The 99,482-nt window shown below is 47.6% G+C and carries 84 protein-coding genes; 43 read left to right on the plus strand and 41 right to left on the minus strand.

The annotated features are described in order from the left end of the window. The first annotated feature begins 234 nt into the window (after positions 1-234). A complete protein-coding gene (locus EJV45_RS04920) occupies positions 235-1,977 on the plus strand; it encodes a S8 family peptidase (protein ID WP_129714550.1) in 1,743 nt (580 codons plus the stop codon). A gap of 51 nt (positions 1,978-2,028) precedes the next feature. Here EJV45_RS04920 and EJV45_RS04925 read toward each other — a convergent pair whose 3' ends face one another. Genes EJV45_RS04925 through EJV45_RS04940 form a run of 4 tightly spaced genes read right to left on the minus strand, consistent with a single transcriptional unit; the run spans position 2,029 to position 5,675 of the window. After that, positions 2,029-2,805, minus strand: coding sequence for a polysaccharide deacetylase family protein (locus EJV45_RS04925; protein WP_129714551.1), 777 nt, complete (start codon positions 2,803-2,805; stop codon positions 2,029-2,031). Next, the gene (locus tag EJV45_RS04930; RefSeq protein WP_129714552.1) at positions 2,802-3,740 is read right to left on the minus strand and encodes a glycosyltransferase family 2 protein; all 939 of its coding nucleotides are present in this window, start codon (positions 3,738-3,740) and stop codon (positions 2,802-2,804) included. The genes EJV45_RS04925 and EJV45_RS04930 overlap by 4 nt, the downstream gene beginning before the upstream one ends. Then, complete coding sequence (locus EJV45_RS04935; protein ID WP_129714553.1) at positions 3,737-4,474, minus strand: class I SAM-dependent methyltransferase; 738 nt, start codon at positions 4,472-4,474, stop codon at positions 3,737-3,739. Before EJV45_RS04935 ends, EJV45_RS04930 begins: the two co-directional genes overlap by 4 nt. Continuing rightward, positions 4,458-5,675: a glycosyltransferase family 87 protein gene (locus EJV45_RS04940; RefSeq protein ID WP_240755200.1), complete on the minus strand. Its 1,218-nt coding sequence runs from the start codon at positions 5,673-5,675 to the stop codon at positions 4,458-4,460. Before EJV45_RS04940 ends, EJV45_RS04935 begins: the two co-directional genes overlap by 17 nt. Before the next feature lie 186 nt (positions 5,676-5,861). On the opposite strand from EJV45_RS04940, the gene EJV45_RS04945 reads away from it, so the two are divergent. Then, a complete protein-coding gene (locus EJV45_RS04945) occupies positions 5,862-6,926 on the plus strand; it encodes a glycoside hydrolase family 76 protein (protein WP_129714554.1) in 1,065 nt (354 codons plus the stop codon). 40 nt (positions 6,927-6,966) lie between these two features. Here EJV45_RS04945 and EJV45_RS04950 read toward each other — a convergent pair whose 3' ends face one another. The 8 genes from EJV45_RS04950 to EJV45_RS04985 all read right to left on the minus strand — a co-directional run bounded on the left by EJV45_RS04950 (position 6,967) and on the right by EJV45_RS04985 (position 17,320). Then, positions 6,967-8,529, minus strand: a complete 1,563-nt coding sequence (locus EJV45_RS04950; RefSeq protein WP_129714555.1) for a helicase HerA-like domain-containing protein — start codon at positions 8,527-8,529, stop codon at positions 6,967-6,969. A 117-nt stretch (positions 8,530-8,646) separates the two neighbouring features. After that, a complete protein-coding gene (locus tag EJV45_RS04955; protein ID WP_129714556.1) occupies positions 8,647-11,064 on the minus strand; it encodes a S9 family peptidase in 2,418 nt (805 codons plus the stop codon). Between the two features lie 127 nt (positions 11,065-11,191). Beyond that, on the minus strand, positions 11,192-12,304 hold the full coding sequence (locus EJV45_RS04960) for a M42 family metallopeptidase (RefSeq protein ID WP_129714557.1): 1,113 nt from the start codon (positions 12,302-12,304) through the stop codon (positions 11,192-11,194). Between the two features lie 28 nt (positions 12,305-12,332). Next, complete coding sequence (locus tag EJV45_RS04965; RefSeq protein ID WP_240755201.1) at positions 12,333-12,749, minus strand: GNAT family N-acetyltransferase; 417 nt, start codon at positions 12,747-12,749, stop codon at positions 12,333-12,335. Next, on the minus strand, positions 12,749-13,165 hold the full coding sequence (locus EJV45_RS04970) for a hypothetical protein (RefSeq protein ID WP_165304980.1): 417 nt from the start codon (positions 13,163-13,165) through the stop codon (positions 12,749-12,751). The genes EJV45_RS04965 and EJV45_RS04970 overlap by 1 nt, the downstream gene beginning before the upstream one ends. Positions 13,166-13,341: 176 nt before the next feature. Then, entirely contained in the window at positions 13,342-14,526 is a 1,185-nt protein-coding gene (locus EJV45_RS04975) for an MFS transporter (RefSeq protein ID WP_240755202.1), read from the minus strand. 3 nt (positions 14,527-14,529) lie between these two features. Continuing rightward, the gene (locus EJV45_RS04980) at positions 14,530-16,071 is read right to left on the minus strand and encodes an acyl-CoA carboxylase subunit beta (protein WP_129714559.1); all 1,542 of its coding nucleotides are present in this window, start codon (positions 16,069-16,071) and stop codon (positions 14,530-14,532) included. A gap of 13 nt (positions 16,072-16,084) precedes the next feature. Beyond that, positions 16,085-17,320, minus strand: a complete 1,236-nt coding sequence (locus tag EJV45_RS04985; RefSeq protein WP_129714560.1) for a porin — start codon at positions 17,318-17,320, stop codon at positions 16,085-16,087. A 137-nt stretch (positions 17,321-17,457) separates the two neighbouring features. On the opposite strand from EJV45_RS04985, the gene EJV45_RS04990 reads away from it, so the two are divergent. The 3 genes from EJV45_RS04990 to can all read left to right on the plus strand — a co-directional run bounded on the left by EJV45_RS04990 (position 17,458) and on the right by can (position 20,138). Beyond that, positions 17,458-17,799: a hypothetical protein gene (locus EJV45_RS04990; RefSeq protein ID WP_129714561.1), complete on the plus strand. Its 342-nt coding sequence runs from the start codon at positions 17,458-17,460 to the stop codon at positions 17,797-17,799. Between the two features lie 75 nt (positions 17,800-17,874). Further along, a complete protein-coding gene (locus tag EJV45_RS04995) occupies positions 17,875-19,479 on the plus strand; it encodes a SulP family inorganic anion transporter (protein ID WP_129714562.1) in 1,605 nt (534 codons plus the stop codon). A 2-nt stretch (positions 19,480-19,481) separates the two neighbouring features. After that, entirely contained in the window at positions 19,482-20,138 is a 657-nt protein-coding gene (can, locus tag EJV45_RS05000; protein WP_129714563.1) for a carbonate dehydratase, read from the plus strand. Between the two features lie 265 nt (positions 20,139-20,403). On the opposite strand, the gene pruA is transcribed toward can, so the two are convergent. Both pruA and EJV45_RS05010 read right to left on the minus strand, forming a co-directional pair. Further along, positions 20,404-22,038, minus strand: coding sequence for an L-glutamate gamma-semialdehyde dehydrogenase (pruA, locus tag EJV45_RS05005; protein WP_129714564.1), 1,635 nt, complete (start codon positions 22,036-22,038; stop codon positions 20,404-20,406). A 104-nt stretch (positions 22,039-22,142) separates the two neighbouring features. Further along, the gene (locus EJV45_RS05010; protein WP_129714565.1) at positions 22,143-22,439 is read right to left on the minus strand and encodes a Dabb family protein; all 297 of its coding nucleotides are present in this window, start codon (positions 22,437-22,439) and stop codon (positions 22,143-22,145) included. 216 nt (positions 22,440-22,655) lie between these two features. Between EJV45_RS05010 and lpxK the strand changes: the two genes are divergently transcribed. The 4 genes from lpxK to EJV45_RS05030 all read left to right on the plus strand — a co-directional run bounded on the left by lpxK (position 22,656) and on the right by EJV45_RS05030 (position 28,124). Beyond that, positions 22,656-23,720, plus strand: a complete 1,065-nt coding sequence (gene lpxK / locus EJV45_RS05015; RefSeq protein ID WP_129714566.1) for a tetraacyldisaccharide 4'-kinase — start codon at positions 22,656-22,658, stop codon at positions 23,718-23,720. After that, complete coding sequence (locus EJV45_RS05020) at positions 23,692-24,507, plus strand: purine-nucleoside phosphorylase (protein ID WP_129714567.1); 816 nt, start codon at positions 23,692-23,694, stop codon at positions 24,505-24,507. The genes lpxK and EJV45_RS05020 overlap by 29 nt, the downstream gene beginning before the upstream one ends. Further along, a complete protein-coding gene (locus EJV45_RS05025; protein WP_129714568.1) occupies positions 24,507-26,510 on the plus strand; it encodes a putative porin in 2,004 nt (667 codons plus the stop codon). Before EJV45_RS05020 ends, EJV45_RS05025 begins: the two co-directional genes overlap by 1 nt. 78 nt (positions 26,511-26,588) lie before the next feature. Then, complete coding sequence (locus EJV45_RS05030) at positions 26,589-28,124, plus strand: hypothetical protein (protein ID WP_129714569.1); 1,536 nt, start codon at positions 26,589-26,591, stop codon at positions 28,122-28,124. Positions 28,125-28,181: 57 nt separating this feature from the next. On the opposite strand, the gene EJV45_RS05035 is transcribed toward EJV45_RS05030, so the two are convergent. From EJV45_RS05035 to EJV45_RS05045, 3 genes are all read right to left on the minus strand, one after another. After that, a complete protein-coding gene (locus EJV45_RS05035) occupies positions 28,182-29,177 on the minus strand; it encodes a porin family protein (protein WP_129714570.1) in 996 nt (331 codons plus the stop codon). A gap of 177 nt (positions 29,178-29,354) precedes the next feature. Continuing rightward, positions 29,355-30,032 (minus strand): porin family protein, encoded by a 678-nt coding sequence (locus EJV45_RS05040; protein ID WP_129714571.1) that lies wholly within the window; start codon positions 30,030-30,032, stop codon positions 29,355-29,357. A 259-nt stretch (positions 30,033-30,291) separates the two neighbouring features. Continuing rightward, a complete protein-coding gene (locus tag EJV45_RS05045) occupies positions 30,292-31,548 on the minus strand; it encodes an asparagine synthetase B (protein ID WP_240755203.1) in 1,257 nt (418 codons plus the stop codon). 169 nt (positions 31,549-31,717) lie between these two features. Between EJV45_RS05045 and EJV45_RS05050 the strand changes: the two genes are divergently transcribed. Together EJV45_RS05050 and EJV45_RS05055 are read left to right on the plus strand one after the other, a co-directional pair. Beyond that, on the plus strand, positions 31,718-32,179 hold the full coding sequence (locus EJV45_RS05050) for a peptidylprolyl isomerase (RefSeq protein WP_129714572.1): 462 nt from the start codon (positions 31,718-31,720) through the stop codon (positions 32,177-32,179). A gap of 60 nt (positions 32,180-32,239) precedes the next feature. Further along, positions 32,240-32,782, plus strand: a complete 543-nt coding sequence (locus EJV45_RS05055) for a DUF5606 domain-containing protein (protein WP_129714573.1) — start codon at positions 32,240-32,242, stop codon at positions 32,780-32,782. A gap of 56 nt (positions 32,783-32,838) precedes the next feature. On the opposite strand, the gene EJV45_RS19415 is transcribed toward EJV45_RS05055, so the two are convergent. Then, positions 32,839-32,976, minus strand: coding sequence for a hypothetical protein (locus EJV45_RS19415; RefSeq protein ID WP_165304981.1), 138 nt, complete (start codon positions 32,974-32,976; stop codon positions 32,839-32,841). Positions 32,977-33,063: 87 nt separating this feature from the next. Beyond that, the gene (rlmH, locus tag EJV45_RS05060) at positions 33,064-33,537 is read right to left on the minus strand and encodes a 23S rRNA (pseudouridine(1915)-N(3))-methyltransferase RlmH (protein ID WP_129714574.1); all 474 of its coding nucleotides are present in this window, start codon (positions 33,535-33,537) and stop codon (positions 33,064-33,066) included. 46 nt (positions 33,538-33,583) lie between these two features. On the opposite strand from rlmH, the gene EJV45_RS05065 reads away from it, so the two are divergent. Continuing rightward, positions 33,584-35,425, plus strand: coding sequence for a DNA mismatch repair protein MutS (locus EJV45_RS05065; protein ID WP_129714575.1), 1,842 nt, complete (start codon positions 33,584-33,586; stop codon positions 35,423-35,425). A gap of 53 nt (positions 35,426-35,478) precedes the next feature. After that, positions 35,479-36,813: a glycoside hydrolase family 1 protein gene (locus tag EJV45_RS05070; protein WP_240755205.1), complete on the plus strand. Its 1,335-nt coding sequence runs from the start codon at positions 35,479-35,481 to the stop codon at positions 36,811-36,813. A 64-nt stretch (positions 36,814-36,877) separates the two neighbouring features. Here EJV45_RS05070 and EJV45_RS05075 read toward each other — a convergent pair whose 3' ends face one another. Together EJV45_RS05075 and EJV45_RS05080 are read right to left on the minus strand one after the other, a co-directional pair. After that, entirely contained in the window at positions 36,878-39,151 is a 2,274-nt protein-coding gene (locus EJV45_RS05075; RefSeq protein WP_129714577.1) for an aconitate hydratase, read from the minus strand. A 251-nt stretch (positions 39,152-39,402) separates the two neighbouring features. Further along, a complete protein-coding gene (locus tag EJV45_RS05080) occupies positions 39,403-40,020 on the minus strand; it encodes a polysaccharide deacetylase family protein (RefSeq protein ID WP_129714578.1) in 618 nt (205 codons plus the stop codon). An 86-nt stretch (positions 40,021-40,106) separates the two neighbouring features. On the opposite strand from EJV45_RS05080, the gene EJV45_RS05085 reads away from it, so the two are divergent. The 4 genes from EJV45_RS05085 (at position 40,107) to EJV45_RS05100 (ending at position 44,315) form a co-directional block, all read left to right on the plus strand. Then, complete coding sequence (locus tag EJV45_RS05085; protein WP_129714579.1) at positions 40,107-41,474, plus strand: TolC family protein; 1,368 nt, start codon at positions 40,107-40,109, stop codon at positions 41,472-41,474. 27 nt (positions 41,475-41,501) lie between these two features. After that, entirely contained in the window at positions 41,502-42,863 is a 1,362-nt protein-coding gene (locus EJV45_RS05090; protein WP_129714580.1) for an efflux RND transporter periplasmic adaptor subunit, read from the plus strand. Between the two features lie 75 nt (positions 42,864-42,938). Then, entirely contained in the window at positions 42,939-43,937 is a 999-nt protein-coding gene (locus EJV45_RS05095; RefSeq protein WP_165304982.1) for an NAD(P)H-dependent glycerol-3-phosphate dehydrogenase, read from the plus strand. 48 nt (positions 43,938-43,985) lie between these two features. After that, positions 43,986-44,315 (plus strand): hypothetical protein, encoded by a 330-nt coding sequence (locus tag EJV45_RS05100; RefSeq protein ID WP_129714581.1) that lies wholly within the window; start codon positions 43,986-43,988, stop codon positions 44,313-44,315. 46 nt (positions 44,316-44,361) lie between these two features. On the opposite strand, the gene EJV45_RS05105 is transcribed toward EJV45_RS05100, so the two are convergent. Both EJV45_RS05105 and EJV45_RS05110 read right to left on the minus strand, forming a co-directional pair. Next, the gene (locus tag EJV45_RS05105; protein ID WP_240755206.1) at positions 44,362-46,218 is read right to left on the minus strand and encodes a DEAD/DEAH box helicase; all 1,857 of its coding nucleotides are present in this window, start codon (positions 46,216-46,218) and stop codon (positions 44,362-44,364) included. Between the two features lie 258 nt (positions 46,219-46,476). Further along, positions 46,477-46,944 (minus strand): DUF4293 domain-containing protein, encoded by a 468-nt coding sequence (locus tag EJV45_RS05110; protein WP_129714582.1) that lies wholly within the window; start codon positions 46,942-46,944, stop codon positions 46,477-46,479. 78 nt (positions 46,945-47,022) lie between these two features. Here EJV45_RS05110 and truA point away from each other — a divergent pair, with 78 nt between their 5' ends. The 12 genes from truA (at position 47,023) to EJV45_RS05170 (ending at position 62,332) form a co-directional block, all read left to right on the plus strand. Next, positions 47,023-47,793, plus strand: a complete 771-nt coding sequence (gene truA / locus EJV45_RS05115; protein WP_129714583.1) for a tRNA pseudouridine(38-40) synthase TruA — start codon at positions 47,023-47,025, stop codon at positions 47,791-47,793. Next, positions 47,781-49,556, plus strand: a complete 1,776-nt coding sequence (locus tag EJV45_RS05120) for an ABC transporter ATP-binding protein (protein WP_129714584.1) — start codon at positions 47,781-47,783, stop codon at positions 49,554-49,556. Before truA ends, EJV45_RS05120 begins: the two co-directional genes overlap by 13 nt. A 54-nt stretch (positions 49,557-49,610) precedes the next feature. Then, complete coding sequence (locus tag EJV45_RS05125; protein WP_165304983.1) at positions 49,611-50,186, plus strand: sigma-70 family RNA polymerase sigma factor; 576 nt, start codon at positions 49,611-49,613, stop codon at positions 50,184-50,186. A gap of 92 nt (positions 50,187-50,278) precedes the next feature. Further along, the gene (locus EJV45_RS05130; RefSeq protein ID WP_129714586.1) at positions 50,279-51,502 is read left to right on the plus strand and encodes a FecR family protein; all 1,224 of its coding nucleotides are present in this window, start codon (positions 50,279-50,281) and stop codon (positions 51,500-51,502) included. Between the two features lie 10 nt (positions 51,503-51,512). Next, a complete protein-coding gene (locus tag EJV45_RS05135) occupies positions 51,513-54,887 on the plus strand; it encodes a SusC/RagA family TonB-linked outer membrane protein (protein WP_240755207.1) in 3,375 nt (1,124 codons plus the stop codon). Positions 54,888-54,897: 10 nt separating this feature from the next. Continuing rightward, a complete protein-coding gene (locus EJV45_RS05140; RefSeq protein ID WP_129714587.1) occupies positions 54,898-56,289 on the plus strand; it encodes a RagB/SusD family nutrient uptake outer membrane protein in 1,392 nt (463 codons plus the stop codon). A gap of 3 nt (positions 56,290-56,292) precedes the next feature. After that, complete coding sequence (locus EJV45_RS05145) at positions 56,293-57,360, plus strand: cyanophycinase (RefSeq protein ID WP_129714588.1); 1,068 nt, start codon at positions 56,293-56,295, stop codon at positions 57,358-57,360. A gap of 6 nt (positions 57,361-57,366) precedes the next feature. Next, positions 57,367-58,383: an isoaspartyl peptidase/L-asparaginase family protein gene (locus tag EJV45_RS05150; protein ID WP_129714589.1), complete on the plus strand. Its 1,017-nt coding sequence runs from the start codon at positions 57,367-57,369 to the stop codon at positions 58,381-58,383. Further along, positions 58,352-59,239 (plus strand): cyanophycinase, encoded by an 888-nt coding sequence (locus EJV45_RS05155; protein WP_240755208.1) that lies wholly within the window; start codon positions 58,352-58,354, stop codon positions 59,237-59,239. Before EJV45_RS05150 ends, EJV45_RS05155 begins: the two co-directional genes overlap by 32 nt. Before the next feature lie 126 nt (positions 59,240-59,365). Continuing rightward, positions 59,366-60,634 carry a C4-dicarboxylate transporter DctA gene (gene dctA, locus EJV45_RS05160; RefSeq protein WP_129714590.1) on the plus strand — a complete coding sequence of 423 codons (1,269 nt, stop codon included), beginning with the start codon at positions 59,366-59,368 and terminating at the stop codon, positions 60,632-60,634. Between the two features lie 93 nt (positions 60,635-60,727). Further along, the gene (gene sucD, locus EJV45_RS05165) at positions 60,728-61,600 is read left to right on the plus strand and encodes a succinate--CoA ligase subunit alpha (RefSeq protein WP_129714591.1); all 873 of its coding nucleotides are present in this window, start codon (positions 60,728-60,730) and stop codon (positions 61,598-61,600) included. Positions 61,601-61,852: 252 nt separating this feature from the next. Further along, on the plus strand, positions 61,853-62,332 hold the full coding sequence (locus EJV45_RS05170) for a methionine-R-sulfoxide reductase (RefSeq protein ID WP_129714630.1): 480 nt from the start codon (positions 61,853-61,855) through the stop codon (positions 62,330-62,332). Between the two features lie 38 nt (positions 62,333-62,370). Here the strand turns inward: EJV45_RS05170 and EJV45_RS05175 are convergent, their stop codons facing one another. The 7 genes from EJV45_RS05175 to EJV45_RS05205 form a co-directional block, all read right to left on the minus strand. Further along, positions 62,371-64,584 (minus strand): cation:proton antiporter, encoded by a 2,214-nt coding sequence (locus EJV45_RS05175; RefSeq protein WP_129714592.1) that lies wholly within the window; start codon positions 64,582-64,584, stop codon positions 62,371-62,373. A 137-nt stretch (positions 64,585-64,721) separates the two neighbouring features. Next, a complete protein-coding gene (locus EJV45_RS05180) occupies positions 64,722-65,741 on the minus strand; it encodes a bifunctional riboflavin kinase/FAD synthetase (protein WP_129714593.1) in 1,020 nt (339 codons plus the stop codon). A gap of 30 nt (positions 65,742-65,771) precedes the next feature. Next, positions 65,772-66,635, minus strand: coding sequence for a YitT family protein (locus EJV45_RS05185; RefSeq protein WP_129714594.1), 864 nt, complete (start codon positions 66,633-66,635; stop codon positions 65,772-65,774). A gap of 24 nt (positions 66,636-66,659) precedes the next feature. Next, on the minus strand, positions 66,660-67,397 hold the full coding sequence (gene truB / locus EJV45_RS05190) for a tRNA pseudouridine(55) synthase TruB (protein ID WP_129714595.1): 738 nt from the start codon (positions 67,395-67,397) through the stop codon (positions 66,660-66,662). Between the two features lie 28 nt (positions 67,398-67,425). Next, entirely contained in the window at positions 67,426-68,220 is a 795-nt protein-coding gene (locus EJV45_RS05195; protein ID WP_129714596.1) for an undecaprenyl-diphosphate phosphatase, read from the minus strand. A 9-nt stretch (positions 68,221-68,229) separates the two neighbouring features. Then, positions 68,230-68,454, minus strand: coding sequence for a DUF3098 domain-containing protein (locus EJV45_RS05200; RefSeq protein ID WP_129714597.1), 225 nt, complete (start codon positions 68,452-68,454; stop codon positions 68,230-68,232). Continuing rightward, positions 68,454-69,332 carry an ABC transporter permease gene (locus tag EJV45_RS05205; RefSeq protein WP_129714598.1) on the minus strand — a complete coding sequence of 293 codons (879 nt, stop codon included), beginning with the start codon at positions 69,330-69,332 and terminating at the stop codon, positions 68,454-68,456. Before EJV45_RS05205 ends, EJV45_RS05200 begins: the two co-directional genes overlap by 1 nt. A 180-nt stretch (positions 69,333-69,512) precedes the next feature. Here EJV45_RS05205 and EJV45_RS05210 point away from each other — a divergent pair, with 180 nt between their 5' ends. From EJV45_RS05210 to EJV45_RS05220, 3 genes are all read left to right on the plus strand, one after another. Further along, complete coding sequence (locus tag EJV45_RS05210) at positions 69,513-69,932, plus strand: hypothetical protein (RefSeq protein ID WP_129714599.1); 420 nt, start codon at positions 69,513-69,515, stop codon at positions 69,930-69,932. 130 nt (positions 69,933-70,062) lie between these two features. Then, the gene (gene leuS, locus EJV45_RS05215) at positions 70,063-72,858 is read left to right on the plus strand and encodes a leucine--tRNA ligase (protein ID WP_129714600.1); all 2,796 of its coding nucleotides are present in this window, start codon (positions 70,063-70,065) and stop codon (positions 72,856-72,858) included. Positions 72,859-73,045: 187 nt separating this feature from the next. Continuing rightward, on the plus strand, positions 73,046-75,484 hold the full coding sequence (locus tag EJV45_RS05220; RefSeq protein ID WP_129714601.1) for a TonB-dependent receptor domain-containing protein: 2,439 nt from the start codon (positions 73,046-73,048) through the stop codon (positions 75,482-75,484). A 62-nt stretch (positions 75,485-75,546) separates the two neighbouring features. Here the strand turns inward: EJV45_RS05220 and EJV45_RS05225 are convergent, their stop codons facing one another. Further along, a complete protein-coding gene (locus EJV45_RS05225; RefSeq protein WP_129714602.1) occupies positions 75,547-77,181 on the minus strand; it encodes an ABC transporter substrate-binding protein in 1,635 nt (544 codons plus the stop codon). 45 nt (positions 77,182-77,226) lie between these two features. On the opposite strand from EJV45_RS05225, the gene EJV45_RS05230 reads away from it, so the two are divergent. Then, entirely contained in the window at positions 77,227-77,682 is a 456-nt protein-coding gene (locus EJV45_RS05230) for a hypothetical protein (RefSeq protein ID WP_129714603.1), read from the plus strand. After that, positions 77,682-78,779 (plus strand): DUF2891 domain-containing protein, encoded by a 1,098-nt coding sequence (locus tag EJV45_RS05235; RefSeq protein ID WP_129714604.1) that lies wholly within the window; start codon positions 77,682-77,684, stop codon positions 78,777-78,779. The genes EJV45_RS05230 and EJV45_RS05235 overlap by 1 nt, the downstream gene beginning before the upstream one ends. Here the strand turns inward: EJV45_RS05235 and EJV45_RS05240 are convergent. Beyond that, positions 78,776-79,297: an NADPH-dependent FMN reductase gene (locus EJV45_RS05240; protein WP_129714605.1), complete on the minus strand. Its 522-nt coding sequence runs from the start codon at positions 79,295-79,297 to the stop codon at positions 78,776-78,778. The genes EJV45_RS05235 and EJV45_RS05240 overlap by 4 nt on opposite strands. Positions 79,298-79,498: 201 nt before the next feature. On the opposite strand from EJV45_RS05240, the gene EJV45_RS05245 reads away from it, so the two are divergent. Genes EJV45_RS05245 through lepB form a run of 5 tightly spaced genes read left to right on the plus strand, consistent with a single transcriptional unit; the run spans position 79,499 to position 83,853 of the window. After that, the gene (locus EJV45_RS05245) at positions 79,499-80,302 is read left to right on the plus strand and encodes a ParA family protein (RefSeq protein WP_129714606.1); all 804 of its coding nucleotides are present in this window, start codon (positions 79,499-79,501) and stop codon (positions 80,300-80,302) included. Between the two features lies 1 nt (position 80,303). Beyond that, entirely contained in the window at positions 80,304-81,212 is a 909-nt protein-coding gene (locus EJV45_RS05250; protein WP_129714607.1) for a ParB/RepB/Spo0J family partition protein, read from the plus strand. Beyond that, on the plus strand, positions 81,212-81,904 hold the full coding sequence (locus EJV45_RS05255; protein ID WP_129714608.1) for a DUF5683 domain-containing protein: 693 nt from the start codon (positions 81,212-81,214) through the stop codon (positions 81,902-81,904). The genes EJV45_RS05250 and EJV45_RS05255 overlap by 1 nt, the downstream gene beginning before the upstream one ends. Next, the gene (gene dapB / locus EJV45_RS05260) at positions 81,901-82,650 is read left to right on the plus strand and encodes a 4-hydroxy-tetrahydrodipicolinate reductase (RefSeq protein WP_129714609.1); all 750 of its coding nucleotides are present in this window, start codon (positions 81,901-81,903) and stop codon (positions 82,648-82,650) included. The genes EJV45_RS05255 and dapB overlap by 4 nt, the downstream gene beginning before the upstream one ends. A 9-nt stretch (positions 82,651-82,659) precedes the next feature. After that, positions 82,660-83,853 carry a signal peptidase I gene (gene lepB, locus EJV45_RS05265; RefSeq protein WP_129714610.1) on the plus strand — a complete coding sequence of 398 codons (1,194 nt, stop codon included), beginning with the start codon at positions 82,660-82,662 and terminating at the stop codon, positions 83,851-83,853. Positions 83,854-84,033: 180 nt separating this feature from the next. On the opposite strand, the gene EJV45_RS05270 is transcribed toward lepB, so the two are convergent. From EJV45_RS05270 to EJV45_RS05280, 3 genes are all read right to left on the minus strand, one after another. Beyond that, complete coding sequence (locus EJV45_RS05270; RefSeq protein WP_129714611.1) at positions 84,034-85,920, minus strand: RagB/SusD family nutrient uptake outer membrane protein; 1,887 nt, start codon at positions 85,918-85,920, stop codon at positions 84,034-84,036. Between the two features lie 26 nt (positions 85,921-85,946). Continuing rightward, the gene (locus EJV45_RS05275; protein WP_129714612.1) at positions 85,947-89,195 is read right to left on the minus strand and encodes a TonB-dependent receptor; all 3,249 of its coding nucleotides are present in this window, start codon (positions 89,193-89,195) and stop codon (positions 85,947-85,949) included. A gap of 338 nt (positions 89,196-89,533) precedes the next feature. Next, on the minus strand, positions 89,534-91,363 hold the full coding sequence (locus EJV45_RS05280; RefSeq protein ID WP_129714613.1) for a DNA polymerase III subunit gamma/tau: 1,830 nt from the start codon (positions 91,361-91,363) through the stop codon (positions 89,534-89,536). A gap of 83 nt (positions 91,364-91,446) precedes the next feature. Here EJV45_RS05280 and EJV45_RS19420 point away from each other — a divergent pair, with 83 nt between their 5' ends. After that, positions 91,447-91,605: a hypothetical protein gene (locus tag EJV45_RS19420; RefSeq protein ID WP_165304984.1), complete on the plus strand. Its 159-nt coding sequence runs from the start codon at positions 91,447-91,449 to the stop codon at positions 91,603-91,605. A 266-nt stretch (positions 91,606-91,871) separates the two neighbouring features. Next, the gene (locus EJV45_RS05285; RefSeq protein WP_129714614.1) at positions 91,872-92,453 is read left to right on the plus strand and encodes an N-acetyltransferase; all 582 of its coding nucleotides are present in this window, start codon (positions 91,872-91,874) and stop codon (positions 92,451-92,453) included. Between the two features lie 134 nt (positions 92,454-92,587). On the opposite strand, the gene EJV45_RS05290 is transcribed toward EJV45_RS05285, so the two are convergent. Beyond that, positions 92,588-93,067 (minus strand): hypothetical protein, encoded by a 480-nt coding sequence (locus EJV45_RS05290; protein WP_129714615.1) that lies wholly within the window; start codon positions 93,065-93,067, stop codon positions 92,588-92,590. Between the two features lie 50 nt (positions 93,068-93,117). On the opposite strand from EJV45_RS05290, the gene EJV45_RS05295 reads away from it, so the two are divergent. Both EJV45_RS05295 and EJV45_RS05300 read left to right on the plus strand, forming a co-directional pair. Next, positions 93,118-93,594, plus strand: coding sequence for an ABC transporter ATPase (locus tag EJV45_RS05295; protein ID WP_129714616.1), 477 nt, complete (start codon positions 93,118-93,120; stop codon positions 93,592-93,594). A gap of 104 nt (positions 93,595-93,698) precedes the next feature. Further along, on the plus strand, positions 93,699-96,131 hold the full coding sequence (locus tag EJV45_RS05300; RefSeq protein ID WP_129714617.1) for an AsmA-like C-terminal region-containing protein: 2,433 nt from the start codon (positions 93,699-93,701) through the stop codon (positions 96,129-96,131). A 7-nt stretch (positions 96,132-96,138) separates the two neighbouring features. Here EJV45_RS05300 and mtgA read toward each other — a convergent pair whose 3' ends face one another. The 5 genes from mtgA to EJV45_RS05325 form a co-directional block, all read right to left on the minus strand. Further along, on the minus strand, positions 96,139-96,864 hold the full coding sequence (mtgA, locus tag EJV45_RS05305; RefSeq protein WP_129714618.1) for a monofunctional biosynthetic peptidoglycan transglycosylase: 726 nt from the start codon (positions 96,862-96,864) through the stop codon (positions 96,139-96,141). Positions 96,865-97,023: 159 nt separating this feature from the next. Beyond that, positions 97,024-97,467, minus strand: a complete 444-nt coding sequence (gene rplI / locus EJV45_RS05310; RefSeq protein ID WP_129714619.1) for a 50S ribosomal protein L9 — start codon at positions 97,465-97,467, stop codon at positions 97,024-97,026. 11 nt (positions 97,468-97,478) lie between these two features. Beyond that, the gene (rpsR, locus tag EJV45_RS05315; protein WP_107217612.1) at positions 97,479-97,742 is read right to left on the minus strand and encodes a 30S ribosomal protein S18; all 264 of its coding nucleotides are present in this window, start codon (positions 97,740-97,742) and stop codon (positions 97,479-97,481) included. Beyond that, positions 97,742-98,095: a 30S ribosomal protein S6 gene (rpsF, locus tag EJV45_RS05320; protein ID WP_129714620.1), complete on the minus strand. Its 354-nt coding sequence runs from the start codon at positions 98,093-98,095 to the stop codon at positions 97,742-97,744. The genes rpsR and rpsF overlap by 1 nt, the downstream gene beginning before the upstream one ends. 243 nt (positions 98,096-98,338) lie before the next feature. After that, entirely contained in the window at positions 98,339-99,067 is a 729-nt protein-coding gene (locus EJV45_RS05325; RefSeq protein WP_129714621.1) for a cell wall metabolism sensor histidine kinase WalK, read from the minus strand. Between the last annotated feature and the right edge of the window lie 415 nt (positions 99,068-99,482).

Genomic DNA, 99,482 nt, shown 5'->3' on the forward strand with positions numbered 1-99,482 from the left:
AGAGAAGTTAAGCCCGCCAGAGCCGATGGTACTGCGGTAACACGTGGGAGAGTAGGTCGGTGCCAAATCTTATCAATATGGCCTTAGCATTCACTTGCTGAGGCCTTTTTGTTTCTATACAAATCCAAATACTACTGCTTGACCACCGCCGGTGGATGTTAAAAAATGTCAAATCTAAACCTGCGTTCATCCGAAAGCACCTATAATCCGTACTTTTGTGTTTAAACTATACCCATGAAACTGAAAAGATTAATTATAACAGCGTGCTTCGCCTGCTTTGGCTCGCTGACCTTCGCACAGAGCAAAGATGTCAAACTTCCGGCCAACTGGTTCAATCTTGATCTCACCGAAAATGGCTTCTTTGGTATCAGTACTGAAAAAGCATACAGAGAACTTCTTAAAGATAAAAAGCCCAAGGAAAAGATCGTAGTGGCCGTTATAGATGGTGGTACAGACATCGGGCACGAAGACCTTAAGAATGTGTTATGGACCAATAAAAAGGAAATTCCCGGTAACGGCAAAGATGATGATGGCAACGGCTATGTCGACGACATTCATGGCTGGAATTTCATCGGATCAAAGGATGGTAACCTGGCCTATGATAACCTTGAGCTGGTTCGGTTGCTGCGCATCTACGCGCCCAAATATCAAAGTACATTGAACTCAACCCCGCTTGACAGCACGCAGAAAGAAGAGTTCGCGCTGTACAAAAGGATGACTTCAGATTACGGAAAAAAATATCAGGATGCCTATCAGACCTTCAGTGTCATTCAGGCCATCAATAAGGTGATCGACTCTGTGGCGCTCGCGGTTAAAAAGCCGGTGCCGACTATGCAGGATATTGAGAACTTTAAAGCCGGCGATGAGATGGAAGAACAGGTCAAAACGATCATCCGCCGTGGTTCGAAAGAAGATGGCAGCTTTGAAAAGTTCTACAAGAGCATGAAGAAGGCATATAAGGACTATGAAGTTATGCTCAATTATAACCTCAATCCGAAATATGATGAACGCGCTAAGCTTGTCGGCGATGATTATAGCAACGCAAGCGAACGTCATTATGGCAACAATGATGTAAAGGGGCCTAATGCAGATCATGGTTCTCACGTAGCGGGCATCATCGGAGCGGAAAGAAACAACGGCAAAGGAATCAATGGCGTTGCGAATCATGTCAGCATTATGGTTGTACGCGTTGTACCAGAGGGCGATGAGCGCGATAAGGACGTGGCAAACGGTATTCGTTATGCTGTTGACAACGGTGCACGTGTAATCAATATGAGTTTTGGAAAGGCTTACAAATGGAACAAACAGGTTGTAGATTCTGCCGTGAAATACGCCGAGCAAAAAGGCGTGCTTCTTGTTCATGCAGCTGGTAACGAAAATCAGAACAATGACATCGAGTCAAACTTCCCGAATAAGTATTATGAAAGCCCGGAAGCTCTCGCCTACGAGAAGGCGCATAAAAAGACTGTCGCACCCATCCGTCTGCCGGTTGCGCCTTCACCCAACGGCATGCAGCCAAGGCCTAATCCCGCTGCTGCCCTGAAGGTCCAGGTCGACTCTGCAAAGTTCAAACTTCCGTACGCGAGCAACTGGATCGAAGTTGGCGCCAGTGCCTACGCTGACAATGAAGATCTCAAAGCGTCCTTCTCAAATTATGGCAAGTATTCGGTCGATGTATTTGCTCCTGGATTTATGATCAATTCAACTGTGCCAGGTTCTAAATATGAGGAGTTTGATGGAACCAGTATGGCTTCGCCTGTTGTGGCTGGTCTCTCTGCGCTGATTCTTTCTTATTATCCAAAATTAACGCCTGCACAGGTACGGGAGATTTTAATGAAATCAGTTGTCAAAGTCAATCATAAGGTCAAATACAAGAACGAACGCGATGAGACGGTTCGCGTTCCATTTGCTGACATATGTGTGAGCGGTGGTGTAGTTAACGCCTACCAGGCGCTGAAACTTGCTGCTACATATTAACAAACTATAGAAGTTACATCAAGCCTGCGGCCATCGGCCCGCGGGCTTTTTTTATGACAGAGATTTAATGAAGCCGTTGATCGTAGAAAACATGATTTCCCGATCCCGTAGCCAGCCAATCAGGTTATCCATCCGGGCGATCATTAGTTTTCCGGTGTTTCGCCGAACGTAGGCCGGAAAACCGAAACGATGGCGGTCAGTCAGATCAGTAAATTCCCAGGGATGGAAATAGATGTTCAGATAGCCATCTTTTCGCAGTGTGCGCAGCGCCAGTTTCTTATATAGCCAAAGGGGCAGATTATGAAACGACAGCCAGAACAAGGGGAATCGTAAAAGCGGAGTAACCGAGGCAGGAAGCTGTAAAACGCCTTCCTTGAAAAAATGAGTTCTCGATACGCCCAGGTTATTATATCGCCCGGGAAGAAAGGTGGGGTTGATCGAGGAATTGTAGCTGTACCCGGCCTTCGCAATTTCCCGTTCATCAACGGGCATCATACGTGCCATTCTGTAACCGGAAACCGGGTTTCCCGAAAGACGTTCAAGCTCAATCCTGGATTCGAGCAGATGGGCGGTTTTGAAGTCTGAGTGGTAGTAGCCATGTGAAGCAAACTCATGTCCGGAGCTGATAATCCGTTCAATCAGGTCAGGTATCTCCCGTGCAAACACTACTGTGCAGAAAAATGTCGCTTTGATACGGTGTTTTTCCAGCAAATCCAGAATGGCTACAGTTCCTTCACGGGAAATGCTGATCTGATCAGAAAAACTAATTTGTTTGCCGTATTCAAACGGCATGTCAAATTCTTCTATGTCAAAACTCAGCAGTATCATGGCAATGTAAAAGGTAAGGCAGATGAACGGATGATGTAGTTTGGCCTGCTTTTACTTTGCATGAACATCTTACCCACATAAATGCCGATTATACCAAGAATGATCAGCTGCAGACCACCAAAAAACACAATGGTCATAATTACCGATGCCCAGCCAGACACTTCTACCCCGGTGTAAAAGGCATAGATCACATACGGTACATAGAGTACTGAAGCAAGCGAAAAGATGAAACCAAGATACACCGCTGTATACAGGGGTTTAATGCTGAATGACGTAACCCCGTGAAGCGCCAGCCGCATCATTTTTTTTAGTGTGTACTTGCTTTTGCCAGAGAAGCGTTTCGCCGGCGTATAACGAAGCGCGTACTGCTTAAAACCCAGCCATTTTACCAGGCCGCGTAAAAAAGGCTCGCTTTCCTGGAAGTTTCTGAAGACATTCACTACCTTCTTGTCAAGCAGTCTAAAGTCTGCAGCACCGGCCTCCAGCTCAATATCTGACAAGGAGTTGAGCAGTTTGTAAAACATGCTCGATGAGCCGCGTTTGCGTTTAGACAGATCCCGGTCATCTTCACGGACTGTGTATACAACCTCGTAACCCGCTTCCCACTTGCTCAACAGGTCTGGTATCACCTCCGGTGGATGCTGCAGGTCGCAATCCATGCTGATCACACAATCGCCGCCTGCATGATCAAGGCCCGCCTTTACAGCAAGCTGGTGACCAAAGTTTCGGGAAAATTCCAGATAATATACATTTTCGTTCGTTTTACGCAAGGTATTGATCACATCAAGCGAAGCATCTGCACTGCCATCATCTACAAAAAGAAGTTCGTAACGGTAATTGAGGTCACCGAAGACCTCATCTATCCTTGCAGCCAGAACCGGAATGTTGTCTGATTCATTGAATGAAGGAATAACTATGGAAACCAGCTTTTTCACTTCGTAAAATCTAATAAGACATTATACCGTCCTGAATGTATACTCAATCCCTTGACGAATGTCACCTTAACGTTCAGATCTCTTGCTGCCTGTTTGAAAAAATCCGGATCGATCTGCAGCAGGCCCTGTTTTTTTGTTTTACGGTAATCAGAAAACAAAGCATAGGTTATAAAACGGGCAAATTTCAATGCATATCCGTTTTTCAGCGCTTGCAGGACAATACTGCCGATGTCTGAGAACATCGAGTGGCCCGTTGGTATCACATCAGCCAGAAGACATACAAATTTCTGTGTCTCCGATGCTGCTTTGAGCGCTACAAGCAACCCCTTGACTTCTTCTACAGAACGGTAATATTGCAGCACACTCAGCATAACAACTCGTGTAATCTGCTTACGCTCTATAACCTTTATATAGTACTCAAAATCGTATGCCGCACTCAAACTAAACTCAACATTTTGCGCGTCAGAAAAGCGCAGCCTGCAGGCGTCTACGTAAGCAGAAGAAATGTCTGTGCCATGGATATACGCATAATGATCTTTAAGTAAACCTGTGAGGAAACCCGGGCCGCAACCAAGATCAAGCAACCTTTCGGTTTTTTTGCCAGGATATTCAGCTTCAAGTTTGTCTGCAAAATAAGCTGTTGAACGCAGCATGATCTCATCAAAACCAGATGGATTCGTTTTCCAGAAATGTTCCCATTCTGAAGGTGTCTGCTGCTTAATAACGGTGCTCATTGATATTTGGCTGGTTCAGGTAGTCCTGATCACGGGACGAAGTTAAAAAATTGGCAAATAATACCCGGCCCGCAATATCAAACCAAATAAGAATACACGGAAGTGCTTTAAGCGCATAGGGTTTTACATACTCCTCACGAACAAACCTGGGAAAAAGATCAGATGGGGAGAAACTGGTTAAAAGGATAGCAAAAATCAGCAGGCTGATTGTGTATGGGTTCTTGGGCACTAAAGTGAACCAAATGGCAACGCCCACAAATGCGATGATATAAGTCGGAGATTCAACGTTTGTATTAAATAGGACCAGGCAAAGCAAAACATAACAAAGAGTCATGAGCCTGTATTGTAGCGAAATGTGTTGCTTGTACCGCAGCAAGGCAAATCCCAGCAGAATGGCTGCGATAAGGCATCCGTACAGCACATTGACATGCAGCCCCGTGGTTCGTCTCAAAAAGCCAAAAAACGAAATATCGGCCATGTCGCTTCCCTGGTTATACGAATTTTTAAGAACGAGCGACTGATACCAGTCGCGATAGGCATTCCAGACAAAGTCGAGATTTGAAAGGATGGCGGGCAGAACAACGAATGTGATGAAAATGCCCACGAACGTTCCTATAAAACGCCACTTGTGTCTGATAAAGAAAAAGAAGGCAAGTCCGACAATTCCGTACAATTTCGTGAAAAGTCCCAGCATCATTGACACTGTGGCCGGAAACAAGCGTTGACGCTCCAGATAACAGAAACTGAGTACGATAAAACCTGTGATGGCAACATTGAACTGCACAGAAAGCAGCGCCGTAAGCAGCTCATGCGAGCAGATCCAGAGAATAATCTTGCGCTTGTATTCGGAGACAGGCAGTTGCCAGATGGCATAAAAAAGGACGGCCGTATTAAAGATATTCCACAAGATAACCCCGGCCCAATCCGGCAGTAAGGCGAATGGCGCAATAATGACCGCAAAAAATGGCCCGTAATGGTTACTGTCAAGATACTCGGCAGGGTATTCGGGATATAGGGGCTGGAGCCGCAGGCTATGCCAGAATGTGTATTTGAAAATCAGGTAATTGTTGATAGCGTGATTCAGATATTGTTTGAGCGCCGAACCGGCAGCGAGCGTCAGATACACCACCAGAAGTGTCGTCCTGCTCATCAGCAAACCAGATATCTTTCCGCCGAGCGTATTCAGAAAAATTCGAGCCATAAAATTGCAGCAAGATATGTATTTTAATTGTGACAAAAAAAATTGGATTGTCTTTTGGCCGCGTACGGTACAGAGAAAAAACATTTCACGCGCCGCCGTATTGTTAAATTGTTTTAGCAATATATAATTCTTAGTATCTTGGATGCTCCTGACCAAATGTATTTGCTAAAATTTAACCACACACAAATGAAAACCATTAAAATTCTTGCGGTTCTGCTGATTTTGATCGGCCAGACCGGCTTTGCACAAAAAACTGATTATAAGGAACGGATCAACCTGATCAGAAAAAATATTCAAACTGTATTTTATGAACCGGAGTCGGGACTCTACTTCGAAAAAGACCAGGTAAAAGCCCGTGAACGGAAGTATTCGTTTCTTTGGCCGCTTTGCGCGCTGATGGATGGCGCAAACGAGGTCGATGTGCTCAAACTCGGCACGCCTTACCTGCCAGGTGTGATGAAGGCAATAGAACGTTATGATGCCAAAGATGAAGCCATTCCCGGTTACCGCTCTTATCTGGCCGATGCCGGTCGCGACAGCAGGTTTTATGATGACAACCAATGGCTTGGCATTACCGCGGCAGAAAATTATGTGCGCACCAAAGACAAACGCTATCTGGAACTCGCTAAAAAGATCTACCTTTTTATGATGAGCGGTTACGATGAAAAAGCAGGCGGCGGACTGTATTGGCAGGAAGATAAAAAGGATACAAAAAACACCTGCAGTAATGGACCCGGCGTACTTGTGGCTTTAAAATTATACCAGATTACCAAAGAAAAAAAATACCTGGATACCGCTGTGCTGTTGTACAACTGGACAAAGAAAAATCTGCAGGATACCGATGGCTTATATTTTGACAATGTAAGAATTCCATCACTTGAGGTTGACAAGAGGAAATACACCTACAATACCGGTACAATGATTAACTCAGCGGCAATCCTGTACCAACTGACAAAAGACAAAACATACCTGGAAGAAGCAAGACATGTAGCGGCTGCGGGCAAAGCTTTTTTCTATAAGGATGGGAAATTGCCCGGCCATTACTGGTTCAATGTGGTCATGCTGCGTGGCTATCTTGAATTGCATAAAATCGACAAGAACCCTGCTCATCTCGACTTTTTTATAAAAGATGCTGAGCGCGTATGGAATACTGAACGCGACAGCAATGGCCTGATTGGCCGCCAGAAAGTAAAGTCGCTCATAGATCAGGCGGCGATGCTTGAGTTTTACGCGCGACTTGCACAACTATAAACTATCAGGGGTCTCCGGAAAATTTCCGGAGGCCCCGTCTTCAAAAGCCAAAGATACTGCGGCTACGGCTTCTTGTCTTTTTGCCGGTAAGCATACCGAAAATTCCCCGGACAATTTCCTTCCCGATTTGCCTGGTAATCGTGGCACCCATGATTTCTTCGATTAAACTCTTTTCACCCTCTACTGGTCTGACAGGTTGACCTTGTTCCGCCCGTTCCGCTTGGCCGGAAGTTTTTTTGTCTTCAGAAGCGTTCAGGCGCCGGGTTAGAATTTCATAAGCACTTTCAGGATCTACCGGTTCACGGTAACGCGCGCCGATAGTGCTGGTCGCAATGAGCGATTCCGTTTCAGCCCCGGTTAGTGGTCCCATGTTCGCCCGCGGCGGTGCGAGCATGGTTGCCGCAACCTCTGTAGGTATCCCTTTTTCATTTAATACCGTAATCAGCGCCTGACCGGTGCCCAGCCCCGTCAGAAGCTCATCAATCTTATAAAAATCTGACTTCGGGTAAGTCTTTACTGTTTTTGTTAGGGCCTCGGCATCATTCGGTGTAAATGCCCGAAGCGCGTGCTGAATACGGTTACCAAGTTGGGAAAGAACGCTTTGCGGAATATCAGCGGGCGCCTGCGTACAGAAGAAGATACCAACGCCTTTCGAACGGATCAGCCGGATAACGGTTTCAATCTGCTCCATGAAAGCTTCAGAAGCATTTTTAAACAGAAAGTGTGCCTCGTCAAAGAAAAAAACAAGTTTGGGCTTGTCGGGATCGCCTGCTTCAGGAAGGCTATTGTAGATTTCTACCAGCAGGCTTAGCAAAAATGTCGAATAAAGCAGGGGTTGATTTTGAACATCGGCTATATTTAACAGGCTGATCACCCCTTTACCATCCACCCGCTGCAGAAGATCGGTGATGTCAAAGGAGGTTTCTCCGAAAAGGTTACTCAGTCCCTGCTGTTCAATTGCCGCGATCTTACGCAGAATTGTTCCGGCGGTAGCCGTAGAGATGCTGCCATACTCTGCCCGTATCTCTGCCGCTCCGGGACCATCTGACAAATAAGACACAAGTTTTCTCAGGTCTTTAAGGTCAATAACGGGAAGCCGGTTGTCATCAGCATACTTGAAGAGCATAGCAAGCACCCCTGTTTGTGTTTCATTCAGATCAAGGACTTTAGCAAGTAGTACGGGCCCGAATTCGATTGCCGTAGCCCGCATAGGCGCACCGAGCTTTCCGGAAAGAGAATAAATTTCAACCGGGAAACCCACAGGGTTAAATGGTTTGTTCAGCAATGCCGCCCGTTCAGCAATTCTGGGGTTTGAGGCCCCGGCCTTGTTTAGTCCTGACAAGTCACCTTTGACATCGAGCATAAATACCGGTACGCCGGCGTCAGAAAGCTGCTCCGCGAGCAGCTGCAGCGTCCGGGTTTTGCCCGTGCCGGTGGCGCCAGCAACGAGCCCGTGCCTGTTCATCATGCGCAGGGGAATATTTATCTCAGCATCTGCATATACAGTACCCTGCAGAATTCCTGCACCCAGGTACAGAGATGCATCAGCAGAAGGGTATGATGTTTTGATTTTTTCAATAAAAGATGTTGACTCGTTATTCATAGAAAGATGGTTGATGCAGGCAATTTAATAAACTCTGCCCGATTCTGCAGCGCGCCGTTATTTACGCCCTGTATGATATAAAAAAGCCGGAATTGCTCCCGGCTTCTTGTTAAGGTCTTACTTTTTCTTCTTCACATAAGTCTCGAGCCAGGTGTCCTGTTCCCAGAGCGTATGTAAAATATTTTCCTTGCCGCGGTAACCATGCGCTTCATACGGCAGGAATACGAACCGCGTAGTACCGCCGGCACCTTTTATCGCATTGAACAGACGCTCGCTGTTAATAGGGAAAGTACCCGGATTATCATCAGAGTCGCCATGTATCAGCAGGAGTGGTGTCTTGATTTTATCTGCATAACTGAACGGGCTCATTTCATAATATAATTTGGGTGCCTGCCAGTAGGTACGTTCTTCGTTTTGAAAACCGAAGGGGGTCAGCGTTCGGTTGTACGCACCGCTTCTGGCGATGCCTGCAGCAAATAAATTTGTATGCGCAAGGAGGTTTGCCGTCATGAAGGCACCATAGCTATGGCCTCCGACAGCCATCCGTTTCGGATCGCCAACACCCATTTCAGTCAATTTGCCGATGGCTGCTTCTGCGTTTAACTTCAGCTGTTCAACAAAGGTGTCGTTAGGGCGCTTGCCGTCTTTGGCAACAATGGGCATTTCGGCATTATCAAGAACAGCATATCCCCGGGTTACCCAGTAAATCGGGGAGCCCCAGCTGATTGCTGTAAATCTGTGTTGTGAGCCGCGTACCTGTGCCGCATCTGCCGCCGAGTTAAACTCGCGCGGGTAAGCCCAGATCAGGGTAGGTAAGGCACCATCCTTTTCCTTGTCATATCCTTTGGGCAGATAAAGATCGCCCGTCAGGTCTACGCCGTCAGCACGTTTGTAAGCTACCTTTTGGCGGCTTATGCCCTCGAGCGAAGGATATGGATTTTTGAATTCTGTAACAGGCCTGTCTGCAATACGCAGTACCAGGTTCTTCAGAAAATAGTTCGGAACCAGCTGCTGGCTTTCGCGCCGCGTCAGCAGCACCAATTTATCAGGATCAATAACTTCTGCTACATATTCATACGTGCTTTCTGCAGAACGCCAGATGATCTCATTTTTCCGGCTTGCAAGATCAAATTTTGCCAGAAAGGGAAGATCGCCTTTCGAAGAGGAACCTGTCTGGTTATTCATTAACAACTTTGTTCCGTTGTCGGTCGTTTTGATCACTTCCCTGCCAAATTTGTTTTTTGTGGTAACAGGTGTTCCCGGATCATTGTAAGCGTCTGTCTGGTTCCGGCTGTATAAGACCTCCATATTGCCGCTAGCCGGGTCAAAGCGGTTTACGGTGACGGTTTGTTTACTTCTGAGTCCTTCGGTCACAAGCGCGAGGTGTTCATCGCCCCAGGTTACGCTGCGAAAGCGGCTTTTTGTCTTGAACAGCGATTTTGGTTCGCCTGAAAAAGGAGCTGCAAGCGCGAGAACTTCGTCATGGAAATCAACAGCCTTTTTAATCAGGCCACTGTCTAAAGGCTGGGCCCAGGTTATGGTTGCCGGTTCATCGTCGCGCCAGTCAAATGCGCGCGCTACGTTTTGCGTATTGTCGTAACCAGAGGGTGTCCCTTCACTTGACGGAAGAACGGCCAGTTCTTGTACCGGTTTTCCGTTCAAATCGGTGATGCGAACTGTTGAAGGGAATCCGTACGCTGAAACCAGGTAAGAAAAAGGCCTGCGAATGGTTCTGGAAAGCAGGTATTTTTTATCAGGCGACAGGGCAGTGCTCAGGTACATGGCGGGCTGCCCTATTGATTTTTCTGTGGTTCCATCGCCTTTAACCAGCTGTGAGGTAGCAAAAAATGCGAACAGCTGCTCGTCAAATGGAGAACGGATCAGGTCCTGGTAAGTTGCGCTTGGGGCAGCCTTTCCGAGGTTTTGCTGCACGGCTGGTCCGGTGGGCATTAATGGCCGCTTAGGGGCGGCAGTGGCCGGTTGTGTTGCAATACGGTACAACAATTCTTTGTCATTGATCCAGCTAATGCCATTGCCAAGTACAACATTCAGGTATTGTTTATTAATCTTTACTGCCTTTTTCGTGGTTACATCGATCACATAGAGATCGACGCCTTTTTGTGTTGTATTGGTTACGGCGATACGCTTCCCTGAAGGACTCCAGATCGCATTGCCTGCAAACAAGGGTTTCGGCAGGCCCGTCACCGTGAATGTCTGACCGCTCTTCAAATCTTTCAGGCTGAACCCACTAACAAAAACCTGCCTGCTTGGCGAATAGTTAGCCGGGTTTAAACGCATACCGGCAATGCGATACTCCGGTTGTGCGAGTTCTTCTACCGAAGGATAAGAAGTACGCTCGGAAAAGAGAAGCCATTCTCCGTCACTACCCAGACTGACCCCCGGCGTAGGCGCGGCAAGAACAAGGTCGGTGATTTCTTTTGGCGGACGCTGATAGCCCTGGCTTTCCTGTCCGTTAGCCTGTGAGGCAAACAGCAAAGCCGCGATTGCAAAAAGCAACTGTAGTTTTTTATGCATAGCAGATTAGTTTGATCGAATGATAAAGATCAAAAAAATGCCGGCAGATTTTATCATGTAATCTGAACTTTACATCCGCCGGCAGGCGAAAAAAAAAAGCCCCGCAGCTGATCTGCAGGGCTGATGTTTACTTAAACGTACGGAAGTCCTGACCGTCGCTTATATTCAGAAGGCTTTCATAGATCAGCCTGATCACATTATCTACATCTTCTTTATGGATCATTTCGACAGTGGTATGCATATACCGCAAAGGCAACGAAATCAGCGCAGATGGTACGCCGCCGTTTGAATAGGCGAAGGCATCGGTATCTGTACCTGTCGATCTTGAGGAAGCCTGACGCTGAAAGGGAATCTGGTGTTGCTCTGCCGTGCGGATGAGCAGTTTGTTCAGATTCGTTTGAACAGCCGGAGCATAAGAAACAACCGGACCGCGGCCACAGGCCAGATCGCCCTGCGTAACTTTGTTGATCATTGGTGTGCCTGTATCGTGCGTCACGTCTGTAACAATCGCTACATTTGGTTTAATTCGCTGTGCAATCATTTCTGCCCCTCTCAGCCCTATTTCTTCCTGCACGGAATTAACAATGTAAAGGCCAAATGGAAGCTTTTTGCCGTTTTCTTTTAGCAGGCGCGCAACTTCTGCAATCATGAATCCTCCGATACGGTTATCCAGCGCGCGGCCAACGTAATACCGGTTGTTCAGAACCATGAACTCATCTTCATATGTGATTACGCAGCCAACATGAATACCCAGTTTTTCGACTTCCTCTTTAGAGGTACAGCCGCAATCAAGGAAAATATTTTTCAGTTGGGGTCCTTCTTCTTTTTCGCCATGACGCGTATGGATAGCCGGCCAGCCGAATACCGCTTTAACAATGCCCTGATCGGTGTGAATGTTTACCCGTTTTGACGGTGCAATCTGATGGTCGGAGCCTCCATTACGGATTACGTAGATCAATCCCTCGTTGGTGATGTAATTTACAAACCACGAAATTTCATCAGCATGCGCCTCGATTACGACTTTGTATGGTGCATCAGGGTTGATGACGCCCACAGCGGTTCCATAGTTATCTGTGAAATATTCGTCGATGTAGGGTTCCAGGTAATCCAGCCACATGCGCTGGCCTGCCCATTCAAACCCTGTAGGTGATGGGTTATTGATATAACTTTCTAAAAAGTTCAGCGACTTTTCAGTCACTACCGTTTTGTGCGGATTTTTTTCGTCTTTTTTCTTCGCCATAATATTTAAAATACCTCGCCACTGCCTGTTAACTATTAAACAGTTTTTCCATGATTACAAATCTGATACCAGCCGTTTCATAACTTTCGCCCGTAGAACTGAAATCAAAACGTTGATAAAATGGCAGTGCGGTTTCCCGCGCATTGCACCAAAGTCTTTGGGCGCCGTTTTCGCGGCAGTAGCCGATTACGTGGTTTAGCAATTTGCTGCCAAATCCCTTCCCCTGTTCGGCGGTGGCAGTAGCAAACTTACGAAATTGAAAATCATTCAAATGTTGAAAAACCGAAACTACAGATACCAGGCTGCCCTGATCATTAAACAGGCCAAAATGAATGCCTTCTTCGTCGGCCGGCAGCCTGACGTACTCAGGAGGATGGCCGGGGTACATAACCGTATGGCGAAGTGCCCATGTTGCTGATGCTGGTATCGTTTTTATGGTTTCCACTACAAAATAAAACTGGCGCCTATGCGGCCACCAAAATAAAAAGTTGTGTCTTCTCCGTCTGTAGCTATTCCTGGTGCCAGAGAAAGATCGAATGTAAACTTGCGGCCCAATCTTGTCTGGAAACCCCACTGCGGCGCAAGACTTAATTGATAGCCATTTAGAAAGTCCCGCTCGCTGCCTATATAAAGCGTCGCCTCGGCACCAACATACCCGGCTGAGTTATTTATGGTAGCTTTACCTTTTTTTACTCTGCGTTCGAAATTGTAATAATGTCGTAAGCCCGTGTACACCGTCGGAAGAAGTAAAATCCGGCTTTCTTCTACAACCTGGAAGGAGGGAACCATATTTCCGTCGTAAGTTAAAATGCCTGTTTGTTGGAAGGTGTACCCGGTCTCAATTCCGCCTGCAAAATACACAGATGTGATACGGCCGATCTTTTGTTCGCGCTCAAAGCTCAGGCCTAATAGTGTGAGCCTTATTTTATTAAGTGACGAAACTTCGCCTGGCTGTTCAGCTTTTTGCTGCGCGTGAACTAAGCCCGGAAACAGAAGAGAAAAAAAGATTGAGATCGTTCAGAGCGCTTGTTTAGATGTCATGTTGTCTGTTTGTCTTTTGATTTATAAAACTGGTAAATGAGTATGTTTACAACAACGATCGCTGCGCTTCCGAAATTGAACAGCGCCCAGCCACCCTGGTCCCAGAGCCATAAGCCCAATGCCGATCCGATACTGGCGCCGATAAAGCTGACAGACATAAAAATGGTGTTCAGCCGGTTCCGGGCTTCCGGCGCAATGGTATAAATTCTTGTCTGGTTGGTAACATGAATGGCCTGCTGACCGATGTCGATCAGAATTATTCCCAGCACGAAGAGGTAAACGTTAGCGCCGGTAAAATAAAACAGGGCGATACTTACAAGCTGAAGAACAAAGCCGATGAGCAGGTTGCGGCGCGGGTTATTTCCACCGCTTAATTTTCCTACGAGCGGAGCCGCCAGCGCACCGGCTGCACCCGCGATTCCGAACAGTCCTATTTCAAGGGTTTGCAGGCTGTATGGCGGATTTGCCAGGTAGAGCACCATTACTGTCCAGAATGCACTGATGATTGCAAAGGCAAGAAAGTTAATTAAGGATGCTTCCCTTAAAAGAGATTCGGTTTTTATATACCGAAACATTGAAGTCATCAGATTTCCGTATGACCCTCTGAATGCAGGCTGACTTTTTGGGAAACGGGCGGCCATTAACAGGATAAGTAAAACGCATATTCCTGCTGCCAGATAATAGACGGCGCGCCAGCCCATCCAGAAACCGATGCTGCCGCTCACCGCACGGGAAGCAAGGATACCAACAAGTAGTCCGCTCATCACAACCCCTATGTTCTGGCCACGGTTCCGGTCATCACTGAGATTCGCAGCCATGGGCAGGATAAGTTGGGGAACAATTGAGCAGGCACCGATGAGAAAACTTACCACCTGCAGCAGTAGAAAACTTTTTGCAACTGCAGCCAGGATAAGCGCGCCGGCTGCCAGGCCGGTAATAACCAGAATCTGGCGCTTGCGTTCAAACATGTCGCCAAGAGGCACGAGGAGAAATAAGCCAAGGGCATAACCAGCCTGCGTCAGATAGGTAATCTTACCGGCAACATGTTCGGGAATTCCGAAATCATGTGCAATAAGAATAACCAGGGGCTGGCAATAGTAAATGTTTGCAACGATAAGGCCGGTACAAACGGCCATCAGCAGAATGGTGGATCTGGATAAGCTAACTGAAGAAGTGTTCATGCGCTAAAGCGGAATATTACCATGTTTTTTGCGTGGCAGGTTTACCACTTTGTTTTCGAGCATGCTGAAAGCGCGGATTAGTTTAATGCGGGTCTGCGCAGGATCAATTACTTCGTCAATAAACCCGCGTTCGGCCGCCCGGTAAGGATTGGCAAAGGTGTCTGAATATAATTTTTCTTTCTCCGTCCATTTTTCTGCCGGATCTGCAGCGGCGTTTATCTCGCGTTTGAAAATAATTTCCGCTGCTCCTTTTGCGCCCATGACGGCAATTTCTGCGCTTGGCCATGCATAGTTCATGTCTGCGCCAATGTGTTTGGAGTTCATTACATCATAAGCGCCGCCATACGCTTTCCGGGTAATCACGGTGATCCTGGGAACGGTCGCTTCACTGAAAGCATAAAGCAGCTTGGCACCATTGCTGATAATACCGTTCCACTCCTGGTCGGTACCCGGCAAAAATCCCGGAACGTCTTCGAAAACCAGTAAAGGGATATTGAAACAGTCGCAAAAACGGACAAACCGGGCCGCTTTTACAGATGCGTGATTGTCAAGTACACCAGCCAGGTACGCAGGCTGGTTAGCCACCACGCCGATGCTGCGGCCTGCAAGCCTTGCAAAACCTACAACAATGTTCTCAGCATAATCCTTGTGTACTTCGGTGAAGGAGCCGGTGTCAGTTACACCGCTTATCACATCGCGGATATCGTAAGGCTGCGAGGCATTTGCCGGAATCAGGTCATTCAGGGCGGGCCGTAATTCATCTGCCTGTACATACGGAGCAGCTGCAGGCTTTTCCTCACAATTTTGTGGCATGTAAGCAAGCAGGTTTTTTACCTGGTTAATGGCTTCGATCTCATTTGCGCAGGCAAAATGGGTCACACCCGATTTTGTTGCATGCGTTGATGCGCCGCCAAGCTCTTCGGCAGATACCTGCTCATGCGTCACCGTTTTAACAACGTTTGGTCCGGTAACAAACATGTACGAAGTGTTTTCAACCATCAGGATAAAGTCGGTTATGGCTGGTGAATAAACTGCTCCGCCCGCACACGGCCCCATGATAACAGACAATTGGGGTACAACGCCCGATGCCTGGACATTGCGGTAAAAAATATCAGCGTAACCGCCGAGCGATACAACGCCTTCCTGTATCCTTGCCCCGCCGCTGTCGTTCAGACCGATGAGCGGCGCCCCGTTTTTTAATGCGAGATCCATGATCTTGCAGATCTTTTCAGCATGTGTTTCTGAAAGGGAACCGCCGAAAACGGTAAAATCCTGCGAAAAAACGTAAGTAAGGCGCCCGTTTACAGTGCCGTAGCCGGTAACCACACCGTCTCCCGGATATTTCTCATTCTGCATGCCAAAATCCGTGCTCCGGTGTGTTACAAACATGCCGATTTCTTCGAAAGACCCGGCGTCCATCAGAAAATGGATGCGCTCACGGGCCGTAAGTTTGCCTTTTTTGTGCTGAGCTTCAATACGTGCCTCGCCTCCGCCTTTTAGGGCTGCTTCCTGTTTTTCTTTGAGCACCTCGAGTTTTTGCTTCATGTGTTTGTGAGTTTTACCAGCGATATTGCAGCCTGGCTGTAAAGACGTCGTCACGGACGTCTGATGTATAGTTTTCGAGGGCTGTGTTTTCGTTCACCACGTGCTCGTTGTAAAGCGTAAATTTTATGCGTTCACCGATCAGGTAGGTGAGTCCATAGCCCAGTGTGCTGTATTTAATATCTCCGGCCGTAGTAAAATTACCGGTCTGGCCGATTTCCTGGTTAGCGAGGTCTTTGTTCGGGTCATAGACATCGTAAGCCAGTAAGGCCGAAAGTTTTGTATTTACGATCTGATGGCTGAGCCAAAAAAAGTACCCGTCAAATTTACGCAGATACAGGTCTGTCTTTGGCTGTGCCGAGAAACTCTGGCTGGATGCCGGACCGTTTACTTCCTCAGAATTCGCAATTCCGGGTTGGTAACCGGTCACGTATTCCGTCTTAAAAATTGTTTCGCCGATAGGGGAGCGGTAGCTAAGCTGCAGGTCAGCACCTACATAGTCCCGCCGCAGGTACAAACCGTTAAAATCGGCGCTGGTATTGGCAATATAGCCGCCTCCCTGACGTGTGAAATAGGTATTGGTGCCATTGCGAACATATCCTTTATAACCAGACACACCAAAACCCAGGTCCAGTTTTTTTCCCGCAAGGCTATCGAACTTAAAAGCAAGATTACCGATCAGATCTTTTTTGTTGTCGTAATCGCGCGCGGTAAGTCCGCTTCCGTTTACAACACCAAGGTTGGCAGTGAGAAATTTTAGCAGGGTTTGCGGTTTGTAAGTAACCATAGCGCCCAGGTCGCGCTCGCGCGGCATCAGCGTCTGAAATACACGCGCCCGTTCAGGAAAATCGCGGTAGCCGGATGAATAAGCGATGGAATGGCCAAAAGGGCGGTTAAACAAACCTGCGGTCAGCATCCACCGGCGGGTGGCAGGCTCATGGATCTGTATGAAACCATCCATCAGCAGAAAGCCGTTTTGCGTGGCATCGATTTGAAAAACGATACTCGTATATTTATCTGCACGGTCTACCTTAAGGCGACCCCGGCGGATCAGGAAACGATTATCGCTGTTTTTCGAGAAATCGCCGGCCGAGAATGAACTGATGCCTGGTGCCGAAGCCTTTTGAAACTGTGTCTGAAAATAGCCTGAAATATGAATTTCATGCGGATCATAACTGGAGGGCGCATTGTTGTTTTGGGCAAGCGAACAAAGCGGCAGGGCAAGCAAAATTGTGGCAATCAGGTTCTTCATCCGGAATCAATCTTCAAAGCCAGCGAAAATACGATTTTTGTATCTGGACATGGCAAATTACATTTTTATTACAGCAAAAAGGTTGAGAATTTGAATTTCCTCTTAAATTTGTAAACAGCACACCAGAGAATATTGGAATGTTTTTAGGAAAATACAAAGTCGTGATTGCCTGTATTTTCATTTTTGTTTTTCTGGCAAAAATGGGGATTTCGGGTGCGCCTGTATTTTTTAAATGTGCAGATAAGAAGTTGATGAACGCGGTGATTATGCAACTTGAACTGGAGCATGGTAACGAGAAGGATTCATCAAAAGAAGCAGGAAGTTATCCTGACTATAAGCTGATCGACTTCCTGTCGCCCGGCATGCATCATCCGATCCTGACGCATATTCAGCTCAACAACAGTTTTATAGACCACAACCGCCGGTATGTGGATCCATACCACCCGACCGTCCCGACCCCGCCGCCCAACGTTGCTTAAGACAACCGGCGCAAGGCTTACGAGGAGCTTTTGTGCCATGTTATTTGTCTTTTCCCAATTTCAACGTGAATTTTTATGCAAAATGATCATGCAGCCCATTCTGGCTCATCACTAAAAAAATATTTTCTTGCCAAAAACCTGAAGAAGGACATACCTTCCAGTATTGTTGTTTTTCTGGTAGCGCTTCCGCTGTGCCTGGGTATTGCACTGGCGTCGGGAGCACCGCTTTTTGCCGGCCTGCTTGCCGGTATTGTTGGCGGTATTGTAATCGGTTCGGCCAGTGGGTCGCAACTCAGTGTAAGCGGACCCGCGGCGGGGCTTACCGTAATTGTTCTTGGAGCAATTACACAACTTAACAACTATCCGATGTTCATGATGGCGGTCATGCTGGCGGGTGCTTTACAGATCGTTCTCGGCCTGATTAAGGCGGGTACCATCGGTAATTATTTTCCGTCGAGCGTAATCGAAGGAATGCTGGCTGCAATCGGCCTCATCCTTATTCTCAAACAGCTTCCGCATGCGCTGGGTGTTGATTCCGATTTTTTTGGCGATGAGGGCTTTTTTCAACGTGATCACGAAAACACGTTTTCTGCTATTCAAACTGCACTCGGTCACTTCAGCCTGGCTGCAATTGTGATCAGCAGTGTGTCTATTGCTATTCTGCTTTTATGGCCGAAGATCAAGGCCGTGAGTATTGTTCCTGCACCGCTGATCGTTGTGGTAGTGGGCATTGCGCTGAGCCTGGTTTTCAAGGGCTCTGCAAATGCTTTGCGGCCTGAGCAGCTTGTTGCCCTGCCGGTTATAAATGGCTGGGATGAATTTACAGGCCTGTTCCGGATGCCGGACTTTTCCTCCATTACCAATCCGAAGGTTCTGGTCATTGCCGCTACCATTGCAATTGTAGCGAGTCTGGAAAGTCTGCTTAGTCTGGAGGCTATTGATAAGATAGACCCGATCAAACGTGTCTCTCCAACCAACCGTGAACTCGTTGCCCAGGGTTTGGGGAATATGACCAGTGGTTTTCTCGGGGGATTGCCAATTACCTCGGTAATTGTACGCAGTTCGGCCAATACCAATGCCGGCGCGAGAACAAAGCTGTCTGCTATTATGCATGGGTTCCTGCTGCTTTTGTCTTTCCTGTTTATACCAACAATTATCAACATGATTCCGCTGGCCTGTCTTGCGGCGATTCTCCTTGTTACAGGTTACAGGCTGACACGCATTGCCTTGTTTAAACACATGTATCATAAGGGCTGGGACCAGTTTGTTCCGTTTGTGGCTACCGTACTCGCAGTACTTTTTACCGACCTGCTAAAGGGCGTAGGCATAGGTATGGCGGTTTCAATTTTTTACCTCTTGCGGACGAACATGCGCAACCCTTTTTTCTACAAGATCCAGGAAGAAGGCAACAGGAAAAACCTGCGGATCAAACTCGCTGAAGAGGTATCGTTTTTGAATAAAGCCTCCATCCAGGTCATGCTCAATAATATCCCAAAGGAAACGACTGTCACGATCGATGGTACCAATTCCCGTTACATCGATCCGGATGTACTGGAAACCATTTACAATTTCAAACATAATGCCTATACAAAAGGTATTATTGTTGTGCTTGAAAACATCAAAAAACATTACGTCGTCCCGAAAATTAACAGCAACATTAAACAAGAACTAGAAAATTAAATATGTGCGCAAAACACCAAAACTCCGAAGACATCACGTACGAAAGTTTACTGGAAGGTAACAAGGAATGGGTTGCCGAAACATTGAAAGAAGACCCGGCATTTTTTGAAAATCTCTCGAAAGGGCAGAAACCGCCCGTTCTCTGGATAGGATGTTCTGACAGCCGCGTGCCGGCAAATCAGATTACGAACACCCGCCCGGGCGATATATTTGTTCACCGTAACATAGCAAATGTGGTAGTGGGTACCGACCTGAACATGTTAAGCGTACTGGACTATTCTGTAAACGTTTTGAAAGTTCGTCATGTGATTGTATGCGGTCATTACGGATGCGGCGGCGTTAACGCGGCATTAGGAAATGCGCAGGTTGGTATCATCGATAACTGGCTGCGCAATATTAAAGATGTATATCGTCTGCATGAAGATGAACTGAACGAACTCCCTGACAGCCAGGCGCGCTTTGATCGTCTTGTAGAGCTGAATGCGATTGAAGGCGTTTATAACCTGAGTAAAACGAATATTGTTCAGAATGCATGGCGCAATGGCCAGGAGCTTTCTGTGCATGGCTGGGTATACAGCCTGCAAACCGGCCTGATTAAGGATCTGCAGGTAAGCTGTAAAAACAATGATCTCGTTGCTCCGATTTTCCGTTTTGGTTAAGTAACCGGTTAATACGCTAAACCCCGAAGCCAGCGGCTTCGGGGTTTTTTATTTCTATCATGTCTTCCGGCCCGCCGGCAACAGAAGCGGTCCGTAGCAGTTTAGCTAAACAAAAGCAACCAGGTATAAGCCGGATAGATCAAGTGGTCAGCGCTGTTAGCAGGCATCGTTTTCGACAGGGATGTTTCAGTAACATTTGCGCTCAGGCTTGGTCACTCAAAATGCCTGTTAACAAAGAAGGCGCCATTCAGGCGCCTTTGTTTTGTTAATCCTCTGCAAGGAATGGATACCGGTAATCAACCGGTGGCTCAAACGTCTCTTTAATCGTACGCGGTGAAACCCAGCGCAGCAGGTTGATCATCGAACCGGCTTTGTCATTGGTTCCTGAGCCGCGGGCGCCGCCAAAAGGCTGTTGGCCAACAACTGCACCAGTACATTTATCATTGATATAGAAGTTACCTGCGGCGTTTCTGAGCGCGTGGGTAGCCTTATCGATGGCATAGCGGTCCTGAGCAATCACGGCCCCGGTTAATGCATAGATCGATGTCTCATCAATCGTCTTCAATATCGAATCAAATTCGTTATCGGCATAGACATAAACTGTAAGAACCGGACCAAAAAGCTCTTCGCACATGGTCGTGTACTTAGGATCCTGAACAACCAATACAGTTGGCTCTATAAAATAACCTTTAGATTTGTCATAATTGCCGCCGGCAATGATTTCAACAGTCGGGTCATTTTTGGCTGCGTCAATATAGCTGGCCAGTTTATCAAAAGAGCGCTCGTTAATAACGGCATTGATAAAGTTGCTGAAGTCTTCAGTAGGACCCATCTTCATGTCTGCAAGATCTTTCAGCATCAGGTCTTTAATTGCCGGCCACACACTTTCTGCAATATATACCCGCGATGCGGCAGAGCATTTTTGTCCCTGGTATTCAAACGCACCGCGTACTATAGCTGTGCTTGCAGCCGGCACATCTGCCGAATGGTGAACAAGGATAAAGTCTTTACCGCCTGTTTCGCCGACAATGCGTGGATAGGTTTTGTATTTATGAATGTTTGTTCCGATCGTTTTCCAGATGTCCTGGAAAACTGCGGTTGACCCGGTAAAGTGTATACCCGCAAAGTCCGGATGGTTGAAGATCACGCTGCCTGCCTCGGGGCCGTCAACATAGATCAGGTTGATCACGCCATCAGGAACACCTGCTTCTTTGAATATCTCCATCAGCACGTTTGCTGCATAGATCTGGGTGTCGGCAGGTTTCCAGACTACAACATTGCCCATCATGGCGACGCAGCTTGGCAGGTTTCCGGCTATAGCCGTGAAGTTGAAAGGTGTTAAGGCAAATACGAACCCTTCAAGCGGACGTTGTTCCAGCCTGTTCCAGCTTCCGCGGGGCGATACGGGTGGCTGCTGTGCATAGATTTCGCTCATGTAACTTACATTGAAGCGAAGGAAATCGATGATTTCGCAGGCTGAGTCAATCTCGGCCTGATAAGCGTTCTTTGACTGGCCCAACATGGTAGCAGCATTCAGCTTATACCGGTACTTGCCGGCAATAAGGTCTGCTGCTTTCAGAAAAATGGCAGCCCTCTGCTCCCAGGGAAGGTTCTCCCAGTCAGCCTTTGCAGCGAGTGCAGCGTCAATAGCCTGCTCTATATGTTGTTTATTTCCGATACTGAATGTAGCCAGTACATGCCGGTGGTCATGCGGCGGAACAACCGTTCCTTTTTGTTCGGTATGTACTTCCTTACCGCCAATGTACATGGGTATATCGAGTTGTATGGCCCGCGCTTCGGTCAGTGCCGCCTTTAGTAATGCCCGTTCCCTGCTGCCGGGTGCATAACTTAAGATCGGTTCATTCACCGGCTGTGGAACATTAAAAAATCCTTTAGTCATGGTGTCTCAATTTGTGCGCAAAGATACGATTTTTAAATTTTTGTGCGCCCGGCTGCGCGTCTGTCATCAAGATAAATATGCACAGATTGCTTGGTTATGGCAGTCTACTGAGCATCGTAGATCACAACGCGTTCAAAAAACACCCGGAAGTTTTCCAGAAACGTTTTATGTACGGGATGCACCTGATAAATATCGTGCGCAGCAAGGTCGTCAAAGAACAGAATGAGGCTAAATGTGTAGGTTGTGTCTACGACTGCCCGTTCAATAGGTGCAGGGCTGCCGATATGAAACTGACGAACAACTTCAATGTTTTCGAGGGTTTCCAGCCCTCTTTTAAATTCAGCTTTTTCGGCATCGGTGGTTTCCGGTTTCAGCCAGAACAAAACGTGGTGTGCTATCATATGATTTTTGCCATGGTTGGCAAGGTAAAGATACTCTTTAAAAAATTAGGTAAAAAAGGCAACTTTTTTAACTTAAAGTTGGTAACTTTACGAAAGTTACCAACTTTGCAGGACTCGTAGTGTACCTGCACACGTTCAGAGTAGTTAGCAGAAACCTCAACGCGGCGGCTGTTCGATGCCATATAAGTTTCACGCAAATCCGTACTTTTGAGGTCTATGGTCAGTTTAGCCCGGCTTCTGCTTTTACCCTTTGCTATTCTGTATGGATTGATTATCCGGATTCGTCATTTACTGTATGATACCGGCGTATTTAAATCGAAATTATTTGATGTTCCGATCATCTGCGTTGGTAACCTGGCCATGGGAGGTGCCGGAAAAACCCCGCATACAGAATACCTCGTCAAACTTCTCCAGCCACATTTCAGGGTTGCCATTTTAAGCCGAGGGTATGGACGTAAAACAAAAGGTTATATCCGCGCAACAGTGGGAAGCACCGCTCTGACAATAGGCGACGAACCGATGCAGTACCTGCAGAAATTTCCAGGTGTTACAGTGGCCGTAGCTGAGCGGCGCGCAGAAGGTTTACACATGCTTCAACATGATCATGATGTGGTCATCCTTGACGATGCGTATCAGCACCGCGCAGTCCGGCCGGGCATGTCATTGCTGCTGTTCGATCAGGTTACACTCCAAAAAAAACAATATTTGTTTCCCGCCGGCAACCTGCGCGATGTTTTCAGCGCACGTAGACGCGCAGATTTATTTATCGTCACGAAATTGACCGCGCCCCCAGCTGCGTCATTGCAGGAATATTTTACACGCAGGTTGAATCCGGCTAAGCAACAGAAGATTTTTTTCTCCGGAATCAGGTATTCAAAGCCGAAACCCTTATTCGACATCCCTGACGGACACATAGAAGCGGGTATTGCCCCCGGAAATGCCATTTTGTTCACAGGGATCGCCAACCCCAAACCGTTGCAGGACCAGCTTGAAAGCGATGGCTGGATGATCACCCCGATGCGTTACCGGGATCACCATACTTTCAGCCGCGGGGATATTTTTGAACTCACTGCTGCCCTTAAAAGCCTGCCGGCGGATAAAAGAACCGTGCTGACAACAGAAAAGGATGCACAGCGTTTATTAGATGAAAGTTTAAGAGATTTACTCTTAAATTTGCCCGTATATTACATTCCCATAGAAATTGCCTTTTTTGACGAAGACAACCAGGGGTTTGATCAGGAAATTTTAGATTATGTTAAGAGCGCTGCAGGAAACCGTTGACTACATTAAACGGAAGACAGAAAACTTTGAGCCTGAGGCAGGCATTATTTTGGGTACCGGTCTCGGTGGCCTGGTTCAGGAAATCGAGATTTCCCAGCAGTTGCTGTATGCCAATATTCCAAATTTTCCGATTTCTACGCTTGAGTTTCATTCAGGCAAATTGATCTTCGGCATGCTGGAAGGTAAAAAGGTGGTTGCCATGCAGGGACGACTGCATTATTATGAAGGTTATTCCATGCAGCAGATTACTTTCCCCGTACGGGTAATGAAAATGTTGGGAATAACAAACCTGTTTGTTTCCAATGCTGCCGGCTCACTTAACCCATCATTTCGCAAGGGCGATCTGATGATCATTGAAGACCACATTAACCTTCAGCCTGATAATCCGCTGCGCGGGATAAATGACAGTGATCTGGGCCCCCGTTTTCCCGATATGAGCCAACCCTATAACAGGGAGTTGATAGACCGGGCTGTTGAACTGGCTAAGTCTGTTGATATCACCTGCCATAAAGGTGTTTATGTGGCTGTATCCGGACCAAATCTTGAGACCAAAGCCGAATACAAATATCTTCGGATTATCGGAGCTGATGCAGTGGGCATGAGCACTGTGCCGGAGGTCATCGTTGCCAACCATATGGGACTGCCAGTTTTTGCTATTTCTGTGCTTACCGATGAAGGTTTTCCGGAAGATTTACAGCCTTTTACGCTGCAAGAGATCCTGGAAACCGCTGCGCAGGCTGAGCCCAAAATGACCGAAATATTAAAAGGTTTAATTGCTTCCGTGTAATGCCTACTGTCTTCAGACTGCTCCTGGTTCTTGTGTTGTCTCTCTCGTTTGTGCGTCTTCATGCGCAGGACCTGAAAACCAACATCAATAAAAACAAGGAGATGGATTCCCTGCGCAATAAGATAGACGGGGCCCAGGATTCTGTGATTTTCACATCAAAATTTATCCGCTATACCAACCTGAGATTGCTTCGCGACAGTATTCAGACGCTGCCGCTCGATACGACCCTGCGTAATTTTCAGTATTCAAGTGTGCTTATTCAGCCAGAAAGGCCTACAGCTAATCTCGGTAACCTTGGCCTGGCTGCCATACCGCTTTTATTCGAGCACCGTAAAACAATTGGTTTTGATGCCGGATTTCATTCTTTAGACTGGTATAAAGTTGGTCCTGAGGATATTACTTATTATGTTGCCCGCACACCATTTACGCGTTTGTATTATGTCAGTGCCGGTCTTAAAGAGCAGGTTTTTCAGGTTACACACTCGCAGAACGTAACCAAGAACTGGAATGTCGGCGCCACTTACGACCGCATTGGTGCAAATGGATTTTATGCCCAGCAGCGTGGCGATCACCTGAATGCTACCCTTTTCAGCTGGTACAGGTCGCCTAATAAGCGATACAATCTCTGGGTAAATGCGATTTTCAACACGTTGAAGGCTTCTGAAAATGGCTCCACCCGAAATGACTCCATTTTTACCGCGCCGCCAACTGTTTCGCTTACGCGCGAAGCCGAAGAGGTAAGGTTGCGTGCTTCACGCCAAATCTACCGCAACTCCACATTTTTTCTCAGACAGAGTTATTTTGTAGGCCGGATTGATAGCCTTGTGCAGGATTCGGTGCAAAAAATTCTGCCCACTAACAAGTTGACCTATACGCTCTCATATAACCGCAATAGTTACGCTTTTCAAAAAGATGAAGCAGACGATTTTTCGGTTCTCCCTGAAGGCAGTTACGACCGGGTTTTTACCAATGATTCGGTGTCAGTCAAACATCTGCAGAATGAGTTCAACTACGGGTTTTTTCTCCGGGCACGGGGCTCTTCTATTATAAAGAATGAACTTAAACTGAATGCGGGGCTACGGGTTGACTATTATACGTTCACGCAGGGCAGTTATGGGGAAAGCGGGGGGCAGTACAATGGATATGGTACGAACTTCCTGAATTCTACTTTGTTAGGAAACGCCGGTTACCGCTTTAGCAACAGGATTGATCTGAACGTTGATCTTCAGCAGATTTTTCAGGGCCGGAACGCGGGCGATTTTCTGTATGAAGCAAAAAGTAATGTGCTTATTGGCAAATCTGCGGGCCGGATTGTTCTCGGCGCCTATCTGCAAAACAAGTCGCCTGAGGAGGTTTATAACACCTTCCTCGGTAACCACTATAGCTGGCGAAACAATGGCTTCGAGCGGACCAAAATAGCAAATCTGTCTTTCCAATACCTGAATGACAAGTACAATTTCAAGGCTACAGCAGATTATTACCTGATAAGTAACTATCTCTATTTTGAACGTGGTGCATTTGTAAACGGTTTCATCAGTCCGCAGCAGGCAGCACAGGATATCAACCTGCTGAAGATTACCGCCTCCAAGAAGGTTACCTTCGGAAAGTTTAATCTGGATCTTTTTATTGCATATCAGAAGAACAGCAATGAAAATGTCTTACGCACACCCGAATTTTACACGTTTAACAGCTTATATCTGAATCAAACGCTGTTCAAAGTTTTAAAAACAAATCTCGGGTTCGATGTGCGGTACAATACCGCGTACCGGGCATATTCGTATACGCCGGGCATCAGCCAGTTTTATATCGGACCTGATGTGACCTTTAGTACCTATCCAATCGTCGATGTTTTTCTGAAAGCAAATTTGAAACGTGCTAACCTGTTTGTAAAATACGATTATGCCAATCAGAAGTTGTTTACAAATGGCTTCTACACGGTTAACCGCTACCCAATGCAGGATGCGCTGCTGAAGTTCGGGGTTAGCTGGAATTTTTACGATTAATTAAAGGTTAAATAAATTTCTTTTTTATTTGTTTTTGATCAATTAATTGGTTAGTATTGGGGTATTAAACCTATCCCTATGAAAAACCAAGTTATGGCAGCACTCTGCTGCCTTGTTATCTTCGGTCTGTTCGCCTGTAAGAAGCAGCCGCAAATTGATGTGCCCGAAAACGTTCATCCGCAGCAGGAAACAGGGCTTGTTACCTTCGGGCGTATTCTTGCCAGGGCAGTCGCAGAAGACCCGGCTCTGCGAAGTTTCATACGTAGCGAGAGTCTGAAAAAATTTGATCTTGATTTCGATATCCTTTATGCGCGAACAAAAGACCAAAGGCTTCCTGACGGCCGGACACTGCGCGAAACGCTTATACCCTTCGCTAATGGAGCTGATGTTCTTGATAAACTTACTACAAATCATCCCTTGCTCACGATCTATGTGCCGTCGCTACCCGGGTTCGACGCAGTTTCCTGGGATGCGGCGGTCCGGATCCCCAAGGTAGCTATTGATGATCCTCAACATTCGAGCGTTCGCATTACAGACCATACCGGGAAAATTTTTGATATCCCGCCATCTTATTACCCGGCATTTCCGGTTCTTGTTGTGAAAAACAATGAGCGGGTGCGTCTGAAGCGTTCCGGGGGTGCGTCTACGGCGGGGGCAAACGGGCCCGTGCTCAACGATCAGTTCGTGTTTTTAGATGCGGCCTTTGACGGAGTCCATCCCGGCAGCAACAAGACAGCAAACGTTGTCACATATTCTTCCCAACAGACTGATCCGGTCAACATTGAAGCTTTTCATTCAGGAAATGAATGGCAACGCGACTATGTCTATTATGGAATTACGCCCGGACAGCCGACGGGTAAATTCAGGAACCACTTTAGCGAGTTTATAACTTCGTTCAGGTTCCTCAATGGTGGCGACGTAAACAACTATGGCGATCTTGGGCTGATCGCTGATCAAACAGAAGCGTCGGCACCGCACCGCCGTGATCCCCTGCCTCCTGCGGTCCGTAACCGTACACGGCCGGTATGGACCGAAGGAAATTTTGAATTTCGAATCACCATTGTTAATAACTCCAAAAACGGATTGGGCAGTCAGACAACCAAAGTTTTAAGTGTGGCACCGCAACAGCTTTTTGATGTTCGCTATAAAACGCTTATACGCGGAATCAATGAAGAGGAGAACCCGCGGTTCTGGGGTTCAGAACTTATGGTGATAAGGAGTATCACACCCCTCGAATACAATCCACGAATTGAGATCGGCCCGTGGGACCTTCAGAATTACGGTACGGCATGGAAGTTCCTCGTTTACGAGTTTGATGATGAGCAGGAAACCGCAACCGAGGTTGAACACAGTACAACCTATGCCACGAATTTTACGATTGATGGCATCGATATCTTTAAAATCGGCGCGAAATTCGGCGGCAGTATGACATCTGTTGAAAAACGTAGCTTCACAATCAAAACTACATTGGGCTCTGATTTTTTAGGTGAGGCCGCACTGAGTTTCGACCAACCTGTAATTACGGCTATCGATGGCAATGGAAACGTAACAAAACGCAGTATCGCCACGGGGGGGAGCTTGCGAATGGTTATCGAACCTGGACGGATTATGTAAAAGAACAGGGTGTCTCCAAAAAGGAGACACCCTGCAGGTCGTTTTTTGATCGCGACCTTAGAAAGCGTAGCCAATGCTGAAACTAATGACACGGTTGCTATACTTATTTGCGCCGTTCGCATTCCGGCGATCTTTCGGAGTCAGGTCTGCGAGGCCAAAGCCGTATCCAGCGTTCAGCGATGCGCCATTATCAAGTCTGAAACCCAACCCGCCGTTCAGTCCGAAATCAAGCTTTGTGAACTGGTCCGTTGCAGCCGATCCAAACCTGACATCGGCTGATTCGGTTGCGCCTGATTCGGTTTCAATTCTGAGCTTGCCCGAAAGTCCATAAGATACATATGGGCCGGCGTTGATCATCAATGTCCCCGCCTGACCAGCAGGGATACTGTATACGGCGTTTACCGGCACTTCAAGCCACAATGCACTGATCTTAAACGATCCGTTCTCGCCAGGCAGATCGGTTCTCTTCAGTTGCGTACCTTTTCCCTGCAGAGAAATTGCAGGCTGGACAGCGAATCGATCGCTGATATTCAGATTCAGGAATATACTCGCATTGAAGCCCGGAAGATAACTTTGATAGTCGTCATCTACACCATTGAAGCTTCCGCCTTCAACAGCGAATCTGGATAAATTAAGGCCGGCCCGAATACCAAAACGTGGCGGCCGTTTTTTAAGAAATCCGTTTGCTGACTTGCTGCCGGAACTGGCTGTTGCCTTTGTGCTGCTTTGCGGTAACAATGAACGATCAGAATAGGCTCCCTGTCTGCGGCTCGTGGTGGAGGATGAACTTTGTGAGGAACTTGCCGGCTTCGGTTTTGCGGCTGCGTTATTCTTTGCAGGGCTGCTTGTCTTTGCATTACCGTTTGTCTTTGGCCGGGTAACTTGTTTGCGTGTGGTAGCGCCCGTGTTCTTCGTCTTTGTTTGTTTACTCGCTGAAGACGAAGCTGTCTTTGATTCTGAGTGCTTCTTTTTGGCAGTGGGTTTCTGTGCTTGCGCGTTCACAGAAGGGATGGTTAACAGCAAAAGAGCTGTCGCAAGAAAGATTTGTTTCATGAGGTAAATAATTGTTTAGCATCCGTGCACACCCTGTGCACGTGTATCATTTGACCCCTTGATGCTTCCCTCACCGCGAAAGCCGTGCCAGACGGGCGCCTGCATTACGGAAAAACTATTCTGCAAATAAAAAAGGGGTGCCGATCGAGGCACCCCTTAATTTTAGACAGCGTTCGTTTAGAACGAATAACCTACTGTGAAACCAACAATGCGATTTGTCCATTTCATGTCGCCGCTGCGTGCGTCTTTGGGGATCTGATTAGCCAGACCCAAGCCATAGTTTGCACCAATCAAAAATCCGTTGTTCAGGCGGTAACCCAGGCCAAAGTTGGCACCGAAGTCCATAGAGCTCAAATCATCATCTGTTGTGTTACCGAACTCTATATCTGATTCGGTAGAACCGCCGGTACTGCCCACAGAACCTTCAGTTTTTGTTTTACCGGAGATATTAAATCCGATGTACGGACCGGCACTGATCTGAACGGCACCCGCGTTACCGGTTGGAATGCGGAAGACTGCGTTTACAGGTACATCTACCGACATCACATTCTGGGTTACAGAAACGTTTGCGGCTCCGGGCGTGTTTTCCCATTTACCACCCTTATTCTGCAAGGTAATACCAGGCTGGATAAAGAAATTGTTTGCTACACCGAAGTCGCCGAAGCCGGTTACGCTAAAACCTACGTTATCTTTGGCATAATCATTCAGATTCATTCCATCTCCTGATGAATGCAAACGAGATAAGTTTACACCAGCTTTAAGTCCGAAACGTGCTTCATTTCCACTCATCCTGTTTTGTGCCATTGCTGCTGTTGATAACACTACCGCTGCAGCTCCTAAGAAAAACTTTTTCATACTATTCGTTTTTAGTAATTTTCAAAATTTGTAGCCGGGAAAATCTTTTTTTTTATACCCGACTTTGCAAGTCTCAAGGCCAAAGGATGTGCCAAAGCAGGAAATCTGTCAGGTTGTTAAATGGTAATATATTGGTTTATAGCTGTTTGAAAGTAAGCTCGCGTAGAAATCCCCGCGAACGGGATTTTCAGTACGTTTCAACGAGAGTGTATAGATAATAGGATACTTTCCCTTAGATCAGCTCCGGCTACAGACTGCGTTAAGTCTTTTGAGGCCTCTTTTTTGCCGCGGGAAACAGAACATTATTCAGGATCAGCCGGTAGCCAGCTGAATTCGGGTGCAGGTTCAGGTCTGTAGGCGGATCACCTACTGCATGTTGATAGTCCTCAGGATCGTGGCCTCCGTAGAAGGTGAACTGCCCCTTGCCAACTTCCCCATGAAGATACCGCACTTCTCCAGCGCCTTTATTTTCGCCCAGAACCGTCACGTTCGGCTTTACCAGGCTTCGCCTGAAGGCTGTTGTCTGTCCCATAAAGCCTTTAATAACTTTATCATGATTCTGCGTTAGCATAGTAGGTACCAGGTCCCACTTTGCCGAAAAATCGAATAAACTGAAAAAGTCGTTTGTTTGAACGAGGTTCCGGCTGTCAGTTACATCAATGTCTGAGAATTCATAATGCAGGGGGTTTTGATCCAGATGAAAATCCTGAAAGGCAAGCGTGCTTGAAAAGTCCAGTTTTTTTTGAGCATCCGGATCTGCGCCGTCTCCGTCAAACATCTGGGCACAGATGTCGGTATTGGCGGCGCTCAGCGCGATGTCGAAGCTATCAGTGCCTGAGCACATCGCGAAAAGAAATCCGCCGCCGGCGCAATATTTTTTTATTTTCTGAGCAACCGCCAGTTTCATTTGTGAAACTTTGCTGAAACCGTTTTTTCGGGCAGTCGCCTCCTGTGTCTTCACGTCAGCCTGGTACCACGACGTATACCTGAACGCACTCCAAAATCTTCCATACTGACCGGTAAAATCCTCATGATGCAGGTGCAGCCAATCATATTGGCTTAGTTTGTCATGCAGGATCTCTTCATCATAAATGACCTCATAAGGAATTTCGGCATATGTCAAAACGAGGGTAACGGCGTCATCCCACGGAAGTTTGCTTTTTGGCGAGTACACTGCGATTTTAGGAGCCTTCTCCAGTTTAACCATTTCCATGTTCACAGAAGGGTCACTGATCTCGTTTAACAGTTCGGTCACTTTACCGTCTGCGATAACACTGTGAGAAACGCCGCGTATCTTACACTCATCTTCAATGGTTTTGTTGTATGAGATGAGGAAACTGCCGCCCCGGTAATTCAAAAGCCAGTCTACCGGCACCTGCCGTTTGATTGTCCAAAAAGCAATGCCGTAAGCCTTTAAATGGTTCTTCTGGTCACCATCCATAAATATCAGTATGGATGATGCATGAACTTTTAGCGTAAGCATCAGAACGCACAGAATAAGTGATATCTTTTTCATGGAATGCACGTTAAAGTTACCGTTTGGTTGTAATATAAACCAGAGGTTCGGATATTTAAACGCGGAAAGCGCGGGCTCAATTACGCACTAAACGCAAAAGGCGTCTTCAGAAGGGCTGAAAAAAACAATCTCAAAAATTTTGATTAGGTTTGCCGTTTATATTAAAGATATGAGTAAAGCAATAATTAAAACCGAAAAGGGAGAAATGACCGTCCAGTTCTATGATCAGGACGCTCCGAATACTGTTGCAAACTTCAAGAAACTTGCCCGGGAAGGGTTCTATGACGGTGTTACTTTTCACCGTGTTATACCTGATTTCGTTGTTCAGGGTGGTTGTCCAAACTCAAAGGATCCGGCAAAAGCACACCTTGCGGGTACAGGCGGCCCTGGCTACAAAATTGATTGCGAACTTACAGGCGAGAACCAGTATCATGACCGTGGTGTTCTTTCTATGGCACACGCTGGTCGCAATACCGGCGGATCACAGTTTTTTATTTGCCATAGCCGTAATAATACCGCTCACCTCGATCGCAACCATACCTGTTTCGGAAAGGTTGTTGAAAACGTCGATCTTGTGGATGATATCCGCCAGGGGGACAAAATTACCACAATAGAAGTTATCGAAGATTAAACCGGCCGAAATACAGTTCGACCTGCGTCGGCTGAATTTCTGCACCAAGATTTAGCATATATGAACTTAAGAGGATTAGTTGCCGTTTCCGGCCGCCCCGGCCTTTTTAAACTAGTGGGACAGAACAAGGCGGGCTATGTTCTGGAAGGACTTGACGAACAAAAACTCAAGATCATCGCCAACCTGTCTACAACCAAACTCGCATCACTGGAAGATATCACTGTTTACGGTGAAGATGACGAATTGAAACTGATCGATATCTTTACAAAGATGGGCGAGAAGGGAACAACCCCGGATGTAAAAGCAGACACGGCATCGCTGCGTGAATACTTCAGAGAAGTAGCGCCTGGACACGATGAGGAGAAAGTTTATGCATCTGATATGAAAAAGATCATAACCTGGTTTAGCCTCATTAAAGACCTCCCGCTCTTTACAGAAGAAGCGCCTGCAGCGCCGGGCGAAGGTAGTGATGCTACGGTTAAAGTTGATGAAAAGAGCGATAAAAAACCGAAGGCAGTAGCAAAACCTGCAAACGCAAAAGCACCGAGCAAGACATCGGCACCGGCCAAAAAGGCGAGCATGACCAGCAAGAAAGGCGTTTAGCCACCTGTACCGAATCAAAATTGAAGGCTGTTCCCCTGCGGAACGGCCTTTTTTGTTTAAAGAAAATACATAAGTGCAATAAAAGCTGCAATGGCAATAACGATGGCAATTGTAAGATAACGGCCCTCGCCAAGACGGCTGCTTTTAAACTTATAATCTCTTTTTAGTTTGATGTTACTTCCCGGGTCTCTCATATTATTATTTCTTTTTTTGACAGGAACTTTAGCGTTCCGCGATCGCATCTTATTATCCGGATGCGGCTGAGCCGCAAATTCCACAATTTATGCGTGATGGTAAGGTTCGTTTTTCAGGATGGTGAATGCCCTGTATAGTTGCTCAGTAAAAAACAAGCGGATCATTTGGTGGGAGAAGGTCATATCTGATAACGACAGCATCCCGTTCGCCCGGTTATATACCTCGTCGGCAAAACCATAAGGGCCGCCTATTATAAATACGAGACTTCCGGTGCCTCCAACCATGTGTTTGTTTAAAAACTGGGAGAAACTGACAGAGTTGTATTTTTTTCCACGCTCATCCATCAAAATGACAACATCGGCGTTTCCCAATTGTTTCAGGATCAGCTCGGCTTCCTTGCTTTTCTGTTGAGCTTCAGACAGGTGTTTTGTGTTCTTAATATCAGGAATGACCTGTAAGCTAAAGCCGATGTAATGTTTAAGACGTGCAAGATATTTATCAATGCCGGTATTCAGCCAGCCCTCTTCCGTTTTTCCTACTACTATCAGCTTAATCTTCATGGGTTAGATCCAAATCCTTATCTTCGGGATTTACCCCGCAAATATAATGTTAAAACCTAAGGTTAGTGCCCTGCAGGATTATGAGGCTGCTGTCGAGGCGCTCGAAGGTGAAGCTGCTATTTTAAAGCGCAGAATTAACCGGTTTTCATTGTTCCGGCTGCTGTCTTTCAGTTGCATCATTGCCGTCTTCGTTCTCGTATTCAGATATGGCAGCTGGGAATGGGCCGCAGTGTCAAGTTTGTTCCCGCTTATCTTGTTTGTACAGATCATCCGCCGGCAGGCGAAGCTAGCTGCCCAGGACGACTTCCAGAACCGACTCATCTGGACCTATAAAAACGAAATTGCGCTATGCAACGGGCAGCCGAACGGCTATGACAACGGTTTGAACTTTGTGAATGAAGGCCATCCTTATCTTTCTGATCTTGATATTTTTGGTCCGGGCTCTGTTTACGAACGGTTCAATCGTTGCACAGGCAGTGAGGCATGCCGGAACCTGGCGGAAGCACTGTCTGAAGCGCGCAGCGAAGAGCAAATTCGTATGCGGCAGGAAGCCATCGCTGAACTCATTCCGCGCCACACTGAAAGTTTCCGGTTTCGGGCTTTCATGCGGGCCATTGATCCCGGGTTAATTGATGACGTTGAAAGGCAACTCGGTGGGCGGCTTAGACAGGAAATGACTTTTCTTGAAAGCAAATTGCTGAGGGGCTACACCCGGCTGGTACCATATCTTATGGGCGGGCTGTTCATTTTTGCAATATATGTGGAAGGTGCTGCATGGAGTTTTTTCGGAATGGCTGCACTGCTGAATGCGACGATTGTTTTGTTCAATATGCGCAGCATTAATAACGTACATGCGGGTTTTGGCAGGGGCTCTGCTCAGCTTCAGGCTTTTTCTGAAGCCATAAGCTGGCTGGAAGACGGCCAATGGAAAAGCCCCTTACTTACAGGCACATCGGCGGCGGGTTCGGCGCAGCCTGCTTCTGCGGCCATAAGGCGCCTGGCTGTAATCTTACGTGCCTTTGATGCCCGTCTGAATATGCTTGTGGGCGGCTTTCTGAACATGATGGCGCTGTGGGACATTCGCTGCTGCTTTAGCCTGAGTACATGGCTGGATACAGATTCAGCGGCCGTAACCGGAGGTTTCAGACGCGTTGCCGCATTTGAAGAATTCATTTCCTTTTCCACACTTGCCGCGAACCACCCTGACTGGACGCTGCCCGTTATCAAAAATGAGTTTTGTTTCCGGGCTGCAGCCCTGGCACATCCCTTAATTGACGAAAACCTGCGCATTCCGAATGATTTTGTTTTTGCAGATCATCCTGTGGCCGATCTCATTACGGGTTCAAACATGGCAGGAAAAAGCACTTTTCTGCGCACTGTAGGCGTAAACATTGTCCTTGCCTATGCGGGTGCCCATGTTTGCGCAGACAGGATGGAGTTGTCGGTATTCAACCTGTTTACCTATATGCGCATCAGAGATTCACTGAATGATCGTACTTCAACCTTTAAAGCCGAATTAAACCGGCTTAAGATGATTCTTAAGGGGGTTCAGCGGCAAAGGCGACCGCTTGTTCTGATCGACGAGATGCTTCGCGGAACCAACAGCCGGGATAAATACCTCGGTTCAAAAGTTTTTCTGGAAAACCTGATCGCTACCGGTACGCCCGTTCTATTTGCTACGCACGATCTTCAACTTGCTTCGCTGGAAGAAGAATATAGCGGAAAGGTCCGGAATTTTCATTTTGATATCCAGATAAGCCAGGGTGATATGCGGTTCGATTACAAGCTGAAGAGCGGTCCCTGCAGGATATTCAATGCCGCGCTGCTGCTGCAGGAGATCGGCCTGGCAATCAGCCCGGGCGCAAATGATCTGCGCGAGGAGGCTTAATGTTAAATTAACAGGGTGTAGTTAACTTGCCCCGAACATAAACAACTTTTCTGATGAAGGCATCGGATTTCGGACCGGATTTTTTGTGGGGCATAGCGGTTGCTGCGGCACAAGTAGAAGGTGCTGCGCTTGAAGGCGGCAAGGGCCTTTCCATCTGGGATACCTTTGCGGCCAGAAGCGGAAAAATAAAAAAAGCTGCTGTTCCGAGTGTTGCCTGCGATTTCTACCACCGCTATAAAGAGGACATTACTGCCGTTAAATTCCTGGGATTTAAGATTTTTCGCTTCTCAATCGCCTGGTCGCGTGTATTGCCAGCCGGGCGCGGACTGCCTAACCAGGATGGTCTGGGATTTTATCACCGCGTTATCGATGAATGTCTGCAGCAGTGTCTTGTTCCATATATCACACTCTACCATTGGGACCTGCCCGATGCGTTGGAACAGGAAGGCGGGTGGACGGCTTTCAGCATCAACGAGGCATTCAATAACTTTGTAAAACTTTGCGCGGTTGAATACGGGTATAAAGTGAAACATTGGATCGTTCTGAATGAGCCTTTTGGTTATACCTCTCTTGGTTACATGCTCGGCATGCATGCACCGGGAAAAACCGGGTTAAACAACTTCTTCGCCGCGGTTCACCATACCGCATTGGCGCAGGCAGACGGCGGACGCATTCTTCGCAGTGAGGTTAGCAAAGCGCACATCGGTACGACCTATTCCTGTTCAAAGATTCTTCCGCATACCAACAGCCCCAACGATGAACTCGTGGCACGCCGCATCGATTGCCTCATGAACAGGCTGTTTATTGAACCCGCGCTTGGCCTTGGTTACCCAACGGCAGACTGGGAACTCCTGGAGCGTTTCAATGTTCGTTTCGCTACCTGGCGGCTTACTGCACGGATGCGGTTCGATTTCGATTTTATAGGACTGCAAAACTATTTTCCGCTGACGGTAAAATATAATCCGTTGATTCCTGTCATTCAGGCCTGGGAGGTAAAGGCAAAAAATCGCAAACGCCCTCATACCGGCATGGGCTGGGAAGTAAGCGGCCTTCATTTTGCCGGGATCATCAGGCAGTTTGCTGCTTATGAAAATATGCCGCCTATCATGATATCAGAGAATGGCGCCGCTTACCATGATAAGCTGATCAGCGGCCGCGTACATGATGACGAGCGAGTCGCATTTTTTAAGGAGTATCTGGCGGCCCTTCTGGAACTTAAAAACGAAGGCCTTAACATTAGCGGTTACCTTGTCTGGACGCTCATGGACAACTTCGAATGGGCTGAAGGTTACCAGGCCAGGTTCGGTCTGATGTATACCGATTTTAAAACACGGGAACGATTTATGAAAGATTCCGGCCACTGGTGGAAAGACTTTCTGGCTTCCTGAAGCAAATACACGTTCATAAAAAAGGGGCGCAGATTCTGTGCCCCTTTTTATTAAATGTTATGGCTTATGCGTTTGCAGCAGCTTGTTTCCTGATAATATTCAGTGCACCACCAGCCTTGAACCACTCGATTTGCTGAGCGTTGTAGCTATGATTAACCGTGATTTCGTCTGATGAGCCGTCTGAGTGGTTTAGGATCAGCGTCAGCGAACGCTCAGGTGAGAACTCCGTCAGCCCGATGATGTCGATCACATCGTCTTCACGAATTTTATCATAATCATCCTTATCTGCAAAGGTAAGGGCAAGCATACCTTGTTTTTTAAGGTTGGTTTCATGGATACGCGCAAAAGATTTTACGAGTACTGCACGAACGCCCAGATGGCGAGGTTCCATTGCTGCATGCTCGCGCGATGAACCTTCACCGTAGTTCTCATCGCCTACAACGATAGAACCAAGACCGGCAGCCTTGTAGTCGCGCTGGGTAGCAGGTACAGGTCCGTATTCGCCGGTCAGCTGATTTTTAACAGTATCAGTCTGATCGTTGAAATAGTTTACTGCACCAATCAGCATGTTGTTTGAAATGTTATCAAGGTGACCGCGGAATTTTAACCATGGACCAGCCATCGAAATGTGGTCGGTTGTACATTTACCTTTTGCCTTGATCAGAAGTTTTAATCCTTTCAGATCAGTACCTTCCCACGCAGTGAACGGATCAAGTAACTGGAGACGGTGTGATGTTGGTGAAACAATTACCTCAACTCCGCTGCCGTCGGCAGCAGGTGCCTGATAACCCGCATCTTCTACCGCAAACCCTCTTGTAGGCAGTTCAAAGCCTGTTGGCGGATCAAGTTTAACCTGTTCGCCGCGCTCGTTGGTAAGCGTATCTGTAATCGGGTTGAAGCCGAGATCGCCGGCAATTGCCATGGCTGTAACCAGTTCAGGTGATCCTACAAACGCAAAAGTATTCGGGTTGCCGTCAGCGCGTTTCGCAAAGTTCCGGTTAAACGAGTGTACAATCGTGTTTTTTTCCTGTTTTTCAGCACCAACGCGATCCCACATACCAATACATGGTCCGCAGGCATTTGTAAACACTGTGGCACCGATGTTATCAAGTACTTCAAGCAAGCCATCGCGTTCTACCGTATAACGGATCTGCTCAGACCCCGGGTTAATGCAGTACTGTGCTTTTGTAGTCAGTCCTTTTTCAGACACCTGGCGGGCAACACTTACCGCGCGTGAGATATCCTCATAAGAAGAGTTTGTGCATGAACCGATCAGGCCCACTTCAATTTTCAGCGGCCAGCCGTTCCGTTCAGCTTCTTCTTTCATTTTTGAGATCGGCGTAGCCAGATCCGGAGTGAAAGGGCCGTTCAGGTAAGGCTCGAGTTCATCAAGATTGATCTCGATTAACTGATCAAAATATTTTTCAGGCTGCTCGTAAACATCTGCGTCGCCTGTAAGATGCTCTTTTATTTCATTTGCAAGGTCAGCAACTTCTTCGCGACCGGTTGCGCGCAGGTAACGTTCCATGCTCTCATCATAACCAAAGGTCGATGTTGTTGCACCAACTTCTGCGCCCATGTTGCAGATGGTACCTTTGCCTGTACAACTCATATTGGTTGCGCCCTCGCCAAAGTACTCAACGATCGCACCGGTGCCGCCTTTTACAGTCAGGATGCCCGCTACTTTCAGAATAACGTCTTTTGCTGATGTCCAGCCGTTCAGTTTACCTGTCAGTTTTACACCGATCAGTTTCGGGAATTTAAGTTCCCACGGCAAGCCGGCCATTACATCACAGGCATCTGCACCGCCAACACCGATGGCAACCATACCCAGGCCGCCGGCATTTACCGTATGCGAGTCGGTACCGATCATCATGCCGCCCGGAAATGCATAGTTTTCCAGAACAACCTGGTGAATAATACCTGCACCCGGTTTCCAGAAACCGATGCCATATTTATTTGATACAGAAGAAAGGAAATCAAAAACTTCCTTACTTTCTGTTCTTGCATGTGGAAGGTCGACTGCTGCGCCTTCTTTTGCGGTAATCAGGTGATCACAGTGAACAGAAGATGGAACGGCAACTTTTGGCCGTCCTGCCTGCATAAACTGGAGAAGCGCCATCTGGGCAGTCGCATCCTGCATGGCTACACGATCCGGTGCGAAATCTACGTAATCAGATCCGCGGGAAAATGCCCTCGTCGGATTTCCATCCCAAAGGTGCGCATACAAAATTTTCTCAGAGAGTGTTAAAGGCCTGCCAACTACTTTTCTGGCGGCCTCTACGCGGCTGCCGAAGTTTGCATAAACCTTTTTAATCATGTCTATGTCGAATGCCATTGATTTTAAATTAAAAGGTACTACTTTGCTTCAAATTGTGCGAATTTACAAAAAATACCCCGCCGGGGACATCATTACACCGTCATTGTATTATTTGGAAGTGTTCTAAATAACTGGGTGGCTGTCCGTTTTCGGCCAGCACCTGTGCAATAATGAACACCGCCGAAGCTTAATTTGTTGTCTGCTTTATGTAAACCATCATTCCGATTACTTTTTTTGTTCTGGCATGCGTTTCGCAAGCGGCATCGGCGTTAAAGGGCCTCAAAAGCGTAACCATCAGCAATAAGCTGCTCAATGGTGCGGGGAAGCGCATACTGCAGGCGGTCAAAGGCTTTCAGGCTGTCGTGAAAGACAATGACAGAGCCGTTTGTAACATGTTGCAACACGTTTTGAAGACATTTTTCGGGCGATAAATTCGTGTCGAAATCGCCGCTGAGCACATCCCACATGATGATGTTAATTCCGGGAAGCTCAGCACGCAGTGCACGAATCTGCGACTTTTTGATGCGGCCATACGGCGGACGGAAAAGGGAGGTCTGAGTGACCTGCTGACATTGACGGAAGTTTTCCAGGTAGCTTGCATCATCTGTAGCCCAGCCTTTAAGGTGATTGAAGGTATGATTACCTATTGCGTGCCCGGCATCACGCACCTGAAGATAGATCTTAGGGTGCTTGATGATGTTATCGCCAATACAAAAAAAGGTAGCTTTGATGCCATGATGCTTTAAAGTTTTTAGAACGAAGGGTGTAACATCAGGTATAGGGCCATCGTCAAAGGTCAGATAAACAACTTTCCGCTCGCGGCTCTTGTGCCAGGTGAGCGACGGATAGTACCACCTGAGCAGCCTTGGGGTCTTGACGAGATACATAACCAAAGGTAATAAATTGGTACCGGTGTACTTAAAAATTTACAGATAAATAAAGTTGTTTATACTATAATTGTGAAAATTAACATATGAGAACTGCTACATTCAAAAGCCTGGTGTCCAGGGTATTTCTAATGACCGCAATGGTCGCTGCCACAGCCGGAACAGCTGCAGCGCAGGAAATACTAACCATTCAGGAGGCAATTGAAAGAACACTTAAAAATAACCTGACTATCAAGCAGACCGGCCTGAATGTATCACGCGCAGAGGTAGACCTGTTGCAGTCGCGTGCAGCGCTTTATCCCAGTCTGAACGGAGGTATCAACCAGAATATGAACTGGGGCCGTAGCCAGCAGGCTTCAGGTGTTTTCGAAAATACGCAGAATTACCAGGCAAGCGGAAGCCTGTCTACAAGTCTGGATGTATTTGGCGGCTTTGCAAAGATCAACACGATCAAACAGAACAGGCTTCTGCTTGATGCCGGACGCAGTAATCTGGAAAAGGCAAAGAATGACCTGATCCTTCAGGTAATGACCGCGTACTTCCAGATCGTTTTTAATACCGAACTCTTAAAGTCTACCGAGCAGCAGCTTGCCGTAGCAAAACAAACGCTGCAGCGCGAACAGGCCCTGCTTGACGCGGGAAATAAAACGCTCGCCGATATCTCGCAGGCAAAGGCCCAGGTTGCAACTGCCGAATTAAACCGTACAGATGCCGAGAACGCCCTCACAATTTCTTACCTGACGCTTAATCAGCTGATGGAGATCAGGCCTGAAGATGTAAAGCCTTTTAGCGTAAAGGCGCCTACGGCGGAAGAAATCATACAAAATGTAAACCTGCAGTCTGTCGATGAAGTGTATAAAACGACTGTCAACGTCTTCCCCGATGTTAAAGTGGCAGAGTTTAACAGGCTTGCGGCAGAAAAAGGCATTGACGTAGCGCGCGGGGCTATTTTTCCAAGGATTAGTTTGAATGCCGGATTAGGCTCATTATATTTCTATCGTTTTAATCTCCCGGTCGATTTTTCAAATCCTGATTTCAATTCTCAGCTGAGAGACAACTTTGGTCAGAATGTAGGCCTTTCTATCCAGATTCCGGTATTTAACGGTCTACAGGTGCGTTCTTCAGTAAAACGGGCGAAGATTAGTTATGAAAACGCGAAGATCGAGGAGCAATGGACAAAAAACAACTTAAATAAAGTGGTATCCCAGGCTATCGCAGATCAGAGAGCCGCCATAAGCCGGTACAGTTCTACTCAGAATACGCTCAAGGCTCAGCAGGATGCGTTCAACGTAATCGAACAGCGCTACAATGTCGGTCTTGTTAACTCGCTTGATTATAACATTTCCCGCACAAACAGGAACAATGCTGAAATCGACTTTATCCGGGCAAAATATGACCTGCTGTTCAGGGCGAAGGTGATCGATTATTACCTGGGCAAACAAATTACATTCTAAAACCAAACAAGGCAATACAATACTATTATGAAACTGAAGCACATCTTAATTGCAGTAGGATTTATCCTCGTCATTCTAATCGGCCTGAGTATGGCTGGCGTAATCGGCGGAGATAAGACCGAAAAAGTCACCGTTGAAAAAGCCAGTGCGCGAAAGGTGATAGAGACCGTTACTGCAAGCGGAAAGATCCAGCCTGAAACCGAAGTCAAACTCAGCTCTGAAGTATCGGGCGAGGTAGTGGAGCTGCTGGTGAAAGAGGGAGACCGCGTAAAAAAAGGACAACTGCTTTGTAAGGTTCGTCCAGACGTTCTGCAGTCAGGATACGAACGGGCTGTAGCCTCATACAATACACAACGTGCCAGTCTGGCCGCTTCAGAACAAATGCTGAAACAGGCTCAGGCCAACTTTACAAATACGGAAGCTACATACAAACGGAACGTCGAGCTCTTCAAGAAAAAAGTAATCTCAGCCTCAGAATTTGATTCGGCAAAAGCTGCATACCTGGCGGCCCAGGCCGACTTAGCCAGGCTGAAGGCGAATGTGCAGGGCGCACGTTCGGGGCTTAATGAATCTGGTGCGAACGTAAAAGAAGCAGGTGCCAACCTGGCGCGGACCACCATTTTTGCCCCCGTAGATGGTGTAATCTCAAAACTGTCTGTTGAGCTCGGAGACAGGATTCTTGGAACTGTGCAGAATGCCGGAACGGAAATTATGCGCATTTCTAACCTGAGCACCATGGAAGTAAACGTTGATGTGAATGAGAATGATATCAACCGGGTTAACCTTGGTGACAGCGCCACGATCGAGGTAGATGCGTTTGCTGATAAAAAGTTCAAGGGCGTTGTTACCGAAATAGCAAGTTCGTCGAAAGATATCGGCTCGGCAGCTGCCAGCACCTCTGTAGACCAGGTTACCAACTTTGTTGTAAAAGTGCGCATTATTCCTGAATCATATGCCTCAGTTAAACTGGGTGCAAAAGATCTGCCCTCGCCTTTCCGTCCCGGGTTGTCTGCAACTGTCGACATTCAGAGTGAGTCTGTAAACGGACTTTCTGTGCCGATTCAATCGATCTTTACAGATACAAAAAAGGCAGCTGAAACAGCCGGGCGCGATGGCCGCCCTGAGCAGGACAGCCAGGAAAAAAATAAACTTACAGACAAGACAATCAAACAGTATGTTTACCTGTACAACAGCAATGGTACGGTCAAGAAAGCTGAAGTTACTACCGGTATCCAGAATGACCAGTATATCATTGTTAAAACCGGCATCAAATCAGGGCAGGAGATTGTAACGGGGCCTTATTCAGCTATTCAGAATAAGTTGAAAGATGGTCTGAAAGTAGAAAAAACGACTAAAGACCAGTTGTTTAATAAAGATGGCAAGAAGTAGCCATCCGCAGTACAGCTGAAATATCTAACTTGTCCCGGTTTAAAACATTAAGCCGGGACTTTTTATTATTGATACATGAGGCCTAAAATAGCGATGATAGGAGGTGGAAGCTGGGCAACCGCCATGGTCAAAATGCTTACTGACAACGAAACTGAGAAAGAGGTTTTCTGGTGGATGCGTAATGAAGATGCGATTGCGCACATCCGCAGGTACAAACATAATCCCAACTACATCAGTTCTGTCGAGGTAAAAGTGCCCGAAGAAAACATATCGTCTGATCTGGCAGAAATAGTCAGGCATGCTGACTACCTGATTATGAATGTGCCTGCCGCGTTTTTAAAACAGGCGCTCACGGGTATTGACGCCGCAGCGCTTGAAGGAAAAAAAATAGTTTCTGCTATAAAAGGAATTGTTCCCGATGAAAACCAGATTATCGGTGAGTTTCTCCATGAAAAATATGATGTCCCGCTTTCAGATATCCTTGTGGTGAGCGGGCCCTGTCATGCCGAGGAAGTGGCTCTTGAAAAACTTTCTTATCTCACGATTGCGTGCACCGATACGGCGAAGGCGGAAATCTTTGCCGGTCTGCTGAACACCCGGTACATTAAGACGAATGTTTCTGAAGATATATTCGGCACTGAATATGCCGCGGTGCTGAAAAATATCTATGCCGTAGCAAGCGGTATTTGCCACGGCGTAGGTTATGGCGATAACTTCCAGGCGGTGCTGATCTCGAATGCCATACGGGAAATGAAAGATTTTGTAGAAGCTGTTCACCCGATCAGCCGCGATATCAAGGAATCTGCTTATCTGGGTGATCTGCTCGTGACCGCTTATTCCCAGTTCAGCCGCAACCGGACTTTTGGCAATATGGTTGGGAAGGGGTACACGGTTAAATCTGCACAGCTGGAAATGAATATGATTGCTGAAGGTTATTATGCTTCTCGCTGTCTTTACCTGATTAACCAGCAGTACCAGGTTAATATGCCGATCTGCCGGGCAGTTTACCGGATTTTGTACGAAAAACAGTCGCCCGTAATTGAAATGAAGCTTCTGGCAGAGGAACTCAGCTAGGCAAACAAAAGATTATAGTCATTGTTTATTCAGGAAAATAATCAGGCTATGAAAAGAAAATACATCGTCGGTCTGCTGACGCTTGCTTTTGGCGTTTTTGCTACCATAAGTGTACAGGCACAATCAAAGGTTGAAAAGGCCGCAGAAAAAACCGGAAAAGCGGTTGAGAAAGGCGCCAAAGCTGTTGGCAACAAAACGGCCGAGGTTGCTGTGAAAGGCAGCGCTAAGGTTGCTGATAAAACCTGGAAAGGTAAAATGGCTCCCGATGGGTCTAACGTTTATATCGATGCCGATAACAAAAAATATTATGTGAATAAAAAAGGCGCGAGAATATATCTTAAACCTTCACAGATCAGAACCCGGCCTGCGGGAGAGTAAAGCAAAAAGGCCTGGCAATTAGCCAGGCCTTTGTCTTATTCAGAAACTACCACTTTTTTCTGCGGCTGCTTTCTTTTTTATTGAATCCGCCAGAGCGGTCTGAACGTTCGGAACGGTCTGAGCGACTTTTGCCGGAGAAGTCTCTGAAGCCACCGCCGTTTGAGTCACGGCGTGCACCAAAGCTGCGCCCGCCTTCACGACGACCACCGCCGCCGCCAAATCCCTGGCTTTCAGCCTCGCCAGAGCGTTCGATACGAACATCTCTGCCGTTAAATTCAACAGATTTAAATCCGCCGAACACTTTATCCACCACCTCGTTTTCAACCTCAAAGAATGAGAAGACACCTTTCAGGTCGATCTTACCAACGCTTTTTCCGCTGATCTTTGCATGGTTGCACACAAAAGACAACATATCACCCCGGGTAAATTCATCTACCGCGCCCAGGTTAATAAACAGGCGTGTGTAACTGCCGTCGCGGGCAGAACCACGACGTTCGCCTCTCTCGCGACGCTCTCCGCGTTCACCTCTTTCGCTGCGCTCTCCGCGCTCTCCACGCTCTCCGCGCTCGTAAGGAGTAACGTTCAGATCAGGTGCGTCACGGTAATATTCAAGGAAGCGGTTAAATTCAAGCGAAGCAAAACGTTTAATGACTTCTTCTTTCTCAAGATCCTTAAACTCATCCATAATGCGCGGAATGTATTGCTCGATCTGGCTCTCATTTACCTCAACATTGTGAACTTTATGGATAAGGGAGAACAGTTGTTTTTCGCAAACCTCAAAACCGCCCGGTACTTCTGCCTTGGTAAAAGGCTTGCCGATAATACGTTCCAGCTGACGGATTTTGCCGGTTTCTTTAGCGTTGATGATACAGATTGAAATACCGGATTTACCTGCACGCGCTGTACGGCCGCTGCGGTGTGTGTAACTTTCAATCTCGTCTGGCAATGCATAGTTAATCACGTGTGTCACGTTATTAACGTCGATACCACGTGCGGCAACATCAGTAGCAACAAGCAGTTGCATGCTGCGATCGCGGAAACGCTTCATTACCTTATCGCGCTGCTGCTGCGAAAGGTCGCCATGCAGTGCGTCAGCATTGTAACCATCTTTGATCAGGTTTTCGGCAACTTCCTGGGTATCCAGTTTTGTTTTGCAGAAAACAACGCCGAAAATATCCGGATTAAAGTCGACGATACGTTTAAGGGCATCATACTTTTCGCGGGCACGAACTACATAATATTCATGCTCAATATTGGCGTTGCCGCTGTTTTTGGTTCCCATGGTTAGTTCAACCGGACTATCCATGTAGTTTTTCGCAATTCTGCGAACCTCAGCAGGCATAGTGGCTGAGAACAGCCATGTTTTTTTGTCTTCAGGGGTTGTAGAAAGAATCTCATTGATGTCTTCCTGAAAGCCCATGTTGAGCATTTCGTCAGCCTCGTCGAGAACAACGTGTTTGACGTTTGAAAAATCGATCGCTTTGCGGCCGATAATGTCCAGCATGCGGCCGGGCGTGGCCACAACGATCTGAACACCGTTCCTGATCTCGCGCAGTTGTTGCACGATGCTTGCACCGCCGTAAACGGCTACGATGTTCGCATTTGACAGGTTCTTGGAGAAATTTTTAAGGTCGTTCGCAATCTGAAGGCAAAGCTCGCGTGTAGGGCACAGAATAAGTGCCTGCGGCTTGTTGCTTTTAAAGTCGATTAGTTCCAGCAGCGGTAAGCCGAATGCTGCTGTTTTTCCTGTACCTGTCTGGGCCAAACCAACAAAGTCATTATTGCCTTGTAACAGTACCGGAATCGCTTGTTCCTGGATGGGCGTAGGTTGCTCGAAACCGAGCTCCTTTATGGCATTAACGACATCATCACTTATCCCCAATAATTGAAATGGGTTTATCATGTCTTATTTTATTAAGGCGCAAAGGTACGCTTATTTTCCCGCATTATTAACGAGGCGTGAAAATAGCAAGCAAATGCATCTGCTTAATAATCAGGAAAAAAGAACCGCTGTTACCGCTTTTGTGGCTTGATTCCGGTTAAAGGCCTCTTTTCACCGGCGTAAATCAGATCTGAAGTCGGAAAAGATTATTCAATGCTGACAAATACGCCCTGTCCTGAAGTCGTATTTTGCCGCCTGTCAAACCGCCAAAACTGCTGATTAACGCAGCCGGTCTGCGGAACGAATCAATTTTTCGTCTTTGTTGATACCGCGAATAGCCAGGATATTTAATAATACGGCAATCGCCGGACAAAAAGCACCGGGCCCGTAAACCGCCCCCTCAAGTCCACCGGGCAGGTCCTGTGCCACAACTGCACATGAGCCTATAAAGAAAAACGAGAGCACAATAGTTGCCAGGCATATTCTCTTTTGCGTGCGCCGGTTCCGGAAGCGAAAAATATTGCCGAAACAAAGAAGCGCAAGAATTACATTTGCTACCACCAGACCGGCAGAGACTTCGGTCTTCTGGCCGGCAGGTACGCTTCCGTTTTCTGTAGCGCTGATACCGATTGTATAAAAATGATAAGTTGTGTTACCTGCCTGCGTGCTCAATACCGGCAAAAAGAACATCGCAACAAAAACCAGGCATGCCAGAAGCAGCCAGACAGATTGTATTCTTTGTATCATATCAATTTAATAAAATCCGGGCAAATATATTTAAAACAAAAGCCCGCAGGCTAAATATAGATAAAAAAGTATTTTTGCATCACTTTGAGCACCACGCGTTATTTTATTGAGCTTGCCTATGATGGAACGTCCTTCCATGGCTGGCAAATACAACCCAATGCAGTTTCTGTACAGGAATTGCTCGACCGTGCGCTCAGCACCTGTTTCCGTACGCCTGTGCAGACCACGGGTTGCGGAAGAACGGATACCGGTGTACATGCGACCCGGTTTTTTGCACATTTCGATCTTCCTGAAAGCATAGGCCGGGCAGAACAACAGGTTCATGCCGTAAACGCATTACTTCCCTATCAAATTGGAGTGAAACGCATATTTGCTGTTCAGGCCGATGCCCATGCCCGGTTTGACGCTACGTCACGTACCTATCATTATTTCATACATACCAGGAAAGATCCCTTCAGGCATCAGCGCTCATGGCTGCTGCGCGACGAACTGAACCTGGCAGCCATGAATGAAGCGGCATCCAGGCTGTTTCATCATACTGACTTTTCCTGCTTCAGTAAATCGAACACCCAGACATTTACCAATAATTGCCGGATAAGCGAGGCGGTGTTTACAGCGCTTCCAGACAATGGGCTGCAATTCACCATATCTGCAGACCGCTTTCTGCGCAACATGGTGCGCGCGATTGTTGGTACGCTGGCCGACGTGGGGCGGGCGAAACTCTCGGCTGATGCTTTTGATCAGATTATTGAAAGCAGGAACCGCAGCAACGCCGGTCAATCCGTTCCTGCCTGCGGACTCTATCTTGTAAACATAACTTATCCCTACGTAAACGAATGGCAGCAGTAACCGGCGACGCATATGATTTTGGCTTAATGAAGCGAATTTTCGGGTACGTCAAACCGTACCGGCGAATTTTTTTCTGGTCGGTCGTTCTGACCATCCTTTTGGCTGCGGTTGCCCCCCTAAGGCCATGGCTGATCAAGTATACGCTTGACCACTACATTCTGCAGGATCAGCACAATGGTCTCGTGATGATGATGGTGGTCATGCTGGTGCTGCTTGTACTCCAGTCTTTGATCCAATATCAGCATACGTTATTAACCAATCATCTGGGCCAGTCGGTAATACGGGATTTGCGCATATCGGTTTTCAACCATATCACACGTTTGCGTCTGAAGTTTTTTGACAAGACACCCATCGGCCAGTTAATTACCCGAACTGTTTCCGATCTTGAAACAATCGCAGATATTTTCTCTGAAGGGTTGATCGTTATTATCGGCGATGTTTTGCAGGTAGCGGTGATTATTGCATGGATGGCGTTTGAAGACTGGGAACTTACGATTGTCGTGTTGCTTCCTATGCCACTGCTTATTTTTGCAACCCGGATTTTTCAGAAATCCATCAAATCAGCATTTCAATCTGTACGGGCCGAAGTATCAAATTTAAACACGTTCCTGCAGGAGCACATTACAGGAATTTCCATTATTCAATATTTCGCGCGCGAAAAACAGGAATATAACAAGTTTAAAAAGATCAATTCCCGTTACCGCGATGCAAACATCCGCTCAAACTGGTATTATTCTATCTTTTTCCCGGTCGTGGAGATTATATCAGCCATGTCTCTCGGCTTACTTGTGTGGTATGGCGCAAAAAGCATTTTGGCTAAACCATTTGACGCTTCGCCGGGCACCATTGCAGAATTTATCCTCTTTATCAATATGCTGTTCAGACCCATTCGCGAACTGGCTGATAAATTTAACACGCTGCAGATGGGCATGGTCGGCGCTGAACGCGTCTTTAAGGTATTGGATACGAAAGAGCATACGCCTGACAAAGGCAGTCTTGCGCCTGCGAAGCTTGAAGGAAATGTGATATTTGACCGCGTGTGGTTTGCTTACAATGATGAGAATTGGGTGCTGAAGGAACTATCTTTCGAGGTGCGCGCCGGAGAAACCGTGGCGCTGGTTGGCGCAACGGGCGCAGGCAAATCATCAACCATCAATATATTAAACCGTTTCTACGAGATCGGGCGTGGTAACATCCTGCTCGACGGTCATGATATTCATGAATACCGGCTTGATTATCTGCGCCGTAATATCGCAACCGTCTTGCAGGACGTATTTCTTTTTTCAGACAGCATTCTGAACAATATTACGCTTGGGCATCCGGGCATCAGCATGGAAACGGTTACCGATGCTGCTAAAAAAGTCGGAGCCCATGATTTTATCGCGAAACTTCCGGGCGGTTACCAGTATAATGTCATGGAACGTGGCGCTACGCTTTCTGCCGGACAGGCGCAACTCATCTCGTTTATCCGGGCATTTGTCCACAATCCGGCCATTCTGGTGCTGGATGAGGCTACCTCATCTGTTGACACAGAAACAGAGTTGATGATCCAGCACGCCATTAATAACCTGATGCAGGGAAGAACGGCCATTGTTATTGCCCACCGGCTGTCGACAATTCAGAAAGCCGACAAAATTATTGTACTCGATAAGGGCGAAATTAAGGAGATGGGAACGCATCATGAATTGCTTAGAATTGGCGGATACTATAAAAAATTGTACGATTTGCAATTCAGTTCAACCGGAATTGATAAAACCGTCTGACAAAAGTGACATTCCGGGCGTTTTTTCTCTATATTTGGGTTCAACGCTTCAATTTTGTCTCAGCAAACCGATACCAGCAGCCAGGAACTCTTCTTTTTGATTGGGCAGGGAGACGAACGTGCTTTTGAAAGACTCTATGACCGCTACTGGAAAGCATTATTTAACCAGGCCTGCAAGCGCTTAAACGATCCGGAAAAAAGCCGGGACATAGTTCAGAATGTATTTATGGATATCTGGAACAGGCGTGCTGTTCTTGCCGTTGAAAACCCCGAAGCGTATCTGCGAACGGCCATCAGATTTCAGGTTATAAAAGAAACTGCCAAACATGCCGGGCATTTTGCAGATGTGTTTGAAAACGAGATCAGTTCCTGTTTTCTTGCGGATGATCTGCTTGCTGATCATGAAATGCAAAACCTGCTGCGCTTGTTTTTAGAAGCGCTTCCTGCCAAACGCAGGCGCATCTTCGAGCTTCATTACTTCGAAGCGCATAGCACCACTGCTATAGCCGAACAGCTGTGCTTAAACAGAAAAACGGTGCAAAACCAACTGCATAGTGCCGCCCGCCTGCTGCGGCTTCGCCTTCAGCAGTTCCTGATTATATGCACCTTTCTCGGCTCTCTGCTTAGGTAAACTGCCAAATACCTGCGCGATTTAAAAAAAAAGAAATCCGGCTTGGGATTTTTCAGGTCTTCGCGTACTTCATTATACATACCAGCAAATTAATGAAGTTGCAAAAGCTCAGAAATTCGTTTCGCGCCATGGTTCGCCGTTATGCGTCAGGCAAAGCCAGCGAAGCGGAGCATAAGTTTCTCAATACCTATTATGACAGTTTTAGTGAGCAAAACGGTTCGAAGCTGACCGATGCTGAAACTGAAGCCATGGGTGCAGAAATGCGAACGCACCTGCTTGAACACGTAAGGAAGCAGCCCGGGCCGCGTTGGCTGCGCTTACGGCCTGCCGTACAGCTGGGCGCCGCTGCCGCTGTTGCTCTGATCGTAGCCGGTCTCGTTTTTCTCCAGAACCGTGCTGTGCAGCCCAACGTGTTTACGCATCTGAATACACAAAAAGATAACGATATTCTGCCGGGAGCAGATGCGGCCATGCTAACTCTGTCAGACGGCAGCCAGGTAGCGCTTACCGGAAACGACAAGCCGGAAATTCTTGATCCTTCGGGCATGCGTATTGGCAATAGAAATACCGGAGAGCTTGATTACAGGAATACCGCCTCAGCGCGTTACGCAGGGGAATACCATAAAATAGAAACGCCTCTTGGCGGACAATACCGGCTTATACTCCCTGATGGTACAAAAGTCTGGCTAAATGCAGGATCTTCCCTGCGTTATCCTGCATCTTTCAATGCAAGAATGCCGGCGCCGAGGCAGGTCGAACTATCCGGCGAAGCCTATTTTGAAGTGATGCATTATGACGGCGAAGGCGGCAGTCCGCTGCCATTCAAAGTGCAGAGCCATGCCGGAACACTACACGAACAAACGGTTGAAGTGCTGGGAACGCATTTCAATATCAATACGTATCAGGATGCCAGCCTCAGCCGGATCACCCTTATGGAGGGAAGTGTAAGGGTCAGGCGCCCCGAGGGCTTGCGTGAACTGAAGCCCGGTCAGCAACTTTTAGCCTGGACAGGCGGAATGAAAGTCGGGCAGGCCGATCTGGCCGAAGCAATAGCCTGGAAAAATAACCAGTTTATGTTCAACAATACCTCGCTCTCTGATATTCTGAGGCAGCTGGACCGCTGGTACAACATCAGAACAGAAGCTAACCCAATTGCAGACAGGAAAAGGTATAGCGGCGTCATTTCAAGGCGTGTCAATTTATCTGAAGTGCTGAAAATGCTTGAGCTAACAGGCAACGTACGCTTCAAACTGGAAGATAACCGGACGCTGAAAGTAAGTTTAAACGAAACCAACAAACGATATAACCACGATTAACCAATAATTTATGAATTCAGAACCTCTACCCACAAACAAGGCAGGAACCCGGCTAAACAACGGTGGCCGGCGATTGCAGCCAAATGGCCGTTTGGCTCTGGTGTTGCTTATGCTGTTATCCTTGCAGCTGTCGGCCGCCGCATTTTCACAACGGCTCAACCTTACCGGCAAAAACAAGCCCCTTGAGCTCATCTTAAAAGAGGTAAACCGCCAAACGGGCTATTTCTTTTTGTATGACATTGACCTCGTAAAGCAGCGTGCGCAGCCGGTTACTGTTCAGTTAAAGAATGCCAGCCTCGAGGATGCATTAAATACGATTTTACGCGGACAGCCATTTAGCTGGGAAATACGCGAAAATACTATTTTGCTTAAACCTGCTGCAGTAAGCCCGAAACAGGAAACCGTCCGTGTGCAAGGCAGTGTGGTCGACGAAAACGGCGGGCCTCTGCCGGGTGCAACAGTTCGCGTAAAAAACAGCGGAGCCACCGTAAGCACCAGACAGGATGGTTCATTTGTAATCTCAGCACCTGCAAATGCAACACTCGTCATCAGCTACATCGGTTATGAAAACCGGGAATTTGCCGCACGGGAAAATGCCGGAACCCTGCAAATGAAACTGCTTGCTGGCAACCTGAGCGAAGTAACCGTAACCGGATACACAGCTTATCTCAAGGATCAGTCGCCAATTGCCGCAAAAACTGTAGCAGCAGAAAATATCAATCAGGTTCCGGGACTAACGGTAGACCAGATCTTACAGGGCCGTGTGGCCGGTATGAGCGTAATTTCGAGCTCCGGGCAACCCGGGCAAAGTGCATCGGTCACCATTCGTGGTATAGGTAGTGTGAACGGATCGTCTACGCCCCTGTATGTGCTTGATGGAATTCCGATTGAAGCGGGATATTTTCAGACATTGAATCCTGAAGATATTGAAAGTGCAACCGTATTGAAAGATGCCTCGGCAAAAGCACTTTATGGCTCGCGCGGATCGAATGGTGTGGTTGTTCTTACAACCAAGAAAGGCCAGGCAGGCAAGTTTTCCCTGCAATACAATTCGCAATATGGCTTCTCGAACCTGAGCCGCCCCAACTTCATCATGATGAACACGGAACAGCGGTTACGTTTTGAAGAAGAGGTCGGCGTTGACTTTGGCCGGAACATTGGTCCCGGATGGACCTATTCGCCGAAAAATCCGAATTATACAGGTGGAACGGCGGCATTCAGACAACGTGCTGATTTTATCCTTGATAGTTTACGTAAGATCGATACCGACTGGCGCGACATCTTTTTTCAACGCGGCAAATTTCAGGAGCAGCAGCTTAGCCTGAGCGGCGGTAACGATAATATCCGCTATTACAACTCATTTAATTATTACGATCAGGAAGGCGTGGCAAAACGTACCGGGCTTGAGCGTTATGCCCTGCGCAGTAACGTCGACTTCAAGGCAGACAAGTTTTCTGGTAATGTGAACGTTTCACTTGGTTATTCGAATTCAAGCTTCACCGAAGGTGAGGGCGGTACAGGAGCGGGAACGGCAATGGCCTCTGTTTATTATGCCCTTCCATATGAATACCCTTATGCGTCAGACGGAACACTCATCCACCCGGGTAACCGTTCGTCTTACTTTATCGTTGACCAGCGCGAAGGCAGCCAGGGTCTGGAGCGGCTGCTTAATTCGGCCAACAAAACTGATCAGTTGAAATCGATCATTGGAACTACCCTGGCCTACCAGATCCTTCCTGAACTCAAAATCAGCACACGTGCCGGTATCGACTACAGGAACTCGACCGATATGTTATTCATTAATCCTGATTCTTATTACGGGTCGCGAAGCAACTCAACCACCCTTGGCGGCAAAGGCCGGTTTGAAGAGGGTACAAGACGTAACTTTAACATCGTTTCGACTACAGGGCTTACCTTCAACAAACTTTTTGCGGGTGTACATGACCTGGAAGTCTCCGGTTTTTATGAATACAATTACAACAACTACAACTCGTTCGGATTTACCGGATTTGGCGTTGATGGTCGCCTGCCCGAAACCCCTGCTGGTGTAACTAATGGCAGCGCAACATTTCTGCCGATTGTAAGCGGTGGCAAAACACGCAGTGCGCTGGCTTCATTTATGACTGTTGGTCGTTACACTTTTGATAACCGGTACACGCTTACGGCGAGCTACCGCTATGATGGTTCCACCAAGGTGGCACCAAAAAACAAATGGCATGGTTTCTACTCTTTCGGCGCAAACTGGAACGCCAAAGCTGAAGATTTTCTGCGGGGCGTAGAATGGCTGAATGACCTCCGGGTACGCGCCAGCTATGGAACCACGGCCAGCCAGCTGCCGGGTGAGTTTAACTACCTGCCACAATTTGATACCCAGACCTCCTATGGCGGTGTTACCGGTATCCGTGCCAGGACACCAGGCAATGCAGACTATGACTGGGAATATGTAGATGAATTTAATGCCGGCATTGACGCTGCCTTTTTTAAAGGTGGTCGCCTGCGCATTACAGCCGATTTTTACAACCGCATTACGCGCAACATGTTTTTTGATCAGCCGCTCTCGGCAACTTCCGGTTTTGACGTGCTGGCGCTCAGCTCAGGCAAAATGCGCAACCGCGGTATCGAGTTTGAGGTTAGCGGCGACGTGCTGAAGTCTGCCGATTTCAGCTGGTCGCTGGGTGTAAACGGGGGGTACAATAAAAACAGAATCCTGTTTCTTACGCCGCTTGCTGAGCAATTGCCAGATGGCGACAGCCGCATCTTCAAAGTTGGTTTGCCATATGGCACCTATTACGCACCTGACTGGGCGGGCGTAAATCCGCAAACGGGCGAAGCACAATATTACAACCTGGATGGCAGTATCACAACCAGTTATAATGCGGCCGCTCAGAGCGCCACAAATTCGGGGTCGCTCTTCCCGACATTTACGGGGGGCTTTAACACGTCTGTACGCTGGAAAGGCTTCACAGCCAGTGCCCTCTTTTCTTTCGTAACGGATGTGATGCGCTGGAACAATGAAGATTTTTATAATGAAAACCAGCGTTATGCAACCAGTAATCAATCGTTGAGGATGCTGGAAGACCGCTGGAAACGCCCCGGTCAGGAAGCTACCCTGCAACGGTTCGATATACCAAGAAACTTTACCTCGAAAGATATCCAGGATGCTTCGTTCCTCCGCCTGCGGAACCTGAACGTGGGTTATTCGATTCCACCGAAGGTGTTGGAGAAAACAAGGTTTATTAAAGGCGTAAGAATTTTTGCGCAGGGACAGAACCTTTTTACCTGGACCAAATGGCGCGGACTTGATCCTGAGAATAACAGTGTATACGGACGGTTCCAGTACCCGAACACCCGGACCTACACATTAGGACTGAACGTAAATCTTTAGACGCACGACAATGAAAAACAATATATCTTTTCGCCTGAGCACGCTATGTGTCCTGTTCCTGGCGCTTGTTTCCTGTAATAAATTAGACATTAAGCCTACGGATATCATTGATCCGGAACGTGGTTTCCGTAACCTCAATGATGTCAATATGGGATTGATCGGTGTATACGCGCTGATTGATAACAGCCTCATGACCATCAATTCGACGGTATCAGATGAGGCGACTTTTCCGGTAGAAAATACGGTTGGCAACAGCGACGCGTTTCGCTGGCTGTACAATGCGGGCAGCGGCTCTGTAACTACGCCATATTATACCTATTACCGGGCTATTGACCGCGCCAACCGGGCCTTATCAGGTCTGAGCGCACTTCAGGTCACGCCTGCGGAGACTGCACTTGCTGCCCGGTATCGCGGAGAATTGCTCGCATTGCGTGCCTTTATCCATTTTGAACTCCTGCGTGCATATGCATCGGCCTACCAGCCGGGAGCACTTGGTGTTCCTTACATGCTGGAGTCGAAGATCGATTACCCTGCCCGAAACAGTTTCGAAAGCGTTGTTTCGCTTGCAAAAGAAGACCTGCTTGCAGCAAAGGCACTTGTTCCGGTTACATTTACCGACAAAACGCGTATCACGCGCACGGGCATCTCAGCAATCCAGGCCCGCCTGGCGCTTTATGAGCGGAACTGGACAGACGCGATTTCTTTCGCAACGGAAGTGATCAATGCACAGCCCCTGGCTGCAAAGCCACAGTTTCCCGGTTTGTGGACCGATGCAAACGATAGCGAGGTGATCTGGAAAATTAAACGTGTTGGAACAACAGACAGCCGTCCGGGTGATTTTTATTACCGTCAGACAGGAGGCATTGTACTCTATGCACCGGCATTTAAGCTGATTAACACATTCGATCAGGCGAATGATCTTCGTTATCCGGCCTACATTCGTTTTGATGCAACTCGGACCGGCACAAAATCGCAATACCTGGTAAACAAATATATCGGTGGAACGGCATCAGCGCCGGGTCTTACCGATATCAAGATGTTCCGTACCGGTGAGATGTACCTGATCAGGGCTGAAGCTAGGGCAGAGGCGGGCGGCGATGCTGCCGGAGATCTGAATACGTTGCGTGCAGCCCGGATTAACAATTATGTGAATGCTTCTTTCGCGGATAAAAATGCGCTGATCAACGCCATTTATCTCGAGCGTTACAAGGAACTTGCATTTGAAGGTCATCGCTTTTTCGACCTGCGCAGGCGTAACCTGCCGGTTGAAAGACTTGCAGCCGATGCGGCAAATGCCTCGGGTGCGGTTTTGTTACCGGTAACACAGGCGCAATACGCCTTGCCAATCCCGCTGACAGAAACGCAGATCAACAAAAATACCGTCCAGAACCCAAAATATTAACAGATGAAAACAGTCGTTTTTCTCTGGTGCATGATCCTTTCCGCAACCGTTTCTGGTTGCGGAAAGTCTGCTGCCGGGGCGCCAGATACTGAACTTCCGGGGCCGGGACCTACTGCAGTCCGAAAGCGACCCGCTTCGCTGGGCGTTGTAGGTGATACCGCAAACGTAACCACGCCCGTTAAGGGAGGATTGGTCCTCATGGGTGGTGGTGCCGACGTTGCTGCCGCGTTTAAATGGATGATTACAAGAAGTGGCGGTGGTGATGTGGTCATCATCCGCGCCAGCGGAACCGATGCCTATAACCCTTTTGTCAATGAGTTAGGTACGGTTAATTCGGTAGAAACGCTCAAGATAGATAGCCGTGAGCTTGCCAACAACGACACGGTTGCATACATCATACGAAACGCCGAGATGCTTTTTATTGCAGGCGGCGATCAGTCGGCCTACATGAACCATTGGAAAGGTACCAAGACCGCGGCGGCCATCAATTACCTGCTCAACGAAAAAAAAGCGCCTGTCGGCGGGACGAGTGCGGGTTGTGCCATTCTCGGTGCTGCCTACTTTAGCGGGGAAAACGGCAGTGCAGTCTCTGAAGAAGTTTTGAAAGACCCTTATCAGCAAACCGTGACGCTGCACCGCAATGATTTTCTTCACGCGCCTTATTTACAGAAGGTCCTGACCGACCAGCATTTTCTGGCCCGCAACCGCGAAGGCAGGCTTGTTACTTTCCTGGCCAGGGCGCAGAAGGACTGGAATGTGCTTGTAAACGGCATTGCTGCCGACGAGCGGACGGCGGTTTGCATTGACAAAGACGGGGTTGCAAAGGTGATGGGCAGTAGCAAAGCTTACTTTGTTTTGCCAGATGCCTCAAAATCCCCTGAACAGGTTATGCCCGCTCTTCCGCTGGTTTGGAACCGGAATGGACAGGCCCTCCGGGTTTACGAAATTCAGGGCAGTCAGGAAGGAAATGGTATATTTGATGTTGCAACGTTCAGCACCGGAAAGGCCTCGGGCGGCACCTGGTATTGGTGGACTGTGCGCGATGGTATGCTGCAGAAACAAGAACAATAAAAATTCATGAAAAAGTTAAGTTTAATAACCCTGGCCCTCGTTTGTGCGCTTACAACCGTTGCACAGGAAAAATATGTAATGGTCATTCACGGCGGCGCCGGAACCATTCTGAAAAAGAACATGACTGCTGAGAAAGAAGCCGCTTATAAGGCCGTGCTTACCAAAGCACTTCAGACAGGTTATGATCTGCTTAAATCCGATAAATCCAGTCTTGACGCAGTTGAGGCAACCATTCATGTTATGGAAGACTCGCCATTGTTCAACGCGGGAAAAGGGGCTGTGTTTACGCATGACGGCCGTAACGAAATGGATGCCGCCATTATGGACGGCAAAACACAGGCCGCTGGCTCTGTGGCCGGTGTTACTGTGATCAGGAACCCGATCAGCGCCGCCCGGGCGGTAATGGAAAAGTCTGAACATGTGATGATGGTTGGCCCCGGTGCCGAGAAGTTTGCACGCACAGCAGGTCTTAAAATTGTGGACCCTAAATATTTCTGGACTAAAGAACGCTGGGACGGACTTCAGAAGGCGATTAAGGAAGATGCAGACAAAAGTGTACTTGACCACGGCAGCAAAAAATCGATGAAGCTCGGTACGGTCAGTAAAGATTACAAGTTTGGTACCGTTGGTGCTGTAGCATTAGATAATGCGGGAAATCTCGCTGCGGGTACGTCAACCGGCGGAATGACTAACAAAAAATACGGCCGCGTGGGTGATGCGCCGATCATTGGCGCCGGTACTTATGCGAACAATGCCACAGTAGCCATTTCCTGCACGGGTTGGGGCGAGTTTTACATTCGCAATGTCGTGGCGCATGATATATCTGCCATGATGGAATACAAAGGCATGAACGTTGACGACGCCTCGAAAGCTGCTATCGAAAAAGTAGGGAAGATGGGCGGCGACGGCGGGCTGATCGCGCTCGACAAAAACGGCCGGGCAAGCATGCCGTTTAATACTGAAGGCATGTATCGCGGAACGGTAACAAAAGATGGGAAAATTGAAGTCGAAATTTACAAATAGCGTGATGCGGAAACTGATTGTCTTTGCATGCCTGTTCATATCTGCTGTTTCTTCGGTTGCGCAAACCGGTTCCAAAAAGGGAGGTGCCGGCAAACTGTTCATTATAGGTGGCGGTGAACGCTCTCAGGCGCTCATGGCGCGGATGGTTGCAGCCGCAGCGCTCGGTCCGGCAGACTACATGATTGTGCTGCCCATGGCCAGCGAGCAGCCGGATACCGGCTTCAAATACCTGCGTGCGCAAATCGCCGGGCAGATGCGTCAGCCTGTGCGCATGTTTGACTTCAACAAACATGACGTGAATGACCGGAAGTGGGTCGATTCCCTGGCAGGCGCCAGGCTGATCTATATCCTCGGCGGCGATCAGAACCGATTTATGAAATCTGTGGCGGGAACGCCGGTTTCTGATGCGATTCACCGGGCGTTTGCGAATGGGGCGCTTATTGCGGGAACCAGTGCCGGGGCAGCGGTGATGAGCCGCTATATGATAACCGGACAGCAGCTGCTAAAAAAAGACTATAAAGAAACCTTTGATCGTTTGTATCGCGATAACGTGGAATTTGCAGACGGGCTTGGCCTGCTCAACCATACGATCATCGATCAGCATTTCATCCGGCGCAGCCGTTATAACCGGCTCCTGTCTGCGCTTGCCGAACACCCCGGATACACCGCCGTTGGTATAGATGAAGGCACGGCGATCCTGGTACAGGGTAACCGCGCGGAAGTTGTGGGCGACAGCCAGGTGATCCGTTTAGCGAGTCCGTCGAAATTGCAGAAGACGGCCTCGGGTCAATTTAAATTCAGCGAAGTGGATTTTGGCCTGTACACCGCCGGCGATGTGTTTAAACTAAAGCCATAAGGGTACTCAAAACTTTCAGGCGCCGCTGCTGAACCATGCGGCCGGCGCTTTTGCGCGATTAAGGGGGCAGATACGCTATACGGCTATTGGGCTTTGGCCTTTGACCTTATTTTCTTATTATCGCAGATGAAATCCATTTTTTCCAACCTAACCTTTCAGGTATTAACCGCCATTGTACTTGGCGTAGTGGTTGGCTCGCTGTTTCCGGGTTTTTCGTCGCACGCAAAGCTCATCAGTCAGAGTTTCATCAATATGATCACGATGCTCATCGCACCGATCATTTTCCTGACAATTGTTCTGGGAATTGCACACATGGGCGACATGAAAAAAGTAGGGCGTGTTGGCGGCAAAGCCTTGCTGTATTTTGAGATCGTCACAACACTTGCCATTGGTATCGGCCTGGTCGTGGCCAACGTTTTTGAGCCGGGCAGGGGCGTGAGGGCCGTAAGCGGAGATGTGGGTAAAATCCAGCAGTACGCGAAAGAGGCTGAAGGAATAGACTGGGCTGAATTTTTTGCACACATTATACCGCATAACATTTTTGAGTCGTTTACAACCGGCGATATCCTGCAGATTCTGTTTTTTGCTATCCTGTTTGGTTATGGGCTTAATAAGGTTGGCGAACCCGGGCTGTCGCTTATTTCGACTTTTGAGAAGATTTCGCGCGTGCTTTTCAATATCATGAAGGTGGTCATGAGGTTCGCGCCGATCGGGGCCTTTGGCGGGATGGCCTATAGTGTGAGCACCTATGGTCTGTCGACCCTGCTGCCAATGGCTAAGCTGATGGGCGCTGTGTACCTGACCTGTTTCCTCTTCATATTTGTTGTGCTCGGACTGATCTGCCGGTTTTACCGTTTCAGCCTGTGGAAGTACCTGCGGTTTATTCGCCAGGAAATCCTGATTGTGCTGGGTACATCTTCGTCAGAGTCTGTGCTGCCGAATATGATGCAGAAGATGGAACAGATCGGTTGCAGCAAATCAGTGGTGGGGCTGGTTATTCCAACCGGTTACTCTTTCAATCTGGACGGTACAGCGATCTACCTGTCTATGGCCGTTATTTTCCTGACGCAGGTTTTTAATATAAACCTTTCCATAGGTCAGCAGCTTTCAATTATGGCGGTATTGATGATCACCTCAAAGGGTGCGGCGGGGGTTACAGGGAGTGGCTTTATTGTGCTTACATCAACGATTGTGGCTCTGAAGATTATGCCGGTAGAACATATCGCGATCCTGCTTGGGGTGGACCGTTTTATGTCTGAAGCGAGGGCCATCACGAATATGATCGGTAACGGAATTGCGACAATCGTTATTGCAAAGAGTGAAAATGAATTTGACGACCAGAAATACCTTTCCGCAACAACCGGAGCCGGTGCAGAGGCATCTGAGCGCATCTGAAAACCGGGCTTGCAGCGGTGTCTCCTTAAGGCATTTTTAGTTTGACATTATTGGCAATAATAGTAGCTTTGCAGCAAATAAAAATCAAGATACATGAGCGTTTTAGTAAATAAAGATTCTAAAGTCATAGTTCAGGGCTTTACCGGCAATGAAGGTACCTACCATGCTACCCAGATGATTGAATACGGAACCAATGTTGTGGGCGGTGTTACTCCTGGTAAGGGCGGACAAAGTCACCTCGATAAACCCGTTTTCAATACTGTGAAAGATGCTGTTTCAAAAACAGGCGCAAATGTGTCTATCATTTTTGTTCCACCGGCTTTTGCAGCAGACGCCATTATGGAAGCAGCTGAAGGCGGGATCAAAGTTATTGTATGTATCACCGAAGGCATTCCTACAAAGGATATGATCCTTGTAAAAGAATACCTTTCTGACAAAGATGTTCGCCTGATTGGCCCGAACTGTCCGGGTATCATCACTGCGGATGAAGCGAAGATCGGTATCATGCCAGGCTTTATTTTCAAAAAAGGAAACGTAGGTGTGGTTTCAAAGTCGGGTACGCTGACTTATGAGGCCGTTGACCAGGTTGTGAAAGCCGGTCTTGGAATCACTACGGCTATCGGTATCGGCGGCGACCCGATTATCGGTACTACGACTAAACAGGCCGTTGAGCTGCTTATGAATGATCCTGAAACAGAAGGCATCATTATGATCGGTGAAATTGGCGGTGGTATGGAAGCAGAAGCTGCGCGCTGGATCAAAGAACATGGTACCAAGCCTGTTGTAGGGTTCATCGCCGGTCAGACAGCGCCTCCGGGCCGCCGGATGGGTCATGCCGGAGCAATTGTTGGCGGAGCAGATGACACTGCAGCTGCCAAAATGAAGATCATGGCCGAATGTGGTATCCGTGTTGTTGAAAGCCCTGCCGAGATTGGTCAGGCGATGGCAGAAGAGCTTAAAAAATAGTCTTTAGCATAAAGCATAGCAAGCCGGCAGCAATCGTTGCCGGCTTTTTTATTTTATTCATTTAGGGCTGGGGAAGGAATTGTCGGGGCAATTGACAATTGGCTGATCATCCGGAAGCAGCAGCGTTTCGTATATCTTCTTGTCGGACAAAAAATTGCTTTGAATTTACGCATCTGCATCCGCCCTGCTGTAAATTTGAAGAACTGCAAGCTGTCTGCCCCAAACAGAATGAAGAACACAACGTTATACAACATGAAGATAAATTATATCCTTGCCCTGCTTATGATCAGCACAGCAAGCGTCTTCACAGCCTGCGCACAAAAAAAGCAGAAGCAAGAGACAACAAGAAAGGAAACAACAAAAATGGGATGGAATGAACTGACCCCCGAAGAGACCCGGGTTATCGTAAACAAAGGCACCGAATATCCCGGTACCGGCAAGCTGTTGAATAACAAAGAAAAGGGAACGTATACCTGTAAACGGTGCAATGCCGCGCTTTACCGCTCTGAGTCAAAGTTTGAGTCACATTGCGGCTGGCCAAGTTTTGACGATGAGATCAAAGGTGCGGTAAAGCGTATTCCTGATCCCGATGGCAGCCGTACCGAAATTGTTTGCGCGAACTGCGGTGGTCACCTTGGTCACGTATTCTTAGGCGAAGGCTTTACATCTAAAGATACACGCCATTGCGTTAATTCAGTGTCGATGAACTTCGTTGCTGATAAGAAAGATTAGAAAACATGTTGAAAGCCCCTGCTGAAGGGGCTTTCTTATTAGAGTACCTCCCTGATCTTTTTGCTATTTCCCACCACCCAGACAATATCTCCATTGTCGAAAATAAAATCCGACTGCGGATTTAAGATACGCTGATCACCCCTCTCAACGCCAACTACAAGCGCGCTTGCTTTTTCGCGGATGCCTGCATTGCGTATAGAATGCCCGTAAACCGGCGACTGGCTGTTGATAACCACCTTCTGCAACGTCATGTCAGATTTCGGAAATTCCGCATCACCTGCTGATTCGTTCTCAAGAAATTTCTGGAAAACAGCAAGCTGTTCGTCGGTTCCGATTACGGAAAGTTTATCTGCCGGAAAAAGCTGAACGTCTTTTCCGGGCGTAGGGATCATGCTGTTGCCCCGTTCGATCAGCGCGATGTTGATGCCGAACTTTTCCCGGATGGAAAGTTCTACAAGTGTTTTCCCCAGCATGGGCGACGCCGACGGTACGACCATCTCTGCAAGGTGCATGTCCCAGGGCAGGATCTCCGGTTTGTTTTTTTCGTTGTCGCGCGCATGCAGGTTGTGCAGAAAACGTGATTCGAGCTTGTCATAAAAAGCCTGAAGCCTGCGCTGAAAGATGACGATAACGAGTACGGTAAGGGCCAGCGCAATCAACGCAGCCACCCATGTACTAAAGAATTCATACATCAGGAAACCTACAAAAAACACGGCCAGCAATACCCGGAAAACTTCGAGGGCAACCAGCGGTCCCCGCGTATATTTTTTGTTCAGCCACAGGTGAGAGTATGCATTCTTCTGTATCCGCCGGATGGCGAGTGCCCAAAGAAAGGGAGCAAGCAGCATCAGCGCGAGCACAACGCTGAGAATGTTGCCGTTCAGGCCAGAGAGGATGTTTTTAGTTACGAAGGGCTGCAGGTATCTTGCCGAGGCAAAAATGATAGCTACAGACAAAACAGAATGAATAATGGTATTGAAGGCATATGCCCGCAGCAGGATCTTCCAGTCGCTCAGCCGGGTAATGCCTTCGGTACCGGTACTGTAGCGGCTTATGGCAGCTGTCCACCGCTTCGGCAGCACACGATTCAGAAAGTTATAAAACGGTTCAGATACCTTGATCAGATAAGGTGTAGTGAACGTGGTAATAGCAGATGCGGCGACGGCGATGGGGTATAGAAAATCGCTCGTCACTTTCAGCGATACACCCAGTGTGGCAATGATAAATGAGAATTCCCCGATCTGCGCAAGGCTCATCCCGGTTTGTATAGAAGTCTTCAAAGGCTGTCCGGAGAGGAGCGCACCCAGTGAAGAGCTGATGAACTTTCCTGATATCGTGACAAGGGTAACGACTACGATAGGAAGTGCATAGTCGATCAGGATCTTCGGATCGATCATCATGCCTACCGACACAAAAAAGATGGCGGCGAAGAGGTCTTTAACCGACTTGGTCAGGTGCTCTATTTTTTCGGCCTGCGTTGTCTCGGCAAGGATGGATCCCATGATGAAAGCGCCGAGGGCTGGAGAGAAACCGACCTTAACCGCCAGCAGTACCATGATCAGGCAGAGCGCAAGTGAAACAACCAGCATGGTTTCATCATTCATCAGCTTGCGTGTTGCGCGAAGAAAACTGGGTACCAGGAAAATGCCTCCTAAAAACCAGAGCACCAGGAAAAAACCGAGTTTCAGAATGGAAATAAGCATTTCGGTGCCGGCCGCCTGCTGACTGAGTGCCAGCGTGGACAGCAAAACCAGTAGAAGGATAGCAACAAGGTCTTCAACGATCAGCACCCCAAACACAAGTCCGGCAAATTTCTTGTGCTTTACACCCAGTTCTTCAAAGGCACGAATAATAATTGTTGTTGAAGAAACAGAAAGAATGCCGCCCAGAAAAATACTGTCCATCGTAGACCAGCCCATGGCCTGCCCTGCAACATAACCCGCCAGCAGCATAAATACGACTTCGACAATTGCTGTGACCGACGCTGTACCCCCAACTTTTACCAGCTTTTTGAAACTGAATTCCAGACCAAGACTGAACAAGAGAAAAATAACCCCGATCTCGGCCCAGATGGTAATGCTTTTCTGATCGGTTACAGTCGGTATAAAACTAAAATGCGGACCGACAAGCATTCCTGCAAGAATATACCCCAGAACGAGTGGTTGCCGTATACGTTTAAAAACAAGGGTGGTGATGCCTGCGGCGGCAAGAATCAATCCAAGATCGGCAATCAGTTCTGGCAGATGAATCATAGAATACAGGAAGTTTCGTGTGTAAAGACACCGCCAAGGCAGCGGCAACATGCCCGGTCAGGCCAGGCTTTGCTGTAAATATAAGGAAAAATGTGGTAGGGACCATGGACCGTCGACCCTGAACCATGGTCCGGAAACTAAAGATTCCCTGATCTGAAAAATTGCAGCGTTGCAGCCTTGTCTTGATGCAGCTGTTGTGTCAGGGCTTCAAGCCCGGTAAATTTTACGTCATGACGCAAAAATTTGAGAAAATTCATGCGGATACGCTGTCCGTAGATCTCGCGCCCGAAATCAAAGATGTTCACTTCAATGTTGCGCGTCATTCCGTTAATAGTAGGCCGCTGACCAATGTAAGCCATACCCCGATAAACCGCGGCCGGCGTCTCGGCTTCTTCTGCTGCCGCCCTGGGCAAATCGATTACCGCTTCGGGGTTACCGGTATCAAAAGGTCCGCTGACGTCCATTTCGATCGTTACTGCGTAAATCCCGTCTGAAGGAATGAGCTTATAGGTTTCTTCGACAAAAATATTTGCGGTAGGAAAGCCTATGGTCCGGCCAATCTTATCCCCCTTTACAACGGGGCCTTCGATCGAGAAGGGATATCCCAGGTATTCCGTAGCCAGCGATACATCGCCGGCAAGGAGCGCGGCGCGGATTTTTGTTGAGCTGACTGCGACATCATTGATGTCCTGCTCACCGATTTCCTCCACGGTAAATTCATAATGCCCGGAAGATAATTGCAGCTCGGGAAGGCCGCCACGGCGGTCTTTGCCGAAACGGTGGTCATATCCGATAATGATATGACGTGTTCCGATCGTATTGACCAGGATATGTTCAATATATTGCTGCGGGCTCAGGTTTGAAAAGTCGCGTGTGAAAGGCGTAATGATGAGGTGATCAACACCGAGTTCGGCCAGCATCCGGGCTTTTTCAGCTAACGTATTGATCATTTTCAGATCCTGGTTTTCCGGATCAATAATCATCCGCGGATGCGGAAAAAAAGTAAGCAATACGCTTTCTCCCCCCTGGTCGGCAGCACGTTCGCACAGCTGACGAATGATTTTTTGGTGACCGAAATGTACACCGTCAAAAGTGCCAATGGTGACCACCGCGTGCGGAAGTTTCCTGAACTGGGATAGCTGGTTGTATATCTTCATGGTAAAATGCTGTGGTAATGAAGTCGTGGCTTAGTGCAGCACATGCCTTTTTACAACGCCGCCTTTCAGATCCGCGATCTGCTGCTGCACAACAAAGGCATCCGGGTCAATCTGTCTGATCTCTGCCTGGAGTTTACTCATTTCGAGTTTTGTCACGACGGTATAGACAATATCGATTTCTTTTTGTTCGCCGTAGCCGCCTTCTCCCTTGTAAATCGTTACGCCGCGTTTCATGTCGTTTATGATAAACGCTTTGATCTCTTCTTTCCGTTCAGAAATGATCGTTACCCCGGTGTACTGTTCCAGTCCGTTAACAATGAAATCGACCGTATTTGACGCTGACAGGTAGGTCAGGATGGCATAAAGCGCCGTGTTAATATTCAGAAAGACAGCAGCGAACGCAAAAATTACGATGTTAAGCACCAGGATAATGTTTCCTACTGTGAGCATGCTGTTTTTGCTGATATAAAGCGCCAGAACCTCGGTACCATCGATCACGCAGCCGCCGCGCATAGCCAGGCCAATACCGCCCCCAAGGAAAAACCCGCCAAAAAATGCAATGAGCAGGGGGTCGTGCGTAATCGACCGGAAGGGTACCACGAGTAACGCTACGGCAAGCACGATAATAGCCAGGCTGGTTTTTATGGCAAAGCCTTTCCCAATCTGCCTGTAACCGAGAATAACGAAAGGAATATTGATCAGGATGATCAGGTATGATAATTTCCAGCCCGTAAGTGTGCTGACAAGCAGGGATATGCCGGTTACACCGCCATCGATAAATTCATTCGGTATCAGGAAACTTTTAAGGCCGAAACTGGCCGATGTAACGCCTGCGGCAATAAGCAGCAATTCTTTCAGATACCGGGTTCGTTTGTTTTTTATATGGCCATGCATACTACATTGCTTTTTAGAGATCTGTCAGTTTTCTGCAGCCGGCTGCGGTGCAGCTTCCCGCTGTGCCCGAAGATGTTTAACGAGATCCATGACCTCGAACGAATTTTCAAGCAAAAAGTTTCCGCTCCGGGTTCTTTTCAGCTCCGCAAGGTAGGCACCGTTGTTCAGCGCTTTACCGAAGTCAGACACAAGCGAGCGGATGTAGGTGCCTTTGCTGCATACTACGCGAAAATCGATCTCCGGCAACGCGATGCGTGTGATCTGGAATACAGAAACGGTAACATAACGCGGTCTCAGTTCTGTTTCCTCGCCGCGTCGTGCTTTCATATACAGCCTTTCGCCATTTACCTTCACAGCCGAATGAGCGGGAGGGTACTGAACGATCTCGCCGGTGAAGGGTTTTACTGCGTCATAAATTTCAGAATCGGTTATGCCGTCGAGCGGAAACTCCTGGTCTACAGTTGTCTCGAGGTCATACGATGGAGTTGTTGCACCGAGAATCATTGTGCCGGTGTATTCCTTTTCTTCCGCCTGAAAGGTGTCGATTTGTTTGGTTAACTTGCCAGTACAGACCAGCAGAAGGCCGGTGGCCAGGGGATCGAGTGTACCGGCATGGCCAACCTTCAGTTTTGCCGGTTTGAGCGCGCCGCGGATTTTGTTTACGACATCAAAAGACGTCCACCGGTAAGGCTTGTTGATCAGCAACAGCTCACCTTCGGGGAAATTAAAATCAGGAAACTCCGGTGTTTTTTCTTCGCTCAAAATTCAGTTTTTTGCGCAAAGGTAGGTATTAATTTACATCTATATGGTAACCGGAAAGAAAGAGCACCAGGATAACAATGCCGAGAATGATCCGGTACCAGCCAAAAACGCGGAACCCGTGTTTTGTCAGAAAACTGATAAATGATTTGATCGCAATAATGGCCACGATAAAGGCTATGACATTGCCGACCAGCAGCAGCTTGATGTTTTCTGCGTTCAGCAGGTGATAACCTTTCAGCAGTTTGTATCCCGTAGCAGCGCACATAGTTGGTACTGCCAGGAAGAACGAAAATTCTGCCGCGGCGGCTTTACTGAGCTTCTGGCTCATGCCACCGATAATGGTTGCTGCACTGCGGCTCAGGCCCGGAAATACGACAGCGAGAACCTGGAAAAATCCAATTTTTAATGCCATTCCATTGCTGATAGCGCGTTCATCAGTTATTTCAGGTTTTTTAAACCAACGGTCGATAAACAACAGCAGAACACCACCTGCAAACAAGACGGTCGCAATAAAAACCGGATTGCCGAGGGTGTTGTCAATAAAATCATTCAGCAGGAAGCCAAATACAAGAGCGGGAATAACCGCGATAAGGAGTTTGAGATAAAACTTCCAGTCGCTGAAGTTGAAAAATTTCTTCCAGTAGATAACAACGACAGCCAGAATTGCGCCCAGCTGAATGGCAACCTCAAAAAGTTTTACAAAATCATCATTGCCGATTCCCATAAGCGCAGACGCGATAGCCATGTGTCCGGTGGAAGATACAGGCAAAAACTCGGTAAGACCCTCGATAACCGCGAGGATAAATGCTTCAAGATAGTTCATCAGATGTGCCTATTTTTTTAGCACAGCGTAAATGCCGAAACCAAAACCAAAGAGGACAACCAGCGGAGCGATGAGCGTCTTTCTGGTATCATAAATATCTGTGGTGCCCATCATCAGTATGAAGCCAACGGCAACGATTGCGATACTGATCAGCAGCAGCTGATAGTTTTTCTTTGTAAAAACCAGTTCGCTACCGGTTTCTTTTGTTGCGGTTGTTTGTTTTTTCTCTGCCATTATCTGTAAAGATCGTAAATTTTTAAACGCAGGTACCTGCTTACTGCAAAATAGGTGCTGATCCCGGTAATGAATATACCGATAACGATCAGTGCAAGGAAAACGATGCCAAACTCGGTATAGTTGCGCAGAATGACAATTTCAGGGATTTCTTTTTGTGCATAGAACAACATGGCCAGCAGGATGATGATCGCAATGAATGCTGACAACAGACCGTGCAGAGATGCATACAGCATAAACGGCTTGCGGATAAAGTTTTTTGTGGCACCAACCAGCTGCATGCTTTTAATAAGAAAGCGCTGTGAATAGATAGCCAGGCGGATGGTATTGTTGATCAGCGCTACCGCAATAACAAGGAGAATGACGGCAAAACCAAGGATAACCAGTCCGATCGCATTGACATTCTTATTTACCATATCAATAAGGGAACTCTGGTAAATGACCTCCTTTACAAGCGGGTTGTTCTGGATGTTCTTTTTAAGTTTTTCTATGCCCTGTGTATTGGCGTATTCGGCCTTCATGTAGACATCGACGGTTGAAAGGAGTGGATTATAACCAAGAAAATTTACAAAATCCTCACCAAGGTCCTGGGTCAGGTTTCGTGCAGCCAGTTCTTTGTTTACGTATTGCGTCTGTTTAACCGCCTGATTGCCGTTAAGTTCTTTCTGAAACTGAAGCACATCGGCTTCCTTCGCACCCTCGTCGACGATAATATTCAGTACGATATTCTCTTTCACGTAGTTGGAAAGATTCTTTGCATGAACAAGGATCAGACCGAGTGCGCCCAGCATCAGCAGAACCAGGGCAATACTGAAAATGGTGGAAATATAGATCGTCTTCGTTTTTTTCGATGCGTCACTTACTTCAAATTCTTCCATTTACGTGTGTTCTTTTTGCGAAATTATAAATTATAACCATTAAAGCGCAAAAATAGCCGCTTTATTTACCCTGGCGGCGGCAGTATAAATAAGAAAAATCCAGCGGTGCATGCTGCCTGACGGGATGCCTGTACGAATTTGGTACTAATTTCGTTTAAATATGGAAACAACTCACCTACCATGAAAAAAACACTTACGCTGATCGCATTTTTTGCATTGATCCTGACCGCCTTTTCTTCCTGTAAAAAGGAAGAATTCGCCGAACAACCGCTTAGACACAAGATGTTCGGAAAGTGGCAGGTCGAAAAGGTAACCCGTACAATTTCGGGCCAGGCACCTGTTACAGAAACCTATAACGCTCCAGGCGATTATATAGATTTCCGTGAGAACGATGATGATGACTTTGAACAAAGCCTTGATGGCGACCGCACTATCGGCACCTGGACGGTAAATATCGACAACAGTTTTGATCTTCGTTACTCTTTTGGCCTGCTGTCTGCAAAGCTGGACAATATTTCTGAAACCCGCTTTCAATTTACCGGAACAATGAAAAACTCGGGTGGCCAGACAGAGACACAGACTTTTTATCTTAAGCGTTAATTTCCAATTCCCTCTATTTGCAGGCGCTGCCGGGATCTTTCCGGGCAGCGCTTTTTTTTGATGGTGGCTCCCGTTTTCCAAAGCAGCGTAATTTGCGTATTTTCGCCAGCTTAAAAACGAAGACTTCTACATGGATTACCAATTTAAAGATATCGAACAACGGTGGCAGCAGTTCTGGGCTGATAAACAGACCTTTCGCGTTACCGAAGATGCTTCCAAACCCAAGTATTATGTACTGGACATGTTTCCGTATCCTTCAGGAGCCGGTCTCCACGTCGGTCATCCGCTGGGTTACATCGCATCAGATATCTTTTCACGCTATAAAAGGCTTAAAGGCTTCAATGTGCTGCACCCGATGGGGTATGACTCTTTTGGCCTGCCGGCCGAACAGTATGCGATCCAGACGGGACAGCATCCTGCCATCACCACAGAAGCGAACATTGCCACTTACAGGAGGCAGCTGGACCGGCTCGGCTTTTCTTTCGATTGGAGCCGCGAAGTGCGCACCAGCGATCCGGGTTATTATAAATGGACCCAGTGGATCTTTATGCAATTATTTAATTCCTGGTACAATCTGGAAACTGACCGCGCTGAAGACATTACAACTCTGATCGAGAGGTTTAATTCGGCCGGATCTGCCGGTGTCAGGGCGGTTTGTGATGAAGATACCAGGAAGTTTCTGCCAACAGACTGGGCTGCTTTCAGCCAGGAAGAAAAACAGGAAGAACTGCTTAAGTACAGGCTTACCTATCTTCGCGAGAGCACAGTAAACTGGTGCGCGGCATTGGGAACGGTCCTGGCTAACGATGAGGTCAAAGATGGTTTTTCTGAGCGTGGCGGTTACCCTGTTGAACAGAAAAAAATGATGCAGTGGAGCATGCGTATTACGGCCTATGCCGAGCGCCTGCTTCAGGGGCTGGATACGATCGACTGGCCCGAGCCTGTGAAGGAAATGCAGCGAAACTGGATTGGTAAAAGCACGGGCGCCAGCGTAAAGTTTGTGCTGGAGATTCCTGTTCCTTCACATCCCGCCATTGAAGTCTTTACCACGCGTGTAGATACCATCTATGGTGTTTCTTATCTGGTACTTGCCCCCGAACACGAGCTCGTGCCGGCCATCACCACCACCGCGCAGCGGGAAGAAGTGGAGGCTTATATAAGCCGTACAAAGAAAAAATCAGAGCTCGACCGCATGGCCGATACGAAAACCGTATCCGGAGCTTTTACAGGAAGTTATGCCATCAATCCGGTGAATGGCGAGAAAGTGCCTGTATGGATCGCAGATTATGTGCTTGCCGGTTACGGCACGGGCGCGGTGATGGGTGTACCAAGCGGAGACCAGCGCGACTGGTTGTTCGCAACACATTTTAATCTGCCGATCGTACGCGTTCTGGATGCACAGGAGGATCTTGATATTCAGGCAGATCCGACCAAGGAGGGAAGTTATGTGAACTCCGGCATGATAAACGGAATGTCTTATAAAGATGCCGTGTCGCATCTGAACAGCTGGCTGGAAGAAAAAGAGCTTGGCAAAGCAAAAATTAATTACCGCATGCGCGATGCGATCTTTGGTCGGCAGCGCTATTGGGGCGAACCGATTCCTGTCTACTTCAATAATGGATTACCATACTTACTTGCAGAAGAGGAATTGCCGCTTGTATTGCCTGAGATAGATAAATACCTGCCAACCGAAACGGGCGAGCCGCCACTGGGCCGCGCCGCAGACTGGAAACACCAGGGTAGCCTGGAATATGAACTCAGCACCATGCCGGGCTGGGCGGGCTCAAGCTGGTACTGGTACCGGTATATGGATGCTCAAAACACCGGAGCTTTCGCTTCGCGCGATGCGATCAGCTACTGGAAAGATGTAGATCTCTATATCGGGGGTTCTGAACATGCCACAGGCCACCTGCTGTATAGCCGGTTCTGGAACAAGTTTTTAAAAGACCTTGGGCACGTAGGGGAAGAAGAGCCGTTTAAAAAACTGATCAATCAAGGCATGATCCAGGGCCGCAGCAACTTCGTTTACCGCATCGTTGACGCCGATGGTCGCGGCACAAACACATTTGTATCTGCAGGCTTAAAAAATGAATACCAGACATCGGCTATTCATGTTGATGTCAATATTGTAAACAATGATGTGCTGGATATCGAACGCTTCCGGGCCTGGCGTGAGGATTTTGCCACGGCAGAATTTATCCTGGAAGATGGCAGATATGTATGCGGAGTAGAGATAGAAAAAATGTCTAAATCCAAGTACAATGTCGTGAATCCTGATGATCTTATTGAGCGCTACGGTGCCGATACATTACGGATGTATGAGATGTTCCTTGGCCCGCTTGAACAGAGCAAGCCATGGAATACAAACGGTATTGAAGGTGTATTCAAGTTCCTGCGCAAATTCTGGCGCCTGTTTCATGATGAAAACTGGAATTTCCAGGTGTCAGACGCTGCCCCTGTTCCTGCTGAACTGAAAGCCCTGCACAAGATCATCAAAAAAGTTCAGGAAGATATTGACAGGTTTTCATTCAACACTTCCGTGTCCAGCTTCATGATTGCGGTGAATGAACTGACTGATCTGAAATGTAACAAACGGGCGGTATTGCAGGATCTGGTCGTCATTCTCTCGCCATATGCACCGCATATATGCGAGGAGCTGTGGCTTCTGCTGGGTAACGAAGCCGGTACGCTTTCGCACGAGCCATATCCGGTCTTTAATCCTGCTTTCCTGCAGGAAGCTTCGTTCAGCTATCCGATCTCTGTGAACGGTAAAATGAAGATGAACCTCGATATTGCGCTCGATCTGAACCCGCAGCAGGTAGAGGAAACTGTGCTTGGGAACGAACAGGTGCAGAAATACCTGGAAGGGCGGCCCCACAAAAAGATCATCTTTGTGAAGGGCAAAATTGTCAATATTGTCGTCTGATGTAAGGATGCATACATGATCAGGCTGCCGCGAAAACGGCAGCCTTTCTTTTTCGCTGAAAATTCACCGGCGAAATCCGCCGGTTTACCGGGAGGGGGCCTGCATTCACTAAAAATCTGTTTTCAGGTCCTGTAACAAAACCCATCTTGCGCAGACTAATACAAACCAACAACTAATAAAATTTATAATGAAACGAATTCTACTCTCCGTATTTTTTCTAACGCTTTTTGTCGCAGCACGCGCCCAGTTCCCTATGGGTGGCGCCCTTGGCGGCGGGGCCAAAAAAGCCTCAGTAACAGGAAGAATCGTAGCAACTATAATCGACTCGGTAAGCCGTAAACCGATCGACTATGCCACCGTGACACTTTTAAAAGTATCAGACAATAAATCGGTAAACGGCGGCGTAACCGACGAAAAGGGCCGCATTGTTCTGCAGAACGTAGCGCCCGACAGCTACAAGCTGGCTATCGGTTTTATGGGTTACAATACCAAGACCGTACTGGTTAAGACGACCCCCGAAAAACCCGACAATAATATCGGAAATGTTATTCTTGCGCCTTCAGCAAACAGCCTTAAAGATGTTACAGTTGTGGGTCAGAAAGCTATGATCGAAAACAAAGTCGATCGCATGGTTTACAATGCTGAGGCAGACATTACCAATGCAGGCGGCGATGCGACAGATGTGATGAGAAAAGTACCGATGTTGTCTGTAGACGCCAGCGGAAATGTTCAGTTACGCGGCGGCGCGGTACGTGTGCTGATCAACGGAAAGCCCTCCGGCACAATGGCTAACAGCGTAGCCGACGCGCTGAAAATGATCCCTGCAGAGCAGATCAAAAGCGTGGAGGTGATTACAAGCCCCTCTGCAAAGTATGACGCTGAAGGTTCGGGCGGTATCATCAACATCATCACCAAGAAAAACAATGCGCAGGGTATTAGCGGGAGCGTAAACGCCAGTGCAGGTACAAGGCAGAACAATGGTAATGTCAGCCTGAATGCCAAAAGCGGTCGTCTGGGCTTTACAAGCAATGTTGGCGGGATCTACGCTTACCCGCAGGAGTCAAAAGTTCTTTCATTCAACCAGACACAGACTGCCGGCGGACTTTCCACGATCCAGTCTACCGGCTTATCAAACTGGACCCGCAAAGGATTAAACGGTACCGCCGGTTTGGATTACGATATCAATAACTACCATAACGTAAGCACGAATGTCAAAGTAAGCAGTTTCAGCAATGGTGGCCCGGGAAGTTCTGATATCCTTTTAAACCAGGTCCTGACACGCAACACCAGCGATATGGACATGGGCTTCAATAACCTGGACTGGACCATGGACTACCGCAAAACCAGCAAACGCGAGGGTGAAGAACTCGTGGTGTCAGGGCAGGCTACCTTTGGACGCAACCCGACAGATTTTGCAAACAGACTTGTCGTTCCAGGCGTGCCGGATGTAATTACAACCGGCAATAACCGCGGTAAAAATAACGAGTACACCGGTCAGATTGATTATACTTATCCGTTTAGTAAAAAAGTGATTCTTGAAGCTGGTGCAAAAGGGATTTTCAGAACCATTATCAGTGATATCCTCGATGATCCAAGCAGGAATTTTGATTATAGCCAGGATGTTGCATCGGCCTATGGCGTTGTCACTTTCCCGGTTGGTAAAAAGGTGACGGCAAAAGCAGGCCTGCGCGCAGAGTACACTGACATCGGTGCAACCTCGGGCGCAAACCCAACGATCAAAAACGATTATTTCAACCTGTTCCCGAGTGTGGTGCTTTCTCAAACCTTAAAGGGGATGAGCACGATCAAAGTCAGTTACAACCGTCGTCTGCAACGCCCGAGTCTGTTCTATCTGAACCCATTTGAAAACAGAAGCGATCAGTTCAATATCATGCGTGGTAACCCCGCGCTGAACCCTGAGTTAAGTGATAACTTCGAAGTTGGTTACAATACTTTCATCAAAGGTTCGGTGATCAACGCTTCCCTGTTCTACCGTACTACCGGCGACATTATCGAAAGTATCATTTCGCCAATTACAGAAAACGGCATAACAAGAAACCTGACTACATATGCGAATATTGGCCGCAGCCCGTCATATGGTCTTAACTTATTTGGATCATACAATCCAAAACCAAAGTGGACGCTGATGTCTAATATTGCATTGAATACCTACGAAGTAAACAACCAGGTAACAGGCGTAAATACGGGAACTTTCCTGAACTACAACATTTTTGCACGTTCAGCTTATGCCCTGAATAAAGGCTGGAGCACTGAAGTGTGGGGTGTGCTGAACTCACCACGCCGTACTTTCCAGGGAAAGACTGATGCCATGTACTTCTACGGTGCCGCGGTGAAAAAGGAGATACTCAATAAGAAAGCCTCGATCGGCATCAATGTACTGAATCCGTTCAACAGGGATCTGAATATCAAGACTGTGAACACGACAGCGGTTTCTGTTCAAAGCCAGGATATTTATTATCCGCTGCGGTCATTCGGTCTGAACTTCAGCTACAACTTTGGTAAACTGAAGTTCACCCAGAAAAAATCGATCAAAAATGACGACCTCAAACAAGGCGACCAGGGCGCCGGGGGTGTAGGCGGCATGGGCGGCGGCACAAACCGGTAATCGGCCTGCTCAAAAAAAGACCACAAGCCTTCGGGTTTGTGGTCTTTTTTTTACCTGAAGGTCTAACGCTTCTTTTTTACGGTTTTAAGTGTCATCAGGCTCAGGCCATTCATAGCGTAGCCGCTGATGTTGTTCTGCAGCATGACAACGCTTTCCTCGTAAAATACAGGTACGACCGGCGCATGTTCAATGATCATACGGTCCATTTTGCGGTAAAGCTCGTATCGCTTTTCGTTGTCGGTCTCGTAGTAGCTTTGCTCAAAAAGGCGGTCAAAGTCCTTGTTGTAAAAAGCTGTATAGTTCGGGCCGTTGGGGACCTTATTTTTCGAATAAAACATAGAGAGGTAGTTTTCTCCATCAGGATAGTCACAGATCCATGAGGCCCGGAAAAATCCCACCCCGTTTTTTGACATCAGATCGCGCAGGCTGGCCGGCGGACTCACATCAACCCGCGCCCTGATCCCTACGGCTGCAAGTTCGCCTTGAACAAACTCACTTACATCTTTGTAACTGGTGGCTGTGCTTAGCGTAATTTCCGGCAGTCCTTTGCCGTTCGGGAACCCTGCCTCAGCCAACAGCCGCTCTGCCCGCTCAGGGTTGTAGCTATAGCCCTGAACAGCCACGCTGTCGAAACCCGGCATGCCTTTAGGAATAAAACCTGACGTTGCCGGTATGCCAACGCTGTTACGCAGGTATTTGATCAGCTTGCGGCGGTCAATAGCGTAATTGATGGCCTGACGTATTTTTTTTAAACGCAGCGGCGAATTCCTTACTAAAGGAAGGCTTTCATCGACAAGAATGCCCATGTATTCCGTACACAGGTACGGGCTTTTTCTAAGGCTGAATTTTCCCTTGTATTTACTGGTCATGCGCCCGCTTTTTGTCAGGATATCATCTCGATAGCTGCCATCAACGCTGTAAAAAAAATCGAGATTTTTTTTCAGAAAATTCATGAAAGCGCTTTGTTTGTCGCTGATAAAGGTAGCCTTCACCGCATCAAGGTACGGAAGTCGCTGTGCGCCGTTCCTCTCCCAGTAATGGTCGTTTTTAACCAGCACAAGCACCTCGTCTTCTTTCCAGTATTTAAATCTGAACGGGCCCGTGCCTACGGGATGACTTCTGAAGTTTTTTCCGTAATGGTCGACAACCTCGTGTGGAACAACTGAGCAGTACTGAGCGGTTAGCAGACTCATAAACGGTGGAAATGGTTTCTGGAGCCTGATCTGAAAAGTTGTGTCATTTACCGCTATAAAGCCAGCTCTGTCTTTTACCTTGTCGTTAAAGATCCATCCGCCGGATGAGGCTACCTTTGGGTCAATGAGCCGGTAAAAACTGTAGGCAAAATCGGCAGCTACGACCTTACGGCCTTTGCCCGATTTGAAGAGGGGGTCGTCATGAAAATAGACATCATTTCGCAGATGGAATGTATACAATAAGCCGTCGGGCGAAACCTCCCAGGTTTTGGCAATACAGGGAACCGTTTGCAGGTTGCTGTCAACTTGTACAAGGCCATTGAACACCTGATTGGTCATCCACACGGCATTCTGGTTACGCGCAAATGCGGGGTCAAGAGAGGTCAGATTCTGATCCAGGTTAATGCTGAACACGGTACGTTTATCATCTTTATCATGTTCTGCGCAGGAAAAACTTGAACAGACAGATAAAAGCCAAAATATATTCCTGATAAAGCTGCGCATGATTGAGGGGAATGCTAATTTTGCACAAAATAACAAAAATTTGATATGTCTTTTTTAGCAGCCGCGCTCAGCAGGGTAGAAGATCCGCAGTTATCTGAAGAATTGCAGGAACGTGCCGACCTTGTTGCCCACAAGATCAAATTTATGGATATGGTACCGGTTTGTCTTCTTGATACGACCAATGCGCCGGTCTATATCCTTTCTGAAGTTCTGCAGTTTGCAGGCGCTTTTCTTGAGCCGATTCCAGACGGAGCTGTCTACCTGATCTATCAGCAGGAAAACCGCGACCTGACGGCGCTGATGCGCGAGGTTCCGGTTATGCTCCAGCCTGAATGGCCCGCCGTTGCAAATAACAGGCTTATTCTCTTAAATCTTGACGAGTACCGTTGGGACCGCGCCGAAGGACTTGTCGAACTGATCGAAGATCTTGCCGAAATGATCCACCCCGGGCATTTCGTTTTTGGAAAAGAAGGAAGTAAATGGATACGATTCGAACTGTAATGCATAAAATTCTGCGATATGCCCTGTTACCCGCGTTGGTCTTCTGCTGTGCGGCAGATATACAGGCACAATCAGAAATGACAGCAGATGTGGCAGCAAAACTGTCGCAAAAGCCGCTGGAATGTATATTCCGCGAGTATCCGAATAAAACCTCGCATGTAGCAGGTGGCGAAGCCGACGCAAAACTTCAGCCCAGCGAGCTGCACCCGGCCTTCTACGGCTGTTTTGACTGGCACAGTTCCGTTCACGGACACTGGATGCTGTTGCGGTTGCTCAAAACGCAGCCCACGCTTGCCAACCGTAACGAAATTATAAAGGCGCTGAACAGGAGTTTCGATGCAAAGAAAATGCAGGAAGAAGCCGCTTATTTCGGAAAGTACGAAGGCGCAGGCACCTACGAGCGCACCTATGGCTGGGCCTGGCTGCTGAAACTTGATGAAGAACTTTATACCTGGAACACGCCCGAAGCGCGCCGCTGGAGAACGGCGCTCCTGCCGCTCACAGAAAAGATCGTCCAGTTGTGGAAGGCCTATCTTCCAAAACAAACCTACCCGAACAGAACAGGTGTACACCCGAATACGGCCTTCGGACTCGTCTTTGCGCTCGACTGGGCCAGAACCACCGGCGATACAGCATTTGCGCGTGCGATAACGGAAAAAGCCAGGGCGTTTTATGCAGACAATACCCTTATTCCGGCACACCTAGAGCCAGACGGATCGGATTTTTTTTCTCCGAGCCTCCAGGCTGCAGACCTGATGAGACGTGTATTGCCTGCAAAGGCATTTGTAAACTGGCTTGACAAATATTACGATCAGAAAGGCCTGGCGCGGATTACCAGCCTGCCGGTTATCAGCGATATCAATGATTATCAAATCGTTCACCTCGTTGGTCTGTCATTTACGCGGGCCTGGTGCATGAAGGGCATTGCGGCCCGGCTTCCTGCAGGGCATCCGCTAAAGAGCAGATTTAATCTGGCGGCACAAAAGTTTCTCGCCAATGCGTTGCCACTGGTTTTCAAAGGAAATTATGGCGGAGACCATTGGCTGGCGTCATTTGCTGTGTATGCCCTGGAAGATCCGCGGAAGCAGACGTTCTAGAAGGCAATAAACCGCTCGATCTGCTGGTTTGTAAATTTTACAGTATCCTCTTTGAAAAAGTCGCCGGCCTCGTTCAGCTCTTCGCGAATATGCGGAATGTGTATCCGCAATGGCAGTGTGTGAAGGTGCAGGTAACTGCAGATGCCCGCAAAATGCTCAACCCCCCGTATGTTTCCATACTTGCCTGAAGACAATCCGACAAGTGCGGCTTTCTTGTCATAAAAGCTGGAAGGAAAGGTGCAGGCATCTATAAACGTTTTGAGAACCCCCGGAAAACTGCCATTGTATTCAGGAACAACGAATAAAAATTTTGAAGTTGCAGACACGAGGTCCTGGATTGGCTGAAAGGCAGCGGAGCGCTTTCCGTACAGATCAGTAGCGATGAGATCGGCAGGCAAAGCCTCCATGCTCAGCAGGCGTGTTTCCATGCCGCGCTGTTCAAGGATGCGCTGATAATACTGTGCAACTTTGAGGCTGTTGCTGCCGGGGCGGTTCGTTCCGGATAGGATCGTGATCATGCTGCGATTGTTAGTAACATGTGCAAAAGACTGGGCCGTTGAGTAGGGTTATTGCCCATAAGTTCGTATCTTAGCTGATTGAAAAAAAGACCAAAAAACGCTCTTGGAAGCCTTAAAACGGTGTAAAAATAGGACTTTTTGACGAGTTTAAGGTCCATGGGTCAGATACCCGGTAATTGTAAAGTAAATTTAAGGAGATAGATGAGTAAAATCATTGCATTGGCAAACCAGAAAGGCGGCGTGGGGAAGACCACATCGTCCATCAATTTAGCTGCTAGCCTCGCCGTTCTGGAATATAAGACGCTGCTGGTCGACGCCGACCCGCAGGCTAACTCAACATCGGGCATCGGTTTCGACCCGAGAAGTATAAAAAACAGTATTTATGAATGCATCATCAACGATATAGATCCCGCTGATGCTATTCAGAAAACCGATACCCCAAACCTTGATCTCCTGCCCGCGCACATCGACCTCGTAGGTGCTGAAATCGAGATGATCAACCTGACCGGTCGTGAATATAAAATGAAAGCCGTGCTTGAAAAAGTAAAGGGCGATTACGATTTTATCATCATAGACTGTTCCCCATCCCTCGGTCTGATCACTATCAATGCACTTACTGCTGCCGATTCGGTAATTATTCCTGTTCAATGCGAGTATTTCGCGTTGGAAGGTCTGGGCAAACTGCTGAATACGATCAAAATCGTGCAAAACAGGCTGAATCCTGAATTACAGATCGAAGGAATTCTGCTCACCATGTATGATGTGCGCCTTCGCCTGTCAAACCAGGTGGTTGAAGAGGTAAAAACACACTTCCAGGACCTGGTTTTTGAAACAATTATTCAGCGGAATACGCGTTTAAGTGAAGCTCCGAGTTATGGTGTATCTGTAATTATGCATGATGCCAATTGTAAGGGCGCCATCAATTACCTGAACCTGGCACGGGAGATTGTAAAAAAGAACGGGTTGATTGCCGAGGCCGAGGACGTTAAAACTGCAAGTATCTAAGATGACATCTTTTCAGCGAAAAACAGGATTAGGAAAGGGACTAAGTGCGCTTCTTGACGATTCTGAAAGTGTACATCCGTCAAAACAGGCAACAAGTCCTGTCAGTGAAACTGTGCAGGTGGGAAACATCAGCCAGGTAAAACTTGCCGATATAGAAACCAATCCATTTCAGCCCCGCACCGAATTTGATCAGGTTGCGCTCAATGAACTTGCCGATTCAATCCGGGTTCAGGGCCTGATCCAGCCAATCACCGTAAGAAAGGGAGCCGGCGGGAAATATCAGCTTATATCAGGGGAGCGTCGTTTCCGAGCCTCCAAAATGGCCGGTTTTACAGAAATTCCAGCCTATATAAGGGGTGCGAATGATCAGCAGATGCTGGAAATGGCCTTGATTGAAAACATCCAGCGTGAGAACCTGAACGCCATTGAGGTGGCGCTAAGCTTTCAGCGGATGATTGACGAATGCAGCCTGAAACAGGAACAGCTCGGCGACAGGGTGGGCAAAAACCGAAGCACGGTAACAAATTACCTGAGGCTGCTCAAACTTCCGCCCGCTATCCAGGCTTCCATCCGCGACCAGCGCATATCGATGGGTCATGCACGTGCACTGATCAATGTCAATGGCGTAGATAAACAGCTTTACCTTCATCAGGAGATACTTGACAAAGGACTGTCTGTGAGACGGGTAGAAGAACTTGTTCGTGATATCAACCACATGCCGGTACGGACGGCAACAGAGAAAACCAAAGCCGCTCCATCATTTCAGTATCAGAAACTGCAGGACGATCTGGCCTCTAAATTTGCTACGAAAGTTAAACTTAAAGTAGGCGAAAAAGGTAAGGGCTCGATCGAAATTCCCTTCGTATCTGATGATGACCTGAATCGCATTCTCGAATTACTGGACTGGTAATGAGCAAAGTTCTGATCGTTTTGTTTCTAAGCATTTGCAGCTGCCTTCCGGCGGCTGCGCAGAGCGTTCGCGATTCGGCCAGACGCCAGGAACCAGCCCGGCCCGAAACCCGAAGCAGCCGCCAGCAAAACGATACGCTCAAATCGAAATACATCAATCCCGGTAAGGTAGCTGCCCGCAAGGCAGTGATCAGGTCTGCGATCATTCCCGGATGGGGGCAGCTCAGAAATTACAGCTACCTGGTCAATAAGACTGATTCCAACGGTCGCAAGACCGCCAGGTTCTGGGAAAAAGGCCTTACGCTTGGTAAAACTGCGGGCATCTATGTAGCCGGAACGCTGTTGACGATCGCATTGATAGACAACAACAGGAAATATGATGATGTGATCGCCGAGCTTAGATACAGGGCTGCAAATAATAACCAGGCAAGTGTTGGAGGACCGTATTCCCGGTTTCCGCAGCAGGAACTTTTCAACGGACGGGATCTGTTTGAGCGAAACCGGGAGATCATTTATTTCTCTTATGTGATCACCTATGCAGCCAACCTGATTGATACCTATGTGTCAGCAAGACTTAATTATTTTGATGTAGACCAGAACCTGCAGATCGGTTTCAGGCCCGCCATCATACCAACAAACCAACTCTACGGGTACAGCTTTGCACCCGGTTTAAAAGTTACGCTTAAATTATGAAGATAGCACTACTGGGCTACGGCAAAATGGGTCAGATCATTGAAAGGTTTGCCCTTGAACGTGGCCATGAAGTTGTCCTGAAGATCCATGATCAGAACGGCGAAGAGATGACGAAAAGGAACCTGCAACAGGCAGATGTTGCTATCGATTTCAGTACACCTGATGCTGTTATTCCCAACATTTATCAGTGTTTTGATGCCAATGTTCCGGTGGTGGTGGGCACTACAGGGTGGTATGGTAAACTCCAGGAAGTAAAAAATGATTGCATGTCGGGTAACAAATCTTTGTTATGGGGGTCAAACTTCAGTATTGGTGTTAACCTGTTTTTCCACGTGAACAAAGTATTGGCACGCCTGATGAATAAATATCCTGTGTATGATGTTCAGGTTGAAGAAATTCACCATACCCAGAAACTGGATGCGCCAAGCGGCACAGCGATTACAATTGCCGAAGGTATTATTGAAAATCTGGACCGTAAAGATGAATGGGTAAATGTACTGGCTGCCGCTGAAACTGATATTGTCTCTCAGCCGGAGCAACTTCTTATCGAGTCGCTTCGAATTGAGCAGGTTCCCGGAACACATACCGTTCTGTACAGCTCTGAAGTTGACGATATCGAGTTTAAACATACGGCTCATAGCCGGGCGGGTTTCGCCCTTGGTGCGGTGGTGGCGGCAGAATGGCTGCAAAACAAACAAGGTTTTTTCAGCGTCAGCGACGTGTTTGATTTCAACAAAAACAGCTAAATAAATACAATGAAGCTAAAATTCTGGCAGAAAGATACGGCCGGTAAACCAAAGAAAAAGAAGACAAAGGCCCGCGAATGGACCGACGCGATCATTTTTGCTGTTGTAGCGGCAACCATTATCCGCGTCTTTTTTATAGAAGCATATACGATCCCTACCGGCTCTATGGAGCGGTCACTGCTTATAGGCGATTTCCTTTTTGTAAGCAAAGTCAATTACGGTGCACGCATCCCGATGACGCCGATTGCTTTTCCGTTTGCGCATCATACCATGCCGCTTACAGGCACCAAGGCCTATTGGGATGGCGTGCAATGGAAATACAGAAGACTCCCCGGATTATCAAAAATCAAAAATAATGATGTGGTCGTTTTCAATTTTCCCGAAGGCGATACCGTGCTGAAAGAAGCTCAGGATGCGGACTACTACCAGCTTTTACTTACTTCCTCACGGGAAGAGCTGCGAAGCCAGTACACCATCCTTGACCGCCCGGTAGATAAGCGTGAAAACTACATCAAACGCTGCATTGCCATTGCCGGCGATTCGATCAGCATGCGTAATGGAGTTGCCTATGTAAACGGAAAAGCCGAGCCCCTGAAAAATACCGGGCAAATGACTTATACAGTCAATTTCACTACGTCAGATATAAATCTGGATCTGATCAGAAATCTCGGTGTAAGAACCGAAGACATTGCGCAGGTATCAGACCAGGTTTACCAGATCAAAACCAGCGCTGAAATCCTTACAGAACTTAAGAAGCTTGATTTCGTCCGTTCAGTTATGCTGTTTACAGAAAAACCCGGCATTTTCGACCGTTCAATATTTCCTCATGACCCCAACAGGAAGTGGAACCTCGACAATTTCGGGCCAATCATTGTTCCTAAGAAAGGTTGGACGGTTACGCTGGACAGCGCTTCGATGCCACTGTACAAACGGGCCATCGAGATCTATGAGGGTAATAAATTGGAGCAAAAAGGAAATGAATGGTTTATCAACGGTTCAAAGGCAGACAAGTATACGTTTAAAATGGACTACTACTGGATGATGGGCGACAACCGGCATTCCTCCCTTGACTCACGTTACTGGGGTTTTGTTCCTGAAGACCACGTTGTCGGCAAGGCCCTCTTTATCTGGATGAGTTTTGATAGCAATGGCAGTTTACTGAACAAGATCAGGTGGAACAGGCTGTTGAAAGGAATTCACTAAAAATTTCTAGAAAAGGTGTATTTTTTAACTTAAAGTTGGTAACTTTACGAAAGTTACCAACTTTGCAGGAGTCGAGGTCTGTCCTCATCGTTTCGGGATTAAACAGACTTGTAGCTCCTTATATCTTATAAAAAGAGCGGCCGTGCATCACATGCACGGCCGCTCTTTTTATAGTAGTCCCTAATAACCCGGGTTTTGCTTCAATTGATTGTTGCGGTTCAATTCATCGCGGCTCATCGGTCTGAAATACATCTTGTCTGTCCATGTACGGTTTTCGTGGGTCATATCGGTAACGGGCGTATACGTATAGTCATATACAGTCTCATCGTGCCGGTATGGAGCACTCATCGTTTTTCCCGGTTTGAATTTACCCCGCACGTTAACGAAAGTTAGTTTCCTGCCTATTGTTTCCGGCGCAATCATCCAGCGACGGGTGTCATGGTAGCGGTGTTCCTCGTAGACCAATTCAATACGTCTTTCGTGTCTGTAAGCGGTGCGCATCTGGTTTTGCGACGAAGGCACAATGGCCGGCATTCCTGCCCTGAACCGGATCCGGTTTAACCACAGGGCTGCATTAGCCAGATCGTTCAGTTCAATGCTTGCTTCAATATAATTCATGACGATCTCGGTATAGCGGAAAAACGGCCAGGGCACGTATTGTCTCATCGTAGCATCGACAAGATCGTTATTAGGGTCTATAAACTTGCGCATGTAATAGCCTGTACGACTACCATTCCAGTCTTCGATGCTGCTGCTGCGGGTATCCAGTCCGTTAAAGTTTATCGTGTTTCCACCACTTAATAAATCATATTGACCGGTTTGTATCTGGTTAGCCGGATCAACACCACCCGATATCTTGTCGCGCGGTTTCCAGGGAGCACCGTCATATAACACAGTTGCATAAAATCGCGGGTCGCGGTTGGTATAGGGTGATGTCTTATGCACAGGATTTGCCCAACTGAACGGGGTGCCGTCTGCCATCTCGTAATCATCGACCAGCAAGCCGATAGGTGTATTGCCTGCCCAGTTGTGATACCCGTTTGGCCCGTTGTTGCGACCGACGAAATTTCCGTCTTCCTGCTTTTGTGCAATGAAATACCTGCCGAAAATGATGTCTGAACCTGCAGTAACGTCTACGCCGGCCCCCGTGCTGCCGCCGCCCATTGAAATGCTCAGATAGTTTGTTTTGCCTTCTTCAGCACTGACGGGTGCGGCGAGGTCCATCTTGTAACCTGTGCCCATATCGAGAATGGCTTTTGCAGCATCACGCGCAGCGGTCCAGCGGGCTATGCGATCGCCACCCTGGAAACCCAGGTATTCCGGATTTCCGTATCCTGCGATCAATGAGGATTTGCCTGAAGCAGTGGGCATATGATGCAGATCGCTCGCCGCATAAAGCAAGATGCGTGATTTCAATGCCATGGCGGCCAATGACGAACTACGTCCCTTTACCGGAGGCATATCTTTAAGCAATGTGATCGCCTTCTCACAGTCTGCCAGTATAAATGCAACACATTCTTCGAATGTATTCCTCTTTACCGTATAGTTTTCGTCAAGATTGTATGTTTTCGAAACCAGGGGCACCGCACCATAGTATCTGACCAGTTGGTGGTAAAAATAGGCCCGCAAAAAATAAGCCTGTCCCATAAGCCGGTCTTTTACGGTCTGGCTGCTTATTGGCGATGATGCATTTCCCAACCGTTCAATAGTCATGTTACAGGACCGGATCCGGTTATACATATCATTGTAGGCCCATGTAGCATCTACCCAGCCGTTAGAGGTGGCGCTCAGGCTGCCCTCGTTAACTACGTTGATGTTTCGTCCGGTATGCGTAAAGACAGCCTCATCACTTACAGAGGCGAGCATTTGCTCAAAGAAACCACCATTAACGAGTCCGTTGTAAATTTCGTTAACGAAGGCTTCGGCCAGCGCCGGATCTCTCCAGACTTCTTCTGCATCTACCTGATCTGGCGGAGGGACGTCAAGCATGTCTTTGCGGCAGGAGATCTGGATACACGTGATGGCCACGAGCAGCGCACCGGCTATGTGTTTTATAATCGTTTTCATATTCTTCTTATTTCGGTGAGATACTGTTAAAAGCCAAGGCTTAACCCTGTATTGATAATTCGTCCCTGCGGATAATACTGTCCGTTTGCACTTGTAGACTCGGGATCCCAGATCTTCATTTTGTCAAACGTGATCAGGTTCAGCCCGCTTACGAAAAAGCGGAGGTTCGTTATGCCGAGTTTACTTCCAAAGTTTCCGGGCAGTGTGTATCCTATTTCCACATTTTTCAGACGCAGATAGTCGCTGTTTCTTGCCCAGTAACTGTTATTCCCGGCAATGCTCATGTTCGTATAATAGGTATTGCCGCGGTTGGCAAGACGCGGGTCCGTACTGCTTGGATTGTCGATGGTCCAGCGGTTATCATAAGACCAGCGCAGAAAGTTTCCGATATCGCCCGATTCGGTCTGACCCATGTATTGCAAAGCCCCTGCAGCACCCTGAAACAAAATGGTTGCATCAAAGCCTTTCCATGCCAGGTTGAGATTCAGGCCGCCGGTTAATGTGGGGATGTTTGATTTATCCAGTCTGGTCTGGTCATCGCCATTTATTTTTCCGTCGCCATTTACATCGCGGAAGCGCATGTCGCCCGGCCTGAGCGTTGCCGTGATGGCGCTGTAGTCTATCCTGTTCGCATCAACCTCCGCCTGCGAGGCAAACACACCGTCATATTCATAGATCAGGAAGGTGTTGATTGGCCGGCCTGTAGATTGCTGCCATTCGGGCGCGCCGGGAGTCTCATCCCAGAAAAGGATTTTATTTCGCGAATAGCCGCCGTTCAGGCTGATGTTGTAGCTGAATTCGCCTATCTTATCAGCATAACTGATTTTGAAATCGAAGCCCTTATTGTTTACTCGGCCCAAATTTACCGGCGGCAGCTTGTTTGTGATGCCTGAACTTCCGGGTATAGAGCCGCTGCGCGGGATGAGGATGTTATCGCGCTGGTTGTAGAAATAATCAAACTCCAGGCTTAATCTATTGTCAAACAGACCCGCGTCAAAACCGATATTGGTATTGCTGGCCCTTTCCCACGTAAACTCGCCATTTGCCAGCCTGGTTTCAAAAAGGCTTTGGGTAAGCTGGTCGCCAAAGATGTAGCTGCCAAACCCAAGGGTGCTCAGAAACTGATACTCTGCGAGCGTGGTCCCGCCAGGAAGGTAAGCTTCAGCACCCATCTGTCCGAAAGAGGCCCGGAGTTTAAAGTTATTTATCCACTTGATGTTCTCGTTGAAAAAAGGCTCCTCAGAGATACGCCAGCCGCCAGACACGCCGGGAAAAAATCCGAAGCGGCTCTTTGGCGGAAAAATATAAGAGCCGTCTACCCGCCACAGAAACTCTGCAAGGTATTTTTCCTTGTAATTGTAGCCGGCACGACCATAGTAACTGAGCCTTGCCCGTTTAAATAGCAGCGCTGTCGGGTCACCATTGTTATTAATAGTGTTCAGATCGAAATTGCCTACATTCTGCTCAGCTTGTCCACCGGCCAGAAACTGATCGATCGCCGATGATACGAAATAGCGCCTGAAGGCCGCAAAGCCTGAGCCCGTAACCCTTTCACTTTGTACACCGGCCATGAGGTTCAGCGTATGGGCATTAAAGGTCCGGTCATAGTTAACCATGGCTGTCAGGTTAATGTCGAGCTGATCTGATGACCGTTCTGTAAGACGCGGATCGGTGAACGGAGACCTGATCGTACCGGTAAGCACAGGTGTTACACCGTCTGCTTCAAACGACTCACCGTCCCAGTTGTACAGTGTCCAGGGTGTTTGCCACGTTTTATTTTTTCCGAAAAACTTATCGACCGCAGCCATACCGGTTACTTTCAGACCTTCCACACCCGGAATTCGTAGCTCTACAGTACCGTTTGTCTGGAGGTAATCGCGTGTGTCCCGGTCATAGCCGGTCAGACCTGTTGTGATTACATAGGGATTCTGACCATATTCGATATCCGGTCCGGGACGGCCATCCGGCCATACTTCAATTTCAGTAGGCTTTCCGCGCATCAGCATTCTGAAGATATCGGCAGCTGCTACGGTGGGGAAATCCCTTCCTTCTTCACGACCGGTGAGTCCAAGCCTGGCAGTGATATACTCGTTTACTTTGGCTTCCAGGTTAATACGCAGGTCGTATTGTTTATAGCCCGTCGCTGAGTTCCGGTAATATCCGTCCTGATCCAGGTAGCCAAGCGAAGCCAGATATTTTACGCTTTCAGAACCGCCGTTTACCTGGAGTACATGCCGCTGCTGCGGAGACCAGTTTTTTAAAGTGGTTCCAAACCAGTCGGTATTTGGGTACCGGAGTGGATCTGAACCGTTACTGAATTTATTCAGGGCATCGTTATTAAAGACGGCGGTCACGGTACTGCCATTGTCGGGGCGTGTAAAACTGCCGCTGTTTTTGAAAGCCTGGTTCGCAGCCGACCATAGGTTGGCAGGCAGATTATCAAAAATGGTGAGTTCGTTGCGAATTTCTGCGTACTGCCGGGCATCAGACATTTCAGGTGTTCGCGTAGGCTGCTGCCAGCCATAATTGTAATCGTAAGATACCCGTGGTTTGCCCGTTTTTCCCTGCCTGGTGGTAATCAGGATAACACCATTTGCTGCGCGCGATCCATAAATCGCTGCTGAAGCGTCTTTTAGCACCGAAACGCTTTCTACGTCTGCCGGATTAAGTCGCTGGAGGCCGCCGGCCCGGTTCGGAACACCGTCAATAACGATTAGCGCATCGCTGTTGCCAAGCGAATTTACTCCGCGGATGCGGATGGCCGAACCATCATAACCCGGCTGACCGCTTGATTGTACAGCCGTAACGCCAGCCATGCGCCCGCCGAGACTGTTCGACAGGTTAACTGTGGGCGATTTGGTTAACTCTTCGCCTTTTACAGATGCAATGGCGCCCGACACCACCGCTTTTTTCTGTACGCCGTAGCCTACTACGACAACGTCCTGCAGATTTCCGGTCTCTTCATCCAGAGTTACCGTGATTCCGGCCTCTGCGCCCACAGGCACCTCCTTTGTTTTGAAGCCTACAAAGGTGAACACCAGGACATCACCAGGTGCGGCATTTATCTTAAATAGTCCGCCGGCATCTGTGACTGTCCCGTTTTGTTTGTTTGATTTCAGCAGTACGGTCACCCCCGGCAAGACTTCATTTTTGCTATTGGTCACTTTTCCGCTTACGCTTTTCTGTTGCGCCAAAACTGCCGGTTGCACACCGCCAAGGCACAGCAGCAGCAGGAGGAGGGGGATTCCCCATCCTGTCGCACTTGTGTTTCTCATGTTGTATAGGTTTAGGTTTGGTAAAGGTTCTGGGGGTTATCGGCACCGCAGGAATGAAGTGCCTATGCACGTTGGAGGATGCAGGTTCGGAAAGCTGATGGCAGATTCAAAATCGCGCAGCGCGCTAAGACAGGTAGTTTGTTGACTCATAGGGGTAGATATTTGGTATTCGTTTGCCGCTGTCTTCGGCCTGAGAGCTGACAGTAATCGCATTTTCCGTTGAGAGGCGCGTGTATTGCCAGGCTTGCCGGCGTTTGTATCAGCAACTTTGCGAATAATTGTCAAAAAGACAAATATTTTCTGATAAATATTTTCAACGACTGTTGAAAGAGAGCAGCTTATGGGGTGACATCAAGATTGAAACGCCGGCGCATTTCGTCGAGTTTTGGGTTCTTTTCAACCAGATAAGCATACTTTTCAGTGTTTGTATAAAGCCGCTTGATCTGTTTTCTTTCAGTCTGCTGATGGGAAATGTCAATACCGTAATTTTGCAGTGTCTGACGCAGGTGGTTCAGCAATTCAACAGACTCTGCCTGTAACAGGTGCTCCTGGATTTTATTCTCGGTGAGCACAACAATGTGTTCAGGCGTTTTTAAGACCGGCGCGTTGGCGGTCATCAATGTAAATACATTGATCTTGCCTGCAGCTTTGAGCTTTTCTGCATACTGGTTCCACAGACCGAGCAGGGTCTCGTATGTAAAAGGCTGCCTGGCTTCGCCTGTTATCTTTTTGGGCTCGTCATTTTCCTCTCCGCTGGCCACGCGTTCCAGGTCGGTCAGCGAAGGGATCAGACTAGGAATATGCTGATCTTTTGCAGGAGGTGTGATACGTATGCTTCCGGCGGCAGGAGCAGCAGAAGCGGTTGCTGTAACAGGTGAAGTGGTTGGCCGGGAGCTTTCCTCAGATACCGGTTCGGGTCGCGGTTCCTGCGCAACAACCGGTGGGCCAGGAGCCGGCTCTTTATACGGTGACGGCGGTGACTGCACCGCGGAAATCAGATCAGTTTTTTTTTTATCCTGACCTGCGTCAGTTGCTTGTAATGATCCTGAAGACGGCTGCTGCGCCAGCTGAACTACATTTCTGATGTGACACATTTTGATCAGTGCCAGCTCTACCTGCAGCCGCTGGTTTTTACTGCTTTTGTAGTTCAGATCGCACTGGTTGGCCAGGTTGAGTGCCGTAAGTAAAAATGATAATTCGGTTTGCCGCGCCTGTTCAAGATATTTTTGCCGGATGTTATTGCTCACCTCGAGCAACTTCAGCGTAGCAGGATCTTTCCCCACAAGCAGGTTGCGAAAATGCGAAGCAAGCCCGTTGATAAAATTGTTGCCGTCAAAGCCGTTGTTCAGAACATCATCAAACAGCAGCAGCGTCTCGCTGACCTTGCCGGCAGTCAGGTTATCTGTCAGCCTGAAAAAATAGTCGTAGTCCAGAATGTTCAGGTTGTCAATGACAGCCCGGTATGTGATGTTTTTTCCCGAGTAACTGGCAATCTGGTCAAACATGGACAAGGCATCACGGAGCCCGCCATCTGCCTTCTGCGCAATAATGTGCAGGCCATCTGGCTCATACCCGATTGATTCCCGGTCAGCTATCTTTGCCAGGTGGCCGGAAATATCTTCAACCTGAATTCTGTTAAAGTCAAAGATCTGACAACGGGACAAGATTGTGGGCAAAATCTTATGTTTCTCTGTTGTCGCCAGGATAAAAATGGCATAAGACGGCGGTTCCTCCAGTGTCTTAAGAAATGCATTGAAGGCACTTTGCGAGAGCATGTGCACCTCATCAATGATGTAGATTTTGAATTTTCCTGCTTGCGGCGGAATGCGTACCTGTTCTATCAGGCTCCGGATGTCTTCGACAGAGTTGTTCGAAGCAGCATCAAGTTCGTGTATATTGAACGAATGACCATTTTGAAAGGACAGGCAATTGTCGCAGGTGCCGCATGCTTCCATATCCGGTCCGGGCGTACTGCAGTTAATCGTCTTGGCAAGAATCCGCGCACAGGTTGTCTTGCCAACCCCCCGCGGACCACAGAAAAGAAATGCCTGGGCAAGCTGATTATTCCTGATGGCGTTTTTCAGCGTCCCGGTAATGTGCTGCTGACCAACAACCGTTTCAAAGGTTGCTGGGCGGTACTTCCGGGCCGAGACGATGAAATTTTCCATTGTGCGAAAATAGTCAATTTCCGGCAGTACATGAATAGTTTTTTTGCACCCGATGCGCCGGAATCATCAGGTTTAAAATCCGAATGCGCAATACCTTCTACCTGGTAAACAGCACGAATTGTTACCTGGACAAGGCTCATGATGGGACAGCTTTCGACCCCGGCAAAAAATACCTGCCGAACGTAGCCTGGAAAAGGTTCGGGGATGATGACCGTGGGCGGACCCGGACAATTGTGCCCTGATCTCCAGGTACTTTACCGCTACCCAGTATTGGGTATTTTTACTTTTTTGCTGTTAAGATTTACCTACTATTCAAAGGATATTCCGATTTTTGTACTGACCGCAAGAAAACATATTCATTGATCCGGTCCATTAAATCAGGTTAAACAAATCAGCATATCTAAATAACGTCTCAAGTTTCAATAGGTGTGTAGAATGCGGTCCGGGTCTCAAGATTTGGCCGCTTCTCTTTTTTTAGGACCCCTTATTTTAGTATCAGTCATCCGATATGATTTCTGCCGCGCAGCCTGATCCTGTAAAGGTTAAAAAAATTGTAACCGATATTTTAACGAGGTCTTTCGCAACGAACCAAAGCGTTTTGGCAGTCACCGGTCGTGGTCCTGAGAGTGAGCAACGCCTTGGTGCATTGATGGAATATGCCTGGGCTATTCCGGCCGGATCGGGCCGGATATATGTCAATGCTACGCATGATGCCTGTGCACTGGTTATCGATTCTACGCAAAAAGTGCCGTTTTTAACGGGATTACGCGCAAACTCTCAGTTTATTCGGAAAGTATGCGGATGGCGCGGTGTAATTCCGGCCCTGAACAGAAAAAGGGTGCTTGCTGCACTCAGGCCGGCGGTACCCCATCTTTATCTTTGGTTTTTAGGAGTCGATCCTGCCAGCCAGCATGAGGCCCTGGGTACGGCCCTGCTACAGGAAATTATCAGTGATGCGCGTAAGGAGTCTAAAGAGGTGCTGCTTGAAACTTCGAACCCGGCCAACCTGCCATTCTATGAACGCGCCGGTTTCAAGATCTACCACGAACACAACGCCGGATACCGGCTTTATTTTTTGCGCAGCAATTGATCGCTGCACTTATCTCATGCCCATAAGCGTGTGGCTCCATGCAGACGAAGCGGCTGCCATGGGTTCTGTTTGTTTTTCAGTGCGCATTTACTTCTGCATTGTACCCGAAGTATAGTTCGGCAATGGTTCAGATGTTATTTTCTCAAAGCAAGGTGTTTTCCCATCAGCGTGAGCCGCGCCCGGAGTTCGTTCAATTGGTCAGCTTCAATGTTTTTAAGAGGAAGAATCATACAATTGGCCATAGAATCGACGTCGCCGTTGCGGTCGTTATGAGTCTGCACAATAACATCATCGCTGCGGGTGCGGAGGTACAGCCACCCGTTCCGGGTCGATCCATAGTAATCCATGTCTGTAAACTTCGACAGGTTGAATGCAAAAAACTCAGTTTTACCGTTATGAAAATAGCGCTTGTACCGGCAGAACCCAGTGTTGGTAAAATTAAGTTCATAACGTTTTATGCTCGCGCTCTCAAGTTCAGCATTATAAAACGAGGCAAGGTTCTGTCTTACAAAACCCATGTTTTCTTCAAGCGGATCCAAGGACTTGAATGCAGTAAAAAGCAGCCAGACGGTACCAACAACAGTGATTGATAACAAAAATGTAATGTTTCGCATGGGTAAGGCAGTTTCTGTTATGAAATTAAATAAATTGTTAAATTTGTGGTATGTCATTTTCTCCACAATCCAGGGTTTGGGTCTATCAAAGCAATCGCCGTCTTTCCGATGACGAGGCCCGTAACATACAGCATAAACTGGATGATTTTACCGCCTCGTGGAAAGCGCATGAACGCCCGCTTCTGGCACGCGCTGAAGTTCGATATAACTTTTTTATTATTCTGATCGTAGACGAGATGCAGGCTCCCGTTACCGGATGTTCGATTGACACCTCAGTGCGGATGATCAAAGAAATTGAACAGGAGTATTCGATAGACCTGTTTGACCGATTTAACATCGCATACAAACACCAGGACCAGGTCATTGTGAATACAAAGGAAGACTTCGAGACGCTGGTTAATATTAATCAGGTTTCTGACAGCACCATTGTTTTCAATAACATGGTTCAGACGCTTGAAGAATTGGAGACAAAATGGGAGCTGCCATTTTCAGAAAGCTGGCATGCTGTCGTTTTTTCGAAGAGTTAAGTCTCGCACCGTTTCTCTTGTACAACTTTATTGTTAACTTTTTACATCGCCTGCCGAAACAAAAACTGTTACTGAAGCATTATATTGCTTTATATCAGTAACGTATGGCTCGCTGGCTCAAATTGTCGCTAAAAATTATTGGCGGCGTTCTTCTGCTTTTTATTTTACTTTTTGTTGCCGGTGGGATCTACATAAGCAGCAATAGAGAAAAGGTTCTGAAATCGCTCGTAGAGAAAGTAAATGGCAGTATCAATGGGAAATTCGTTGCCGGATCAATCGATCCTTCCTTCCTTAAAGGCTTCCCAAACGCCTCACTCTCCGTACGTAATGTACTTCTTACAGACAGCCTCTTCAACAGGCACAGACATGAGCTGCTCAAAGCTTCAGATATTGACGTATCGCTCGATCTTCTTTCATTGCTGGTCGGTAATTTTAAGATCAGCAAAGTTTCGATCAACAACGCATCGATATACCTTTATACAGACAGCAGTGGTTACAGCAACACCAGTCTTTTTAAGACAAAAAAAGAAAAAGCCGCTGAGTCGGGTGGGGGAAAGCCAGATGATATTCAACTAAACAGGATCGATCTGAACAAGGTACAGTTTGTAATTGATAATCAGGCCAGGTTCAAAAAGTTTGATTTTGATGTGTCTAGCCTTAGCGGAAGGATCAATTATCCTTCAGAAGGGTTTAAAGGAAAGATAAAGCTGCGCACACTTGTACGGGCATTTTCTTTTAATACCCGACGCGGCAGTTTTATGCATAACAAGGTGCTTGATGGAAACCTTTCGTTTCATTATGATAAAGATAAAGAGGTCCTGATTGCAGACCCCGACCGGCTTAACATTGGCGGTGACGACTTTAAAATTGGGGCCAGCGTTCAGTTTGGCCAGAAACCGGCTCCTTTTTCGGTGAATATCGCAGCAGACAAGATCCTCTACAGCAATGTAGCTAAGTTGCTGGCGCCAAACATTTCATCAAAACTGCTCCGCTTTAAGATTGACAAGCCGGTCGATGTAAGGGCGACCATTCTCGACGATGGTAAATCATCAGGCAAGGATCCGCTTATCAACGTTGGCATTACGGTGAGGAATAACATCGTAACGATTCCATCCGGAAAGCTGGAAGAATGCAGTTTTGATGGTGCTTTTACGAACCGCGACACCGCCAACCGGCCTATCGGCGATGCAAATTCTTCCATCAAATTCAGGAAACTTAAAGCGAATTATTACCAGGCCCCTATAACTGTTGATACCCTCCTGATCAATAACCTGGAAAGGCCGGTAGCAATCGGGCGGGTGCTGTCAAAGTTTGATCTTGAAAAATTGAACGGCTCTTTCGGCGACAACATGTTCAGGTTCAAATCCGGTCATGCTGATCTGGAGCTTTTTGGCAGGGCAGATATTGAGAATTTCAGATTTACGAAACCAACAGTATCAGGACGCGTGCTGATTCGTGATGCAGACATCACTTACCTGCCAAAAAATATACACCTTGTGAAGAGTGCACTTGCACTGCAATTCACGGAAAACGACCTCAGCATTAATGAAGGCCGTCTGCAGCTTGGCAAAAGCATTGTTACCATGAATCTCAGGATTAAAAATCTGCTGAACTTTTATTATACCGCGCCCGAAAAGACGCTGATTGAGCTTAGCATCAACAGTCCGCAGATCTATCTCAATGAACTGATGCCTTTCCTGACGCAACGCAAAAAGGCGGTTCGAAAAAGGAGCACTGCCAACTCGCTGAACGAATTGTCTGATCAGTTAGGAACCGTTCTGGAATCTGCCCAGATGAAAATGCAGCTTCATGTGGACAAGGCGATCTACAACCGGTTTGTAGCAAGAAACCTGGACGCAAATATAGACCTGCTGCGCGATGGGGTTTACCTCCGGAAAATTCATGTTAATCATGCCGGCGGCGGATTGGATCTGACCGGGAACATCAAACCATTTGGCTCGGTAAACCGGTTCACAGTGCGTTCAACGGTCAACAATGTGAGCGTACGCGAATTCTTTTACAGTTTTGATAATTTTGGGCAAAATACGATCACAAATAAGAACCTTCGTGGTTTCCTGTCTTCCACAGTCGATATCAACGGGGCCATCAGCGACCAGGGGAAAATCATCTCGCGCTCTACAAACGGGCGCGTTCGCTTCAGCCTTAGAAAAGGTGCGCTGATCAATTTCGAACCACTGAAGAAAGTAGAAAGTTTTGCTTTCAAAAACCGTGACTTCTCCAACATTCAACTGCAAACCCTGAACGGCACGCTGAACGTTAAAGGCGATAAGGTTTACATCAGTCCGCTGATGATTAACTCGAGTGTTTTAAACTTCAATATCAAAGGAGTCTATGCATTAAGTAAGGGTACGAATATCGCTATGGACATTCCGTTGAGAAACCCCAAAAAAGACGAATTCATTACCGATCCGAAGGAGAAAAAAGCTGCCCGGATGAAAGGAATCGTTTTGCATCTTAAGGCAACCGACGGTGAGGACGGGAAGATCAAGATTGGCTGGAACCGTGATCACGATTAGGGCAGGGTTAAAAATCCAGCGGACCTAAACGGCGCATATTGCGCATAATCAGATACTGGCGGTGCCTGATGTAAGAAGTTGGTTTGGCGGGCGTCCAGCGGCGGGGGTTGGGGAAGCAGGCAGCAATCATGGCAGCTTGTGCACGTGTCAGTTTGCCGCATGACTTTTTATAGTATTTCTGAGCTGCCGCCTCGGCACCATAAATGCCGTTGCCCATTTCAATGACGTTCAGATAAACTTCCAGAATACGCTCCTTGCTCCAGAGAATTTCAATCAGCAAAGTAAAATAGGCTTCAAATCCCTTTCTTACCCATGAGCGACCGGGCCAGAGAAAAACATTTTTTGCTGTCTGCTGCGATATAGTACTGCCGCCCTTTACCCGCTTGTTCTTCGCATTACTTTGATAGGCTTTTTCAATGGCCTTTATATCAAAACCTACATGCTTCAGGAACAACTGGTCTTCTGCGGCAACAGCGGCCCGTTTCATGTTGTCTGAGATGTCTTCGAACCTGACCCATTTTTTGTTTATGCCCGGAGCTTCCCCTTCACCGCTTTCCATGGTCCGCAGGATCATCAGGAGTGTGATCGGTGGATTGATGAACCGGTAGGCAATCACCCAGAGAAAGGTACTGAGCACAAACCACACAAGGATTTTTCCTGCAACCCCGCTAAGCCTTTTCAGCAAGGAGCCTTTCTGTTTGCCGCCAGTCTTTTTTCCTTTTCGTCCTGCCATGCGGCAAAGGTAATAAAATGGGCGTAGGTGGAGGGCAGGATCAAATCAAATGTTCTGGTCTTGCAACGAAGTCATGTGCGGCAGATCTCGCGGTTAAATTTGCCGTAAAACAAAAAACCCGGTCTTTTGAACCGGGTCTTTCTGTACTTATACAGTTGCTTATTCAGCTACAACCTCGAAAGGAACCTGTACTTTGACCTCTTTGTGAAGGTTAAGGTTAGCAATGTAAGAACCAAGTTCTTTAGGTTCAGTTTCGAAGGTGATGCGGCGACGGTCAACATCGAAACCTTGTTGTTTCAATGCGTCAGCGATCATAATGGTGTTTACTGCACCAAAGATCTTTCCTGATTCGCCAGCTTTAGCACCGATGGTCAGTTTGACGTCGGCCAGGCGGCTCGCGATATCCTGTGCATCTTTCTTGATTTTGTCTTGTTTGAACGCAGCCTGTTTCAGGTTTTCAGCAAGTACTTTCTTTGCAGAAGGAGTAGCAAGCGCTGCAAATCCCTGAGGAATCAGGTAGTTACGGCCATAACCTGGTTTAACAACTACAACATCGTCTTTCTCGCCCAGGCCTTTGATATCTTGTTTTAAAATAATTTCCATCTTGCAGCCTCCTATTTTAATTGATCTGTAACGAAAGGCAACAAACCGATGTGGCGGGCACGTTTAACGGCCTGAGCCACTTTGCGCTGAAATTTTAACGATGTACCGGTAAGACGGCGGGGAAGTAATTTACCTTGATCGTTAACGAACTTCAACAGGAAGTTTGCGTCTTTATAATCGATGTATTTGATACCGTTCTTTTTGAAACGGCAATATTTTTTGCGGTTATCCTCCACTTTAGGAGCGGTAACGTATTGAATCTGATCTCTTGCCATTACTCAGCTACCTCCTTTTTCTTGTTAAAAGCGCCGCTGCGTTTTTTCTCATTATAAGCAAAGGCATGTTTGTCAAGCTTAATGGTCATAAAACGCAGTACACGCTCGTCGCGTTTGTACTCTAATTCTAGCTTGCTGATCAACTCACCTGAAGATTTGAATTCGGTAAGGTGATAGAATCCGGTTGTTTTTTTGTCAATCGGATACGCTAATTTTCTCAAACCCCAATTATCCTCCTGGACAATTTCGGCTCCGCCGTCAGTTAAGATCTTTTTGAATTTGGCAATAGCCTCTTTCGATACTTCTTCTGACAACAACGGGGTTAGAACGATAACAGTTTCGTACTGATTCATTGTTATTTAAAAGTTTTTTTTGATTTTCCGCTGTTTGGATACCTCTGCGGTTCCGTGCAAACGGGCTGCAAATTTAGCAATATATTTCTTTAAATCAAATGATTATTAAAACATATGCAGGCAGTTCAAGTGCTTTTTATGCAGCCTGAAGTTCAGGGCAGCGCTTTTCACTAACGTTAAAAACCATGCAGCGTAAAGCACCGCCGGGGCTACAATATATTCCAGCCTGCTTAAGGAGTAATATCAGATGCGTTTTCCCATGGGAAGGATAAACCAGAAAGATGCTCCCTCACCTGGGTTACTGTCTACGCCGATCTGGCCATCATGTCGTCTGATAATTTCTGCACACACAAAGAGTCCGAGTCCCCTGCCTTCAGCCTTTTTTGCGCTGCCATCAAGACGGTAATGCCTGTCAAACAAACGATACTGAAATTCCTGCGGAATGCCCTGGCCATTATCGCTGATCGTTGCCATAATGGCGTTATCAACGCGTTTCAGCCCGATGCGAATCACACAGCTGTCGTCTGTATATTTAATCGCGTTGTTGATCAGATTTAAAAAAACCTGTTCAAGACGGTCCTTGTCTCCATTAACAATGTGTTTTCCCGACTCAATATCCAATTCGATGCGACGGCCGGGCCTGGTACTCGCGATCGCTTCCGCGCAGCTTTGAGCAGCCTCAGAAAGATCGAAAGGAATCAATACACAATCCAGGTCGGCTGTTTCTGCAGGTTTGATCTCCTGCGTTGCATAAATGATGTCTACAACTTTACGAACCTGTTCCTCGGTTTTGTGGATCATAGCCTGTATTTCTGTAAGCTGCTCTTTTTCAGCCCGTACAGACATGAGTTGCAGATAAGCTTTGATCACAGTAAGTGGTGTCTTCAACTCGTGCATAGCCAGTTGAAGACGTTCTTCAGGATCTGTTGCTGCAGCAACTTCCTTGAGCCGGGATGATTGATCAGCTGTCATGATCTGCGTTAATTTGTTCAGTTCAGGTGGGGAGCCTGAGGAATGATTGATTGCCCTAATTTACATACATTCCGGTTATAAACGCAGTTAAATTTTAATTACCGTAAAATAGAGGGGAAATACGTGTCAGCTGAAGAGAAATACTGTTGAAAGTATTTGTGTTAAGATATGAAATATGAGACCTGCAGTAGTATATAGGTGTTCGTAATTCGTATTTAGACAGGGTGCAATCGCTATAGATTAGAGATATGAGATTTGAGTCTTGGGACAAAGTTGTCTTGTCCTGATATAGGTTGACACATTAATCAACTTAAAACAAGGATTATCATGACAAAAAGTAATCGTAAAGTGATTCGGTACAGTATTAGCTTCAAGCAGAAAGTAGTAAAAGAGATCGAGCAAGAGGGTTTAAGCA

Source organism: Pedobacter sp. SYP-B3415 (genome assembly GCF_004138205.1).
GTDB lineage: Bacteria > Bacteroidota > Bacteroidia > Sphingobacteriales > Sphingobacteriaceae > Pedobacter.

Excerpts from the sequence above, each read along its gene's own strand:
- EJV45_RS04920 (WP_129714550.1), top strand. The coding sequence starts at position 235 with ATGAAACTGAAAAGATTAATTATAACAGCGTGCTTCGCCTGCTTTGGC.
- EJV45_RS04925 (WP_129714551.1), bottom strand. The coding sequence starts at position 2,805 with ATGATACTGCTGAGTTTTGACATAGAAGAATTTGACATGCCGTTTGAA.
- EJV45_RS04935 (WP_129714553.1), bottom strand. The coding sequence starts at position 4,474 with ATGAGCACCGTTATTAAGCAGCAGACACCTTCAGAATGGGAACATTTC.
- EJV45_RS04940 (WP_240755200.1), bottom strand. The coding sequence starts at position 5,675 with ATGGCTCGAATTTTTCTGAATACGCTCGGCGGAAAGATATCTGGTTTG.
- EJV45_RS04945 (WP_129714554.1), top strand. The coding sequence starts at position 5,862 with ATGAAAACCATTAAAATTCTTGCGGTTCTGCTGATTTTGATCGGCCAG.
- EJV45_RS04950 (WP_129714555.1), bottom strand. The coding sequence starts at position 8,529 with ATGAATAACGAGTCAACATCTTTTATTGAAAAAATCAAAACATCATAC.
- EJV45_RS04955 (WP_129714556.1), bottom strand. The coding sequence starts at position 11,064 with ATGCATAAAAAACTACAGTTGCTTTTTGCAATCGCGGCTTTGCTGTTT.
- EJV45_RS04960 (WP_129714557.1), bottom strand. The coding sequence starts at position 12,304 with ATGGCGAAGAAAAAAGACGAAAAAAATCCGCACAAAACGGTAGTGACT.
- EJV45_RS04975 (WP_240755202.1), bottom strand. The coding sequence starts at position 14,526 with ATGAACACTTCTTCAGTTAGCTTATCCAGATCCACCATTCTGCTGATG.
- EJV45_RS04980 (WP_129714559.1), bottom strand. The coding sequence starts at position 16,071 with ATGAAGCAAAAACTCGAGGTGCTCAAAGAAAAACAGGAAGCAGCCCTA.
- EJV45_RS04985 (WP_129714560.1), bottom strand. The coding sequence starts at position 17,320 with ATGAAGAACCTGATTGCCACAATTTTGCTTGCCCTGCCGCTTTGTTCG.
- EJV45_RS04990 (WP_129714561.1), top strand. The coding sequence starts at position 17,458 with ATGTTTTTAGGAAAATACAAAGTCGTGATTGCCTGTATTTTCATTTTT.
- EJV45_RS04995 (WP_129714562.1), top strand. The coding sequence starts at position 17,875 with ATGCAAAATGATCATGCAGCCCATTCTGGCTCATCACTAAAAAAATAT.
- can (WP_129714563.1), top strand. The coding sequence starts at position 19,482 with ATGTGCGCAAAACACCAAAACTCCGAAGACATCACGTACGAAAGTTTA.
- pruA (WP_129714564.1), bottom strand. The coding sequence starts at position 22,038 with ATGACTAAAGGATTTTTTAATGTTCCACAGCCGGTGAATGAACCGATC.
- EJV45_RS05010 (WP_129714565.1), bottom strand. The coding sequence starts at position 22,439 with ATGATAGCACACCACGTTTTGTTCTGGCTGAAACCGGAAACCACCGAT.
- lpxK (WP_129714566.1), top strand. The coding sequence starts at position 22,656 with ATGGTCAGTTTAGCCCGGCTTCTGCTTTTACCCTTTGCTATTCTGTAT.
- EJV45_RS05020 (WP_129714567.1), top strand. The coding sequence starts at position 23,692 with ATGTTAAGAGCGCTGCAGGAAACCGTTGACTACATTAAACGGAAGACA.
- EJV45_RS05025 (WP_129714568.1), top strand. The coding sequence starts at position 24,507 with ATGCCTACTGTCTTCAGACTGCTCCTGGTTCTTGTGTTGTCTCTCTCG.
- EJV45_RS05030 (WP_129714569.1), top strand. The coding sequence starts at position 26,589 with ATGAAAAACCAAGTTATGGCAGCACTCTGCTGCCTTGTTATCTTCGGT.
- EJV45_RS05035 (WP_129714570.1), bottom strand. The coding sequence starts at position 29,177 with ATGAAACAAATCTTTCTTGCGACAGCTCTTTTGCTGTTAACCATCCCT.
- EJV45_RS05040 (WP_129714571.1), bottom strand. The coding sequence starts at position 30,032 with ATGAAAAAGTTTTTCTTAGGAGCTGCAGCGGTAGTGTTATCAACAGCA.
- EJV45_RS05045 (WP_240755203.1), bottom strand. The coding sequence starts at position 31,548 with ATGAAAAAGATATCACTTATTCTGTGCGTTCTGATGCTTACGCTAAAA.
- EJV45_RS05050 (WP_129714572.1), top strand. The coding sequence starts at position 31,718 with ATGAGTAAAGCAATAATTAAAACCGAAAAGGGAGAAATGACCGTCCAG.
- EJV45_RS05055 (WP_129714573.1), top strand. The coding sequence starts at position 32,240 with ATGAACTTAAGAGGATTAGTTGCCGTTTCCGGCCGCCCCGGCCTTTTT.
- EJV45_RS19415 (WP_165304981.1), bottom strand. The coding sequence starts at position 32,976 with ATGAGAGACCCGGGAAGTAACATCAAACTAAAAAGAGATTATAAGTTT.
- rlmH (WP_129714574.1), bottom strand. The coding sequence starts at position 33,537 with ATGAAGATTAAGCTGATAGTAGTAGGAAAAACGGAAGAGGGCTGGCTG.
- EJV45_RS05065 (WP_129714575.1), top strand. The coding sequence starts at position 33,584 with ATGTTAAAACCTAAGGTTAGTGCCCTGCAGGATTATGAGGCTGCTGTC.
- EJV45_RS05070 (WP_240755205.1), top strand. The coding sequence starts at position 35,479 with ATGAAGGCATCGGATTTCGGACCGGATTTTTTGTGGGGCATAGCGGTT.
- EJV45_RS05075 (WP_129714577.1), bottom strand. The coding sequence starts at position 39,151 with ATGGCATTCGACATAGACATGATTAAAAAGGTTTATGCAAACTTCGGC.
- EJV45_RS05080 (WP_129714578.1), bottom strand. The coding sequence starts at position 40,020 with ATGTATCTCGTCAAGACCCCAAGGCTGCTCAGGTGGTACTATCCGTCG.
- EJV45_RS05085 (WP_129714579.1), top strand. The coding sequence starts at position 40,107 with ATGAGAACTGCTACATTCAAAAGCCTGGTGTCCAGGGTATTTCTAATG.
- EJV45_RS05090 (WP_129714580.1), top strand. The coding sequence starts at position 41,502 with ATGAAACTGAAGCACATCTTAATTGCAGTAGGATTTATCCTCGTCATT.
- EJV45_RS05095 (WP_165304982.1), top strand. The coding sequence starts at position 42,939 with ATGAGGCCTAAAATAGCGATGATAGGAGGTGGAAGCTGGGCAACCGCC.
- EJV45_RS05100 (WP_129714581.1), top strand. The coding sequence starts at position 43,986 with ATGAAAAGAAAATACATCGTCGGTCTGCTGACGCTTGCTTTTGGCGTT.
- EJV45_RS05105 (WP_240755206.1), bottom strand. The coding sequence starts at position 46,218 with ATGATAAACCCATTTCAATTATTGGGGATAAGTGATGATGTCGTTAAT.
- EJV45_RS05110 (WP_129714582.1), bottom strand. The coding sequence starts at position 46,944 with ATGATACAAAGAATACAATCTGTCTGGCTGCTTCTGGCATGCCTGGTT.
- EJV45_RS05120 (WP_129714584.1), top strand. The coding sequence starts at position 47,781 with ATGGCAGCAGTAACCGGCGACGCATATGATTTTGGCTTAATGAAGCGA.
- EJV45_RS05130 (WP_129714586.1), top strand. The coding sequence starts at position 50,279 with ATGAAGTTGCAAAAGCTCAGAAATTCGTTTCGCGCCATGGTTCGCCGT.
- EJV45_RS05135 (WP_240755207.1), top strand. The coding sequence starts at position 51,513 with ATGAATTCAGAACCTCTACCCACAAACAAGGCAGGAACCCGGCTAAAC.
- EJV45_RS05140 (WP_129714587.1), top strand. The coding sequence starts at position 54,898 with ATGAAAAACAATATATCTTTTCGCCTGAGCACGCTATGTGTCCTGTTC.
- EJV45_RS05145 (WP_129714588.1), top strand. The coding sequence starts at position 56,293 with ATGAAAACAGTCGTTTTTCTCTGGTGCATGATCCTTTCCGCAACCGTT.
- EJV45_RS05150 (WP_129714589.1), top strand. The coding sequence starts at position 57,367 with ATGAAAAAGTTAAGTTTAATAACCCTGGCCCTCGTTTGTGCGCTTACA.
- EJV45_RS05155 (WP_240755208.1), top strand. The coding sequence starts at position 58,352 with ATGGGAAAATTGAAGTCGAAATTTACAAATAGCGTGATGCGGAAACTG.
- dctA (WP_129714590.1), top strand. The coding sequence starts at position 59,366 with ATGAAATCCATTTTTTCCAACCTAACCTTTCAGGTATTAACCGCCATT.
- sucD (WP_129714591.1), top strand. The coding sequence starts at position 60,728 with ATGAGCGTTTTAGTAAATAAAGATTCTAAAGTCATAGTTCAGGGCTTT.
- EJV45_RS05170 (WP_129714630.1), top strand. The coding sequence starts at position 61,853 with ATGAAGATAAATTATATCCTTGCCCTGCTTATGATCAGCACAGCAAGC.
- EJV45_RS05175 (WP_129714592.1), bottom strand. The coding sequence starts at position 64,584 with ATGATTCATCTGCCAGAACTGATTGCCGATCTTGGATTGATTCTTGCC.
- EJV45_RS05180 (WP_129714593.1), bottom strand. The coding sequence starts at position 65,741 with ATGAAGATATACAACCAGCTATCCCAGTTCAGGAAACTTCCGCACGCG.
- EJV45_RS05185 (WP_129714594.1), bottom strand. The coding sequence starts at position 66,635 with ATGCATGGCCATATAAAAAACAAACGAACCCGGTATCTGAAAGAATTG.
- EJV45_RS05195 (WP_129714596.1), bottom strand. The coding sequence starts at position 68,220 with ATGAACTATCTTGAAGCATTTATCCTCGCGGTTATCGAGGGTCTTACC.
- EJV45_RS05200 (WP_129714597.1), bottom strand. The coding sequence starts at position 68,454 with ATGGCAGAGAAAAAACAAACAACCGCAACAAAAGAAACCGGTAGCGAA.
- EJV45_RS05205 (WP_129714598.1), bottom strand. The coding sequence starts at position 69,332 with ATGGAAGAATTTGAAGTAAGTGACGCATCGAAAAAAACGAAGACGATC.
- EJV45_RS05210 (WP_129714599.1), top strand. The coding sequence starts at position 69,513 with ATGAAAAAAACACTTACGCTGATCGCATTTTTTGCATTGATCCTGACC.
- leuS (WP_129714600.1), top strand. The coding sequence starts at position 70,063 with ATGGATTACCAATTTAAAGATATCGAACAACGGTGGCAGCAGTTCTGG.
- EJV45_RS05220 (WP_129714601.1), top strand. The coding sequence starts at position 73,046 with ATGAAACGAATTCTACTCTCCGTATTTTTTCTAACGCTTTTTGTCGCA.
- EJV45_RS05225 (WP_129714602.1), bottom strand. The coding sequence starts at position 77,181 with ATGCGCAGCTTTATCAGGAATATATTTTGGCTTTTATCTGTCTGTTCA.
- EJV45_RS05230 (WP_129714603.1), top strand. The coding sequence starts at position 77,227 with ATGTCTTTTTTAGCAGCCGCGCTCAGCAGGGTAGAAGATCCGCAGTTA.
- EJV45_RS05235 (WP_129714604.1), top strand. The coding sequence starts at position 77,682 with ATGCATAAAATTCTGCGATATGCCCTGTTACCCGCGTTGGTCTTCTGC.
- EJV45_RS05240 (WP_129714605.1), bottom strand. The coding sequence starts at position 79,297 with ATGATCACGATCCTATCCGGAACGAACCGCCCCGGCAGCAACAGCCTC.
- EJV45_RS05245 (WP_129714606.1), top strand. The coding sequence starts at position 79,499 with ATGAGTAAAATCATTGCATTGGCAAACCAGAAAGGCGGCGTGGGGAAG.
- EJV45_RS05250 (WP_129714607.1), top strand. The coding sequence starts at position 80,304 with ATGACATCTTTTCAGCGAAAAACAGGATTAGGAAAGGGACTAAGTGCG.
- EJV45_RS05255 (WP_129714608.1), top strand. The coding sequence starts at position 81,212 with ATGAGCAAAGTTCTGATCGTTTTGTTTCTAAGCATTTGCAGCTGCCTT.
- dapB (WP_129714609.1), top strand. The coding sequence starts at position 81,901 with ATGAAGATAGCACTACTGGGCTACGGCAAAATGGGTCAGATCATTGAA.
- lepB (WP_129714610.1), top strand. The coding sequence starts at position 82,660 with ATGAAGCTAAAATTCTGGCAGAAAGATACGGCCGGTAAACCAAAGAAA.
- EJV45_RS05270 (WP_129714611.1), bottom strand. The coding sequence starts at position 85,920 with ATGAAAACGATTATAAAACACATAGCCGGTGCGCTGCTCGTGGCCATC.
- EJV45_RS05275 (WP_129714612.1), bottom strand. The coding sequence starts at position 89,195 with ATGAGAAACACAAGTGCGACAGGATGGGGAATCCCCCTCCTCCTGCTG.
- EJV45_RS05280 (WP_129714613.1), bottom strand. The coding sequence starts at position 91,363 with ATGGAAAATTTCATCGTCTCGGCCCGGAAGTACCGCCCAGCAACCTTT.
- EJV45_RS19420 (WP_165304984.1), top strand. The coding sequence starts at position 91,447 with ATGCGCAATACCTTCTACCTGGTAAACAGCACGAATTGTTACCTGGAC.
- EJV45_RS05285 (WP_129714614.1), top strand. The coding sequence starts at position 91,872 with ATGATTTCTGCCGCGCAGCCTGATCCTGTAAAGGTTAAAAAAATTGTA.
- EJV45_RS05290 (WP_129714615.1), bottom strand. The coding sequence starts at position 93,067 with ATGCGAAACATTACATTTTTGTTATCAATCACTGTTGTTGGTACCGTC.
- EJV45_RS05295 (WP_129714616.1), top strand. The coding sequence starts at position 93,118 with ATGTCATTTTCTCCACAATCCAGGGTTTGGGTCTATCAAAGCAATCGC.
- EJV45_RS05300 (WP_129714617.1), top strand. The coding sequence starts at position 93,699 with ATGGCTCGCTGGCTCAAATTGTCGCTAAAAATTATTGGCGGCGTTCTT.
- mtgA (WP_129714618.1), bottom strand. The coding sequence starts at position 96,864 with ATGGCAGGACGAAAAGGAAAAAAGACTGGCGGCAAACAGAAAGGCTCC.
- rplI (WP_129714619.1), bottom strand. The coding sequence starts at position 97,467 with ATGGAAATTATTTTAAAACAAGATATCAAAGGCCTGGGCGAGAAAGAC.
- rpsR (WP_107217612.1), bottom strand. The coding sequence starts at position 97,742 with ATGGCAAGAGATCAGATTCAATACGTTACCGCTCCTAAAGTGGAGGAT.
- rpsF (WP_129714620.1), bottom strand. The coding sequence starts at position 98,095 with ATGAATCAGTACGAAACTGTTATCGTTCTAACCCCGTTGTTGTCAGAA.
- EJV45_RS05325 (WP_129714621.1), bottom strand. The coding sequence starts at position 99,067 with ATGACAGCTGATCAATCATCCCGGCTCAAGGAAGTTGCTGCAGCAACA.